Consider the following 112332-nt stretch of genomic DNA (forward strand, 5'->3'; position numbering starts at 1 on the left):
GCGCGCCCTCCCCGGGGCGCCGGGAGACCGCCGAGCCGGCCGCGCGGGCCGCGGGGGGCCGGGCCCCGCCGCAGCCGGCCCGCCGCATGCCGCCGGCGGCGGAGTGACCGCCGTGCCGGCCGGGCCATCCGCGGCCCGGCGAGTGCCGCCGGCGGCGGAACTTGCCGATGTGACGGCGGAATGTCTTGTCGCATCCCTTACAAGCGCTTGAATGCTTGGCTTTTTCATCGTCATTGATGTGTCACGTCGCAAGCATAGAACCGTCGTCATACACGGGTAGGGAAAAGCCCCTTTTCCCGAGCCCGCCCAGGAGACCTGCATGACCGAGCATATCGTCAGCGCATTCGAGAACGAGCTGAAGGGCTTGGCGCAACGCGTCGCCGAAATGGGCGGGCTGACCGAGAAGCAGATCGTCGGCGCCATCGACGCCTTGATTCGCGGCGACGTGGCGCTGGCCTCGACGGTGCGCGCCGCCGATCCGGCGATCGATGCCATGCAGCGCGAGATCGAGGAGGCCGGCATCCTGGTGATCGCCAAGCGCCAGCCGATGGCCATCGACCTGCGCGAGATCGTCGCCGCGCTGCGCATCGCGGCCGATCTCGAGCGGATCGCCGATCTCGCCAAGAACATCGCCAAGCGGGTCATCGCGATCAACGGCTCGCTGCCGCTGCCGAAGGTCACCGGCGGTTTCGATGCCATGGCCCGCCTCGCGCTGGAGCGCATCAAGGAGGTGCTCGACGCCTTCGCCCAGCGCGACGTCGCGGCCGCGCTGGAGGTCTGGAAGTCGGACGGCGATATCGACGCGCTCTACAATTCGCTGTTCCGCGAGCTGCTGACCTACATGCTCGAGGATCCGCGCAATATCGGCGCCTGCACCCACCTCCTGTTCTGCGCCAAGAACCTCGAGCGGATCGGCGACCACGCAACCAACATCGCCGAGACGATCTACTACGTGGTCAACGGTACGACGCTCGCCGAGGAGCGGCCGAAGCTCGACACCACGTCGATCGTCTCGGCCGGCTCCTGACCAACAAGGGACTGAACTCATGACCGCACGCATCATGGTGGTCGAAGACGAAGAACCGATCACCGTCCTGCTCCGCTACAATCTCGAAGCCGAAGGCTATCGCGTCGAAACCGTGATGCGGGGCGACGAGGCGGAGGTGCGGCTGCGCGAGGCGGTCCCCGATCTGATGCTGCTCGACTGGATGCTGCCGGGCCTGTCCGGCATCGAGCTGTGCCGGCGCATCCGGCTGCGCGCCGAGACCGAGCGGCTGCCGGTGATCATGCTCACCGCCCGCGGCGAGGAGGGCGAGCGCGTGCGCGGCCTGGCTACCGGCGCCGACGACTATGTGGTCAAGCCGTTCTCGGTGCCTGAGCTGCTGGCGCGCATCCGCGCGCTGCTGCGCCGGGCCAAGCCGGAACATCTCTCCAGCCTGTTGAAGTCGGGCGATATCGAGCTCGACCGCGAGACCCGCCGGGTGCATCGGTCGGGTCGCGAGATCACGCTCGGGCCGACCGAGTTCCGCCTGCTCGAATTCCTCATGCAGTCGCCGGGCCGCGTCTATACCCGCGAGCAGCTGCTCGACGGTGTCTGGGGCCGCGACGTCTATATCGACGAGCGCACGGTGGACGTGCATATCGGCCGCCTGCGCAAGGCGGTGAAGCGCGGCCGCGAGGCCGATCCGATTCGCACCGTGCGCGGCTCGGGCTACGCCTTCAACGAGCGCTTCGCCGGGGCGGCGTAGGCCCGCGCCCGGGAGCGCGAGCCTCGAACCACGGCCGGCCTCGATGCCGTTGGCGTCGGTCCGGACGCGATCCGGCCTCAGCTCAGCCGTTCGATCGCCCGGCCCAGAACGCGCTTGTAGTCCACGAAATCGATGAAGATGCCGTGCGGACCGGCATCGGCCGGCCGCGGCCCGGCGCAATGCCGGCCGATTTCGCGGCGGAAGGCTGCCGCACGCACCGGCCGGTCGCGCCGCGCCGTCAGATAGCTCGCCACCGCCCGTGCCTGCAGGTCGCGCCCGGGCCAGCCGATGCCGCCGCCCTCGATCATGCCGACGACGAAGAGGTTGTTGTCCGCCGGCGGAAAGATGTTGAGATAGAGGTGCGGGGCGGGGGCCTGCCAGTTCAGCTCGCTCTTCAGCGCGGCCTCGTCCAGGAACGGGAAGGTGATCCGGTAGCCGGTCGCGAACAGCACGAGATCGACCTCGTCGGCGCGGCCGTCGGTGAAGATGACGCGATCGTCGTCGAGCCGGGCGAGCGGCGGCCTCAGGCCGATATCGCCCTGGCCGAGATGCTGCAGCACCAGCGTGTTGACGATTGGCGTGCGGTCATACAGCCGGTGCGCCGGGCGCGGCAGGCCGTAGCGTTCCGGCGGGCCCACGACGAAACCGAGCACGGCCTCGTGCACGATCGAGCGGAGGCGTCGGGGCAGAACGAAGCGGGCCTTGTGATTGGCCTCGTCGGCGGGCCTGCCGCGGAGGAATTTCGGGGTGAAATGATTGCCGCCGCGCACCGACCACAGGACCTTGGCTGCGCGGTGCACCGCATCGACGGCCAGATCGCAGCCGGTATTGCCCATGCCGACGATCAGCACGCGCCGGTCGGCGAAGATGTCGGGGCTCTTGTAGGTCTTGGCATGCATGAGGTCGCCGGTGAAGGTGCCGGGCACGGCCGGCAGTTCCGGGTCGCTCAGATGGCCGTTGGCGATCACGACGCCGGCATAGGTCTCGCTCGTCCCGTCGTCGAAGGTCGCCTGCCAGCGGCCGTCCTCCTGGGCGAGCCGGGTCACGGCACGGTTGAAGCGGATCGACGGGTAGAGGTCGAAATGGCCGGCGAAGGCCTTGAGGTAGTCGAAGACCTGGGTGTGGTGCGGATAGGCCGGCCAGTCGGCCGGCATCGGATAGTCGGCGAAGGCCGTGGTGGTCTTGGACGAAATGAGATGGGTGGTCTGATAGATGCTGCTCGACGGCGCGCCGTAGAGCCACTGGCCGCCGACATCGAGATTGCACTCGACCACCTGGAAGGGCAGTCCCGTCTCCTTGAACACCCGCGCGGTGGCAAGTCCCGACGGGCCGGCGCCGATGATGAGATAGGTCATGCCGCGGCCCTCGCCTGCCAGTAGCGATCGAAGGTCTCGGCCGCCGACAGGGTCGGCCGGTAGCCGAACCGGGTCTTCAGCCGATCATTGGCGAGCACCGGCCGGTACTGCAGGAAATTGACCTGCGCCGGGCCGAGCGTCGTCAGGCCGAGCCGGTTCGCGAGCCCGAGTGCCAGGCGCATCAGCCCGGGGGGAACGGCGAGGTAGGGCTTGCCGATCCGCCTGGCGATCTCGGCAAGCGTCAGCGTGCCGTCGCCGGCCAGATTGTAGATGCCGGGCGGGCTTTCCGCCGCGCAGGCGCGGCCGAGGGCCGCCACCACATCGGTCTCGCTGACGAGGCTGAAGGGCGTCGCGCTGCCGGCAAGGCCGATCACCACGGGCCGCTCGAAAATGGCGGTGATCTGGTTGGCGACGCCCGGGCCCAGCACGGTGCAGGGGCGGAACACGACCTGTTCGAGGTCCGGATGGGCCAGCCGCGCGGCGGCGAGCAGTTCCTCGACCTGCCGCTTGTGCCGGGAATAGGGGAAATCCTCGTTGCCGCGCAGCGGGCTGTCCTCGGTGAGCGGAACGGCATTGTCGGCATGATAGCCATAGGCAGCGCCGCTCGAGGTCACCACCAGGCGGCGCGCGCCGGCGGCGAGGCATGCCGCCACGACATGACCGGTGCCGACGACGTCGATCTCGCGGTCGCGCGCGGCATCGCCGCCGGCGGCGACCACCGATGCCAGATGCACCACGACGCGCGGGCGGGCCGCGGCGATCCGGTCGGCGAGCGCGGGATCGCGAATGTCGGCCTGCTCGTAGCGGATGCCGGGGACCGGGGCGGCGGGCGCCCGGATGTCGAGCCCGACGACCGGTTCGCCGCCGCCGGCAAGCTGCCGCACCAGGGCAGCGCCGATGAAGCCAGCTGCGCCCGTGACCAGGATGCCCGTGTTCATTCCGCCGCCGCCCTGCGGTCGCGGCGGGTCCAGAAGGCGGCGAGGGCCCAGCCGGAAACGATGTGCCAGACCCCCCAGCCGGCGGCGATCAGGGCGGCACCGCCCAGGGCGTCGAACTGGTTGAGAATCAGGGCAAGGCCCAAGCCGGAATTGTGCATGCTCACCTCGATGGCCATCGCGCGGGTATCGTAGTCGCTGAGGCGCCACAGGCGCGCCGACAGCCAGCCGATGCCGACCGCGATGGTGTTGTGCAGAATCACCAGGGGAATGATGTCGCTGATGAAGGTGAGGAAATAACGGCCGTTGGCGACGCTCGCCGCAACGATGAAACCGACGAGGAAGACGAAGGACGCGATCTGGAACGGCCGGCGCAGCCGTTCGGCCAGCCGGGGCCAGCGGTGCACGGTGATCATGCCGGCGATCAGCGGCACGCCGATGAGCAGGGCGGTCGTGCCCAGAAAGCCGGCGGGCTCGATGCTGACCTGGCGCAGCAGCGCGGCGGTCGAGGGGTTGAGGCTGGCCCAGATCAGGATGTTGAGCGGTGTCGTCACGACCGCCAGCATGTTGGAAATGCCGGTCATCGAGATCGACAGCGCGGTGTTGCCGCGGGCGAGATGCGTCATCAGGTTGGAGATGTTGCCGCCCGGGCAGGCCGCGACGATGATCATGCCGAGCGCGACGCTCGGCTGGGGCTTCAGGATCATCGTGATGGCATAGGTGACCGCCGGCAGGACCAGGGTCTGGGCGATAAGGCCGGTCATGGGCGCGAGCGGCCGCGAAAAGACGTCGACGAAATCCCTCAGCCTGAGCTCCAGCGCGACGCCGAACATGATCAGAGCCAGGATGCCGTTCAGAACCAGTTGGCCGGTCGGGTCGATGGCGATGAGAACGCTGTCGATACCGGAAGTGGCGAGGCCAGATCCCGCGCCGGCCGCGTGTGCGACGTCCATTCGCGCCCCCCGCAGGCGGCGGCTCCGACCCGCGCGGGCCCCCCGGCCCGCCATCAAACCCCTGCTCCAGCGAGCATCGCAAGTTCGTCAGCCGGCTTCAAGCCGGCTCCGCCCCGCCTGGCCGGCGGGGAGGGTCAGCCCTCCAGGCTTTCCTTCAGGAGTTCGAGCTCCAGCCAGCGCTCCTCGGCCGCGCTGAGCTCGGCCTCGGCCTTGGCGAGCGCGGCGGACGCCTTGTCGAAGGCCGCCCGGTCGCGGCTGTAGAGCCCGTGGTCGGCCAGGATCGCCTGCAGCTTGGCGATGTCGCGGCCAAGCGCTTCCATGCGTGCGGGCAGCGCGTCGAGATCATGCTTCTCGCGGAAGGACAGCTTGCGCTTCGGCGCCTCGCGCACCGCCTCGGCGCGCGGCGCCGCGCCGTCGGCCGCCCGTTTCGCGGGTTTGTCCAGGCCGCGCGCTGCAATGCCCGCGCCGCGCTGGGCGACCATGTCGGAATAGCCGCCGGCATATTCGACCCAGCGGCCGTCGCCCTCGCTGACCAGCACCGAGGTGCAGATCCGGTCGAGGAAGTCGCGGTCGTGCGAGACCAGGATCACCGTGCCCGGAAAGTCGGTGAGCATCTCCTGCAGGAGGTCGAGGGTTTCCAGGTCGAGGTCGTTGGTCGGTTCGTCCAGGACCAGCAGGTTGGCGGGGCTTGCCAGGGCGCGCGCCAGCAGGAGCCGGCCGCGCTCGCCGCCGGAGAGCACGCCCACCGGCGTCCCCTTCTGTTCGGGCGTGAACAGGAAGTCCTTCATGTAGCCGATGACGTGACGGTTCTCGCCATTGACGGTGACATAGTCGCCGCGGCCGAGCGTCAGGGCGTCCATCAGCGGCGTCGTCGGGTCGAGGGCCTCACGCTTCTGGTCGAGCGTGACCATCGCAAGGTTGGTGCCGAGCTTGATGCTGCCGGCATCCGGCTCGAGCGTGCCGGTGAGGAGACCGACCAGTGTCGTCTTGCCCGCGCCGTTCGGGCCGACAATGCCCAGCCGGTCGCCGCGCAGGATGCGGATGGTGAGGTCGTCGACGATGCGGCGTGGGCCGTAGGCCTTGGCAATGCCATGGGCCTCGACCACGCGCTTGCCCGACAGCTCGGCCTCCGAAATGGTCATGGAGACGTTGCCGACGGCCTTGCGGTGCTCGCGAAAGTCCTTGCGCAGGCTCTGCAGCTGGCCGAGCCGGCGGACATTGCGCTTGCGCCGGGCCGAGACGCCGTAGCGCAGCCAGTGCTCCTCGCGGGCGATCTGCCGGTCCAGCTTGTGCTGGTCCTTTTCCTCCTGCTCCAGCACCTCGTCGCGCCAGGCCTCGAAATGGGCAAAACCCTTGTCGAGCCGGCGGGTCACGCCGCGGTCGAGCCAGACGGTGGCGCGCGACAGGTTTTCCAGGAAGCGGCGGTCATGGCTGATCATCACCACCGCCGAGCTGGTCGCGCCGATCGCCCGTTCCAGCCATTCGATGGCCGGCAGGTCCAGATGGTTGGTCGGCTCGTCCAGGATCAGGATGTCGGGCGAGGGGGCCAGCGCGCGCGCGAGCGCAGCCCGCTTGGCTTCGCCGCCCGACAGGGCTGTCGTCGCCTCCTCGCCGGTCAGGCCGAGCTCGTTCAGGAGGTAGCGCGCCCGATAGGGGTCGTCGCCCGGGCCAAGGCCCGCCTCGACATAGGCCAGCGTCGTGGCGGCGCCCGAGAGGTCGGGTTCCTGCGGCAGGTAGCGGATCGTCGCGCTCGGCTGGGCGAAACGGCTGCCGCCGTCGGCCTCGACAAGGCCGGCGGCGATCTTCAGGAGCGTCGACTTGCCGGAACCGTTGCGGCCGACCAGCGCCAGCCGGTCGCCGGCCTCGACGGACAGGGCTGCGCTGACCAGAAGCGGCGTGCCGCCGAAGGTCAGGCGGATGTCCTGCAATTGCAAAAGGGGAGGAGCCATGGGCCCGCCTTTAGCATTGTCGGGCGATGAGCGCATCCGCCTCCTTGCCGTTCCCGTCGCCGGAGGCCGTTCAGGCTGCGGCCACCTCGTTCAGGAAGCCGTCGACCGAGCGCGACAGGCGCTCGCCGGCGCGGCTCAGCGCGTCGGAGGCGGTCAGCACATGGGTCGACTGGGCGGAGGTTTCGGCGATCACGCCCTTCACATCGGCGACGTTGCGCGACAAGGCCTGGGTGCCGGTGGCCGCGCGCTGGATGGTGCGGGCGATCTCGGCGGTCGCAGCGTCCTGTTCGGTGATGGCGGTGGCAACGGTCGCCGTCACCGCGGTGATCTCGCCCATCGTACCGGTGATCGCCTTGATCGCGGCCACCGCGCCGACCGTCGAGGCCTGGATGCCGGCGATCTGCGCGGCGATGTCGTCGGTGGCGCGGGCGGTCTGGCTGGCAAGGCTCTTCACCTCCGCCGCGACCACGGCAAAGCCCTTGCCGGCCGAGCCTGCACGCGCCGCCTCGATCGTCGCATTGAGCGCCAGAAGATTGGTCTGCGCCGCGATGGCGCGGATCAGCGCCACCACGTCGCCGATCCGGCCGGCGGCTTCCGTCAGCCGGTTGACCTCGTCATTGGTGCGGCTGGCGATCGCGCCGGCCTCGCCGACGATCGCCTGGGCCTTGGTCACCTGGCTCGCAACGCCCCGGATCGAGGCGGCGAGCTCCTCGGCGGCGGCGGCGACCGTCTCGACATTGCCCGACGTCGCCTCCGAGGCCGCGGCGGCCGAAGCCGAGCGGTCGCCGGCTTCATGGGCGATGGCGTTCAGCGAGCGGGCCGTGGTCTCCATCTGCCGGGTGTTGCTGCCCAGGACAGTGACGACCTCGGCCATTTCGGCGCGGAAACGCTGGAACAGGTCGTCGACTCGCGCCTGGCGCGCGGCCCGCACGGCGTCTTCATCGCGCGCGGCTTCCAGGCGCAGGCGCTCGACGGCGCCGTCGCGGAACACCATGACGGCGCGGCCCATCTCGCCGAGCTCGTCGCGGCGGCCCGCCTCGGGGACGTCGACGGCGGTCTCGCCGCCGGCAAGACGCGACATGGTGGCGGTGAGCGCGCGGATCGCCCGGATGAGGCCGGTGCCGAAGATCAGCGCGAGAGCGGCGAGCAGCAGGGTGACGGCAATGCTGGCGCCGACGGTCGCGAAAAGCGCGGTCGCGGCGGTCGCCTCGATCCGCTGCTGGGCCTCGCCCTGTTTCGCGCCGGCGCGTTCGATCAGCGCCTCGATGCCGGCGGTCGCCGCCGACACGGTGCGCCCGGCTTCGGCATGGAGCCGGGCGCGCTCCTGTACCGTCTCGGCCCAGGCATGAAAGCCGCGGACATAACCCGTCAGCATATCCTTCATCCGAGCCTGGGCCGGTGCCGGCAGCTCGTTGTCGGCGAGCAGCGCCTCGAACTCCGCAACGCCCTTGCGGAAGCGCTCGATCTCCTCGGCGTTCAGCCGCAGCATGAAGTCCTTTTCGGTGCGCCGCAGCCGCAGCATGGCGATCTGGAAATTGCGGGTGTCGGCACAGCAGACCGAGGCGAGCTGCTGCAGCGTGCTTTCGACGCCGTGGATGGCGCGCCGCAATTCGCCGTTGAGGCCGGTTTGCGGATCGCGCCCCATCCTGTCCTGGACCGCGCCGAGCCGGGCGTGGATGTCGGCGACCATGCCTGGCGCGGCGAGGCCCGCCTTCAGCGTATCGGCGGCGAAAATGCCTGCGAGGGGTGAAGCGGCGATGGCCGCGGCCTCGCGGTCGGCCTTCGCCTTGAGCGCATCGAAGGCCGCGGCCGTCTCGGCTTCCGTCGTCACGGCGAGATCGATGGTCGAGCCCATAGCGCGCACCGCTCCGCGCAGATCGTAGGCGCGGCGCACGAGGTCGTTGGCGGCCGTGAGCTCCGCGATGGCGGCGCCGGTGCGCTGGGCCGACCACCAGGACAGGCCGGTGAGCCCGATCAGTCCGGCGATCGGAATGACGGCGAGGACGAGGATGCGGGAGCGAACCGAGAGGGTGGGGAACTGCGGCATGACAGGGTCTGCGACGGCCTTGTGGAAAGCACCGGCAAACTCGGCGAGCGAGTTGAAGCAAGGGTTAAACTTAGCCGGTGAGCCACAGCGAAATTTTTTGACAATTCGATAGGCGGCTCAATAGTTTAGTTTGTCGTTCGGGATGTCTTCCGCAGGATGTTTCGACCGCCGACGCGGGAGTCTGGAGGATATGCGTTTCCTCATCGTCTATTGCCATCCATGTCCGGAGAGCTTCGGCGCGGCTCTGCGCGACACGGCGCTGGCCGCGCTCGCCCGCGGCGGCCACGAAACGCGCGTGCTCGATCTCTACGGCATGGGCTTCGACCCGGTCATGAGTGCCGAGGAGCGGCGCGGCTATCATACCGCTGGCGTCAATGAGCAGCCGGTTGCCGATCACCTCGCGGCGCTGCGCTGGTGCGAGGCGCTGCTCTTCGTCTATCCCACCTGGTGGTATGGCCTGCCGGCCATGCTCAAGGGCTGGCTCGATCGGGTCTGGGTGCCGCATGCGACCTTCGGCATGCCGCAGGGCCGCAAGCCGATCGGCCGGGTCCTCACCCAGATCCGCTTCATCGGCGCGGTCTCGACGCTCGGGGCGCCCTGGTGGTGGTGGCGCCTTGTCATGTCGGAGCCGGGCCGGCGGACCCTCATGCGCGGGCTGAAGCCGCTGGTGCATCCGCGGGCGAAAACGCTCTGGCTTGCCCTGCATCGCATGGACAATGCCTCGGACGAGGACCGCCGGCGCTTTCTCGCCAAGGTCGAGACGGCTCTCGGCCGCTTGCGTTGAGCGGCACGGGTCAGGCGGCCGGGGGCCGCGGCGCGAGCACAGCGGCCAGCCGGTCGCCGAGGGCCTCGACGACGCTGTCGAGCCTGCCGAGATGCGGCGCGCTGACCAGCGCTATGTCGAAGGCGAAACGGGCCTCGGGCGCGTCGACGACCTTCAGCCGATTGCGCCTGGCATAGGGCGCGAGGCGGCGTGCGGGCACGAGGCCGAGCCCGAGATTCTGTCCGATAAGCGCCGTCTGCAGCTCCAGGCCCTGGATCTCCGCGGCCAGGCGCACCGCGCGGCCGGCGCCGGACAGCGCGCTGGCCAGCACGTGGCGGGCGTCGCAGGGCAGGGGGCTCAGCACCCAGTCGTTGTCGCCGAGTTCGGCAAGACCGGGGCGGCGCGACAGGTGCGCGCCGCTGCCGGCGACGACGCGCATGTCCTCCTGCGCAACCTTGCGGACATGAAGGCCGGCCAGGCGTTCGGACAGGCCGGCCGCTCCGAGCACGACCGCGGCATCGAGCCGCCCGGCCTGGACCTGGTCGCGCAGGTCATGGGCCCAGCCGCCGACGAAGCGCAGCGCGACTTTGGGAAAGCGGCCGCGGATCATCTGCACCGCGTCGATGATCACCTCGCAGGAGAGCGCGGTGGCCGCGCCGATGCGCAGCACGCCCTGCGGCTCGGCATCGGCCGAGGCGCTCGCCTTCAGATCTCCCACCGCGCCGAGGATGGCCCGGCAGCGGTCGAGCGCGGCGAGACCGGCCGGCGTCAGGCGCGGCGGCTTCGACCGGCGGTCGAGCAGGACGGTGCCGAGCTCCGCCTCCAGGCGCTGGATCTGGCGCGTCACCGCCGGCTGGGTCAGCGGCAGGCGCTCGGCCGTCAGCTGGATCGAGCCGGTTTCCGCCAGCAGGACGAAGGCCCGCATCTCGCTCAACATTATGCTTCTCCAGCATGATCATTCTGAAGATAATGAATTTGAAAGCATAGGGCGCACCAGGGCAGAACTCAAACCCGTTGAACGCAGCCCAGGGAGTTCTCCATGCGCGTCATGGCCATCGAAGATTACGGCATCGAACATCTGCGCCTTGGCGAGCGGCCGGTGCCCGAGCCGCGGCGCGGCGAAGTGGTCGTCAGGCTGCGCGCGGCGGCCTTGAACTACCGCGACCTGGAAATCGTCAGGGGCACCTATCACACGCGGTTCGAACTGCCCCTGGTGCCGCTGTCGGACGGGGTCGGCGAAGTGGTGGCGGTCGGCGACGAGGTCCGGCGCGTCAAGGCCGGCGACCGGGTTGCCGGCACCTTCTGGCAGTGCTGGACCGGCGGCGACTTCGATCCGTCGGCGCAGGCGCAGCAGCTCGGCGGTCCGCTCGACGGCATGCTCGGCGAATATGTCAGGCTCGATGCCGAAGGCCTGGTGGTGCTGCCGGATGCGATCGGCGACGAGGAGGCCGCGACACTGCCCTGCGCGGCCGTCACCGCCTGGCAGGCGCTGGTCACCGAAGGGCGGATGAAGGCCGGCGACAGCGTGCTGGTGCTGGGGACCGGCGGGGTTTCGATCTTCGCCCTCCAGTTCGCGGCGATGAGCGGTGCCCATGTCGTCGCGACCTCGAGCAGCGATGCCAAGCTCGATCGGGCGAAGGCGCTCGGCGCGGCAGCGACGGTCAACTACCGCACGCATCCGGACTGGGCGGCGGAGGTGCTGCGCCTGACCGGCGGGCGCGGCGTCGACCATGTCGTGGAAGTGGGCGGGCCGGGCAGCTTCGCGCAATCGCTGAGGGCGATCCGGCCGGGCGGCCAGATCAACGTCATCGGCTATGTCGGCGGCGCCGAGGGCCTGATCAATCCGCTCGACATCTTCCGGCGGCGTGCCACCGTCCGGGGCATACCGGTCGGCTCACGCCAGTCCTTCGACGCCCTGCTGCGTGCGCTCACCGTGAGCGGCGCGCGCCCGGTGATCGATCGCGTCTTCGCCTGGACAGAGGCGCGGGAGGCGCTGCAGCACCTCGCCTCCGGCCGTCATGTCGGCAAGGTCGTGCTGCGGTTCTGAGGCGCGGGCGGGGGGGCCGTCCGGCGGGTTCAATCCTCGAACAGGCTCGACACGCTCTCTTCGGTCGCGGTGCGGGCAATGGCCTCGCCGATCAGGCTGGCGACGGAAAGGGTGCGGATGTTGCGGGCGACGCGCACCGCCTCGGTCGGCAGGATCGAGTCGGTGATCACCAGTTCCTTCAGCTTGGAGCCGGTGATGCGGGCCACCGCGCCGCCCGACAGGACGCCGTGGGTGATATAGGCAGAGACGTCCTTGGCGCCGCGCGCCAGCAGCGCGTCGGCGGCATTGACCAGCGTGCCGCCGGAATCGACGATGTCGTCGACGAGGATGCAGCTCTTGCCCTCGACATCGCCGATGACGTTCATCACCTCGCTCTCGCCGGGGCGCTCGCGGCGCTTGTCGACGATCGACAGCGGCGCGTCGATGCGCTTGGCCAGCGCACGGGCGCGCACCACGCCGCCGACGTCGGGCGAGACGACCATGACATGGGAGAGGTCCTGCCGCTCCTTGATGTCGCGGGCGAGCAGCGGCGCGGCGAAGAGGTTGTCGGTCGGAATGTCGAAGAAGCCCTGGATCTGCCCGGCATGCAGGTCGAGGGTCATGACGCGGTCGGCGCCGGCCCGGGTGATCAGGTTGGCGACGAGCTTGGCCGAGATCGGCGTGCGCGAGCCGGAGCGGCGGTCCTGGCGGGCATAACCGAAATAGGGGATCACCGCGGTGATGCGCTTGGCCGACGAGCGGCGCAGGGCATCGCAGATGATCAGCACCTCCATGAGGTGGTCGTTGGCCGGGAAGGACGTGGACTGGACAATATAGACGTCCTCGCCGCGGACATTTTCCTGGATTTCGACGAAAATCTCCATATCGGCGAAGCGCCGGACCGAAGCCCGGGTCAGCGGCGTCTCGAGATAGGCACCGATCGCCTCGGCGAGCGGACGATTGGAATTGCCGGAAACGATCTTGATCCCGGATTTTCTCGACATAACGCTGGTCCCGCTGGCTCTCGGCTGCGCGGACCTCATAGCAATCGGCTTATCCCACGACAATGGCGTAAGCGCGCGAGATCAACAGGGTGTGACGTGGAAATGACAGTCAGCGCGGCGGTTCGGCCGGAATCAGGGGGCCGCCGGTGCCGTCCGTCGACTGCGGCGGGGCGCCGGCCGGTGCCGCCTGCGGCGAGGCAAAGCTCATGACCTGCGACGAGCCGGCGCCCGTCGTGCTGGCGGCGACAACCGGCCGGGAAATGGCGGCCGGAGCGGCCGGCGGTGTTGCCGGGGCGGGTTCCGCGGCCGTCGTGGCGACCGCGGCAGCCGTCTGGGGTGCGCCTTGCGGCGTCGCCAGCCAGGTGGCGATCTGCTCCATGCTGCGGCTGGCGATCCGGCCGGCCGCAGCGTCGTCGACGCCGGCCCAGGGATCGCGGCCATGGGCCTCGATGCGTTCCTCGCCCGAAATGCGCGTCGAACGGCGCCGTTCCGGATCGAAAACGTCCCAGACGTAGGAAACCGTGGCGCCATTGCCGGCGCGCGCCGTCGCCATGTATCCCCGCACCCGGTAGCGGGCGCCGGACCGATCGGCGACCACCTGGATCTGGCGCGCCTCGGCCTCGCCGGCGAGGCGGCCCGCAAGGCGCTGGTTGACGGCCTGGGGGGCGCCGTCGATGGCCTCGAAGGCGATCGCACCGCGCGGCGGCGGGCTGCCAGCCATGGGGCCGTCGGTTCCGACACAGGCCGCGAGCGCCAAGGGCGTGACGAGAACGGCGATGCGGGGGACGACCAAGCTGCGGGCCATGGCACTTCTCCTGATGCCGACAGGGATAGCCGACCGGTCGGGTCCGGTCCAGGCGCCGTTCACCCTTTGCTAACCATATTGGTTAACAGGCCGTCGGCCGCGCCTCCGGGCAAGGGTCGGCGGATCAGCCGGCCAGCGCGATGGCGGCGATATGGCGGCCGTAGTCGGGCTCGCGGCGATGCGTCGAACGCCGGTACGAGAAGAACCGATCGGGATCCGAATAGGTGTCGAGGCCGAGATCGTCGATCGTGCCGATGCCGGCAAGCGTCAGCCGGTGGCCGATGAAGCCGGGCAGGTCGAACTGGGCGTGTTCGGGCCGCCCCGGGGCGAAGAAGCGGGCATAGCCCGGGTCCGCGGCCAGGAACTGGTCGATGAAGGACTGCGAGACCTCGTAGCTCGGCTGGCGGATCAGCGGGCCGACGGCGGCGGTGATCCGGCCGCGGTCGGCGCCGAGCTGTTCCATGGCCGCGATCGTCGCTTCCAGGACGCCGCCGAGCGCGCCCTTCCAGCCGGCATGGGCGGCGCCGACGACACGGGCTTCGGCATCGGCGAACAGGACCGGACCGCAATCGGCGGCGGCGACGCCGCAGGCGATGCCGGGTATTTTCGTCACCACCGCGTCGGCGCGCGGCCGTTCGCCGCCGTCATGCGGGCCGTCGGCGACGATGACGGTGGGCGAATGGATCTGGAAGCAGGAAATCAGGGCATTCTCGGCAACCCCGAGCACCTCGGTCATCCGGCGCCTGTTCTCGCGGACATTGTCCGGGTCGTCGCCGGACCCGAAGCCGGCATTGAGCGAGCCGTAGATGCCCGACGACACCCCGCCATCGCGGGTGAAGAAGGCGTGGCGAAGGCCGGAAATGCCGGCAAGAGCGGGCGAGGTCACATGCATGGGCCAGACCAAATCCGCTTCGCGCCTAACTGTCAAACGCCGGTACGGCCAGACCCGGTGCATGGAGGACCTGCGCCTTGAACAGGGTGCCCATGCCCGTCGGCGCCGGATCGATCAGCCGTTCGACGGCCTCGAGCAGGGCCCTGGCCTTTTTCCGATTGGCCTGCATGAGCCCCTGCGTGCGGGCCTCGAGGCCGAGCATGAACAAGAGGTCGCGCTGGCGGACCGGACGGCTCGCGGCCAGCCCGGCCTCGCGCGCCGCCTCGCCGAGGGCGGCGAAATCGACATGGGCGGTGAGGTCGGCTTCTCCCGGCCTTGCGAGCGGATCGGCGAATGCGTGGGCGCGCACGGCCTGGAACGTGTCGCCATAGGCATGGCGGGCATGGCCGTAGTCGATGAACAGGGCCACCTGCGGGCCGTCCGGCAGCCGGGCGCCGAGGGTTGCGGCAAGGTGGCCGAAGGCCGGGCGGATTTCGGCGACCGCGCCCGGTGCCGGCGGTGCCGGGAAGCAGGCGAGCAGTGCGGCCGGTATGGGGTCGGGGGCAAGGCCGAAGGCGAGGCGCGCGCCGTCGAGGCCGACGACCCGCTCGCGCCAGCCGGCCGGCGTTGCGACGAATTGCCGGATCGGCAGCGCGTCGAGAAACTCGTTGCCGATGACGATGGCAGGCCCCGGCGGGACGCCGCCGAGATCGGCATGCCAGGTGGCGGTGATGCCGCTGGCCGCCACGGCCTCGCGCTGGAGCGCGGCGAGCCGCGGCGAGGTTTCGACGAGATGCAGGTCGATCGCGGCCCGGAAGGCGGGCAGGACGCCGGCTGCGCGCAGCAGGTCCTTGATCAGCGTGCCGCGGCCGGGGCCGCATTCGACGAGGCGGAGCGCCCCCGGCCGGCCCATGGTCTCCCAGGTGGCGGCGGCCCAGAAGCCGATCAATTCGCCGAAGACCTGGCTGATCTCCGGTGCCGTGGTGAAATCGCCCGCGGTGCCGATCGCATCGCGCGCCAGGTAGTAGCCGAAGCGCGGGTGGCCGAGGCAGAGCGCCATGTAGCGATCGAGCGGCAGCGGGCCTTCGGCCGTGATCAGCGCGGCGATCTCGGCATGGAGCGGGGTCATTGCGGCGCGCGGCGGGCCCGCAGCACGAGCCAGAGGCCGACGAGGATCGCCGGGATGGACAGGAGCTGGCCCATGGTGGCGCCGGCGAACAGGAAGCCGAGCTGCGGGTCGGGTTGGCGGAACAGCTCGCCGAACGACCTGGCGAGGCCATAGCCGATGCCGAAACAGCCGGCCATGAAGCCGGGCCGCTTCAGCCCGCCGGACCGGGCGATGACGAGCAGGACGATGAACAGCAGGAGCCCCTCGGTCATGGCCTGGTAGAGCTGGCTCGGATGGCGCGGATCGGGGCCGGCGGCCGGGAAGATGACGCCCCAGGGCACGGTCGTGGCGCGGCCCCAGAGCTCGCCGTTGATGAAATTAGCGAAGCGGCCGAGCATGATGCCGATCGGCGCGACGACGGCGGCGACGTCGATGAGGCTGAGGAACGGCACCTGGTTCTTGCGGGCGAAGACATAGAGCCCGACCACGACGCCGACGATGCCGCCGTGGAAGGCCATGCCGCCATGCCAGACGGCGATGATCTCGGCCGGATGGGCGACATAGTAGCTGAAATTATAGACCAGCACGAAGGCGAGGCGGCCGCCGAGAATGCCGACCAGCGCCGCCCAGACGATGGCATCGTCGATCAGTTCCGGCGCGAAGGGGGAGGTGCCGCCGCGCCAGAGCGCGGCATTGGCGACGAGCCGCTTGGCCAGCCACCAGCCGATGAAGAACCCGGCAATATAGGCGAGCGCGTACCAGCGGATCTGGAACGGCCCGATCTCGATCAGCACCGGGTTGAAGGACGGAAAGAGAAAGGCAGCGAACGGCATGGCGCGGGTTTGCGGGGGCGGCGGACGCCTGTCAAGCGGGGAACCGGCGAGGTCGCCGCCCGTGGCGTCCCGCTCACGAACTCTTGTCGCGAACTCTTGCGCGCGCGATGCCGGGCCCCCATACCCATCAGTTCATGCTGGAGACAAGGCCATGACCCAGACCACCGACCGGATCGCCGACGAGTTCGCCAAGTTCATGACGGACGCCGCGGGGCTCGCCCAGGGCTTCAAGCGCGAGGCCGATACTTTCGTCAAGACGCAGGCCGAGCGGCTCCTGCGCGACCTCGACCTGCCGACCCGCGAGGAATTCGAGGTGGTGCGTGACATGGCGGTGAAGGCGCGCGAGGAGAACGAGGCGCTGAAGGCCCGGCTCGATGTGCTGGAAGCCCAGCTCGCCAAGGAGGCAGGCAAGGCGAAATAGCGAGCCGGATCAGGCGCGCTCGCGCCGCGCGGCGTCGCCCCAGGCGGCGATCAGCACCTGCGGCGCGGTGGCGACGATGACGAGGCCGATGAGGCCGACGGTCTCGATCAGCCTGAGCGGCGCGCGGGGGAACAGGGCGTGGCCCTGTTCGAGCGTCGCCCAGCCCCAGGCCAGCGCCGCGCCCATGATCGCATAGGCGAGGAGCGCCAGGACAAGGCGCACCAGCCGTCCCCAGGCAAAGCCCCAGGACCAGTCGACGATGGCCCGGGCGAGGCCGGTGACGAGGCCGAGCATGACGCCGGCGATCGCGCCGCCGAGCAGCAGTCCGGCATCGGCGCCGGCAATCTGCCCCTCGACGATGGAGAGGCCGCCGCCCATGAGGCCGGGGCGGGCGATGATGCCGCCGAAGGTCGGATAGAGCGCGGCGGCCATGACCAGGGCGAAGGCCGGAATGAGCAGCAGCAGCCGTAGCAGGATGTTCGGCCGGTGCGCGACGAAGGCGACCACGACGAGCCGCATCAGCACGAAGACGATGGCGAAGGCGAGGGCCGGGAAGCGTTCGGCGAAATAGCCGAGGATGAGATAGGGGCTATCGACCGCCGCCTCGATCGTGCCGACGGTGAGGCCGGTGGCATAGGTCGCGATCACGGCCGCGACGGCGACGATGACGGGCGCGAGCGCGCCAATGGCCGCAGGTCGATCGATACCGGCCATTGCCAGCTCCCCGGGATTCCATGCCCGGGGATCAGCCTAGCGCGAATGTTCCTGCAAAGCCAAGATCTTGGCGCTCAGGATGGCCGGGCCGGGCGGAGCCTCGCGGATCAGCCGGGCCAGCGCTGCGCCTTGGCGACGAGGAAGTCGCGGAACACCTGGACGCGCGCCACCGACTTCAGCTCTTCCGGATAGACGAACCAGGCGTCCAGCACCGGCATTTCCTCCTCGTCGAGGATCTGCACGAGCCCCGAGCCGTCGCTGACGAGATAGTCGGGCAGGACCGCAATGCCGATGCCGCGCTCCACCGCGGCGACGAGGCCGACGATGTTGTTGATGCTCATGGCGAAGGGGCGCGGCGACAGGCCGTTGCGACCGGCGGTCGACAGCCAGGTGACGTTTTGCATGTAGTTCGGCGCGCGGCCGCCGAAGGCGAGGATGCGGTGGCCGTCGAGATCGGCGCCGCTTTTCGGCGTGCCGTGACGCTTGAGGTAGTCGGACGAGGCGAAAGCGTGGAACTTGATCTGGAACAGCTTGCGCTGAATCAGGTCCGGCTGCACCGGCTGACGCACGCGGATGCCGACATCGGCCTCGCGCATCGACAGATCCAGCTCCTCGTCGGTGAGGATCATCTTCAGCTGGATATCCGGATAGAGGTCGAGGAACTCGCCGATGCGCGGGGCGAGCCAGCCGGTGCCGAGGCCGGCGGTGGTCGCCACCTTCAGCTCGCCATGCGGCCGCTCCTTGGAGTCGGTCAGCTTGATCTTGGCGCTTTCGAGCTTCATCAGCACGTCTTGCGCCGTGTGGTAGAGAAGCTCGCCCTGCTCGGTCAGCACCAGGCCGCGCGCGTGGCGGTGGAACAGCGGAACTTTCAGGTCCTGTTCCAGCGACGAAACCTGTCGGGAGACAGCCGACTGGGACAGGCCCAGCGTGTCCGCGGCATGCGTGAAGCTGCCGGCGGCGGCCGCCGCGTGAAAGATCCGCAACTTGTCCCAATCCATTGGGCTCGTGCCTCCCTCGGAGTGCTGGCTGACTTATTCTGCGGCTTGGCGGATCGTCGCGTGATGGGCGAGAAACCGTTCGGCTTCGAGGGCGGCCATGCATCCCATGCCGGCGGCGGTGACCGCCTGGCGATAAATGTCATCGGTGACGTCACCGGCGGCAAAGACGCCGGGGACATCGGTGGCGGTGGAGTCGGGGGCGGTCCACAGATAGCCGGAGGGCTTCTGCTTGAGCTGCCCGACAAAGAGCTCGACGGCCGGCGCATGGCCGATCGCGATGAACACGCCGTCGACCTTGCGCGTCTCGGTCTCGCCGGTGCGCAGGTTCTTCAATCGTGCATGGGTAACCGCCAGAGGTGCGTCATTTCCGCTGACCTCCTCGAGCGTCGTATCCCAGAGCACCTCGATCTTGGGATGCGCGAACAGCCGTTCCTGCAGCATCTTTTCGGCACGGAAGGCGTCGCGCCGGTGCACGACCGTCACCTTGGAGGCGAAATTGGTCAGGAACAGCGCTTCCTCGACCGCCGTATTGCCGCCGCCGACGACCAGCACTTCCTTGTTGCGGTAGAAGAAGCCGTCGCAGGTCGCGCAGGCCGACACGCCGAAGCCGCGGAAAGCCTGCTCGGACGGCAGGTCCAGCCATTTGGCCTGCGCGCCGGTCGCAATGATCAGCGCCTCGGCCGCATAGACCGTGCCGGACTCGCATTCGATGCGGAAAGGCCGCGTCTTCAGGTCCACCCTGTTGACGTGGTCGGATACGATCCGGGTGCCGACATGCTCGGCCTGCTTCTGCATCTGCTCGACCAGCCAGGGACCCTGGATGACCTCGGCAAAGCCCGGATAGTTCTCGACATCCGTGGTGATCGTCATCTGTCCGCCGGGCTGGATGCCCTGGATCACGACCGGCTTGAGCATGGCGCGGGCGGCATAGATGGCCGCCGTGTATCCGGCCGGACCGGATCCAATAATGACAACGCGCTCGTGTTGGATGCCCATGGAGGACTCCGGGCCGTCGGGGGAACGGATGAGGAGGAAAGAGGGACGCGAGTCCGTAAGAACCCTATACTGTTATAGCCATGCACCCCGCGCAAGGCTCGTCCGGTGATTTTCGCTGATGGTGCCGATATGTTTAGTGAATAGATCAAAACGGCCGGGCGCGTTTTGCGCGCCCGGCCGTCGAATTGTCCCAATTCGCTTCGGGCGTGCGGCCGGTCAGGCGGCGCGGCCGGTGATGAAGCGGACGAATTTCTTGAAGCGGCTGGAGCGGGCGTGGCGGCCCTGCTCGTGATCGACGACCGACTGGCTGGTGACCCAGTTCATCTGGATGGCGCGGCGCTTGCCGGCAAAGGGCTCGTGACCGTGCCAGGACTTGTCGGAGCGCTTGAACACCAGGAGCGTGCCGCCGTCGGGCGGGATCTCGGCGGCGAAATCGTTGAGGTCGGTGCCGTTGTTGAGCACGCGCAGCCGACCGCCGTCGGAATCCCAGGCATCGTTCATGTAGAGCAGAACGGTGATGATCTTGGTTTCCGAATCGGTGTGGATCTTGCCGTCGGTCGCCCGGGTGAAGCCGCGCACCGTATACATGGTCGGCTTGCCGGCCAGGTCGATATCGAACTTCTCCTCGATCGCCTTGCGGAACGGCTCCTGGTCGAGCTCCTCCATCAGCCCGGCGAAATTGCCCTTGATGGTCAGGACCGAGGGCGGATGGGAGCCCGGGCCCGGCACGTCCGGATAGTCCTTCAGGACGTCCTGAAGCCGCTCGGGCCGCACGAAATTGCGCACCACCAGGTATTCGTAGGGCTTCGTCTCCAGCGGGGTCGCGCGCAGGCGTTCAATATCAATGAAGCTCATGGTCGAGGCTCTCGGTCGCGGTCAATGGGCCACCATATGGTGACATTGGCAGCCGATGTCCATGATCTCAACGGATTCGGGCTTTTGTTGTCGCCCGTGCAACAGGGTCGTTGCGCCCGGCGGGCCTGACGCGAAATTTTGTTGCGCGCCCGGTCGGGCTGAGCTATCGGGCTCACTCGATTTGTGGACTTTCGGTCTCGCTATTTCCCGCCTCGAAACCTCCCGATATTGGAGACGTGCCCCGTGAAGGCTCGCCTGGACGCGATCGATTGGAAGATTCTGCGGGAATTGCAGGCCGACGGGCGCATCACCAACGTCGAATTGGCGAACCGGGTCGGCATCTCCGCCCCGCCGTGCCTCAGGCGCGTCAGGGCGCTCGAGGAAATGGGCGTCATCCGCGGCTATCGCGGCCTCATCGACGGGCCGAAGCTCGGCTACGGCGTCACCGTCTTCGCTATGGTGCATCTGGCCAGCCAGGCCGAAGCCGATCTCAATGCCTTCGTCGCCAAGGTGCGCGGCTGGCCGATCGTGCGCGAATGCCACACGGTGTCGGGCGATTTCGATTTCGTCATGAAGTGCGTCGCGCCCGATCTCGCCAGCTTCCAGGCCTTTGTCGGCGAGCTCACCGCCACGCCCAATGTCCGCAACGTGCGCACCGTCCTCACCCTCAACCAGGTGAAGGACGAGGCGGCCGTGCCCATGGAAATCGCGCCCGCCGGCTGACCGGCGCGCCTCATCGCTGTGGATTGACGTGACCACGACATTCGCCGCCTCCACCGGGACGCGCCTCTCGGTCCCGCTCGCCGACGGCACGATGTCGGGCCTTGCCTGGGGCGAAAGCCGCGTGCCGCCCGATCTCCTGTTCATGCACGCCACCGGCTTCAACGCGCAGACCTATGCGCCGCTGCTCGAGCCACTGGCCGCCCGTCATGCCGTCGTCGCGCTCGACCAGCGCGGCCATGGCTTCTCGGACCTGCCGACCGATCCCGAAGGCATCGTCGACTGGATGCCCTATGCGCGCGACCTGATCGCCGTGCTCGACCGCTTCGTTTCCGCCGGGGCCCGGCCGCTCGTCCTGGCCGGCCATTCGATGGGCGCGGTGGTCTCGCTGCTCGCCGCCGCCGCGCGGCCGAAGGCGGTGCGCGGGCTCGTGCTGCTCGATCCGGTCATGATGAGCCCCATGCTGAGGCTCGCCGCCTATACGCCCTGGGGCCGGGCCAAGTTCAGGAGCTTTCATCTGGCCGTCGCCGCGGCGAAGCGGCGGGCGGTGTTCGGCTCGAAGCAGGAGGCGGTCGATACCTACCGGACCCGCAAGGCCTTCAGCACCTGGCAGCCGGGCTTTCTCGAGGCCTATGTCGACGGCGGCTTCGTGGCCGATGGGGAAGGGGTGCGCCTCGCCTGCGCGCCGATCTGGGAATCGGCGACCTTCGCCTCGCACCGGCACCGCTCCTGGGCGGCGTTGAAAAGCCTGCAGATGCCGGTGCATGTGATGGCTGCCGAGCGCGGCTCCACCGTCACCGGCGGCATCGGCAAGGTGCTGAAGGTCCAGCCGCGTGCGCAGGCCGAGGTGGTCGCCGGCACGACCCATTTCTTCCCGATGGAGCGCCCCGATCACGTGCAGGCGCAGCTCGCCGCCATGCTCGCGAAGACGTGACCGGATTTGCCGCAATGTGACCGGCGCGGTCAGCCCTCGGAAAGGGTGGCGTGCTAAGGATGGTCCACGGCTTTGCAGCACGGCTTGTCCGATGCGCGGGGAGCTTTGGCAGTTCGCCGCCGCTGCTGGCCGCACATGGCGGCCGGATGCCCCCAGCAGGCTCCGGCGGCCAGTCGGTTCAAGCGGGTGGACGAGCGGCGGCGTGAACGGATCGCCTACATTGACGGCCTGGTTCTGGCAGGGCGCGACGGCGCCCGGAGCGGGGCCGGCTGCGCGCGATTCCCGTGTCGACATCTTCCGGGGCCTCGCCCTGCTCATCATCTTCATCGATCATGTCGCCGGCAACTGGCTGAGCCGCGTCACGCCCTCGGCGATGGGCCTTTCCGATGCCGCCGAATATTTCGTCCTGCTCGCCGGCTATTCCGCCGCCTTCGCCTATGGCTCGGCCATCGACCGGCGCGGGTTGCTCGCGGGCTCGGCACAGGTCGTGGCCCGCATCTGGCGCCTCTATACCGCCCATCTCGGCCTGTTCATCTTCATGGCCGCGGCCGTCGCGCTGATGGCGCTGAAGGCCGGCAACCCGCTCTATTACGAGCACGTGGCGATCCTGCCCTTCTTCCAGGACACGGCCAATTCGATCCTGGCCATGGCGGTGCTGCTGTTCCTGCCGAACTATCTCGACATCCTGCCGCTCTACATCGTCCTGCTCGCCATGCTGCCGCTGCTGTGGGTCATGGTGCGCGTTGCGCCCGCGCTGGCCCTGGCCGCCTCGGTGGCGCTCTACGGGGCCGCCTGGTACCTGGAGCTCGCCATCCCGAACCTGCCGACCGGCGGCGTCTGGTTCTTCAACCCCTTCGCCTGGCAGCTCATCTTCACCGTCGGCCTGCTCACCGGCCACGCCGCACTCAACGGCGTCGGCCTCGGCCGTTCGCGCCTCCTGCTGGGCCTCGCGCTCGCGGTGGTCGCGGCAGGCCTCGTCAATGCCGCGCCCTGGGCGTTCATTCCGGGGCTCGAGGGCCTGGCGCTACCCGATCTCTGGCGGCTCGATCCGGACAAGACCAATCTGTCGCCGTGGCGGCTCGCCCACGCGCTGGCGCTGGCCTATCTCGTCATCCGCCTGGTGCCGGTCGATGCCGCCTGGATGCGCAGCCGCTGGGGCCGGCTCATCGACGATTGCGGACGCCAGTCGCTGCCGCTGTTCTGCCTCGGGGTGATCCTGTCGCTGGCCGGCACCTTCGTCTTTTTCGAGATCGGCCGCGGGCCGCTCATGCAGATTCTGGTCAATGTCGTCGGTCTTGCTCTCTTGCTTGGCGCCGGCCGTGTGCTTCAATGGTATAAGATGGCAGCGGTGAAGACGCCGGCGCGTGGGCCGGCGGTGCTGAGCGAGGTACGGTTTCGTTGACCCGCACCGGATGGATGACGGCCTGTGCGGCGAGCCTGCTCGTCGCAGCCTTGACCGTGCCCGCGGGCGCGCAGAGGGGGGCTGCTGCCGGCGCGGCGCGTTGCCAGGTGGCCAATCCGACACGGGCCCTCGGCCAGGAACTGGCGCAGGCCCGCGCCGCGTTCAGGGACGGGCGCGCTCTGACCATCGTCGCGCTCGGTTCGTCCTCGACGCTCGGGGTCGGCGCCTCCTCGCCGGACGCGAGCTATCCGGCCGTGCTCCAGGGCGAGCTCGCCAGGCTTCTGCCCGGCCATGACATCAAGGTGATCAATCAGGGGGTCGCCGGCAATTCGGCCCTGCAGATGTTCCACCGCATGGACGAGGACGTGGTCGAGGAGCAGCCGTCCCTGGTCATCTGGCAGACCGGGGTGACCGAGGCGATCAACGATATCGGCATCGACAAGTTCAAGCGGATCCTGCGCAAGGGCATCGCCAAGCTGCGCGAGGCGGGCATCGACGTCGTGCTGATGGACCATCAGCCGCTGCCGCAGGCCGAGCGCTATCCCATGTATCAGGACTATCTCGCCGCGCTGCGCGAGGTGGCCGCCGAGACCGAAACACCGGTGTTCCGCCGTTTCGACGTCATGACCGAACTGCTCGGCGACGGCCGGCTGAGGCAGGACGAGGTCTTCGCGGCCGATTCCCAGCACATGGTCGACGGTGGCTATTATTGCATCGGCATGGCGCTGGCCCGCAGCATTGCCGAGAAGCTGTCGCCGCGCGCCGCGGAAATGCTGCGCTAGGCTCCCCTTCGTCCCTTCGCGCCCTCGCATCCCGTCCGCCGGCCGCCAGCATTGGCTGGGCTGCCCGGCGGGCCGCGGAGATGCGGCCGGACCTTCGCCGATCGCCCGCCGCTGTCCCCAAGGCCGAGCGCGCGGCTTCCCATTGCCGGAAAAGCCGTCTATACGGGCGCCTTAATCACGCGACCCGACTTGAGAACCAAGGGTCATGCGGTTGCGGGAGGCTGGTCCGATCACCGGGGTCCGGCCTCTTTTTTTGCGCCGCGTGTCCTTGTCGAAAGCCAAGCCTTACCAGGGCCTTAAAGAACCATGCCGAAAAGAACCGATATCACCTCGATCCTGATCATCGGCGCGGGCCCCATCGTCATCGGCCAGGCTTGCGAATTCGACTATTCGGGCACCCAGGCGGTCAAGGCGCTGAAGGAAGAGGGCTATCGCATCGTCCTCGTCAATTCCAATCCGGCGACGATCATGACCGATCCGGACCTGGCGGATGCGACCTATATCGAGCCGATCACGCCAGAAGTGGTCGCCAAGATCATCGAGAAGGAGCGCCACGTGGCGCCCGGCGGCTTCGCGCTGCTGCCGACCATGGGCGGCCAGACGGCCCTCAATACGGCGCTGAAGCTCGAGGAGATGGGCGTTCTGGCCAAATTCGACGTGGAAATGATCGGCGCCAAGGCCGATGCCATCGACAAGGCCGAGAATCGCGAGCGGTTCCGCCAGGCGATGACCAAGATCGGCCTGTCGACGCCCAAGAGCCATGTCGTGCAGACTCTCGGCGCCGCGCTCGACGTGCTCGACGAGATCGGCCTGCCGGCGATCATCCGGCCGTCCTTCACGCTCGGCGGCACCGGCGGCGGCATCGCCTACAACAAGGCCGAATTCATCGAGATCTGCGAGCGCGGGCTCGACGCTTCGCCCACCACCGAGATCCTTGTCGAGGAATCGGTGCTCGGCTGGAAGGAATTCGAGATGGAGGTCGTCCGCGACAAGGTCGACAACGCCATCATCATCTGCTCGATCGAAAATCTCGACCCGATGGGCGTGCATACCGGCGATTCGATCACGATTGCGCCGGCGCTGACGCTGACCGACAAAGAATATCAGATGATGCGCGACGCCTCGATCGCGGTGCTGCGCGAGATCGGGGTGGAGACCGGCGGCTCCAACGTGCAGTTCGCGGTCAATCCGGACGACGGGCGGCTGGTCGTCATCGAAATGAACCCGCGCGTGTCGCGCTCCTCGGCGCTCGCCTCCAAGGCGACCGGCTTCCCGATCGCCAAGGTCGCGGCCAAGCTCGCGGTCGGCTACACGCTCGACGAGGTCCGCAACGACATTACCGGCGGAGCGACGCCGGCCTCGTTCGAGCCGACCATCGACTATATCGTCACCAAGGTGCCGCGCTTCGCCTTCGAGAAGTTCCCGGGCGCCGACCCGGTGCTGACCACGTCGATGAAGTCGGTCGGCGAGGTGATGGCGATCGGCCGCACCTTCCAGGAATCGCTGCAGAAGGCGATGCGGGGCCTGGAAACCGGCTTGACCGGCCTCGACGAGATCGAGATCGAAGGGCTCGGCAAGGGTGACGACAAGAACGCCATCCGCGCCGCCCTCGGCACACCGACGCCGGACCGGCTCCTGAAGGTGGTGCAGGCCATGCGGCTCGGCATCTCCAACGAGGAGATCCACTCCTATTGCCGCATCGATCCCTGGTTCCTCGCCCAGATCCGCGGCATCGTCGACAAGGAAGCGGAAATCCGCGCCAAGGGCCTGCCGACGACGGCCGGCGCGTTCCGGCGGCTCAAGGCCATGGGCTTTTCCGATGCGCGCCTTGCCGTGATCACGGCCAAGACCGAAGCCGAGGTCGCGCGCGCCCGCCGCGCCCTGGACGTGCGCCCGGTCTACAAGCGCATCGATACCTGTGCGGCCGAATTCGCCTCGCCCACCGCCTACATGTATTCGACCTATGAAATGCCCTTTGCCGGCCAGGTCGCCGACGAGGCGCGGCCCAGCGACCGCACCAAGGTCGTGATCCTCGGAGGCGGCCCGAACCGGATCGGCCAGGGCATCGAATTCGACTACTGCTGCTGCCATGCCTGTTTCGCGCTCGCCGATGCGGGCTACGAAACCATCATGATCAACTGCAATCCGGAGACGGTGTCGACCGACTACGACACTTCCGACCGGCTCTATTTCGAATCGCTCACCGCCGAGGACGTGATCGAGATCCTCGAACGCGAACAGAGCCGCGGCACGCTCAAGGGCGTCATCGTGCAGTTCGGCGGCCAGACCCCGCTGAAGCTCGCCCGGGCGCTGGAGGAGGCGCGCATTCCGATCCTCGGCACCTCGCCCGATGCGATCGACCTCGCCGAGGATCGGGACCGGTTCAAGCGCCTGCTCGACAAGCTCGGCCTGAAGCAGCCCAAGAACGGCATCGCCTATTCGGTCGAGCAGGCCCGGCTGGTGGCGGCCGAACTCGACTTTCCGCTGGTGGTGCGGCCGTCCTATGTGCTCGGCGGCCGGGCCATGCAGATCATCCACGAGGAAAGCCAGCTCGGCGACTACCTGCTGGGCACGCTGCCCGAACTGGTTCCGGCCGACGTCAAGGCCCGCTACCCGAACGACAAGACCGGCCAGATCAACACGGTGCTGGGCAAGAACCCGCTCCTGTTCGACCGCTACCTGTCGGACGCGATCGAGGTCGACGTCGACTGCCTCGCCGACGGCAAGACCACCTATGTCGCCGGCATCATGGAGCATATCGAGGAAGCCGGCATCCATTCCGGCGATTCGGCCTGCTCGCTGCCGCCCTATTCGCTGTCGCCCGAGACCATCGGGGAGCTCGAGCGACAGACCAAGGCCATGGCGCTGGCCCTCGACGTCGGCGGCCTGATGAACGTGCAATACGCGCTGAAAGACGGCGAGATCTACGTGCTCGAGGTCAACCCGCGCGCCTCGCGCACCGTTCCCTTCGTTGCCAAGGTGATCGGCGAGCCGATCGCCAAGATCGCTTCGCGCGTCATGGCCGGCGAGAGCCTTGCCTCGTTCGGCCTGGTGCCGAAGGCGCTGAAGCATATGGGCGTCAAGGAGGCGGTGTTCCCCTTCGCCCGCTTCCCCGGCGTCGACGTGCTGCTCAGCCCGGAAATGAAGTCGACCGGCGAGGTCATGGGCCTCGACCGGACCTTCCCGGTGGCCTTCGCCAAGAGCCAGCTCGGCGCGGGAACCAAGGTGCCGACCGAAGGAACCGTGTTCGTTTCGGTGCGCGACCAGGACAAGCCGCGCATTCTCGATGCCATCCGGTCGCTGCACGATCTCGGCTTCAAGATCATTGCCACGTCGGGCAACCACCGCTATTTCGCCGAGCAGGGCGTGCCCTCCACCAAGATCAACAAGGTTCTGGAAGGCCGGCCGCATATCGTCGACGCGATCAAGAACGGCGGCGTGCAACTGGTGTTCAACACCACGGAGGGCGCACAGGCGCTCGCCGATTCCCGCTCGCTGCGGCGCGCCGCCCTCTTGCAGAAGGTGCCTTACTACACCACTCTGGCAGGAGCCATTGCGGCCGCGCAGGGCATCAAGGCGTTCCTTGAGGGGGATCTCGAGGTGCACGCGCTGCAAAGCTATTTCGATCGCTCCTGACGCAGTCGGGCGGCAATCGAAGAAAAAAGGCGTTCGCGTCACCAAGGAAGGCTCGCGGGTCGGCGTCCTCGGCCCCGCGGCCTCTTTTTTCGTCATTGAAAGGTCAGGGCGAACATCATGGACAAGATTCCGATGACCGTCGGCGGCTTCGCCAAGCTCGAGGCCGAACTGAAGCAGCGTCAGCAGGTCGAGCGGCCGCGCATCATCGCGGCGATCGCCGAGGCGCGCGCGCACGGCGATCTCTCCGAGAATGCCGAATATCATTCGGCCAAGGAGCAGCAGTCGCATAACGAGGGGCGGATCGTCGAACTCGAAGCGATCATCACCCGTGCCGACGTCATCGATGTCACCAAGCTCTCCGGCGATACCGTCAAGTTCGGCGCGACCGTCAAGCTGATCGATGAAGATACCGAAGAGGAGCGGGTCTGGCAGATCGTCGGCGACAGCGAGGCCGACGCCAAGGCCGGCCGCATCTCGATCTCCTCGCCACTCGCCCGCGCTCTGATCGGCAAGAAGGCCGGTACGAGCGTCGAGGTGACGACGCCGAAGGGCGCCAAGAGCTACGAAGTGCTCGAGGTCAGCTGGGGCTGACCTTCACGAGGCCCGGCCCTTCAGGCCGGGCCTGACCATCCTGAAAAACTGCCGATTTTGTCGCCCTCTCGGTGCGAAGTCTCAGGTTGTTGGGGCCGAGACCTGATGCTGCCGTTCCGGAGGCGGACGAGGAAAAAGATCGACGCCATGCCCATCGCCCCCCTGATTCGTGCCGCGGCCCTTGCCGGAACCGTTGTCCTTGCCGCCGCGGCGCCGGCCTTCGCCCAGGCCGGCGCGACGATCGCGCCGAACTCGCCGACAACCGGCAGTGCCGATCTGCAGACCTCGATCGTCAAGGCCAACGCCTATACCGCGCTGATGAACCGCACCCTGCGCGCCATCCAGTCCTGGGAGCGCTATCGCAGCTGGGTCGACATGCGCCAGGGGCCGACGGGTCGCGAGCGCTACATTTCCTACGGGCTCTACAGCCTCTATGACGTCGCCGGGGAGATCCGCCGCGCGAGCGAAGCCACCCGTCAGGAACCGGCCTTCCCGGAGCTCGACCAGACGGTGGCGCGCTATATCGAGGCCTATCAGGCGCTCGCGCCGCTGATCAGCCGCGCCGAGCGCTATTACGAGCGCAAAGACTATCGCGACGACAACATGGCGGAAGGGCGCGAGCTGCATATCCGCATGGTGCCGGCGGCCGAGGCCTTCCTGCGCGAGCGGGCGCTGCTCGACGCGCAGATGCGCACCTTCAAGAACGACCTCGACGTGCGCGAGCTCGCCGCGATCGAGAAGCGGGAAGGGCGCTCGGCGCGCTGGCAGGTGCGCAACATCGTGATCAGCGCCCGCGCCGTGATGGACGTCATGCCGAGCCCCGACCAGCCGATCGCCGACCTGAAGGCGCTCGATGCCGCGATCAACCAGTATGGCCTGGCGGTGCGCGAGATGGACCGGTTCAAGGAGAACAATCCCTCGGGCGTGCCGATGATCGAAGCCCAAGCGAGCTCGCTGCTCGGCCGCCTCAGGGATTTCCGCGAGAAACTGACGCGCGCCCGCGGCGACGTCCGGCGCGGCGCGGCGATGGATGCCAATTCGCTGGTCAACAGCTACAACATGATGGTGTCGCTGGCCGACACCGCCATACGCATGGCGCGCTGAAGGCGGCGCGCGGGACTGGCGGTGTGTCGCTGCCGGCCCGCCGCCGTCACCGCGCGTCGTGGAAGATGATCCCCACCGTGTGGCGCCGGCCGGAGCGGACGCGGCTGACGCCGTGGCGCAGGTTGACGCGATAATGGCCCTTCGTGCCCTGAACCGGCCGGTTATGGACGGCGAAGGCCACGGCATCGCCCTGGGCGAGCGGGACCACCTCGACGCGGCTCTGCATGCGCGGCCGCTGCTCGGTCAGCGCGAATTCGCCGCCGGTGAAGTCGCGGCCCGGCTCCGACAGCAGGATCGCGACCTGGATCGGAAAGGCGAGGTCGCCGTAGAGGTCCTGATGCAGGCAGTTGAAGTCGCCAGGGACATATTGCAGCAGCAGCGGCGTCGGGCGCATCTGGCCGGCTTCGTGGCAGCGCTTCAGGAATGATTCGTGGTCTCCGGGATAGCGCTCGTCGAGGCCCATGCGTTCGTTCCAGCCGTTGGCGATGCCGGCAAGACGCGGATAGAGCGCGGTGCGCAGGTTTCCGATCAGGTCGGGCAGGGGATATCTGAAGTAGCGGTATTCGCCCTTGCCGAAGCCGTGCCGCGCCATGACGACATGGCTGCGGAAATGGCTCTCGTCCGGATAGAGCGCGGCGATGGCACGGCATTCCCCGGGGCTGACGAGGCGCGGCAGGACGGCGCAGCCGAAACTGTCGAGCTCGCGGGCAAGCGCCGTCCAGTCGAAGGCGGCAACCCGCTCCTCGGCGGTGGTCGGCGAGGTGGCGGCGACGGCGGAAACATCTGAGGTCATGGCCTGGCTCCTTCTTTCGCCAAAGGAGTAGGACGTAATGCCCGGCAGCCAACTCCGGTCCTTGCTGTCAAACCGGCGAATTGGGGGGCGGGGGCCGCGCCCGCGGCCGGCGCCATGAAAAAGGCCGGGCGTCGCCGCCCGGCCGGTCGTCTTCTCACGCGGGCCGTCGGGCGGGCTTGCCGGCCGCCTGCCCTGCCGGATCAGCCGCCGAGCAACTGCTTGACCGCCGGGGAGGCCTTGCCGAAATCCATGCGGCCGGCAAAGCGCGCCTTCAGCTCGCCCATCACCTTGCCCATGTCCTTGATGCCGGCGGCGCCGATCTCGGCAATGACGGCCTGGATGGCCGCGCGGGCTTCGGCCTCGTCCATCTGCTGCGGCATGAAGCCGGCGATGACGGCGATCTCGTCATTTTCCTGCGCGGCGAGCTCGGCCCTGCCGCCCTCGGCATAGAGGCGAGCGCTTTCCTGGCGCTGCTTCACCATCTTCTGCAGCAGCTGCAGAATCTCCTCGTCGGGCAGCGGGCCCTTGCCGGCACCGCGCGCTTCGATGTCCTTGTCCTTCAGCGCGGCCTGAATCAGCCGGATGGTGGAAAGGCGCACCTTGTCGCCGGCCTTCATCGCGGTCTTCAGCTCGTTCATCAACTGGTCGCGCAGCATGGCGGTCTCCGCTCTTGTCCTTCTGGGCCGCAGGATCCGGGGAAACCGTCGCCGGCCCCTCGCATCATGCACCGGAAGCCGGCGGCCGGCGAATGGCCGAAACGCCTCTCCCGTCGGGCCTAAAGCCCTGAATTGTCTTTCAAATTTTTCCAGCGGCGCGGCGTTTGGCGCCGGCCGCAGGGTTGACGGCACGATCGGCCGACCTTAACAGTCTGGCCAGATCCCGCGCCGGGCGAGCCCCGGCGCTCGCGCGCGGACGGTGCCCGGCTTGCCGAGGGCTTTCGGGCCTTCATCCGGTGCGCTTCAGAACGAGCCTGATAGACGAACCATGACGGACACTCAAGATCACGCTGCCGGGCAGGTGGCAAATGCGGCCGGCTGGATCGAGCCGAAACCGACAGCGCTGCTGGTGCTGGCCGACGGCACGGTCATCGAGGGCTTCGGGCTCGGCGCCCATGGCGAGGCCGCCGGCGAGGTCTGCTTCAACACCGCCATGACGGGCTACGAGGAGATCCTGACCGATCCCTCCTATGCCGGTCAGATCATCACCTTCACCTTCCCGCATATCGGCAATGTCGGCGCCAACGACGAGGATATCGAGACGGTCAACATGGCGGCCGCGGCCGGCGTCCGCGGCGTCGTGCTGAAGGCCGACATCACCGACCCCTCCAACTACCGCTCGACCACCCATCTCGACGCCTGGCTGAAGCGGCGCGGCATTGTCGGCCTCAGTGGCATCGACACGCGCGCGCTGACCGCGCTGATCCGCGACAAGGGCATGCCCAATGCGATGATCGCCCATTCTCCCGACGGCGTGTTCGACGTGCCGGCGCTCAAGGCCAAGGCTGCCGCGCTGCATTCGATGGACGGGCTCGATCTCGTCCCCGGGGTCACCTCCAGCCAGCGCTATGGCTGGTCGGAGACGCCCTGGGTCTGGAACGAGGGCTATGGCGAGGCAGGCGAGGCCCGCCACCACGTCGTGGCGCTCGACTACGGCGTCAAGCGCAACATCCTGCGCCTGCTGGTCGATGCCGGCTGCAAGGTGACGGTGATGCCGGCGGACGCCAAGGCCGAGGATGTGCTGGCCCTCAAGCCGGACGGCGTGTTCCTGTCGAACGGCCCGGGCGATCCGGCCGCGACCGGCGACTATGCCGTGCCGGTGATCCAGGCGGTGCTGGAGCGCAAGATCCCGACCTTCGGCATCTGCCTCGGCCACCAGATGCTCGGCCTCGCCGTCGGCGCCAAGACCAAGAAGATGCATCAAGGTCATCACGGCGCGAACCATCCGGTGAAGGATCTCGATACCGGCAAGGTCGAGATCACTTCGATGAACCACGGGTTCGCGGTGGACGAGGCGACGCTGCCGGCCAATGCCCGCGCGACCCATGTCAGCCTGTTCGACGGTTCCAATGCCGGCATCGCGCTGACCGACCGCCCGGCCTTCTCGGTGCAATATCACCCGGAGGCGAGCCCCGGCCCGATGGACAGCCACTATCTGTTCGGCCGCTTCGTCGCCATGATGGACGAGGCCAAGAAAGGCTGAGCGGAGGCGCGGGCCGCCTCTTCCGCCGTGGCTGCGAGCGGTTTTTCGCGGCGCCGTCCGGGTCCGACTTATCCACTGTATCCACAGGCTGACGCAAAACGTCAGGCTGTGTCGCGGCGAGACGAAAAAGCCAGTCCCGGCGCGCCTGGTCGGCGCTATCCTGCCGCCTTTTCAAGCAGTTATGCTTTTGGATGCGGCGCTCGCGCGCCGGGCTTCTGCGCTGCGTCAATTTTGCTGCGGAGCGGCGCATGCATGCGCGGCCCGGCGCGGCGCGTGACCGATCCCGCGAGGTGGAAAGCGTCGCCCCGCCGAGGGCATCGGCAGGGCGCCGCACCGGGTCGTCCGGCTGGCAAGGACGCTGCGGGAGCGGTTCCGCGCTGTCACATCCGGGCGATCTGGACGCGGCCGACGCCGCGCTGGATCAGGCCGATCTGCCGGGCGACGCCGCGCGAGACGTCGACGATCCGGCCGCGCACGAAGGGACCGCGGTCGACGACGGTGACGACGGCGGAACGGCCATTGGAGAGGTTGGTGACGCGGATCCGCGTGCCGCAAGGAAGGTTGCGGTGCGCCGCGGTCATGGCGTCTGGGTTGTGGCGCTGGCCGCAGGCGGTGCGGCCGGGGAGCTGATACCAGGAGGCAAGTCCAGTGCTGCGGAGATCTGCGGCTTCGGAATAGGCGATGGGCATGCAAGCAAATAGGGCGGCGCCAAGCGCCACCGAGCGCTTCGAAATAGCCATCAGTGTGGGGCTCTCGTCTCGCGCGGGAAGATCAACTCCGATCCCGCGGATGGGTTTCAGCGGCGCGGGAATATACGCACGCGCCGCCAACGACGAAGCCGCTCGTAAAATTGAAATGAGACGAGAATGAGGAGCGATTCGCTAGATCATGTCACCTTGAGTCAACTCAAGGTTGCTGTCACGCCCAGAGCCTTTCGTTCTGCCGATCCTTGTAGAGACCAGCGACATATTCGCCGTAGCCGTTGAAGATCTGGGTGGGAATACGCCGGCCGCCGGTGCCGATCAGCTCCTCGTTGGCCTGGCTCCAGCGCGGATGGGCGACCGCGGGGTTCACATTGGCCCAGAAGCCGTATTCGCTTGCCTGCATCTTCTCCCAGAACGAGACCGGCCGTTCGGCGACGAAGCTGATCCGCACGATCGACTTGACCGACTTGAACCCATATTTCCACGGCACGATGAGGCGCAGCGGCGCGCCATGCTGGCGCGGCATCGGCTTGCCGTAGATGCCGGTGGCGAGGATGGCGAGATCATGGGCTGCTTCGTCGATCGCGAGCGCCTCGACATAGGGCCAGGTGAACCAGACCGCTTTCTGGCCGGGCGCCACCTTCGGATCCTCGAAGGTCTCCATGCGCATATACTTGGCCGATCCTTGCGGCTGGACGAGATCGAGGAGGGCGCGGATCGGAAAGCCGGTCCAGGGCACGGTCATGCCCCAGGCCTCGACGCAGCGGAAGCGGTAGAGCCGTTCCTCCAGCGGCATGCGCCGGATCAGGCTGTCGACGTCGATCGTCTGGGGCTTTTCGACGAGCCCGTCGATCTTCACCGTCCAGGGGCGGATCGGCAGGGCCTGGGCGGCGCGCGCCACCTGCTTGGACGTGCCGAACTCATAGAAGTTGTTGTAGTTCGACGCGATCTCCTGCGCCGTCAGGTCGCGCTCGACCGTATAGGCGGCGTTGCGGCGGGCCGGATAGAGATCGGCGGTCGGATCCGGCATCTCGGAGGCGCGCTGGGCCCGCGCCTGGCCGGCAAGGCCCGTCAGCGCCAGGCCGGCCGCGGCGCCGATCAGGTTGCGGCGATCGAAGAAGAGATGTTCGGGCGTCGCCGCGCTCTCGGGCAGCTCCCAGCCGCGCTTCGATTTGATGAGCATCGAGATCTCCCCTCGCGTAGCGTCAAGCCCTATAGAGGCCGCTGTCGATCGACAAATCACACTGCGGCGAGAGCCGTTCCCGCCGGAGGCGTCATGTTCGGACCAGCGCTCATTCACCTCATCGGATTGACAGCGGCGATCGTTACGACGCTGTGCTGGATTCCGCAGGCGGTCCAGATCATTCGTACCCGCGATACCCGGGCCATCTCGCTGCCGGCCTATGGCGCCTATTCCGGCGGCATCATGCTGTGGCTCGTCTACGGTATCATGCTCGGCGACCTGCCGCTGATCTTCGCCAATACCATCACGCTGGCCCTGCAGCTCGTCATCGTCGGCCTGAAGCTGCGCTACGGCTGAGCGACGGCGGCCGCTGGAACAGCAGGCGACGTCCTGAAGCGGCTGGCAAAAGGCGGCGTTGCCGATCGACCGGCCGACCGTTGTCACGTGCCGAGCCGGTTTGGGGCGTCACGCTTCCGTCACGCGTGGGGCCGGTTTACCATCCGTCAGGAACCGGCCCCTCCTGGAGGCGCGCATGAAGACCATCTGCTCGACCAGCGGCCTGAGGGGCGACAAGCGTGCGCAATGGCAGAACGTCATCAGCGAACTCTATGCGCCGCTGGATATCGAGATCAGCGATGCCTTCGATTTCACCGGCGATATCAGCCGGGCAACCGTTGGCCCGCTGGAACTGACCCGCTCGGTCGCCGACGGAGAATTTGCACGCCGCACACGGCGGCATGTCGGGCGCGAGAGCGTTGCCGACTGCATCGTGGTGCTGGTCAGGCAGGGACCGCTGACCTTCACGCAGTTCGGCCGGGAATGCGATGTCGCGAGCGGCGGCTATACGATGCTCGATCTGTCCGAGCCCTTTACGCTCAAGCACGGCAGCCGGACCGACAGCTATTTTCTCAAGGTGGCAAAATCGGCTTTCGGCCACCGCATCCGCGATATCGAAGCATGCTGCGCGGTCAGCCGCCCAGGCGGTGTCGGCGTCGCGGCCATCGGCTACGATCTGATCCAGTCCCTCGGCGTCCATGCCGAGACCGCCGGGCCACAGGCGACGGTGCTCGCCGATCGTGTGGTCGATTTCTTCGGCATGGTCTTCGACATCGCCGAGGACGGCCTGGTGGAGTCAAGTTCCATCGCCTTGAGCGGTATCCGCCGCCGCGCGTTGCGGCATATCGATGCCCGCCTTGCCGACCCGGACCTGTCGCCGGAGACGGTCGCCCTCGCCCTGCGTATCTCGACACGCTACCTGCACCGTGCCTTCCAGGCGTCGGGCGTGTCGGTCGGCCGTTTCATCCGCACCCGGCGGCTGGTCCGGTGCCGGGACGCGCTGCTGCGCGTCCAAGGTGCGCCGCGGCGCATCGCCGAGATCGCCGAGCGTCATGGCTTTCGCAATGCCAGCCATTTCTCCACCTGCTTCAAGGCCGAGTTCGGCATTTCGCCGGGGGCGATACGGCCGGAAGCACCTGACGATCGCGAGCGCTAGGCGCGGCCGGCGGAGCCCGGCTGCCGTTGCATCGGCGGACCTGGCCGTACGCCTCGCTTGTGCGCGCGCGCCAAAGATCTTGTGCGCCGAGCCGAAAGCCCCGCCCTAGCCTCCGTCCGCCATCTCCCTGAGACTATCCGGAGCGCATCCCGCGGTCTTCGACGCCTCGCGCCGGACCACATGCGGGCGGCACGCCCATGCAGCCGACATCGCGACCGCTCATCCGCCGCGACGCGCCTCCGTGCGCCGTCCGCGGGCGCGCGACGGCGGCCTGCAAAAAAACGGATCAAAACGGAGGGAGAACACCCATGCAGAACGCGTCGACCCTGATGCAGGCCACCAGCCGGCGCAACGTCGCCATTATCGGCTGCGGCCCGACCGGCCTTGCCGCCGCCTCCCTGCTTGGCCGCGCCGGCCACAGCGTGATCGTCATCGAGCGCTGGCCTGAGCCCTACGGGCTGCCGCGCCTCTCTCATATCGACGGCGAGACGGCGCGGCTCGTGCAGGCGGCCGGTGACATCGATCTGGCGCTGCGCGATGCGCTGCCGATCGACAACTATCAATACCTGGATGCGGAGGGCGGCGTCCTCATCGACCTGGACTGGAAGGGCGAGCAGTGCGGCTTCCCAGCCCATATCTCGATCTTCCAGCCGGCGATCGAGGAAGCCATGTATCTGCGGGCGGAGGCTCATCCAGGGGTCGAGTTCCTGCGCGGCTGGGAGGCGGTCGAGCTGGTCCAGGGACCGGAGCGGGCGACCGTCTCGGCGCGCCCATGGAGCGGGGCCTGGAAGATGCCGGCCGATCGCATGTCGACGTCACGGACTTTCGAGGTCGACTATGTCATCGGTGCCGATGGCGCGAACAGCTTCACGCGCCGGGCGCTGGGCATCGAGCGCTTCCAGTACGGCCATCACGAAAGATGGCTCAACCTGGATTCCGAATATGCCGGCGATCTCGGCGATCGTTTCAAGGTCACCTCGATCTATTGCGATCCGGCGCGGGCACACATGTACATGCCGATCGGAAAATCCCGCGTGCGCTTCGAAATGCGCGTCCTGCCGGGTGAGGATGCCGCCTTCTGGGAGGACATCAACAACGGCCTCGCCTGGTTGAGGGAACAGCACGATATCGGCCTCGATGAGGTCAAGCCGATCCGCAACATCGTCTATACGTTCGACCCCGCCATCACGACGAAATGGCAAGAGGCGCGGGTTCTGCTCGCCGGCGATGCCGCTCATACGATGATGCCCTATATGGGCCAGGGCGCGTGCTCGGGCATACGCGACGCCGCCAACATCGCCTGGAAACTCGACCTTGTTCTCAAGGGGCTGTGTGCGGAGCGCCTGCTCGAAACCTACGAGGCCGAGCGCAGACCCCACGTCACGGCCATCACCGAAGCCTCGACGTTTCTCGGCACGGTCGCCAACGAAGACGATCCGGTGAAGGTCGCAGCGCGCAACGCCATGCTCCGGTCCGGTCGCATTCCACCGCTGCCGCCGTTCCCGAAGATCGAAACCGGCGTCGTCCATCGGGAGGTCGACGGCCATCTCCTTCAGACGACGGGCGCGCCGACACCGCAGGGCATCGTCAGGAGCGGCGAGGCCGAAGGCCGGCTCGACGATGTCTTCGGCAACGGTTTCCTGCTGGTGAGCCTCGATGACCCGTCGCCTCATCTCGACGCCGCGGCGTCGGCCTTTCTCAGGGCCCTCGGCTGCCGGATCGTCGTCCTTGGCGGCGCGGTGGCGCAAGGTCAGGCTGCGATCGATATCGACGGCGCGCAGACACGCTATCTCCGCGAGAACGGCATGGCCGCCTACCTGCGCCGGCCCGACTTCATCGCCCTCGGCTCGGTCGACCGGCTCGACCGCCTCGGTGCGCTGGTGGCGAGCCTTCGCGAAAAGCTGCACTGGCTCCGCTGAACGCCAGGCCGATGGACAGAACAGGACGATCTCCATGACGCAGGATCCGACCGTGCCGCAGGACAAGCTGACCGCGGCGCTGCAACGCGCCATGCCGATGACGCGCCTCATCGACTACGGAATGGACCATGCCGATGCGACCGAACTGGTGTCGCGCTCGACGGAGGGCGAGGCATGGGACGCCGTCGCGGAAGCGATCGGCCGCCGGCGGCTCGCGCGGGCCGCGCGCGCGGAGGCGGAGGGCTATCGGGTGACGGCCGCGGAACAGCGCGCCAAGGGCATTGCCGGCCTGATCTTCGCGCAGATGGCTTTCAACTTCGACATTCCACGCAAGCGGGCGCTCTATCGCGATCTGGCCGAGGCCGGGCGGCAGCTCTGCAGGATCTCCGATCCTCCGCTCGCGCGGATCGAGGTGCCTTTCATGGACGCCGCGCTCGTCGGCTGGCTGATGCGCCCGTCGGCAAAGCCGGCGCGTGGCACGGTCATCGTCTTCGGCGGGCAGAGCGGGTGGGGCCTTGCCTATCTGCCGATCGCGCTGGCCCTTGCGAAACGCGGGCTCGCGACGCTCCTCGCCGAAGGGCCCGGCCAGGGCGAGACGCGGATGACCGGCGGCATCCGGCTGGATGTCGACGTTCCCGCCGCCTATCAGGCCTTCGTCTCTCATATCCTCAAGGACCCGGCCTTGGGGCCAGCAGGCATCTGGGGCAACAGCTATGGCGGCCTGTGGGCCGCCAAGACGGCGGCGCGCGACCCGCGGATCATGGCCTGCTGCGTCAACGGTTCGTTCGCGCGGCCGAGGCTGCTGCCTTTCCGCACGGCGTTCGAGCAGTCCGCCGCCATGCTGGGGACGGAAGACGAGGATGCGCTGAACAGGAATTTCGAGCGCATGCGCTTCGACCCGGCAACCGATCGTATCGGCTGCCCGCTTCTCGTGCTGCACGGCGGTGCCGACCCGCTGGTCCAGCTTGCCGACCAGCAGCCCTTTCTCGACGCCGTGACCGGGGCCGACAGGCATCTGGAGGTCTGGCCCGACGGCGAGCACACCATCTACAACCATGGGGCCGACCGGTCAGCCCTGGCTGCCGACTGGTTCGCCGCCCGTCTCGGCGGAACCGCTGGAGATGCCGGCAGCCCTGACGGATGAGAGAGGCGGGGGCCGGCGGCGGCATGGCTCTTCCTTCCTGTCGCCGGCGCCTTATTGTCGAGCTGGACGGTCCTTTCCGGGCGAGGCGCGCCGCGCCGTCGCTCCGGCATCCGGCAAGGCAGGCAGCATGACATCGGTTTTCGCCAGCGGCATTGCGGCGCTCGATCGCTATCTGAGCACGGATTTCACGGCCGTTCCCGGCATGTCGTCACGGTTTGCCGCGACCATTTGCGGGCACCTCCTGCGCCGGCAGACGGAACTCGGGATCCGCGGCGACATCGCCGAGATCGGCACGTTCGAAGGGCGCTTCTTCATCGCCATGGCGCTTGCGCTCGCGCCGGGCGAGCATGCCTACGGTTTCGACCTGTTCTCCTGGCCCGACGACGGCGTGCTCGACCGGTTTCTCGGCCATGCCGCGCGGTCTGGTTTGACGAGCGACCGTTTCACGCCACGGCCGTTCGATACGGGCAAGCTGTCCACGGCCGAATTCGGCGGCCTGACCGGCGGCCAGCCGCTGCGCTTCCTGCATATCGACGGTGAGCATTCGCCCGAGGCGCTCGGCCACGATCTGACGCTGGCCCATGCGAACCTGCATCCGCAGGGCCTGATCTGCCTCGACGACATGTTGCACCCGGGCTATCCGTTCCTGGTGGTCGCCGTGCACGACTATCTGCGGCGGCACCAGGACATGCGCCTGATGTGCGTGATCGACCGCGAGGACATCGTCGCGGCGCCGAAATTCCTGATCTGCCGCGCCGACGCCGTGGCGCTCTACGAGACCGACCTGATGCAGCGCTTCGCCGCCCAGCATTTCGTGCTGGGCGGCGATGCGATGGGCCACCATTGCGTGGTGCTGACGCCGGAGCCGCGGCTGGCGGAGGTTTGATTGCGAGGCATGCGGCCCGCTTCGCGCGATGGAGGCGGCCGTCCTCCCGCTGCCGCCACGGCGCGGTTATCCGGGAGGCGTCCCCGCCTGCAGCTCCACGGCGACACTGGCTGGATCACGCCTCTGTGACCGTCCGGCGCGGCGGCCGCGGGAATAAACCGGCGGCTTTCCCGGTCTCCTCAGCATTGCCACCTGGCTGCAATGCAGGAGACCGACATGGCCCATGACGACAGCAATGATCCGGGAATGGATCGCCGTCATGCCCTCGAGTGCATGATCTGGGCGGGTACCGGGGTCCTCTGGACGGTTTCGGGCGGCGTGCCCAGGTCGCTTGGCTTGCTCGGCGAGGCCCGGGCGGCGGAGGGGGCCTCCACCGGTTTCACGTTCCTGCAGATCTCGGACAGCCATATCGGCTTCGACAGGGCGGCCAACCCGCATGCAACCGACACGTTGCGCGAGGCCATCGGCAAGGTCGGGGCGCTGCCTGAAAAGCCGTCCTTCATGATCCACACGGGCGATATCACCCATCTGTCCACGGCCGCGCAGTTCGATACCGCTGCCCAGATCATCGGCGGAGCCGGGTTCGACGTGCGTTACGTCCCCGGCGAACACGACGTGATCGACGAGAACAACGGGCGCGCCTATCTCGACCGCTACGGCGCGGGCACCAAGGGGGCGGGCTGGTACTCGTTCGACCAGAACGGCGTGCACTTCGTCGGCCTGGTCAATGTCGTGAACCTCAAGGCGGGAGGGCTCGGCAATCTCGGAACGGACCAGCTTGCCTGGCTCGCCGACGACCTGCGGGCGCTCAGCGCCTCCACGCCGATCGTCGTCTTCGCGCATATCCCGCTCTGGGCGGTCTATCCGGAATGGGGCTGGGGCACCGACGATGCGGCGCAGGCGCTCGCCCTGCTCAGGCGCTTCGGCTCGGTCACCGTGCTCAACGGCCATATCCACCAGATCATGCAGAAGGTGGAGGGGCAGGTGACCTTCCACACCGCCCTTTCGACCGCCTTCCCGCAGCCGGCGCCCGGTGCGGCGCCGTCGCCCGGACCGATGACGGTGCCGCCCGGCCAACTGCGCAACCTCCTCGGCATCACCCAGGTCGCGGTGAAGCGGGGCGAGCAGAACCTCGCGATCGTCGACAGCACGCTTGCGGGAGCCTGAGCCCCATGGCGCACGGAAGGATATCGGCCATGGCCCGCGCAAATCTCGCCGCCCGGCTTCGCGCTGCTCTCCTCGGCTTCGGCATGGCCGTGATGGCGCAGGCTCCGCCTGCGGCCGGAGAGACGGTGCGGGTGAGGATCGAGAACTTCGTCTTCAATCCCGCAACTGTCACGGTGAAGGCCGGAACGGTCGTGACATTCGAAAACGAGGACGACAGTCCCCATGTCGTCGCGGCGACCGACGGCTCGTTCCGGTCCGGTGCGCTCGACACCGGGGGAGCCTATTCCGTCACTTTCACAAAACCTGGCGACTTTCCCTATTTCTGCTCTCTTCACCCGCACATGCAGGGTACAATCATCGTCGCGCCGTGAGCCTGTCGCGCGCCGTTCCGGAGAGCCCGGATGATGCCGTGGTGTTGAGCGACAAAAGCTCGGCCGAACGCTTTGGCGAGGTGGTCCTGCCCCATCTGGCCGATGCCTTGGCACTTGCCCGCTGGCTGACCGGCAGTGCCGTCGATGCCGAGGACGTGGTGCAGGATGCCTGTCTGAAGGCGCACAGGAGCCTGGAGACCTATGCCGGCGGCAATGCGCGTGCCTGGCTGCTGGCCATCGTGCGCAACGCGGCCTACGCCTGGCTTGCGCAAAACCACCCGGGCCGCATTGTCGCCGTCGGGGATCTGGCCGATCTCGACGCATTGGGCACCTGCGCGGCAACCGGCAGCGAGACGCCCGAGACAGCGCTGATCGCCAAGAACGATGCCGCGGCGCTGGAAGCAGCGATCATGGCGCTGCCGCATGCCTTTCGCGAAATTCTGGTGCTGCGGGATGTCAACGGCCTCAGCTACCGGGAGATCGCGGCCATGCTCCACCTGCCGCTGGGGACGGTCATGTCGCGGCTCGCGCGAGCGCGCGGGTCGCTGGAAGCGGAATTCGGGGGGGCGCGATGACGGAAGGCACGCAATTGCCATCGGATCCCATGGACCTTCGGCTGCTGCTCCATGCTCTGGTCGATGGCGAGCTCGATGCTGCCACGACCCTGGCGCTGGAGCGCCGCCTGGCAGGCGATCCGGCGCTCGCGGCAGAACATGTCCGTATCGCCGCGCAGCAGGCCGCCATCCGCAGCCTGCCACGTCCCGCCGTCAGCGACGCTTTCCGGACGCGCGTCGCCGCGCTCGCGGGTCGCCCCGATGCAGTGGTCCAGCGAAGGCTCCCTCACCCCGCTCCGTTCGGCTGGCGCGCCATGGCGGCGTCGATCCTCGTCACCGCGGTCTTGGCCAGCGGACTGACCCAATGGGCGGTGACACGTGACGCGCCGGACGGCCTTGTCGCGGCCATAGCCAGCGGCCATCGCCGCAGCCTGCTCGCGGCAAGCCCGGTGGACGTCGCGTCCTCGGATCGGCACACGGTCAAGCCCTGGCTGGATGCCCGCATCGGCCTGTCGCCCGCCGCACCGGACCTGGCACGGGACGGCTTTTCACTCCTGGGCGGACGCGTCGAGGTGATCGGGGACAAGCCGGTTCCGGCTCTGGTCTACAGGCACCGCGAGCATCTGGTCACCCTCGTGGCCGCACCGCAGGGCAACGGAACCGCATCCATGCCGGCCGGGACGCCGCGTTCCACCGGCGGCTTCTCCCTGATCCGCTGGGCCGACGGTGCATTCCTGTATTGGGCCGTTTCCGACACCGACCGCGCCACGCTCGAAGATTTCGTCCGCCGCTTCCGGGCCGCCGCCGCCGGGTGATGCCCGCGCGGATCCGGGCCAGCGCGGCATGAGCCGCGCGGCGCGTGACGGCGGCGCACAGTGCCGTTGGCCGGCAGCGCCTGTTCGCTGTCGCGGATGCGCGGCGCTGATCGTCCGCAGCCCTTCGGCGCCGACCTGCTTTTCCCGCCGCTGATCATCTGGCCGGCCGATTGAGGCTCCGGGTCGTTTGCCGGCCTCGGCGACCGGCATGGTCATGCCGATGTCGATGCGCGAGGGGCGCCGCCCGAGAGCTGGTCGGGCAGCAGCCCCGTCGCGCGGTTGGCGGATGGCTGACCTTGGGGTCAGCCTCCGCGCGCGGCCTCGAAGGCCGCCGCCACCCTGGCGATGTCTTTTGTCTGCAGACCGGCCAGGTTGATGCGCCCGCTGCGCGCCATGTAGATGCCGTGCTCGCTGCGCAGCCGGTCGATGGCTTCGCCCGAGAGCGGCAGATTGGAGAACAGGCCACGCTGGCCGGCTATCGCGGCAAAGGAGGGGGCTGCGGCGGCGAGCCCGCTGCGCATCGCGTTGATCCGCTGCATCATGCCGGTCAGCTCGGCGCGCCAGGACGCGGTCAGCTCCGGCTTGTCGAGAATGATGCGCACCAGCGCCGCGCCATGATCCGGCGGCATCGACCAGTTGACCCGGGCATGGGCCTCGGCATTGGCCTGGGCCGTGCGGGCCGCAGCGGCATCCCTGGCCAGCACGTAGAGGGCACCGGTGCGGTCGCGGTAGAGGCCGAAATTCTTGTCGCAGGAATAGGAGAGCAGGGCCTCGGGGACGCTTTCGAGCACGAGCCTCAGGCCGCGTGCATCCTCTTCGAGGCCGAGTCCCAAGCCCTGATAGGCGAAGTCGATGAACGGCACGAGCCCGCGCTCGGCGACGAGGCGTGCAATCGTCCGCCACTGCTCGATGTCGAGATCCGCGCCGGTCGGGTTGTGGCAGGCGCCGTGCAGCAGAACGAGGTCGCCGGCCGGCGCCGCGGACAGCGCCGCCACCATCTCGTCGAACAGCAGCGTCTGGCTGGCAATGTCGAAATAGCGGTAGGTCTTCACCGTCAGCCCGGCCGCGGCGAGCACCGGGGCATGATTCGGCCAGGTCGGCGTGCCGACCCAGATGGCCGTGCCGGGCCGTGCCGCGTCGGCGAGCTCGGCGCCGAGACGCAGCGCGCCGCTGCCGCCGGGTGTCTGCAGGCCGCGCAGGCGGTCGCCGTAGCGGTCGGCCGCGCCGACGATGAACGGCCGCAGCAGTTCGACGAAGCGCGCGTCGCCTTCCGGGCCGAGATAGCTCTTGCTCGGCTGGGTTTCGAGGAGATGGCGCTCGGCTGACTTGATCGCGGCCATGACCGGGGTCGCGCCGGTCTCGTCGCGATAGACGCCGACGCCGAGATCCACCTTGTCGGTGCGGGGGTCTTCGCGGTGCAGCTTGATGAGCTGCAGCAGCGCGTCGGGCGGCTGGTCCTTGAGAAGTTCGAACATCGTGGAATCCTGGCGGGTCTTGGACGTGCGGCTCATGACCGACTTGCCGGATGCCGCGCTCGGCGGCCTATGTAGCATAGCCCGGGCAAAAATGGTGCGCTGGCGAACCACTTCGGCCATGCCGGATTGCTGATCGGGGAGAGGGCGTGCGCAGCTCCATGCGAATGACGAGACTGGCCTGGCTGGCCGCTCTGGGACCTGCGGTCCTTGCGCCCGGCGGTCCGGGTTTGGCCCAACCGGCCAACCGCAGCCTGGACGAAGGCTCCCGCGCCGTCTGGAACCGGGTCGAGGGCCCTTATGCCGCCGCGATCTTCCGCCAGGCGCAGCGCATGGACCTGCCCTGCGCCGACGGCAACGGCCAATGTTCGCTGGGACGGCTCGCCGACGAGGTCGAGATCCATGCGTCGAACGAGACGCCCGCGCCACGCCATGTCATCGCCGCCATTTCTTATGGCGGCGGCAGCGCCATGATGCGCGAGATCCTGCTGTTCGAGCGGCGTGGCGGGGCCTACCGCTACCGGGCCCGCCTGTCCGGACTCTACGGCACCGGTCTCAAGGCGACCTTCGAGGGCTCGACGGCCACTTTCCGGGCGCTCACCTTGCGGCCGGACGATGCCCGGTGCTGCCCGCAGGGCGAGACCGTCTACGAGGTCGACCTCGCCAGCGGGCGGGTGCGCCATGTCTCCGGCAACCGGCCGCGCGGCTAGCGTCCGCGCGGGCGGATGGTCACGAGCTGGCCGTCGGCCGCGTCGGTGAGCGCCCACAGGGCGCCGTCCGGTCCCTGCCTGACATCGCGGAAGCGCTGGCCGAACTCGGTCAGCAGCCGGTGCTGGGCGACGACCCGCTCGCCGTCGAGCTCGATGCGGACGAGCATCTGCCCGGCGAGAGCGCCCGATATCAGATTGCCGCGCCAGGCCGGGAACAGGTCGCCGGTATAGAAAGTGAGCCCCGAGGGGGCGATCGAAGGTGTCCAGTGGACGAGCGGCTGCTCGAGGCCAGGCGCCGATCTCGCCCCGCCATTGACCGGCCGGCCGTCGTAATGGGTGCCGTAGGAGATCAGCGGCCAGCCGTAATTGCGGCCGGCGCGCACGACGTAGAGGCCGTCGCCGCCGCGCGGGCCGTGATTGGTGATCCACAATTCGCCGGTCGCGGGGTGGAGCGCGGCGCCCTGGACGTTGCGATGGCCGATCGACCAGACCGCCGGGGCCCAGCCGTCCCGCCCGGCGCCGGGATTGCCGGGGGCGGGTGCGCCGGCGGTGGTGACGCGGGCGATCTTGCCGATCGTATTGGCGGCGTTCTGGCTTTCGTTCGGCAGCTGGAACCGCTCGCCCATGGTGACGAACAGGGCGCCGCTGCGATCGAAGACGAGACGCGAGCCGAAATGCAGGCGGCTGGCGAAGGCCGGCTCCTGGCGGAAGATGACCTGCCCGGCCTCCAGCCCGGTCGCCGCCTGGTTGAGCCTTGCGCGATAGACCGCCGTGGCATTGGTGTCGCCGCCGCGCCGTTCGGCGAAGCTCAAATAGATCAGCCGGTTTTCGGAGAAGGCAGGGTCGAGGGCAATGTCCAGAAGCCCGCCCTGGCCGGTGGCGGCGACCGTCGGAACGCCCGACAGGGCCGGACGCACCCGGCCGTCGCGCTCGATGAGCCGGAGCCGGCCCGGCCGTTCGGTGACCAGCATGCGGCCGTCGGGCAGGAAGGCGAGGGACCAGGGATGCTCGAGCCCGCGCGCCATGACCTTCACGTCGAGGGCGGTTTCGCCCGCCGGCTGGGCCGCGGCCGGCATGCCGCCCCATGCGAGAAGGACGGCGAGGAGGATGAAGCGCATGGCAGTCTCCGCATGGAGGCTGACCCTGGCACGGCGCCGGCCCGAGCGCGGCGCCGTGGTGCGGCCGATCAGGCCGGGACGCTCGGGTCCTTGCCGCGGTTGCCGCCGCCGGTTCCCCGGCGCAGCACGTGCACGAGCAGGCCCGAAAAACCCAGCAGCGCGATCAGCACCGTGCCGGACATGACCAGCGTCTCCGGATCGGCGCCGTCCTCGAAGGTCTCGGGGTCGACGAGCTCGGTGGACAGGAAGAAGGCGGCAACCGCCAGCGCGACCAGGAGGGCGATCACCACCAGCGCCGAGACGATGGTCGGCACGCGCGGCCGCGCCTGCGGAAAGCCGCGGCGGCCAGGTCGTCGTAGCAGCACATGCGCAGTACGAGGCATGAAGCGTTCTCCGTCGATCCGCCAGGCAGGCACGAATGCGGGGCCGATGTCGGTGCTCGGACGATGCCACTCAACCGTGTCGATGCGAGCCGCCCCGAAGCGAACCTTCCCCGGCGGGGCAGTCCTCGCGCTCAACAATGACAGTGCGACGATCATTGCAGGCAAAATTGCGGCGCAGGGTCACGTCTGCGTGAAAATCTTAACGGGAGAAACATTTCGAAACCATGAACCCGGCCTTAACCTTGATGATCCGACAATGGAGCTTCGACATCTTGTGGTGCTCCGAGGTCCGGCATGTCCCGAATAGTGCTTTTTCTGGTCGCCGCCGGAGCCGTGGTGCTGGCACAGTTCGCCGACCGGCGCACGGCGCATCTGCCCGGGGCGGAGAGCCTGGCGGCCCGCCAGCAGGCCGTCGACGATGCCATCGTCACCGGTGCGGTCCGCCGCCAGCTGCGCTGACCTCCGCCCGCGCGGCGGGCGGCGCCTGCCGGCACCTGACCGGCACGTCCGACGCCTCCTATTCGCTGCAGCGCGAGACTGCGCCCTTGCATCGCCTCCGCCGCGGCGCGAGCATCGGCTTGCGCGAGGTGCACGCAAAAGACCCTCCGTCCGTCCCGTCCCTTCCGGGTCGACTTTCTCGCCCGGGCCCGAACGACGAGGAAAGTGCCATGGGTGAAGCAGGCGGCAGAAGGGCTGCGGGTCCCCGGTGCATCGCGCTGGTGGGCCCGTTCCAGAGCGGCAAGACCACGCTGCTCGAAGCAATCCTGGAGCGGACCGGCGTCCTGCAGCGGATGGGATCGGTCGACAGCGGCACGACGGTCGCCGATGCCAGCGGCGAGGCCCGCCAGTTCAAGATGAGCGTCGAAGGCAGCATCGCCACGACGAGCTTCATGGGCGAGGCCTTCACCTTCATCGACTGCCCCGGTTCGGTCGACTTCCTGCATGAAATGCGCAATGTGGTTCCGGCCGTCGACGCGGCCGTCGTCGTCTGCGAAGCCGACGAGAAGAAGGTCCCGGCGCTCGGCGTGATCCTCCGCGAGCTCGAAGACCGCGGCATTCCCCGTCTCCTGTTCATCAACAAGATCGACAAGGCCGACAAGCGCATCCGCGAGACGTTGACGACCTTGCGGCCGGCCTCGCGCGTGCCGCTGCTGCTGCGGCAGATCCCGATCTGGTCGAACGGCATCGTCTCGGGTTTCGTCGATCTCGCGCTCGAGCGGGCCTTCGTCTATCGCGAGCACGCCGCGTCCATGGTCGTGCCGCTCGACGGCGAGGACCTGACGCGCAACCGCGACGCCCGCTTCTCCATGCTCGAGACGCTCGCCGATCACGACGACGAGTTGATGGAGGCGCTGCTCACCGACCTCGAGCCGCCGCGCGACAAGGTGTTCGACGATCTCGGCCGCGAGCTGCGCGACGGCCTGGTCTGCCCGGTCCTGTTCGGTTCGGCGACCCGGACCAATGGCGTGCTGCGGCTCCTGAAGACGCTGCGCCACGACGTTCCCGACGTCAGCGAGGCGGCCGCCCGGCTCGGCGTCAAGGACGGCGAGACGGTCGCCCATGTGATGAAGACCGTGCACACCGCCCATGGCGGCAAGCTGTCGGTGTCGCGCGTTCTGGCGGGCACGATCGGCGACGGCGCCATGCTGACCGGCTCCTCCGGTCAGACCGAGCGGACCTCGGGCCTGTTCCGGATGTTCGGGGCGAGCCTTGAAAAGGTCGGCGAGGCGAAAGCCGGCGACACGGTCGCCTTCGGCAAGCTCGACCATGTCGAGACCGGCGATGCCATTACCACGGCCCGGACGCCGCGGGCGCGGCTCGCCGAGGCCGCCGTGCCGCAGCCGGTCCTGTCGACCGCCCTGTCGGCCAAGGACCGCAAGGACGACGTCAAGCTCGGCCTGACGCTCGCCAAGCTGCACGACGAGGACCCGTCCCTGTCGGTCAGCCATGTCGGCGAGACCTCGGAAATGGTGCTGGCCGGGCAGGGCGAAATGCATTTGCGCGTGGCGGTGGCCAAGCTCGCCAATCGTTACGGCATCGCGGTCAATCAGATGAAGCCGGGCGTCGGCTACCGCGAGACCATCAAGAAGAGCGTCACCGGCGTGCGCGGCCGGCACCGCAAGCAGTCGGGCGGCCATGGCCAGTTCGGCGACGTGGTCATCGACGTCCGGCCGCTGCCGCGCGGCGAAGGCTTCGTCTTCACGGACACGATCACCGGCGGTGTCGTGCCCAAGCAATATATCCCGGCGGTCAGGGACGGCATCGAGGACACGATCAGGAAGGGGCCGCTCGGCTTCCCGGTGGTCGACATTGCGGTGACGCTCACCGACGGCAGCTATCACACGGTCGATTCCTCGGACATGGCGTTCCAGCAGGCCGGACGCATCGCCATCCAGGAGGCCCTGCCGGCCTGCCATGCCGTGCTGCTGGAACCGATCCACCGGGTCGAGATCGCGGTGCCGTCGGAAGCGACCGCCAAGATCAACGCCATCGTGTCCGGGCGGCGCGGCCAGATCCTCGGCTTCGACGGGCGCGAGGGCTGGCAGGGCTGGGACGTGGTGGCTGCGCTGATGCCGGAATCGGAGATCGGCGACCTGATCGTCGAGATCCGCTCGGTGACGGCGGGGGTCGGCACCTTCACCTCGCGTTTCGACCATCTGGCCGAACTGACCGGGCGCGAGGCCGACAAGATCGTCCAGGCACGTGCGGCGGCCTGACGCAGTATCGACGGCCGACAAAAAAGAAAGCCGAGCTGAATAGCCCGGCTTTGTTGAGTTTCGGCCGCTGATGCGAGGCATCTCGCGGCCGCCTTCCAGAGGGGAACGCCGACGGCGACTTGGGACACAGGGAGGAAGTGTTCCGTAACACCGTCGACACCTGGAACATGGCGCGAACCTGTGCAGCGCACAACCAGGATGGGCGCATGGCAGGGGGCCCAATGCCGCACGCCTCGCCAACATGCCCAAAAAGCGGGCCGATCCGGTCACAACCGAGGATGCCTCGACACAGGTTGTGCATCGCGACCGGTCGCGTGTGGATAATCGTGACGGACCAATTGCGGAAAGATGACGAATCCAAGATCCGTTGCGGGGTCAGTAGGCAGCGCCTTCATCCTGCGTTAGGGTCTGGTCAAGGATCGATTCGGTCAGCCGAATCAAACGGTTGGCGGCGGCAGCGCCGACGGCCCGGAAACGGTCCTCCTGTCCAGTTGCGTCCGTCGCGTCTGTCCGACAACCGAGCGAACCGCACGGGGGCGGAATGTCCTTGATCGACCTTGAGACCACCGATCGCCAAGTCAATCCTGTCGATCTCGTGGAAAATCTGGCGGCACTGAACGACTGGTCGTTCGATCGCTCCGCCGACGATGAAATCACCATTTCCGTGAGCGGGCGCTGGGGCGACTACCATGCCTCCTTCACCTGGATGGATGATATCGAATCGCTGCACCTGGCCTGCGCCTTCGATCTCAAGGTGCCGGACCGGCGGCGGACCGAGGTCAAGGACCTGGTCCAGCTGATCAACGAGCAGCTCTGGCTCGGGCACTTCGACCTCTGGCCACAGGAAGGCGTGGTGATGTTCCGCCATGGCCTGCTGCTCGCCGGCGGAGCGGAGGCCTCCGGCCGGCAGTGCGAGGCCCAGCTCGATGCGGCGATCGAAGCCTGCGACCGCTACTATCAGGCCTTCCAGTTCGTCGTCTGGGCGGGCAAGAGCGCGCGCGAGGCGATGGACTCGGCCCTGTTCGAGACGGTCGGCGAGGCGTGACATCAAGCCTCAAGGCAGGTAACGCTCAGGCGCGTGCTCGCCGCACCGCCTGAGCGAGCCCATGCCCCTTGAGGTTGCCATGTCGAACCCGTCGCCTTCCGAGCAGCGCGAGACGGAGCGTCCGCTCCAATCCTTCACGGGCCATCTGGTGCTTGTCGGTGCCGGCCAGATGGGCGGTGCGCTGCTGGCCGGCTGGTTCCGGCTGGGGCTCGAACCGAGCCGCGTGACCGTCATCGATCCGCGGCCCTCCGACACGATCAGAACGCTGCTCGCCGACCATCCGACGGCCATCAATCCGCCGGCGGCCGCGCCCGCCGACGTCATGGTGCTGGCGATCAAGCCGCAAATGGCCGACGAGGTCATGCCGCAGGTCAAGCATCTCGTCATCGACACCACCGTCGTCGTCTCGGTCATGGCCGGCAAGACGATCGCCCGCATGGAGGAGGTGTTCGGCGCCGGCACCGCCGTGGTGCGCACCATCCCGAACACGCCCGCGGCGGTTGGCCGCGGCATTACCGGGGCGGCGGCCAATGGCCATGTCACCGCGGCCCAGCGCGCGCTGGTCGATACGCTGCTCGGCGCCGTCGGCTCGGCCGAGTGGCTGGAGCGCGAGGACTGGATCGACGCCGTGACCGCCGTTTCCGGCTCGGGCCCGGCCTATGTGTTCCTCATCGCCGAGACGCTGGCGCGCGCAGGCGCGGCAGCGGGCCTGCCGGCCGATCTGGCCGCACGCCTGGCCCGGGCGACCGTCGAGGGAGCGGGCGAGCTGCTCTACCGCTCGCCCGCCATCCCGCCTGCGACGCTCCGGCAGAACGTCACCTCGCCGAACGGCACGACCCATGCGGCGCTGCAGGTGCTCATGGCCCCCGACGGCGTCGATCCGCTGTTCGAGGCAGCGGTCGCCGCGGCGGCAAAACGGTCGCGGGAGCTGGCGGGCTGAACCGCCAGGGCTTATGTCGAGGGCGGATCGGCCGGGGCGGTGGCCGCCGGCCGCGGATCTTCAGGTGTCACTGACGGGAGGATCGCATGGCCAAGACTTCCAAGACGACCGGAGCCGAACCGCCGCGCGAGGCGGTGGTCGCGGCGTTCATGGCGCTGCTTGCCGAGAAGCCGCTTCGGGAGATCGGCCTTGCCGAGATCGCCGAGAAGGCCGGGCTGTCGCTGGCGGCCCTGCGGCAGGCCTTCGGCTCGAGATTCGAGATCATCGCCGCCTTCGTGAAAGGCATCGACACGGCCGTGCTCGAGGGCATCGACGCCGACCTCAAGGATCAGCCGGTCAAGGAGAAGCTTTTCGATCTGCTGATGCGCCGGCTCGACCTGCTCGGCCCGCACAAGGCCGCGATCGCCACACTGGCCCGCGCCGCCCGGCAGGACGGCGCGCTGGCGATGGGGCTGAACCGCCTGGCGGTGCGCTCGCATCAATGGATGCTGGCCGCGGCCGGCGTCGAAACCGGCGGCCCGGGCGGCGCGCTGAAAGCGCAGGGCATGGCGGCTATCTTCGCGCGGGTCGTCAGGGTCTGGCTCGACGATGACGATCCGGCGCTCGCCCGCACCATGAAGGCCCTGGACGAAGGGCTTGCGCGCGCCGGCCGCGCGGCGCAGACCCTCGACACGGTCGAGCGGTTGACCGCGCCGCTCAGGTCGCTGTTCTGCGCCCCCCGCAGCTTCTGCCCGTCGCGCAGGCGCGACGAGCGCCGTGAACCCCGACCGGGCAGCTGGCGGGGCGACGATTTCCGCGATCCGCATGTGACGCCGGTCTGAAGGTTTGGAGAAAGCATGAGCAGCAGCGCGCCGGCCGGCCCGATCACCTTCGACGATTTCCTGAAGGTCGACATCCGGGTCGGCCGCATCGTCGAGGCCGAACCCTATCCGGAAGCGCGCAAGCCGGCCTTCAAGCTGGTGATCGATTTCGGCGAGGAGATCGGGCGGAAGAAATCGTCCGCCCAGATCACGCGCCACTATGCGCCGGAAACCCTGATCGGCCGCCAGGTGCTGGCGGTGGTGAACTTTCCACCGCGCCAGATCGGCAAGTTCATGTCGGAAGTGCTGACGCTCGGCATACCCGACGGCACGGGCGAGGTGGTGCTGCTGGCCCCGGAACGCGAGGTGCCGATCGGCGGACGCCTCTACTGACGAAAAAGCCGGGCGCGAGGCCCGGCCTGTCGTGGGAAGCGGATGCGCCAGGCGCGGTCAGTTCGCCTTCGGGCTGACCTCGGCCGTGTAGTCTTCCATGATGGTCTTCGACATGTTGCCGGGCGTGAACCGGTAGGGGCCGATCTCGGCCACGGGCGTCACCTCGGCGGCGGTACCGGTGATGAAGCACTCGTTGAAGCTCGACAGTTCCTCCGGCATGATCCGCCGCTCGACCACCTCGAAGCCGCGCTTCTTGCACAGGTCGATCACCGTGCGCCGCGTGATGCCATCCAGGAAGCAGTCCGCCAGGGGTGTATGAACCTGGCCGTCCTTGATGAAGAAGACATTGGCGCCGGTGCATTCGGCGACACGGCCCTGCCAGTCGAGCATCAGCGCGTCGGCATAACCCTTCTTCTCGGCGCGGTGCTTGGAAATGGTGCAGATCATGTAGAGGCCGGCCGCCTTGGAGGTCGACGGCGCGGTGGCCGGGTCCGGCCGACGGTAGTCGGCCATGTCGAGGCGGATGCCCTTCATCTTGGTCGCCGGGTCGAAATAGCTCGGCCAGACCCAGCTCGCGATGGCGAGGTGAATGGTGTTCTGCTGGGCCGAAACGCCCATCATTTCCGAGCCGCGCCAGGCGACCGGGCGGATATAGGCATCGGTCTGGCCATTGGCCTTCAGCACCTCGGCCTTGGCGGCATCGATCTCGGCGACCGAGAACGGCACCTCGAAATCCAGCAGCTCGGCCGACCGGCGCAGACGCTCGGAATGTTCGGTCGACTTGTAGATGACGCCGCCATAGGCGCGCTCGCCTTCGAACACGCAGGAGCCGTAGTGCAGGCCGTGGGTGAGGACATGGACCTGGGCCTCGCGCCAGGGAACCAGCTTGCCGTCCATCCAGATGAAACCGTCGCGGTCATGGAACGGGATCAGGCTCATGAAACTATCCTCCTGCCGTACCGGAGCAGCGACGGCCAGATTGTGGTTTTGCGAAGCGCTTCGGGTCCAGCTAACCTTGGGGTGCAGGCATCATCGCAAGCGCAACGATTCTCACCACGGTCAGCAGCCGATTTGGTACGATCGTATCGTGAATGCGGGCAAATGAGTAACAATCGGCATCGAATATGTCAACATGGCTGACATAAATGTCTCTCCGGCGTCACGCCGCCCCTCCTCGACCGCTCCGGGCGCGAGCTCCGAAACGGTCGTGCGCGAGCCCGCCTACGACCTGATCGAACTGATGTTCTTCGCCTATCGCGACTTCGTGGGCGATCCCGACCACGTGCTCGAGCGCTACAGTTTCGGCCGCGCGCATCACCGGGTGCTGCATTTCGTCAACCGCCACCCGGAGATCCGGGTGGCCGATCTGCTGGATATCCTGAAGATCACCAAGCAGAGCCTCGCGCGCGTGCTGCGCGAGCTGATCGAGCAGGGCTTCATCGTCCAGAAGGAAGGATTGGCCGACCGGCGGCAGCGGCTGCTCACCGTCACGGACAAGGGGCGGGCCCTGGCGCTCGAGCTCTCCCGCCTGCAGACGGAGCGCATCGCGCGCGCGATTGCCGGGTCGGGCACGTCGCGCGATGCCGCCGTGCGCTTCCTGTTCGCCATGATCGATCCGGAAGCGCGCGAGGATGTCACGCGCCTGATCACCAAGGCCGATCGCGGCCCGGCCCGGCCGAGGGAGCGCTGAACCATGACGCCGGCCAAGGCCCTGCCCGACGATGCCCACCATCTGCTGGTCGTCGACGACGACCGGGTGATCCGCCAGACGCTGGCGCGCTATCTCAACAATAACGGCTATCGGGTGACGACCGCCGAACATGCGGGAGCGGCGCGGGCCCGGCTCGACGCGCTCACCTTCGACCTGCTCATCCTCGACGTGATGATGCCCGGCGAGACCGGCTTCGATCTCGCCCGGGCGATCCGCGCCGGCAAGACCGAGCAGGCGCCGGCGGTGCCGATCCTAATGCTGACCGCCAGGTCCGAGCCATCGGACCGGATCACCGGCCTGGAGATCGGCGCCGACGACTACCTGCCGAAACCGTTCGAGCCGCGCGAGCTGCTGCTCAGGATCGGCGGCATCCTGCGCCGGGCGCTGCCGACGCCGCAGCCGGTGGTCGAATCCGTGCGGTTCGGCGACTTCCACTTCCATCTCGGCCGGCTCGAACTGCGGCGCGGCGAGGAGGTCATCCGCCTGACCGACCGCGAGAAGGAGATGCTGCGGGTGCTGGCGGTGAAGCCGGGCGAAACCGTGCCGCGCTTCGACCTCGCCGCGCCCGGCGGCGACATCAACGAGCGTACCGTCGACGTGCAGGTGAACCGGCTCAGGCGCAAGATCGAGGTCAATCCGGCCAATCCGGTCTATCTGCAGACCGTGCGCGGCATCGGCTACCGCCTGATCGCCGCGCCCTGAGCCGCGAAACAGGACGCCTCTGACGCAGCGTCAGGTTGAAACAGCGCCTGACCATGATCCCGCGCGGGCGATATTCCCGCGAGGGGCTGCGATGAGCGACGATACCAATAACGACTGGTCCGGTCCGGCCGATGCGTCGGCCGACGGCACGATCGGCGGCGACAGCGAGACCAGCACCGAACAGGTCGGCTTTCTGCAGCGGCTGATGCAGTCGCTGGCGGGCATCCTCGTCGGCCTTGTCCTCGCCGCGGCGACCGTCTACGGCCTGTTCTGGAACGAGGGCAGGGCGATCGGCACGACGCGTGCGCTCAACGAGGGCGCGACGGTCGCGGTCACCGTGCCGGCGACCCGGGTCGACCCGGCCAACGAGAACCGTCTCGTTCATCTCAACGGCCAACTGGCGGCGGGCGCGCCGCTCGCCGACCGGGACTTCCGGGTGGAGGCGCGCGGCCTGAGGCTGGTGCGCCGGGTCGAGATGTATCAGTGGAAGGAAGACCAGAAGACCGAGAGCCGCAGCAATGTCGGCGGCTCCCAGACGCGCACGACGACCACCACCTATGAGCGGGTCTGGTCGGATCGCCCGATCGATTCCACAAGGTTCCGGCAGCGGGACGGCCACGGCAATCCGGCCATGCCGGTCTCCGGCCGTACCGAAACCGCCGGCGACGCGCGGATCGGCCAGTTCCGGGCCGACCGGCCGGTGCTCGACCTCTTCGGCCGCAGCGCGGAGCGCAGCCTCCCGCTCGGTGCCGAGGCGATGGCGCCGTTCGTCGCCAGGTTCGGGCAGCGCGCGCGCCTCGTCGACGGCACGGTCTATGTCGGCGACGACCCGCAGGCCCCGCGGATCGGCGATCTGCGCATCAGTTATTCGATCCTGCCCGAGGGGCCAGTGAGCGTTGCCGGCCGCCAGACCGGCGACGGGCTCTCGCCCTATGTCGCGCGCAACGGGCGGGAGGTGTTTCTCGGCGAGACCGGCACCAAGGCGGCGGATGTGCTCTTCGCCCATGCCCACGAGACCAACAGCCTGATCACCTGGATCCTGAGGGGCGCGGCGTTCCTGGTCATGTGGATCGGCTGGTTCCTGGTGCTGCGGCCGTTCGTCGTGCTCGCCGACGTCATTCCGATCCTCGGCAGCGTGATGGCCGCCGGCGCCGGCCTCGTCGCGCTGGCCCTGACGCTCGTCACCTATCTGCCGGCCATCGCGATCGCCTGGTTCTGGCACCGGCCGATCATGTCCATCCTGCTGGCGGCGGCCGGATTTGCCGGGTTCCTCGGGCTTCGGTTCATCGGCCAGCAGCGGCGCGCGGCGCGGACCGTGGCGACAGCCGCGCCGGAGGCCGGCCAATGGCAGGCCTACCCGCAAACCGGGCCGATGGCACAGGCGCCCTCAGGCGGGCCGGCCTATCCGCAGCCGGCGGGCGGCACGGCCGCCCAGCCATCCTTCCTCAACATTCCCGCTTCGCTCGGCGGGCGCGGCACGCCGTCCTGAGCGCCGTCAGGGGATGAGGATGATCGAACCGGTCGTCTTGCGGCCGGTCAGGTCGGCGTGCGCCTGGGCCACCTGCTTCAGGGGATATTCCTTCGGCTTCTGGATCTTGACCGTGCCGCTCGCCACCGCCTCGAAGACGTCCTTGGCATTGGCGAGGAGTTCCTTGCGGGTCGCGACATAGTGGAACAGCGTCGGCCGCGTCAGCGAGGCCGACTTGGCCGAGAGGGCGCCAGGGGCGATCGGGTCAGGCGCGCCGGAGGCCGCGCCGAACAGCACCAGATGGCCGCGCATGGCGAGGCATTCGAGCGATTTCAGGAAGGTGTCCTTGCCGACCCCGTCATAGACGACCTGCACGCCCTTGCCGCCGGTGATCTCCTTCACGCGCGCGACGAAATCCTCCTGGGTGTAGAGGATCGGATACTGGCAGCCGTTCTTCTTGGCGAGCGCTGCCTTTTCGGGCGTCGAGGTTGTGCCGATGACAATGGCGCCGAGCGCCCTGGCCCATTGGCACAGCCACAGCCCCATGCCGCCCGCGGCGGCATGGACCAGGACATAGTCGCCCTTCTTGACGTGGTACGTCTGCTTCAGCAGGTAGCGGGCGGTCATGCCTTGCAGCATGATAGCCGCGGCGGTCTTGTCGTCGATCGTCTTGGGCAGCTTGACGAGGCTCGCAGCGGGGAACAGCCGCTTCTCGGCATAGGCCCCGGGCGGGCCGCCGGCATAGGCGACGCGGTCGCCGACCTTCACTTCGGTCACCCCCTGGCCGATCGCCTCGACGACGCCGGCGGCCTCCATGCCGATGCCGTGCGGCAGGCTCGGCATCGCATAGACGCCGGTGCGCTGGTAGATATCGATGAAATTCACGCCGATGGCGGTCTGTCTGACATAGGCTTCGCCCGGCCCCGGCGGCTTCAGCGACACGTCCTCGTAGACCATCGCCTCGGGACCACCGGGCTTATGGATACGCACCGCCTTGACCATGTCGGCTCCTCGCTCTGACGTTGTCGTTCTCGTGTCGGAACGCGCTGATTCCTCTGGCGCCGATCAAAACAATCGATTTCGCCGGTTCGTTGTAATGCGATTTGCACGATGGCGTCGATATGCCGCACGCGTCGCGCTGCCGTCAAATCACCGGCCGCGGGCGGCGGCCTGCTAATTCAGGCGTCGTCAGCCACGGTTCATCCTCGCCGCGCTATCGGCCCGGTGCCTCGCGATGATCCGGTGCGAGGCACGACACTTGCGAAGCGAGGGCCGAGGTAGCCCATGTTGTCCCGACGCGAGACCCTTTTCACGGCCTTGAAGGCCGCCTGCGGCATTTCCGTGGGCGCGGCGTCTCCTTTGGGGACGCTTCTGACCGGCGCGGCCGCCGCCGAGACGCCGGCGCGCCCGCCGCGCGAGTGGACCGTGCCGTTCGGCGCCGCGCTGCGCGACGGGCCGCTGGCGAACGAGGCCGACTACCGGGCGGCCGTCGCCCGCCACTGCGCTCAGGCGGTGGGCGAGGGCGGCCTCAAATGGTTCGACCTCAGGCCGGCCCGCGACCGGTTCGTCTTCGACCAGCCGGACAAGCAGCTGGAGTTCGCCCGCGCCAACGGCCTCGAACTGCGCGGCCATACGCTCGTCTGGGCCGAGGTGATGCCGGACTGGACGCGGACGATCAGCCAGGGCGAAGCCGAGGCCGAGCTGATCCGCCATATCGAAACGGTCATGAGCCGCTATCGCGGCAAGATCCGCAGCTGGGACGTGGTCAACGAGCCGATCGCCAACGATCCGGCGAGCCGCACCCATCTGCGCCCCTCGATCTGGCAGCAGCGCCTCGGCGAAGGCCATATCGCCCTGGCGCTGCGGACCGCCGCGCGCACCGATCCGCAGGCCAGGCTCATCATCAACGAATATGACATCGAGTTCGTCGGCGACCGGTTCAGGCGCAAGCGGGAGGCCTTCCTCAGGCTGATCCGCGACCTGAAGCTGCGCAATGTGCCGCTGCACGGCATCGGCCTGCAGGGACATCTGCGCGCCGACCTGCCGGTCGACCGCGACGCGCTTTCCGCCTTTGTCGCGGAAATGCGCTCGCTCGACCTCGAGGTGCTGGTGACGGAACTCGACGTCGTGGACGACAAGCTGCCGGCGGCGACCGATCTGCGCGACATGATGGTGGCGGCCAAGGCCTACGAATATCTGGACGCGATCCAGGCGGCGGCGCGCCCCTCGGCCGTGCTGAGCTGGGGCATCACCGACAAATACACCTGGGTTCCGATGTACTTCAAACGATCCGACGGGCTGCCGAACCGGCCGCTGCCGCTCGACGAGGCCTATCGCCCCAAACCCCTGATGCGCGTTCTCGAACATTTCTGCGGAGCCCGGCGCTGATGCTGATCCGCCAGACATCGACCTATATGATCGCGCATGGCACGTCGGCGGCCTTCGGCTTCCTGTCGGTGATCCTGTTCACCCGGCTGCTGACGCCGACCGAATATGGGTTCTATGTCGTCGGCATGGGCATTGCCGGCATCGTCTCGGCCCTGGTCTTCACCTGGGTGCGGCTGTCGGTGCTGCGCTTCGAATCCGAGGGCGATGCGGTCGACATCCGCCTCACCGCCCTTGCCGCCTATGCGGTCTCGGTGGCGGCGACACCAATCGTCTTCGCGGTCACGGTGCTGGCGCTCGGCGTGCCGTTCGAGCGGGCCGCGGCGGCGGTCGTGCTCGCCGTGTCGCTCGGCCTGTTCGAGCTCGGCCAGGAAATCCTGCGGGCCCGGCTCGATGCCGGCTCCTATATGCGTGCGGCGGTTCTGCGGGCTGTGGTCACCATCGGCCTGTCGCTCGCCATGGTCCATCTCGGCTATGGCGGCCTCGGCCTCGTCATCGGCGTGGCAGGCGGCTACCTCCTGACCTCGGTCGTCTTTTCCAGGGCGGTCTGGCGCGGGCCGCGCAAGCCGTTCAACCGCGACGTGTTCTCGCAGATGCTGCGCTTCGGCGTGCCGATGGCGCTGTCGGGCGGCGTGTTCGCGCTGCATTCGGCGCTGGACCGGCTGCTGGTGGCCTATCTCTTGGGCGACCATGCCGCCGGCGTCTATGGCGCAGCAGCAGACCTGACGCGTCAGATCATCCTGTTCCCGGCGCTCTCGGTGGCGTCCGCCGTCGTGCCGTTGGCGATCCGCTCGCTGGCGGAGGACGGTCCGGCGGCGGCCGATGCGCATCTGACGCGCAGCGGCGAGCTGCTCCTCGCCGTCGTCATGCCGGCCGTCGTCGGTCTCGCGATCGTCGCCCCGCATCTTGCGGCGCTGATCCTCGGTCCGGAATTCCGAGCGACCGCCGCCGAACTGATCCCGATCCTCGTCTTCGCCTGGCTGTTCCAGACGATCTCGCAGCAGTTCGTGCAGGTCAGCTTCCATCTCGCCAAGAAGCCGCGCCTGATGGTGCTGCACGGCACGGCGATCCTGATCGTCAACGTCGTGGCCATGCTGGTGCTGGTCCGGCCCTTCGGGCTGAAGGGGGCGGCGGCCTCGCTGGTGCTGGCGGAAGCGGCCGGTGTCGTCGTCGGCTATCTCCTGTCGCGCCAGGCCCATCCCTTGCCCTTCGCCTGGCAGCCGATCGTCAAGGTGGTCGTCGCCGTGGTCGCCATGGCCGTGCCGACGGCGCTGATCGAGTGGCGCGGCGCCGACGAGAGCATTGTCGGCCTTGCGACCAGCATCGTCACCGGCATCGTCATCTATGCGGCGGCCGCCTTCGCGATCGATCTCGCCGGCGTGCGCGGGGCTCTCATGGGCCAGATCGCCGAGTTCAGGCAGCGCCGCTCCGATGCGGGGCCACGGCGCCGGTTGATCTGACCGCGCGCCCCGCGGGGCCCTCCCGGCGAGGCCGGGCGGCCGGCTGCCCGAATCGCCTGGCGGACCGAGCCCGGCGCTGCGCGGCCAGGTTTTGCTTCCCCTCACGGCAGGCCGCCTCCCGGTTGCGTCGGCGTCCGCGCCCGCGGAGCCCCGGTCTGCGCCCCGACAATCCTCGTTTCCGCGTTCGGCGGGGCCTATCCCGTTGACGGGCAGGATGATTTCGCCGTTGTCCGGAGTTTCGGGCGATCGGCTCAGGCACTGAAAAAAGCCCGGCGATTTACCTCCTGTTAACCACGCGGCCATACACCGGGTGAACTCAAAATTTACCAAGATGACCGCCGTGTTAACCCAACCCCGGCCCATTCGCCTCAAGGGGCGCAGCTTCCTTGCGCTCGCCCTGACCCCCGAGCTGCCCGTCGAGGACTGGCTGGCCCGGCTCGACGATCTCGCGTCCCGGTCCGCCGGATTCTTCATGCGGCGACCGGTCGTGCTCGATGTCAGCGAGCTCGACATCAGCCGTGCGGAGCTGCACGAGCTCGTCGGCAAGCTCTCGGCACGGAGCGTGCGGATCATGGGCATCGAGGGCGCCCGGCCCTCGCTGCTCGACGCCGACCTGCCGCCCGCAATGATCGATGGCCGGCCGGCTGCCGATTTCGAGGCGCCGGCGGCGGAGGCAAGCGCCAGGCCGCAGCCCGTCGAAAGTGTCGTGGCCGCCGTTCAGCAGCCGGTCAAGGCCGCGCCGTCGGTCGTCATCACCCAGCCCGTGCGCTCGGGACAGTCGATCTTCGCCGAGGGCGACGTGACCATTGTCGGCTCGGTGGCATCGGGCGCCGAGGTCATCGCCGGCGGCTCGATTCATGTCTACGGCACACTGCGCGGGCGGGCCATGGCCGGCACGATGGGCAATGCCGCCGCACGCATCTTCTGCCGCAAGCTCGAAGCCGAGCTGATCGCCATCGACGGCTACTACAAGACGGCCGAGGACATGGAGCCGGGACTGCGCGGCAAGGCGGTCCAGATCTGGCTCGAGGACGAAACATTCAAGGTGGCATCACTCGCCTGAGCCGACGGCGTGTCCATCAACAGGAGAGCTCAATGGGCAAGGTAATCGTGGTCACATCAGGCAAGGGCGGCGTCGGCAAGACGACCTCTTCCGCCGCGCTGGGCGCCGCCCTTGCGCAGAATGGCGAGAAGGTCGTGGTGGTCGACTTCGACGTCGGCCTGCGCAATCTCGATCTCGTCATGGGCGCCGAGCGGCGCGTGGTCTATGACCTCGTCAACGTGATCCAGGGCGAAGCCAAGCTCACCCAGGCGCTGATCCGCGACAAGCGGCTCGAAAGCCTCTACCTGCTGCCAGCCTCGCAGACCCGCGACAAGGACAACCTGACGCCGGAAGGTGTCGAGACGGTCATCGGCGCGCTGAAGAACGCCTTCGACTGGGTCGTCTGCGACAGCCCCGCCGGCATCGAGCGCGGCGCGACGCTCGCGATGCGCCATGCCGACATCGCCATCGTCGTCACCAATCCGGAAGTCTCCTCGGTGCGCGATTCCGATCGCATCATCGGCCTGCTCGATTCCAAGACGCTGAAGGCGGAGAACGGCGAGCGCGTCGAGAAGCACCTGCTGCTCACCCGCTACGACCCCGAGCGCGCCGCGCGCGGCGACATGCTGAAGGTGGACGACGTCCTCGAGATCCTGTCGATCCCGCTGCTCGGCATCGTGCCGGAAAGCATGGACGTGCTGCGGGCCTCCAATGTCGGCGCACCCGTCACCCTCTCGGACAGCCGCAGCGCGCCGGCCATCGCCTATTTCGATGCCGCCCGCCGGCTCAAGGGCGAGAGCCTGCCGGTCACCGTCCCCGGCGAGAAGCGAGGTTTCTTCGGCAAGATCTTCGGAAGGAAAGCGGCATGAACTTCCTCCGGCTCTTTTCCCGCTCCCAGTCGGCGCCGGCCGCCCGCGAGCGATTGCAGGTGCTGCTCGCCCACGAAAGGGCATCGACCGGCGGCTCCGACCTCGTCACCAAGCTGCGCGACGAAATTCTGCAGGTGATCTCCAAGCACATGCAGATCGACGAGGAGAAGGTCAGCGTCAAGATGGAGCGCGGCGCGCAGGTCTCGACCCTCGAGGTCGACATCGAAATCCCGTTCGACGCGGGCAAGAAGGCGGCCTGAGCGCCGCCTTCCCCAGATATCACGCGGCGATCGCCTGAAGAGCGGCTGAAGCTCCCGGCCGCGCTCCGGCCTCAGGCATCCCAGCGCACCCGGGCCATGTGCTCGGCCAGCAGTTTTTCCCGCTCGTGCCTTGCCGGGTCGAAGGGCTCGCGGCCGACGCGGGAATATTTCCAGCTGTCGCTGATCTCGCGGAAGTGCCGGTAGGTGAAGCGCCTGGTCATCAGCCGCGCGGTCGGCTGGCCGCCGATGACATGGATGCGCCACTGCGCGTCCGGCGGGCACTTGGACGGCACGATGGTCCATTTCGGCGGGCAGCGGTCGCCGTCGATGGTGAACAAGCCGAACCGCTTCTCGGGCCGTTCGCGCCGGACCACATGATAGTCGAGATGGCGCTTGTCGCGCTTGTCGGGTGGCGGCGCCTCGCCGTCGAGGCCAATGACCCAGCGGCCATAATAGCGCAGCACGCCGAAGGGATGGCGCTCCGCAGCTTCGAATATGCTGCGGCCGTCGGTCGACAGGATCATCTCGTCGACATCCGAACATTGGACGCTCGCCGCCTCGGCCAGGAAGCGCCGCCGGCCATGCTCCCAGACGCCGTGCTGGCCATAGTCGGAATCCCAGAAGCTCCAGGCGTCGAATCCCTGCGGGCCGAACTTGAACGGCCATGCGACGATGCGCGCGACCTTGATGCCGTCGAGCGCCGCGACCGCCCCGGCCAGCTCCTCCAGCGAATAGTCGGTCGAGCCGTTGTCGTAGATCAGCACGGCGTCGGCGCCGTGAACGTCCCGGGAGAAGCGGATCCAGTCCTGGATCCAGGCAAGCCGATTGTTCTTCGACTGGGTGAACAGCACACGGCGGCCGGCGAAGAGGCCGGTCTCGCCGGGGCTGAGCGCGATCTCCACCGTGCCGAAGCCGGCCTGCAGCGTCAGGCCGACCGTGCCTTCGGGCACTTCGGCGTGAACCTGGCCATGGCGGTCGAGCTCGCGCACGCGGAACCGGCAAGCGGCTCCCGAGGGATGCGCGGTCAGTGTCATGGCCTCGATGTCCGCCTTCAGATTGAGAAAGGGCGGGCCGACCAGGACGACGCGGCGCGGGCCGTCGAAGAAGGCGTCGTAGAACAGGGTTTCGGCGTCGTATTTGGCGTCGAAATCGGCATCCCGGTGTTCCGGCGGACGGGTCGGAAGACGCCGCACGGCGGTGAAATCGGGCAGCATGACCGGGCGTGTCGTGACGATACCGACACGGGAGGAGTGTTGTTGGGACATGGTCCGGTCGCGTGCAATGTCGTCCGTGGTGGCCTGGAGCATTGGAGAAGCACCTTGGCGCTGTCAAACCGGGCGCGCCGACCGGTCAGGCCGAGCGCGTCGCCATCAGGTAGATGGCCTTCGGATTGGTCACGGCGTAGCGCCAGAACAGCCGGCGCGGCTCGAGCCAGATCCGGAAGGCCCATTCGAGACCCGCCTTCTGCATCCAGGCCGGCGCGCGGCGGTTGGTGCCGGACAGGAAATTGAACAGCCCGCCGGAGGTCTTGATCAGGCCGACCCGGTCGAGCTTGTCGGCGTGGTCGCGGACGAAGCGCTGCTCGTGCGGCACGCCCATGGCGAGCCAGAGGATGTCGGGCGCGAGCTGGTTGATCTCGGCGAGCTTGGCCTCCAGCGCCGGCCCGCGGTGAAAACCGTGCGTATTGCCGACAATGTCGAGCCGCGGATAGGCGCGGCGGGCATTGGCGACAGCCCGGGCATTCTCCTCTGGCGTCGCGCCGAGCAGGTAGAAGGTCGCCCCGCTCGCCTCGGCGCGCCGGGCGACGTCATGGAACAGGTCGGTCGTGCTGATGCGTTCCGGCAAGGGCGTGCGGCACACGCGGCGCGAGGCGATCACCATCGGCTGGCCATCGGCGACGATCTGATCGGCCTGCCCCATCAGCGTCGCGATCTCGGGTTCGCTGGCAGCGCGGGCGATCACCTCGCCATTGGCCGAGGTGAGATAGAGCGGCCGGCCGCCGCGCGGGCGCTCGAGCGCCGCGCGGATCATCCAGTCGGCGCATTCGTCCCGGGTCAGGACGGAGATCGGCAGGCCGCCGATCGTCACTGTCGGCAGGGCCCGGAAGCGTGCGTCGAAGTCATCCGACATGAGGGCGGTCCTCGGGTTCAGTAGACGAGCCGGGCGACCGGCGGGCGTCCGGCCACGGTGGCGCGGCCGGCCGGCTGCGGCAGGGTGGCGGGGAACAAGAGGCCGAGCAGCACGGCGAGGGCGGCGCCGGCGCCGACACCGGCGACGAAGCCGGCGGCGGCCATGACCACCCCGCGCGGCGGGAACGAGCGCGTCCGCGGCGGCTGGGCCTGGGTGATGATGCGCAGGTTGCTGGTGTCCATCCGCTCGAGTTCGCTGGTCTCGCGGGAGCGCGACAGGAAGGCGTTGAGCAGGTTGCGGTTGACGTCGGCCTCGCGCTGCATTTCGCGCAGCTGCACGAAAGCCTGGCCGGCGCTGACCGCCTGGGCGCTGAGCTGATCGACCAGCCGGCGCTGGGCGGCATCCGCCGCCTTGGCGCGGTCGAGGTCGGCGCGGGCCGAGCGGACGATGCGGCCGAGCTCCTCGCCGATGGCGCGGTCGACGTCGGCGACCTGGGCCTGCAGGTTGCGGATGCTCGGATGGCGCGGGCCGAATTCGGCCGAGGCGTCGGCGAGGCGCCGGCGGATGTCGGCCTGCTGGCCGCGCAGCGTGGCGATGGTCGGCGAGACGATCGCCTCGGGCAGCGCGCTCGCCTGGCTGCCGGCCCGCGCGGCCTGCTGGATCTGGTCGTAGCGCGCCTGGGCCTCGGTGAGCTTGGCCTGGGCGAGGCCGAGCGCGGCATTGGCGTCGGTCAGCTGCTGCTCGCTGACGAGCTGCGTGCGGGTGCCGACAAGGCCGTTGCGGCGGCGGAAATCCTCGACCCGCTGCTCGGCGACGCGGACGCGCTCGCGCAACTCGTCGAGGCGGTTGGTCAGGGCCTGGGTGGCGCGCCGCGCCGCTTCGGAACGGGCGGCCGCCTGCGATTCCATGAAGGCGTGAGCGACGGCATTGGCGATCTGGGCGGCCTTGTCCGCGGTCGAAGCCCGCGCCGTCACCTCGATGACGAAGGTTCGCTCGGGCCGGCGCACGATCACACGGTCGTAGAGCGCCATCAGCGCGAGCTGCTCGCGGGTCTCAAGGGTCTCGGCGGCCGGCGTGCGCCGCAGGCCGAGGCTGTTGAGCAGCGTCACCGCCCAGGGCGAACCGCCGGTCGTGGCGCCGAATTCGGGATCCTCGATCAGCCGCTCGCTGTCGACCACGCGGGCGAGCACGCTCTGCGAGGTGATGATGCGCATCTGGCTCTCGACGAAATTGATCGCCGCATTGGAATCCTGCTGGCGGGCGGCCGGGTCGCTGTCGAGCACCGGCAGGCCGCGCGGATCGACATAGATCTGCGCCGTCGACGTGAAGCGGGGTGTGATGAGGCTGGAGGCCAGATAGGCGCCGACGCCGAACAGCGGCCCGAGAATGGCGATCAGGAACCAGTAGCGCTTGAGTGCTCCGATGATGTCCACGCCGAACGGCCCGCTGGCCTCGGTCTGCGCTGCGGGAACCGGCGCGATGGGATCGGCCCGATCGTCGTCGTACATGGCTTGCCCTTCCTGCCAAACCGGAACGAACCCTTAAGGTTGTGCCGAATTGGAACACTTGACTGAACCTCAATGGGTCCAGCGCAAGGATGGGGCCAGGGCGAGCTGTCCAGAGCTGGGGCGCAGGCCGCGCGCGCCGGCGGCGGGCATCGCGACTGAGATCACCACAACCTTCATGAGGTTCGCCATGCGTCTCGAATCGGAAACTCAGTCGGGGGCCCGGCGGCGGGCAGACGCTCGGGGCCGACAGCTAGGCGAGACCGATCCGGTCGAGCGCGTCGCGCATCGGCAGGATCTCGATGCCGCGCCGGAGGGCGCCGTCCAGGGCGGCATTCATCAGGCCTGGCGAAGCGCCGAACTTCGTCGGCTGCGGCGCCACGTCATGGGTGAGGAAGACCAGCCAGCCGCCGCGCGCCACCGTCTCGTCGAGCAGGTTGTCGAGCCGGGTCCGGGTCAGGCCGCAATCGATCAGCTCGACCGCCTTGACGAAGTCGGGATCGAGCCGTCCGGCATTGACGCCCGGCTGCACCGAGCGGCTGGCCCGTGCCAGCCTGCCGAGCTGGCGCTTGCGGCCCATGCTGGCAAAGCCGAAGGGATAGGCGAAGGTTTCGCGCCGGAGACCGGGAACCAGCTGGCGCAGGGCTGCCTTGTTGGCGGCGAGATCGGCTTCGAACTCGGCGGGCGCCATGTTGAAGACCGGCCGGTGCGAATGGGTATGCAGGCCGATCTCGTGGCCGCGCCGGTGGAGGTCGCCGACGGCGTCGGGACCGGCCACGGTCCAGTGCTCCTGCGCCGTGCCGAGTTGGCTCGTGCAGGCGAAAAAGGTGCCGCGCGCGCCGCGGGCCTCCATCAGGTCGGCACCAGTCGCATGGGCGGATGCGGGAAAATCGTCGAAGGTGAAGGAGAGCAGCGGGCGCGGGTTGCGCATCGCGATGGTCCGCAGCGGCAGGCGAACGGCCAGCGCATGGCTGAGCCGTGCGCCGAAGCGGTCGATGACCGCATCGCCATTGGCATTGACCGACTGGCCCATCGGCACCACGGGACTGGCCGCGGCGGTTCGCGCCGCCGGTTCGAACGAACCGTCGTCACTCCGCCAAGCCTCGTCCCCTACCGCTTTCATCATCATGCCCAGGGCCCGCATCGTCCACGTATGGCAAGCCGGCACCGGCCCAAGGGCGCTGGCTGACTGCGGGCAGGGCGAAGAGCGTCCGCTCCCTCCAGTAGCGCCCGACGGCAGGACACCCGCTTCGCGATCATCGCGGCGGCGCCGGCCTCGGGCTCTACAGTCCCGGACCGGCAGTGTCGGCTGCCGGCACGGATCGAGGAGAAGGTCTCGTTTCGCCGCCCCCCGCGGCGTCCGTTGTCTCGCAACAGGTCTTAAGATTTAGCCGGCGCGAGACGATCCGGCTAGTCAAATCCACTTACGAAGCCGTGATACCAGGCATCTCCGATCGGGAATATGGCGCCGATTGGCGGCAGTTCATCTTTCGTCAAGCAAATCGAAGGCCACGGCGCCGATCTTGCTTTCAGCTTGTCCGGCGCTGCGCCACACCACACTTTTGACCTAGAACGAGACCCGGAGCATGGATCTGTCCTTGGGTGAGACGATGTCTAACGCCGAAGTTGCGCCGGGACGGGAATTCGCGTCCAGCCGAGATCTCGACCGCGGCGGCATCCGGGCGGTGGTCGTCGTGCCGACATTTCGCAGGCCCGACATGTTGGCGGCGACGCTCGCCTCGCTCGGCGGCCAGGTGACCGATACGCCCTTCGCGGTGGTCGTGGTCGAGAACGACGCGGCAGGGCGCGCGGGTGCGAGCGTGGCGCGTGCGGTGTTCGAAGCGGGCTCCTTGGCCGGCTTCTGCATCATCGAGGCGGCCCAGGGCAATGTCCACGCGATCAATGCCGGCTTTGCGGCGGCGCTCGACAGCTTTCCGGCCGCCGACCTGTTCCTGATGATCGACGACGACGAGGTGGCCTCGCCCGGCTGGTTGGACGCCATGGTGTCGGCGGCCGAGCGCGAGGCAGCCGATGTCGTCGGCGGGCCGGTCGTGCCGCGCTTCGCCGTGGGAGCGCCAGCGCTGATGGCACGCCACCCGGTATTCTGGCCGGCCTACGATGCGAGCGGCCCGGTGGCGATGATCTACGGCAGCGGCAACTGCCTGATGCGCCGGAAAGTCTTCGATCTGCTGGGGCGGCCGGCCTTCGATCCGCGCTTCAATTTCCTCGGTGGCGGCGACATGGACTTCTTCACCCGCTGCCGCAATGCCGGGTTCCGTTCGTACTGGGCGGCCGAGGCGCTGATCACCGAGACCGTGCCGGCCGAGCGCGCGCGCGTCTCCTGGATCCTCAAGCGCGGCCTGCGCATCGGGGCGATCAACCGGGCGGTCGACCGCAAGAACGCGCCCGGACCGGCGGGCGCAGCGAAAATCCTCGCCAAGGACCTCGCTATCCTGCCGCTGTCGCTGCTGCGCGCCCTGCGTGACCTTGTCCGGACCGGCAATCCGCTGGTCGCGACGCACCAGCTTGCGGTGGCCGCAGGCCGGATCGGCGGCATTTTCGGCAAGGAACCGGAGCCCTATCGCGCCGACCGGATCCTGCCGGCATGAGTGCGCAGGCGGAGCAGCGCATGCTGATGCTGATATCCGATGCCGCGGCGACCTGCGGCGTCGAGGCCTTCGCCCGTCACCTCGCGGCGACCGCCGGACCGCGGGCCGCGACCCATGTTCTCGATCATGATGCCGCCGGCCTGCGCAGGGCGCTTGCGAGCGCCGATGCGCTGGTGATCAACCTGCCGGTGGTCGCCTGGAAGAAGAAGCTGGCCGAGCCGGTCATCGCCGCCGGCATCGCGCGGTCGGGCGGGCGCGGGCTCGTCCTCGTCCTGCACGAATGGGCCGATCTCGACTGGAAGCGGCGGGCGAGCTACGCGCCCCTTCTGCCGCTGGCGACCGCCGTCCTGTTCTCGTCGCCGGAAGTGGCGCGCCAGTTCGCCGCAAGCCCGCTGTCGCGGCTGACGACCGGGCGGCGCGGCATCGTGCCGATCCCGCCGAACCTGATCCGTCCCGCGGCGACGGCGCCAACGCCAGCCGCGGCGACGCTCGCCGCCGCGCGCGAGCAGGGACGGCTGATCATCGGCCATTTCGGCTCGATCTATCCGAAAAAGCAGTCGACCATCGTGCTCGATGTCGCCGCCAGGCTGCGGGAGCGCGGCGAAGACCCGTTCCTCGCCTTCATCGGTTCCTTCGTGAAGGGCAGCGACCAGGTCGAGACCGACTTCAGGGCGCGCGCTGAAACCCTGGGCCTTGCCGACCGCGTGCTGGTCACGGGTTATGTCGCGACCGATGCAGAAGTGTTCGGCCTGTTCGATCAAGTCGACGTTTTTCTCTACGCCTTTGCCGAAGGCCTGACCTCGCGCCGCGCGAGCGTCCTGGCGGCGGCGGCCTCCGGCCGTCCCGTGGTGGTCAATGCGCCGCGCGAACCGGGAGCCTTCGAGCACCACCCGACGTACCGGCGTCTCATCGACGCAGGCAGGCTGGTGATGGTGCCGACCGAAGCTTCGGTCGATGCGCTCGCCGATGCAGTGCTGGCCTCGCGCGGCGCCGCGCCGCTGCCGGGCGCCGTCGACGCCGCGACGGCCTGGCGCGAGGCCCTGACCGCGGTCGACACGGTCTGAAGCACGCGCCGGTTTTCGCCCGCGGCTCCGGAAATCCTCCATAAGCTTCGCACCCGCGCCGCTGCGCGGGACGGCCCTGAAAGCAGACAATCCCGGCCGTGGCTGCGGCCGGGATTGTGTCGCCGTGAGGAAAGGTTCAGGGCCTTGCCGGCCGGCCGGCGCCTAGAAGGCGTTGTCGTAGGCCTTTTTCGAGAAGACCGTGCGGATGATGATCTCGATGTCGAGCAGGATCGACCAGTTGTCGATGTAGTAGAGGTCGTGCTCGACGCGGGCCTGCATCTTCTCGACCGTGTCGGTCTCGCCCCGCAGGCCGTGCACCTGCGCCCAGCCGGTAATGCCCGGTTTGACGTTGTGGCGGCGCGCATAGAGCCTGATGCGGCCATCGTCGAACTGCCGGTCATGGGCGATCGCATGCGGGCGTGGGCCGACCAGCGACATCTGGCCGTAGAGCACGTTGATGATCTGCGGCAGCTCGTCGAGATTCCAGCGCCTCAGGAAGCGGCCGACGCGGGTGACGCGCTGGTCGTTGCGGGTCGCCTGCCGGATCACGTCGCCGTCGTCGGCCACGGTCATCGAGCGGAATTTCAGGATCGAAAAGGCCTCCTGGTTGAAGCCGAGGCGGCGCTGCCGGAACAGGGCCGGGCCGGGGCTGTCGATCTTGATGGCGAGCGCGATCAGAAGCAGCAGCGGGGCGAACAGCACCAGCGCGATCGAAGCCAGCGCGATATCGAGCGCCCGCTTCAGCATCACTTCGCCTGCCGACAGAGGCGGACGGCCGAGCTGCAGGCTGGCAATGCCGCCGGTCTTGGCGATGCGGACCTCGTCGAACCGGTCGAAGATGCGTTCCGGGCCGAGATGGACGGTGACCGGCATGCGCATGAAGGCGTCGATCAGCCGGTCGATCGTGGCGGTCTGCGACCAGGGCACGATGATCAGCACGTCGTCGAGCTGCATGTGCCGCGCCTGGGCGACGATCCGCGCGATGTCGCCCCGGCTCGGCTCGCCCGAGCGTTCCGACGTCAGGAGGCCCGTCCCGGCAATGTGCATGCCGGCATTCCAGGGCTGGTAGCGCATGGCGAAGGCGGTCACGTCGCTCTCCCGGCCGACCAGCAGAACGCGGCGCGCCTGGATCAGGCCGATCTTGGAGCCGAGGGTCATCAGCCGGCTGACCAGCCGGCGCGTGCCGAGCAGGACCGGAATGCCGACGACGAAGGTGGAGATGACCGCGACGCGCGAGAGGCCTTCGCTGGTCTTGGTGGCAAAGGCGAAGGCCATGAGCGTCAGGAAGGTGGTCGCCCACAGTGTCAGGGCCGTGCCGACCTTCTGCTCGCCGGCAATGTAGTTGCCGATCTGATATTGCCCGCGCACCACATTGAGCATGACGAACAGGCTGGCGAGCATCATGGCGAGATCGACCTGGGCACGCGACGACCACCAGTCGTCGGCGCCGAGCCGGTTGTAGGCGAGCGAGATCGCGAACGAGGTGGCGGCGATGACGATCCAGTCCGCGGCGGCGGTTGCGACCCGCATGGCAAGGCGCGTCCAGGCATATCCACCGCGTGCGCGTCTTGCGACGACGCCCAGGGGCAGATCGAGATCCTTCATCGTCATCGGTCAGGCTCTTCGGCTCGGGTCCGCGATCCCGCCCCGGTACCGGCGCTATGCGCCGTCCCGTTTCGGGACGCCTCATTTGGCTTCCGCACAGGACAAGCAGAAGCCGTGCCGAGGCATGAGCGAGCGAAACGGTGCGGTTGACGGGCTGGCCGGGCCGGCCGATCAGGGCTTCGAGCCGGTGTCCTGCGCGGATTCGCGCCAGCTCCGGGCAGCGGCGAGCGTGCGGACGAACAGCGCCTCGCGCGCGGCTGCCGGCGTCAGATCGTGATCCGTATCGGGAATGGTGCCGAACCGGACCCGACGCATCCGGCCGAGATGCCGACCGCGCGCACCGAAATGGCGCGCGAGCTCCTCGAGGCCGGCATCGTCGTCGCTGTAGACGAGATCCACCGGCACCTTGCGCTGGTCGAGCCTGGCCATCAAGGCGCGCGCCGCGCGCGTTTCGGCCGAGGGCACGAAGCCACGCGCCCGCGCGAGAAGCCGGCGGGCGAATTCGGTGATCAGCGGCACCAGCGAGCGCTCGCCGCTCAGCACCTTGGACCAGGCCTTGAGGTCCCAGAGCTTGGAGACGTAGCTCGACGCGACGGCGTAGCTGGAGGCGATCGCCTGCTCGACCGTCTCGCCCTCCCGCCAGACGAAACGCTGGATATTGACCAGCACCAGGCCTTGGACACGGGCATCGGTGGCCGCGCTGTGGAGGGCGAGATGCGCGCCGCTGCAGGCGCCCATGAGCGCGATGCGCGGATAGCCGTTCGCTTCCAGCCAATCGAGCGCCGCGCTCACGTCGCCGACGAGGTCGGGGTGATAGAGCACCTGGTCGAGCGTATCGGCGGCGCCTGGGCGATCAGCGCCGTCGCCGACGCCGCCGACATCCATGCGGAAGCTCGCAATGCCTTCGCCGGCCAGCCGCCGGGCCAGGGTGACCGCGCCGCGGGCCCAGCCGATATGCGGGTTGCGGCCGGCATTGACGATCAGCAGCATCGGGCCGGCATCGCCCGCCGTCGGCCGGCAGGCGACGCCGAACAGCCGGTTCTGCGGACCGAACGTCACGGCCTCCTCGATAAAATCGCGGCCTTGCAGCCTGGCCGGTGGTGCCGTCGCGGCCGTCGTCCGGTCGCGGCGGGGCAGGGCATCGACCCAGGTGCAGCACCGCGCGATCACCGCGCCCGGCGTCACCGCGACGGTCGGGCTGAGCCCGATCGCCTCGAAGCCTATGGCCTCCTCCGCCGTCACCGAATCGTCGCTCCAGGCCTTGCCGAGGGCGGCGGCATCGAGCACGCCCTTGCGGTGGAGCACCAGGACGGGGGCCGGCGGCGGCGGCAGCTTCGCCAGGTCGAGCGATTTGAGCCCGTCGAGCGTCGAAGCGCTGGTCAGCAGCCCGCCGATGCTGAGCCCGGCCGGCGTCGAGGTCGCTTCCGGGTCGAGCCGGGCCCCCTCCGCAACAGCGCGGGCCGTGATCATCAGCTCGCGGCCATAGCTGCGGCCGCGCATGACCGGATCCAGCAGGACGAGGCCGGCGAGATCGGCAACGGCCGGCGCGGCGCGCGCGGCGAGGAGCGCGCCGAGACGCAGGCCGACGAGAACGATGCCGGTCACCCCGGCATGGACGGCAAGCTGGCGCGCCGCACCGGCAATGCTGTCCGTCCAGGCGTCCAGGCGGTCCGGATCGGTGTCGGCGCCAAGTGAATCGCCCGTTCCCGGCAGGTCGAAGCGCAGCGCCGCATGGCCGTGCGCGGCCAGGGCCTCGGCCAGAAGCCGGAGGCTCTTGGCGGCGGCCAGGGCCTCGAGGCCGTGCGGCGGCACGATCACCACGCCGAGGCCGGAGGCCTTGGCCGGCTCGGCCGGATGGAGCCGGGCCATCACGCCGTCGAAGACGAGGGGGATCATGAAACATCCCCATAAGCGACGGGGTGGCTATTGAGCGCGCTGACGCGCCCGCGTGGGCGCTCGCCGCCGGGACCGGGCCGGAGCGGGACGATGCGCGTCTCGCCCGGCGCGAGGCAGAAGCCCTGGTCGGCGGCATGGCCGGTCTCGTCGTCGATGGTCACGAAACGGGCAAAACGGGCGGCGGAAATACCGAGCGCGGGGCGTCCGGCAAGGGTCGTCACCGCAGCGGCGAGGCCGATGTCGCGCGGCGCCGCCGCACGGCCGGGCAGCACGTGCGTCGCCTCGGCGACCAGGTGCCCGGCCGCGTCGGTCAGCCGCGCGATCGTCGCGTCGTGGGCCGCCGGGCCGAACCGATAGGCGCGGGTCGTGTCGAAGAAGCGCCCGATCAGCGCATCGCTCGCAAGGCTCTGGGCGCTGCGCGGCGCGAGCTGCACCGGGCGCTCGACGCGCACCAGGGGATGGGGCGTCTCGCCATAGCAGGCCAGGCTCAGGATCAGATCCCGCGCTGTCGTGGTCTCGTTGACGAGATGAATGCCGAAACCGTTGAGGCCTTCGTCGGTCAGGCCGACATGGACGGAGCCGAAGGCGCGCTTCAGGGCGAAATAGGTGGCCTTCGGTTCGCCGGCCGCGTCGATGACGCCCCAGCCGACGCCGGGGGCGAGATCGTTCAGAAACCAGACGAGGCCGCCGGCCGCCGTCGAGCCCGCCCGCCGCCACTCGGCGAAGACCTGTTCCATCAACTCGGCCGGCGCGGCGCGGCCGAGCGCGAGATAGCGTTCGGGATCCGCGGTGCGCAGCAGCGCGGGATCGACGCCGGCGAGCAGGCCGGCATAGTGGTCGCGGGTATCCTCGAAATCCCAGGAGGCACCAGCATCGCGCGGAACGCCGGCCTTCCAGGCGGCATCGTTGGGATCGTTCACCGTCATCGCGCGGAGCCGGGCCGGGCTCGGCACATTGGCGAAGGCGAGGCATTCCGACGCGAAGCGGACCTCGGCGCGGCGGACATCCTCGATCGGCCGCAGGTAGGCTCCCGCCCCGAAATAGTGCGTGACGCCCTCATTGGTGCAGAAGGGCAGGGCTCCACCCCAGGGCGTATGCGGGACATAGACCGCGTCAGGCAGGCGATCGGCGGCAAGCCGTGCCAGGATGTCCTCGAACAGCGGATTGGCGGCCTGACTGGGCGTCAGGCCGAGCATCACCGCCTGCTGCGCCATTTCGCTGCCGCCGCAGATCACCGCCGTGGACGGCGCGGCCTCGATCCGGTCGAACATCTGGCGGGCTTCGGCTTCCACCAGCGCCACGAAGGTCGGGTCGGATGCGGGATAGTCGAAATTGGCGAAGGGCAGATCGTGCCAGACGAGGATGCCGGCCGCGTCGCAGGCGTCGTGAAAAGCCTGTGGCGGCGGTGTCGTCGTCCCGGAGATCCGCAGCATGTTCATGCCGGCCTCGCGCGCGAGGCGGACCAGCGGCAGCGGGTCGGCCGTGCCCGGCGCTGCCGGGTCGGGCGGCATGTAGGAGGCGCCGCGGCAGAAGACCGGCTCGCCGTTGACGCGCAGGGCAAAGCCCTTGCCGTCGGCGCCGCGGTCGCATTCGAGCGTGCGGAAGCCGACGCGGCCGAGATCGACGTCGACCGTCCCGACGCGGATCGCGGCGGCATGCAGGGCCGGCTCGCCGTGGCTATGGGGCCACCAGGGTGCGATATCGTCGAGGATGAGCCGGCCGGCGAAGCGGTCCGGCGCGGCGGGCGCGAGCGCGACGCTGGCCCCGGCACAGTGGAGCGCGACGGGGCCGGCCACCGGCCGATCGAACCGGATCTCCGCGTCGAGCAGGCCGCGCGTGCCCTCGAGGCGCGGACGCAGGCCGACATGGGTCACGGTGAACGGCGCGCGCCGCGCCGTCAGGGTCACCGGGCGCCAGGGGCCGACGATCGCGACCGGCGGCGCCCAGCCCGGCATGTGGCCGAGCGGCGTCGTGCGGACGAGCCGCAGGGTGCCCGGCGTGATCATCATCGGCCGCCAGCGGGCGCGCGGGCCCTTGACGCTCGCGAGCACCGGGTTCAGCGCCTTGAAGCGGATGGCGAGACGGTGCCGGCCGGTGGCGGTGAAGGCGATGTCGTGGCCGACGAACATCGACTGCGAGGCGACGACCAGCGCGCCATCGAGGAAGACCTCGGCGAGACTCGCCAGGCCCTCGAACCGCAGGCTCTGCGGGCCGGTCGCCTCGAAGCTGGTGCGGTACCAGACATCGACGTCGTGCAGCGCGCCCGGGCTGTCGAGCGACCAGCGGCCGAGGGCGCGCAGCGCCTCGGCGGCCGTGCCTGGCACGATGGCCGGCAGCCATTCGGCGAGGCGATCGGCAGCATCGGGCGTCAAGGCTGCATCGGGCGCGCAGAGGGCCAGTGTCCAGCCGGACGTCAGCGCGGCGACGTCGTCGCCGGATATGCTGCGGATGAGCGCCATGCCCCGGCCTTAGGGCACGCTGGCCGGCAGGCCGGCGCCCGTCGATCCGGCAAGCCCGAGCGGGCCGGCGACGGCGGCGACGAACCGGTCATGATCGCGCGCTATGGCGTCGAGCGCCGGGTCGAGAGCGTCGAAGCGCTTGCGCGCCAGGGCTCGCGCCAGAAGGAACTGGAAGGTCTTGGCGCCGGTCGTCATCTGCTCGCACAGCGCGATCGCCGGCGCGAGGCCGTCGACGCCCTGCTCGCCGAGCCAGGCGAGATGCGCGCCGGCCAGCGCGATATTGGCCCCGAACTGGCGGGCCGTGTTGAAGGCGTAGGGGTGGAACGAACAGGGCGGTTCGCTCGCCAGCCAGTCGAGATGGGCCGGCAGCGCGGCACGGTAGGCATCGACCGGATTGGCGGCCGGCCGGCGCGCCCAATGGCCGGCAAGGCGTTCGAGCGCCGCCTCGCGCAGGGCGGCGCCGCTCAGTCCGTCGCCGATCACCTTGACGAATTCGACATAGGGCGGCAGCACCGGCCGCGGCACCGAGCCATAGCCGAAGAGCGCCTCGACATCGGCGCCCTCGGCTTCGAAATAGCCGGCATTGTGGAAATAGCCGAGCCGAGCCGGCGCCCGTTCGAACAGGTTGACCGCAATGGTCGTCTTGGAATGGTCGACGCCATAGGTGACGCCGCGGGTATCGGCGAGGTGATGGGCATCGACCTCGACCAGGACGAGACGGCCGCGGGCGACCTGCGCCTCGATATGGTCGACCAGCGGGCCGTAGATCGACAGTTCCTGCACGTCGAGACCGAACAGGGTTTCGAGATCACCCGTCGCCATCTTGAAGAAGGTGAACTGGTCGCCCTCGAAATCCTGCGCCAGGGTCATGCCGAGGCCGGCGGCCGGCTCGCGGCCGAGCGAATGCAGGAGCTCGATGAACAGGTCGGTATGGCAATTGGTTTCCGGCCAGTGATTGGCCGGATCGTGCAGGCGGTGGCGCTGGTAGGTGGCCGCCTGGATCGAGGGCAGGACCTGAGCCATGCTCAGCCCCAGAGCGCCTTGCGCACGGAAGCCGGCCAGGCCTCGACGTCGGTGCCGTGATGCTTGAGCAGGGCGAGGATCACCCGCTCGTGGCCGAAGCCGACGCAGGCGGTGTGGGCGGTCTCGCCGCCTTCGGCGCTGAGCTCGAAGGTCTTGCCGAAATGATCCTGATGATAGTTGAAGCTGAGACAGGCCGTGGGCTTCTCCTCGCTCTCGATGGGGATCAGCAGCTCGAACTTCAGGCGCTGGTCGCGCTGGTTGACCGCCAGCATCTTGCCGGTGCGGCCGAAGAACGGGTCGTTGGCGACGTCGACGGCGAAGGGCAGGCCGAGCTCGGCGATCAGCTTCTGCCCGCGCTCCAGCCAGTCGGCACGGAAGGCGGTGACCTGGTCGGGCGTGCCCATGCGGACGAATTCGCGCATGCGGAACATCTGCTGGCGCGCCGGATCGCGCGAGGGCTCGTGGCGGAAGCAGTAGGAGAGGAGGTCGAACAGCCGGCCTTCGGGCGGCAGCGGGCCGCGCTTGGCGGCGGCCGGATAGAGCGGATAGCAGGCGGCCGGCGTCAGCACGACCTCGCTCGCCGTCTGTCCCTTGGTCCAGTCGCCCTTGCTCTCGATGGTCTGCAGCAGGTCGACATGGGCGGCGTTGTCGCCGTGGAAGCAGTGGATGGTGCCGGCGAGCTGCGGGAAGCTCTTCATGTAGCCCGAGCGCTCGAACACCGTCCGGCTCATGGCCGGCGGGAAGCGCACGACCTCGGCCTTGTCGTTGCCGGCATAGCGCGTGACGAGATTCTGGAAACCGTCGCCGATCGCCTCGAAGACGCCCGAGCGGCCGTAGAGGCCGTCGACGCCCGTCTCGATCAACAGGCCCTTGTCGAACAGTTCATCGAGAAATCCGGTAGTGGCCTGCATGGGTCAGCCCTCGAGATCGGCGTCGAGCCGGGACATCAGCAACATGGTGGCGGTGTTCGCCAGGATGCGGTCGTTGGCGATCATCAGCGGCGCCGACAGGATGTCGCGCAGATGGCGCCCGACCGCGAACGGCGTGTCGTTCTTGTAGCCCTGGATGCCGATGATGGTCAGGGCTTCCTGGACGATGGCCACGGCCTTTTCGGAGGCCTGCACCTTCACCGCGTTCATGGCGATGGCGAAGGCCATGGTGTTCAGTTCGTCGTCGTCGCGGCGGGCGCGCTCGAACCGGGCGATGCCGTCGCGGACCAGGGCCTTGAGGCTGGCCAGTTCGGCGGCTGCCGCGGCGAGCCGGGCCGCGCCAGGAGGCGCGACGGTCGGCGCCTTGCGGGCGGCGGCGCGCACGAAGTTCTGGGCCTTGGCGAGCGCGCCGGCGGCGATGCCGAACCAGAGGCTCGACCAGAACAGATGAGAGCTTGCCAGCATGCTCTGCGCGGCGATTTCGGCGAAGGGCTTGGGGAAGACCTGGGCGGCGGGCACGCGCGCCCTGAGCTTGAAGCCGTGCGAGGTGGTGCCGCGCATGCCGAGCGTGTCCCAGGTCGAGGTCTGGGTCAGGTCCGCCTGGGCACGCTCGATGGCGACCAGGACCTGGTCGGAGGAGGCGGCATCCGGCGCCCGGCGGGCGGTCGCCAGGATGGCGTCGGCGTCCAGCGCATAGGAGATGACGATGGCGTCCTTCTCCAGGGTCACATGGTCGCCGTCGGGCACGATCGAGCAGACCGAATTGCGCAGGTCGCCGCCGATGCCGGCCTCGGAGGTCGAGGAGGCGAGCAGCAGCTGGTCGCGCGAGAGACGGGCCATGAAGTCACGGTGCCAGGCGCTGTTCGCGCCGTGATGGACGAGGCTGGCGGTCTTGATCTGATGCATCGCAAAGACCATTCCCGCGGAGGCACAAGCCGTTCCCAGAATGGTGCAGAGCTCGGCGATCTCGGCAAAGCCGGCGCCTTCGCCGCCGCAGTCGCGCGGCACCATGATGCCGAGCAGCCGCTCGCTGCGCAGCGCATCGACCGCCTCGCGCGGGAAACGGGCGTCGCGATCGACCTGGCCGGCGGCGGCCGCCGCGACCGTCGCCACGCGCTTCATGCGGGCTGCCAGCGTCGTGGCGCCGTCGGCTGCGGGCGCGTCGGCCATGGTCAGCTCTCCGCGCGCTCGGCGACGAGCTCGTCCAGCGCGGCGCTGATCGAGGCGACCGAAGAGAACAGCTTGCGGTTCAGCATGCGCTCGGGAAATTCGACGTCGAACGCTTCCTCCAGGGCCAGCATGAGCTGGACCGAGCCGAAAGAGGTCATGCCGGCCTCATAGAGGTCGGCGGTGTCGGTCAGGCTGTCGATGCCGGCGGGCAACTCGACCGTCTTGGCGATGATGCTGCGGATCTGTGATGTCATGTCGGACGGCCCCCTTCGAGCCCATCCCCGCTGTCCGGGGATCACTGGGCGCAATTTTAGCGATCAATCACTTAACGATTGCACGTATGGTTCATCCATCCGCGCTCTTTCGAGCCGTCGGTCGTCCGATGTAATTCACACGGTAAACGTGGGATCCCGCCGGAAGACAAACTGGCCCAAAAAGAGACAGTGCCATCGTCTTACCGCAAGAACAGCAATCGTCATGCCGGAGCCGGGGCGGATCCCAGCACCAGCGGTATGACCGAGAGGGCGAAGGCGGTCAGCTCCTCACTGGTCGCACCCAGGCGTGCGCGCACGGCCAGCGTGTCGAAGAAGGCTCCGCATAGCCGGGCGCGGACGGCGGGCGGTGGATCGGCGGCGATCTCGCCCGCGCCGACAGCTCGCGCGAAGGCTCGTTCCAGCGCCGCCTCGTTGCCGGCGAAGAAGGCGGCACCCGCCTGGCCGATGGCCGGGTGGGTCGGGGCTTCCACCGAAGCGGTGCCGACGATCATGCAGCCCTGCGGCCGGGGCGGCGCCGTATAGGCGGCGACGGTGACGCGGAAGAGCTTGGTGAGGCGCTGGTCGAGCGGCTGGTCGGCGGCCATGATCCTGTCGATTGCCGCCGCAGTCTGCCGGCCATAGTCGGCGATCACCTTGAGATAGAGATCCTCCTTGTTGCCGAAAGCGGCATAGAGGCTCGGCCGGTTGAGACCGGCGGCCTTCGCGAGATCGTCGAGCGAGGCGGCCGAAAAGCCCTTTTCGAGAAATACCCTGCGGACCCGTTCCAGCACATCGGCCTCGCTGAACGAGCGCGGGCGTCCGGGCGCGCGGCGGGGTTGTTTTGTACCGTCTTGCATAAAATCATTTGACACGAGGGCTGTGGATCCGTCTATTTATGTACCGTTTCGCATAAAACAAAGAGGATGCCATGCACCTTTACGCCGCACCGATGGCCTGTTCGCTTGCCGCGCATATCGCCATCCTCGAAGCCGGATTGCCGGTCACCGTGCATTATATCGACAACCAGGCCAAGCGGACCGACGATGGCCGGGACTATTGGACCATTTCGCCCAACGGCTATGTGCCGGCGCTGGCCCTGCCCGATGGAGCGGTGCTGAACGAAGGCCCGTCCGTGCTGCAGTTCCTCGCCGACCAGAAGCCGGAGACGGGGCTTGCCCCGGCCTGGGGCACGCTCGCGCGCTATCAGCTCATCGATACGCTGAACTACCTCTCGACCGAGGTGCACAAGCGCGTCTTCAGCGTCCTGCTGACGGCCAAGTCGCCACCCGAGGCGAAGGAGCGGGCCAGGACGCTGCTGGAGCCGACGCTGGAGGCGATCACCCGGCGGCTGGGCGGCCGCCCGTTCCTGCTCGGCGACCGCTTCACCGTCGCCGACGCCTATCTGGTGGTGCTGCTCAACTGGTTCCGCCATGTCGGCACGGACCTGCGCCGCTGGCCGGATCTCGCCGCCTATCATAAGCGGCAGCTCGAACGGCCGACGGTCGCCCAGGCGGTGGCCGAGGAATGGGCGGAGTTCCAGCGCCGGGCGGCGTGATCACCGCGCAGGCTGCGATGGGCCGTGCCGGCCGCCGGACAAGGGCGGCTTGCATGGCCTAATGCTTTTGGACCACGGCCAAAGACCTGAATTGTCGGGAAGTTTGGTAGCGGGAGGCAGAGTCGAACTGCCGACCTCAGGGTTATGAATCCTGCGCTCTCACCAACTGAGCTACCCCGCCCCAAAGAGGCTGTCCGAAGCGCCGAAGCGATCCGGAGAGCGCGGATATAGTGCCCGATCCGAAGGGGTGTCAAGGCGTCCGAGGCAAAGCTCAGCGCGCTCGTCCACCGATCGTGCGGTCGAGGGCGACCAGGACGAGGCCGAGGCCGAGAAAGGTGGCGGTGAGGATGACGGCGTTGCGCAGCACCGCGGCATAGCCGAGCGCGTCGGCGTTCAGGAACGGATAGGCCCACCAGCCGGTGGTGGCGCCCCGCAGCAGCGCATAGACGAAATAGGCGAGGGGGAAGGCGAGCCAGGTGACGGGATCGCGCCAGGCAAGGCCGCCCTTCGGCACGAAGACGAACCAGAAGGCGACGACGAGCAGCGGCACGACATCGTGCAGTCCCGCATCGGCCAGCTTCTGCCAGCCCTCCGGGCTCCAGAGGGCACGCAGGACGAGCGAATAGACGATGCCGACAATGGCGATGAACAGGGTGGCGGCGCCGATCAGCGACGCGCCGACCGCGCGCCCGGCCGCGACCGCCGTCAGGGTCGTCGCGACGACCAGGTTGGTCAGGATGGTGAAATAGCCGGCCAGGAGGACGAGCCCGTCGAGCACCGAGCCGCCGCCGCGCCTGACGAGGCCGATCGTGAGGGCCGCCTGCAGGGCGAGCGCCGACCACCCGGCGAGCGCGATGACCGCGGCCGCAATCCGGCCGGCCGGGCCGAAGGCATGGTAGCGGGGAGCCGTCTCGCTCATGCGGCAGCCTGGCGTCTCGTCAGCCGGCCGAGGCCCGGGGACCGCCGTCCTTGCGGAAGCGGACCAGGGTGAACAGGCCGCCGAAGCCGGCCGACCGCTTCTCGATGACGCTCAGCTCCTTTTCGCCGGTCACCCGCGCGAAAGGAAAGTCGGGATGCCAGCCGAGCTTGTCGCCGAACGGCGCGGCGGCCTTCTCGATCAGGGCGCGAATGCCGCCCTCGGCCGCGAAATGGTTGACCAGGATGACCTCGCCGCCCGGCTTGCAGACGCGGTTGAGCTCACGCATCACGCCTTCGGGGTCGGGCACGACGGTGATCAGGTACATCGCCACGACGCAGTCGAAGGAGGCGTCGGCGAAGGCGAGGCGCCCGGCATCCATCTGCAGGATGCCCTCGACGTGGCTGAGGCCGTCGTCGACCCGCTTGCGCGCGATCTTCAGCATGTCGAAGGACAGATCGAAGCCGATCACCCGGCAGCCGCTGCCATAATCGGGCAGGGCGATGCCGGTGCCGACCCCGACCTCCAGGATGCGGCCGCCGACCCTGGTTGCCGCCGCCACTGCCGCCTTGCGGCCGGTCACCGTGATCGAGCCGAACAGCGCATCGTAGATCGGCGCCCAGCGGGCATAGGCCTTCTGGATCGATTGGGTGTCGAGTTCTGCTGCAGCCATCAGGGCTCCGGCCAATGTCGCGGTTTTCGCGTCCACTCATATCGGTATCGGGCGCGGGAGTGAACGCCGAAATCGGAGCCATGGCCGAAACCGCGACGGGGGCAGCATGGCGAGGCGCGCAGGCCGTGCCGCGGCCGGCGCGCCTTGACGGCGGTCCGGTCAGTGCGCCGCCGGCTGTTCGCCGGCACCGAGCCGGCGCTGCCGCAGGATCCGGCCCTCCCAGTAGCCGACCGCCAGCATGACGATGGTGGTCAGCCAGCCGACCGCGAGCAGGTCGAGGGTGAGTGCGATCGGGATCAGGATGAGCAGCGCCGCGACGCCGGCCATGTGGGAGGCCGGCACCACGCCATAGACCACCTTCTTGTAGATCGCGCTGCCGAGCAGGTAGATCGCCGGGCCGGCCGAGAGGATGAGGGCATAGGCCGTCTTCACCGGGTCGTGCGGGTGGGCCAGCACGAGATCGTTGCCCACCGCGGTCGCGATGATGCCGCCGAGCAGGATGACGTGAATATAGTGGAAATAGGCGCCGATCCGGCCGGGATCGTCGGAATGGGTGATCCGGTCGGTGGCGTCCTTGCTCGACGTGCCGAAATAGAGCCACCACATGGCGAGGGTGCCGAGGAAGGTCGCCAGCAGGGCCGACAGGACCGGCGCGTTCCACGTGCCGGCCTTGGCGAGCGTCGCGCCGGTCGCCAGCAGCGTTTCGCCGAGCGCGACGATCACGAACAGCTGGCAGCGCTCCGCGAGGTGCCCACCCTCGATCGTCCAGTCGCTGGTCCTGGAGCGGCCGAGGCCGGGGAGCGGAAAGCCGAACATCGGGGAGAGATATTCGCAGGCGATGGCGATGGTCCAGAGACCGGCGCGGACCCAGTGGTCGGCAAGGCCGCCGGCAATCCAGAACACGCCGGCGATCGCGAGCCAGCCCAGCATGCGCCGGTAGTTGGCGGCCAGCGGATGGTCCGAGCCGAGCTCCCAGACGATATAGGCCGTCCGACCGACCTGCATCGCGACATAGGCGAGGGCGAAGACGAGGCCGCGCTCGCCGAATGCGCCGGGGAGGGCGGCGGCCATGACGAGGCCGAGCAGCATCACCGCGAAGATCAGCCCGCGGATGCGCGGCGTTTCCGGATCGAACCAGTTGGTGACCCAGCAGGTATATTGCCAGCCGAGCCAGACCGCGAACCACAGGATGAGCGTCTCGGCGACGCCCGTGACGGTCAGGTTGGTCAGCAGCTCGTGGCTGAGCTGGGTGACGGCGAAGACATAGACGAGGTCGAAGAACAGCTCTTCGAAGGTGACGCGGGCATGGTGGCCGTCGCGGCGCCGCAGCAGCGGGTGGTGGGCAGGCTGGTCCGTCATCGGCGGCAGGCCTTATCGTGCCAGGCGCCAGAGCGCGCCGCCGGCGATCGCGGCTGGGATGAGGAAGACGATGAGCAGGATCGGCAGTTCCTCGCGGACAGAATAGCCGGCGCGTGCCACGCCGACCCACATATTGGCGAGCGAGACGGCCAGCCAGACCGGGACGAAGGCCTTCGCGGCCAGGGCATAGGCGGGTTCGGAACCACCCCAGAGCTTGCCGAAGAGCAAGAACAGGCCGAGCAGGACGAGCCCCGCGCCAATCACCATCGCCATATGCATAGGCAGCCGCCTTTCGTTAGGAAAACAAGCTGAGGCTATTCGTTATGTCCTTGCCGGCATAGGGCGGAAAAACATCAAGCTCGACGTCCGGATTGCCGATCAGCATGGCTTTCGTGTTGCTCAGCGCGTCGAAGCCGGCCTTGCCGTAATATTTGCCCATGCCGCTGGCGCCGACGCCACCGAACGGCAGGCTGTCGATCCAGCAATGCAGGTTTGTCTGGTTGATGCAGCCGCCGCCGAAGGACAGGCTCCCCAGCACATGGTCGATCGCCGGCTGGTTCTTGCTGAACATGTAGGCGGCAAGGGGCTTGGGCCGGCGCTTGATCGCCGCGACGATGTCCCTGAGGTCGCGATAGGGCATCACCGGCAGCACCGGACCGAACACCTCCTGCTGCAATGCCGGGTCGTCCCATGTCGAGGGATAGAGGACGGTCGGCTCGACATAGCGCGCGGCAATGTCGAAGCGGCCGCCATGCACGACCTTGTCCGGCAGGATGTAGGACGCCACGCGTTCGGCGTCGTGCGCGCTGATCATGCGGGCGAAGTCGGGGCTTTGGCTCGGATCCTCGCCATACATCCTGACGATCGAGGCCTTGAGCTTCGCCAGGAAGGCGTCGGCGACAGTCTCGTGGACACAGACATAGCCGGGCGCAATGCACCACTGTCCGGAAATCGCATTGTGACCCCAGGCGATCCGGTCGGCGGCGATGTCGAGATTGGCGGTTTCGTCGACGATGGTCGGGTTCTGGCCGCCGAGCTCGAGCAGGACCGGCGTCAGATGTTCGGCCGCAGCGCGCATCACCACCTTGCCGACGGCGGACGAGCCGGTGAAGAAGATGAAGTCGAAGGGCAGCTTCAGAAGCTCGCCGATCTCCTCGCGCCCGCCCGTGACGACGGCGACGTTCTCCGGAGAAAAGTAGCGCGGCACGAGCGTTCGGAACAGCGCCGCCGTCGCCGGGGTCGTATTGGCGGGTTTCAGGATCACGGGATTGCCGGCGGCCAGCGCCGCGACCGCCGGGTCGAGCAGCAGCAGGATCGGCGCATTGAACGGGCCGATGACCAGCGTCACCCCGTAGGGCTCCTTGTAGATGATCCCGCGATTGCCGCTGGCTGCCAGGCCTTGCGGAAGGGCGACGGCCTGCGGGGCCATCAAATCCCGCAGATTCCGGCGATAGAAGTCGATCACCCCGCTCGGAACGGTGATCTCGAAAAGCTGCTCGAAGGGCGGCTTGCCGAAATCCTGATGCAGCGCCTCGCAGAAGGCCTGCTGGTTGTCGCGGAGCATGCGTTCCATGCGGTCGAGTTGATCGATCCGCCATGCGTAACTCTTCGTCGCGTCGGTGAGGAAATGATCCTTCTGCGCGTCGAAGATCTGCTGAAAGCCGTTTGTCATGACCGGCACTCCGCAAGGAAAGCACGCTGCGGCCGCGCCGTGCGGCCACTCCGTGCTGGCACGATATCGTTGCGTTTTTCCCGATAAAGACGGCTTCCCTGACATCACTTGCCAGGATCGGCGAACAATTGGGAGGCCGGGCGGTGCCGTCCGCGACCGGGGGGTGTCCTATGGCGCACGGCGGACGATCGTCCGGCCCGTCAGGCGCCGGACACTAGAGCGCGGCGTGAAGCGGCGCGGCGGCCGGGGTGCGGAGCGTCGCTGCCGGTCGGGTGATGAAGCCGCCGCCGAGCACGCGCGCCGGGCCTTCGGCGGCATCGTAGAGCACGCAGGCCTGGCCGGGAGCGACGCCTTCCTCGCCATCGAGCAGCTCGACCTCCAGGCCGCCGGCGGTCGCCCTGAGCACGGCCGGCTTCGGTGGCCGGGTCGAGCGGACCTTGGCGAAGCAGTCGATGGCCTCGCCCGGACGGAGCGTGGCGTCGCCGAGCCAGTTGACGTCGCGCAGGCCGATCGCGCGGGTCGCCAGCGCATCTTTCGGGCCGACCAGAACGCGCCGGCCGGCCGGATCGAGACCGACCACATAAAGCGGCTCGCGCGCGGCGATTCCCAGGCCCCGGCGCTGGCCGACGGTAAAGCGCATGATGCCCTCGTGGCGGCCGAGAACCCGGCCGTCGACATGGACGATCTCACCGGGTTCGGCCGCCTCCGGCTTCAGCCGCTCGACGATGGCGGTATATTTGCCCGTCGGCACGAAGCAGATGTCCTGGCTGTCGGCCTTGTCGGCGACCGACAGGCCGAACCTGCGGGCGTGCTCGCGCGTTTCCGGCTTGGTCATGGTGCCGAGCGGAAAGCGCAGCAGGTCGAGCTGCGGCTGGGTGGTCGCGAACAGGAAGTAGCTCTGGTCGCGGTCGGCATCGACGGGCCGGTAGAGTGCGCGCCGGCCGTCGGGCAGGGCCCGGCTCGACACGTAATGGCCGGTCGCCAGGGCATCGGCGCCGAGGTCGCGTGCCGTTTCGAGGAGGTCGGTGAACTTGACGTGGCGATTGCAGTCGACGCAGGGGATCGGCGTCTCGCCGGCGGCGTAGGACTGGGCGAAACGGTCGATGACCGCCGCCTTGAACCGCTCCTCGTAGTCGAGCACGTAGTGCGGAATGCCGAGCCGCTCGGCCACCCGGCGGGCATCGTTGATGTCCTGGCCGGCGCAGCAGGCGCCCTTGCGATGGATGGCCGCGCCATGATCGTAAAGCTGCAGCGTCACGCCGACAACGTCATAGCCCTGCTCCGCCATCAAGGCCGCGACGACCGAGGAGTCGACGCCGCCGGACATGGCGACGACCACCCGGGTCGCATAGGCAGGTTTGGCAATGTCGAGACTGTTGAGCATGGGTGCCCGCGTCGATGGATCGGACCGCTATATAGGGCCGCATGGCCATCGGCGCAAAGCTTCCGTGGTTCGGCCCGCGGGATCGTGAAACAGAGCTCTGGCCATCCGGCACGTTGCGGAAATAGCACGATAGCACAGATGCACGCATGACGTTCAGGGGAAAGCCGCCGATGACCGCGCGATGGATGGTGCCGCTCGTGCTCGCCGTCGGCCTTTTCGGATCCCCTGCCGCGGCGGCGCGCTCGCCGTGCCCGGCAAGCCTCGCGCCGGCCGAGCGGCTCGCCTGCCTCGCGCCGGCGGAAACGGAGGCGGAGGCCGCGCTCGTCGTCGCCCGCAACGATGCGGCCAAGGCGATCGCGGATTGGCACGGCCAGCTCGACGCCGACGAGCGCAAGGTGTGGGGCGCCGAGTTCGCGCGGGCCCTGGACCTCTGGGTGACGTTCCGCAACCGGACCTGCGCGGCGGATCTCCTGGCGTTCCAGCAGCGGCTCGGACCCGCGGCGGCCGAGGCTGCGAGCCGCGCCTGCCGGATCGGCCTCACCCAGGTCATCGTCGGCGATCTCACCAACCGGTTCGGCGAGCAGGTCGCCGACCGGATGCGCGGCCATCTCGCCGGGCCGCAGCGCGGTCCCAACCGTCGCGACCTGATCGGGGCCGAGGGCAGCCAGCCGCTGTGCCGTCATCCGGGCCGCGGCGGCGACTATGCGCCGCTCACCGCCTGCTACGAGCGTCACGCCGCGCGGCTCGACGCGCGGCTGGAGACGACCTGGAGCCAGGCGCTTGCCGCGATCAGGGCGCGTGAGGACCTGCCGGCCGCCGGCCGTGCGCGCTGGAGCGAACTTTTGACCGCCGCGCAGCAGAGCTGGAAGGAGCTGCGCGACCTCACCTGCCGGCTCGAAGCTTACGAGACGCCCAACCGCTGGGCCCATTCGATCTACGCGATGGTGACCGGCCCGTGCCGGATCGTCGAGACCGAGGAGCGCATCAGGACGCTCGCCAGCGCCTATGGGTTGCGCCGGGGCGAGCGCTGAAGCCGTCTTGAGGCCGTCATGCGATCCGCGCTAAGGGCTTCGGGCCATGACAGCCCGCTATGCCATCTATGCTGCTCCCGCGCCGGATGATCCGCTCTGGCGGTTCGGGTCCTCGATCATCGGTTATGACGCGGCGAGCGCCCGCGACCTGCCGTTTCCGGATGCTGCGCCGTGCAATGCGCCGGATTGGCGGGCGCTGACCGACGATCCGCGGCGCTACGGCTTCCACGGCACGCTGAAGGCACCGTTCTCGCTGGCGGACGGCGCAAGCGAGGCCGATCTTCTGGAAGCTGTCATGGTCTTCGCCGACCGGCGGCCGGCGGTGACGCTGCCGCGGCTGGAGGTCGTCACGCTCAAGTCCTTCGTGGCGCTGGTGCCGGCCGAGCCGTCGGAGGGGCTGTCGGCGCTCGCCGCCGACTGCGTGCGCGGCTTCGACGCGCTGCGCGCGCCGATGAGCGCGGCGGACCGGGAGCGCCGGCTCAAGAGCCCGCTCACCGAACGCCAGATCGGCCATCTCGACGCTTGGGGCTACCCCTACATCTTCGAGGATTTCCGCTACCACATGACGCTGACGGGCTCGCTCCCGGAAGAGCGGCGCGAACCCGTGCGTGCAGCGCTCGCCGCGGCCTATCAGCCGATCGCTGCGCCGTTCCGGCTGGATGCGCTGGTGGTGTTCCGCCAGGCCGCGCGCGACCAGCGCTTTGCCATTCTCGGCCGGTTTCCCTGCGAAGGGTGAGCGGCGGCGCTACGGCCTGCGGGCGCGGGCTGAGGTCACGCGCCGCCTTCGCGGTTGCTCGCATGGGACGGCGCCCTCGGCCATGCCGGCCGCGGCCGGACGCGACAGATGGAAGCAGACCGAAGGCCGGCTCCGGCTTTCGCCTTTGGTCGCATGGCAGGCCTCTTATCGGGGCGGAGATGTCGGTTATAGTGACCGGACCAACCACGTCCGGCTCCAGCCGGCAGGAGGCCCACGGGCGGGCCGTTTCGTTCAGGGAGGAAATTCCATGTCGTTCGTTCTCAACCGCCGCACGGCGCTTCTTGCCGGCGCCGGCGGGGCGCTGGTCCTCGGCGCGCCGGCGCTCGCCCAGTCGCGGCAGAGGCTGACGATCGCCACTGGCGGCACGGGTGGGGTCTTTTTCGTCTATGGCGGCGGGCTTGCCCGCGTCTGGTCCGAAAAGCTGCCCAATACGCATGCCACCGCCCAGGTGACCGGCGGCTCGGTCGACAATGTCAACCTGGTTGCGGCGGGCGATGCCGACGTCGGCTTCTCGACCCTCGATTCGGTCGATGACGCGCTGAAGGGCGTCGGCGCCTATGCGCAGGGCGGCAAGCGCGACGTGCGCGTGCTGGCGGTGCTCTACGATTCCTTCTTCCACGTCGTCGCCAGTGTCGCTTCGGGCGTCAATACGGTCGCCGACATGAAGGGCAAGCGCATCGGCGTCGGATCCACCGGCTCGTCGACGGAAGGCATGGCCGACCGGGTGTTGACCGCGGGCGGCCTCAACCCGAAGGCGGACATCACCCGCGACAATCTCGGCGTCGCCGAATCGGCCAATGCCCTGTCCGACGGCAAGATCGCCGCCTTCTTCTGGATCGGCGGCGTGCCGACCGCGGCCGTGCGCGATCTCGCCCAGGGCGGCCGCACGCCGATGAAGTTCGTCGACACCTCGAAGGAGCTCACGGTGCTGGAGGGCCGCTATCCCGGCCTCTACCGGCCGTTCACGCTGCCGGCCAACGCGTATGGCGGCCAGACCACCGCCGTGCCCGGCCTCGGGGTCGCCAATGTGCTGGTGGTCAGCGCCTCGGCGCCCGAAAAGCTCGTCACCGCCATGCTGGAAGGCACGTTCAACAATCTCGCCGAGGTCCAGCAGATCCACCCCGAGGCCCGGCGCCTGACGGTAGCGGGAGCCGCAGCCAAGACCGCCATTCCGTTCCATCCGGCGGCGGCCGCCTTCTACAAGGCCAAGGGCATCGCCATGTGAGGCCGCCGCGCCGCGGCCATTCGCCAATGTCGAAAACAGCCGGGATGGGGATACCGTCCCGGCTTTTCTTGTCGGCGCGACCGGTTATGGTCGCTCATGGGGACAGGCCGCCGCGGCAAGACGGCGTCGCCCCGGCGGGGAAGAGCTAAGGGACGATCGGCATGACGACAGGTGTTGCGGGAGCTCCGGCGGCCGGGCCGTCGGAGGAGCGCCAGCTCAGCGCCGACGAGATCGAGAAACTGTCGTCGGATTCCGAGGGCGGGCCGGCCCGTCGGGTCACCGGCTGGCTCGGCTGGGTGACCGGCGCCACCTGCTTCCTGGTCGCGGCCTATGCGCTGTTCTGGACGCAGTTCTCCGTCAATACGACGATCTACCGCTCGACCTTCCTCGTCCTCTGCCTCGCCTTGACCTTCGTGCTCTATCCGCTGGTCCGCACGGGGACCGACGGCGCGGTGAAGGCGCGCCGGCCGACGATCGAGGAGTTGATCTTCTCGGCGACGGCGGTGGCGCTGATCCTCTACCTCCTGCACAATCCCAATCCGATGTTCGCGGTCTATGGCCGTTCGAACTTCGCCTACGGCCTCGGCCTCGTCGTCGCCCTGTGCTTCCTTGCCTATCCGCTGCTGGTTTCGCATGCGACGCTGGCGCGCTATCAGCCGGTCGACTGGATCTTCGTCGCCGTCGGCTTCTACGCGGCGGCTTATCTCGCCCTCAACATCGAGGAGTACAAGGTTCGCGCCATGCGGCCGTCGGCCGAGGAAATGGTGCTGGGCCTCACCCTGATCCTGCTTATCCTGGAGGCGACGCGCCGCACCGTCGGCTGGATCCTGCCGGCCATCGCCGTGGTCTTCCTGATCTATTGCTATGCCGGATCGGGCTGGCTGATCCCCGATGTGTTCGAGCACCGCGGCTTCACGCTGAACCGCATCATCGGCCAGAACTACCTGACGCTGGAAGGCATCTTCACCACGCCGCTCGACGTCGCCGCGACCTTCATCATCCTCTTCACCATCTACGGCGCCGTGCTCGACCGCGGCGGCGCGGGCAAGTTCTTCATCGAATGGGCCTTCGCGCTGTTCGGCAAGAAGGCCTCGCCCTCGGCGCCGGGCCGGGCGGTGGTCGCCTCCGGCTTCCTGCTCGGCACGGTCTCGGGCTCGGGCGTCGCCACCACGGTCACCGTCTCCTCGCTCGCCTGGCCGATGCTGCGCCGCTCCGGCTATTCGCCGGAGGTGGCCGGCGGCATGCTGTCGGCTGCCGGCATCGGCGCCACGCTGTCGCCGCCGACGCTCGGAGCCGCAGCCTTCATCATCGCCGAGTTCCTCGACGTCGACTACCTGCAGATCCTCATCTACGCGACGATCCCGACCATTCTCTATTACGTCTCCTGCTGGCTGATGACCGAGGCCGACAGCAGGCGCATGAATGTGCGGGCGGTGCGCACCTCGGATGCCTCGCTCTGGGAGCTGACCAAGGCCGGCGGCTATCATTTCCTGTCGCTCGGTGCGATCGCCGTCTTCCTGGTGCTCGGCTATACCAGCTTCATGGCGGTCTACTGGTCGATCGTGGTCGCCTTCGTGCTGTCGATGGTGCGGCCGGAGAGCCAGCTCGTCACCCGCCGCGCCTTCGCCATCGGCTGCCTGGCGGCGCTCGCGGCCTTCCTGTTCGGCAATTCGGACCTGCCGCGCGCGCTCGGCCTGCATGAGCTGTTCGACAGCCGCGTGTCGGTCGCCAGCTTCTGGGGCATCGCCACGGCGGTCGCCGTCTCCGGGCTCGAGAGCCTCGTCGCGGCGCGTGCCGGCCGGCCGGCGCCGCAGGGCGGCACCGGCATGATCGACGCGCTGATCGACGGTACCCGTTCGACCCTCGGCATCGTCGCGACCTGTGCCTGCGCCGGCGTCATCGTCTCGGTGGTCAATCTCACCGGCCTCGGCCTGACCATCTCGGGCATCATCATTTCCGCAGGCGGATCGAACGTCTTCCTGATCCTGCTGATGGCGGCGCTCGCCATGTGGGTGCTCGGCCTCTCCGTGCCGGTCACGGCGAGCTACATCATCGCGGCCGTGATGCTGGTGCCGGCGCTCATCAAGGTCGGCGTCGCGCCGGCCGCGGCGCATATGTTCATGTTCTACTACGCGGTGCTCGCCGACGTCTCGCCGCCGACGGCGCTGGCGCCGTTCGCGGCCTCCGCGATCACCGGTGGCGATCCGTTCCGCACCACCATGCAGGCCTGGAAATATACGCTGCCGGCCTTCGTCGTGCCCTTCATGTTCTGCCTGACGCCGCAGGGCGCCGAACTCCTGATGCTGGTGCCGGCCGGTGTCAACGCCGCGGGCGCGACCGTCTACGCGGCACCGTCGGGGCTGCTCGCCTGGATCTCGGTGCTCTGGTCGACGGTGACCGCCTGCCTCGCCCTGGTCGGCCTCTGCGTCATGTTCACCGGCTACGCGCTGGCGCAGGCGAACTGGCCTGAGCGCATCCTCTGCTTCATTGGCGGCGCGCTGCTGTTCGCCTCCAACATCTATGCGGATGTCGCGGGGCTCCTCTTCCTCGGCACGGGGCTCGCCACGCACTGGATGCGGGTGAAGAATGCCGCGACCGTTTCGCCCTGACAGCCCCCGTGACGCCATGACCCATCGCCTCGACGCCAACGCCGACACCGCCCACTGGGGCTATTTCGAAGCGGCGCTCGCGCCGCGGCTGACCATCGCCTCCGGAGAAAGGGTGACGATCTCCACCGTGTCGGGCGGCGGCGATGTCCTGCCGGACCCGTCCTGGGGCATTCCGCCGGGACTGGCCGACATCCATCGTCGTTTCGGCGGCCCGGCCTTGCCCGGTCATATCTGCACCGGCCCGGTGGCGGTCGCGGGCGCCAGGCCCGGCCAGGTCCTGCAGGTCGATATCGAGGCGATCGAGCTGCACTACGACTGGGGCTATACCTTCGTCGCCCCGCTCGCCGGCGCGCTGCCCGACGACGTCAAGGCGAAGCGCCTGTTCCATTCGCGCATCGACCGGGCCGCGCGCGTCGCGCTCATGCCCTGGGGTCACGAGATCGCGCTCGACCGGCCGTTCTTCGGCGTCATGGCAGTGGCCCCGCCGCACGAATGGGGCCGGGTCAACACCCTGCCGCCACGCCGCAACGGCGGCAATCTCGACAACAAGGAACTGGTGGCCGGCACCACGCTCTATCTGCCCGTTCACGTCGACGGCGCGAATTTCTCCGTCGGCGACGGCCATGGCGCGCAGGGCGACGGCGAGGTCTGCATCACCGCCATCGAGACCGGCCTGATCGGCACCTTCAGGCTCACCGTGCGCGACGACATGAGCCTCGTCTGGCCGATGGCCGAGACGGCGACCCATGTCATGACCATGGCCTTCGACCCGGACCTCGACACCTGCGTGCAGATCGCGCTGCGCAGCATGATCGACCTCGTCACCGCCCGCTCTGGGCTCGACCGGGACGAAGCCTATGCCCTGATGTCGCTGGTTGCGGATGTCAGGGTGACCCAGGTCGTCAACGGCAACAAGGGCATCCACGTCATGCTGGACAAGAAGTGGCTCGCGCCGGTGCGGTGAGCACGCGCCCGGCCTGAAGGCTACATCGCGCCCGGCCGGAGCTGTGAGAACCGGAAATCGCAATGGCTTGCGCCGCCGGCCAGCGTCTGGCTCCGTTCCAGGCGAATGCCGCGCGCCGCATAGGCGTCGAAATCAAGTCCGCAAATGTTCGGCAGGATTGCCTTGTCCCCGTGGCGCGCAGCGAATTTGCAGAAGCCGCAGGCCTTGTAGTTGATGCCGAAGAGGAAGCTGTCGCCCGGACCTGGCTCTACGAAATCGTAGACGAAGTCGTCCGGAAATTCCTCCCGAAGGCTTCTTGCGGCCTGCTCACGCAGCAAGACCTGGTTCTCCGGCGACAGGAACTGGCGTCCGGCGGCCAGCCGCTCCGCTTCGGGCGCGCCGAGCAATTGTGCCTTGTAGGCTTCCCGCTCGATGTCGCCGATCACCGGCAACGGCACGCGTGGCGCCGGAGCACGCGGCTGATGGCGATGAAGCCGAGGAGGTGCATGAAGAAATCGCTCATGCGGCTTGCCGCGCCGCCGACATAGGGCATCTGGGTGAGCACGGTATGGAACTCGTCCATCACCTCCCGCTTGATCCCATCGATGTCGGCCAGATGCGCGCGCTCGGACAGCATCGTCCCGGCAAGGTCGAGCCGCTGGCGCATCTCGGCTTCCATCGCAACGCGATGGGTCTCGTAGAAGGGATGGATGGTCTCGGTCATGGCATGTCTCTCCGGTCCGGCGAGCTGCAAGCGGTTTCGGCGCCGATGCTCCGTCGCTGCGCAATGACGCGTCCGCCGGGCCGTCGGTGCGCACTTTCTCCCGCACGCCCCGATCCCGCTCAACCGATTGTTTCTGGCATCCTGGAAGAGTTTTTCTATTGTGAAGAGATCTTCGCCCCGCCGGGATCCGCGACCATGAGCTATCGTCTGCCTCCCTTGAACGGACTGCGCGCCTTCGAGGCCGCCGGCCGCCATCTGAGTTTCAAGGCCGCTGCTTCGGAACTTGCCGTCACGCCCGGCGCAGTCAGCCAGCAGGTGAAGCATCTGGAACAGGCGCTGGGCGTGCCGCTGTTCCAGCGCCTGCACCGCAGCCTGGTCCTCACCGCCCAGGGCGAGGCCCTGCTGCCTGAGGTGTCCGATGCCTTCCAACGCCTGTCGAAGGCCAGCGACACGATTGCGAAGGCTCTGAAAACGAAACCGCTCCGCCTTGGCATTTCGCCGGCCCTCAACGACGAACCCGAGCGCCTGCTCGCCCGTCTCGCCGGCACGAAGCGCCCGCCCGACTATGTGCGGGCGGTGGCGAGCGACGATGTGGCCGATCTTCTCGCCGGCCGCCTCGATGCCCTGCTTCGTCCGGGCCCCGGCCCCTATCCCGGCCTGCATGCCGAAGTGCTTACGCTCGCACCCGGTTTCGGGGCGCACGAAAAAGCGTCCCTCGTGGTCTGGCCGGGCCTTGCCCGCTGCCGCGAATTCACCCGGGCGCGCGCGCTGCTCGCAGGGGACTGAACACCGCGCCGCTCAATCCCAGGGCCTGCCCTCGACGATCACCTCGGCCAGCGCCGCCACCGCGGCGGCCTCGAGCTTTTCGCCTTTGGCACGTGAGGCCCGGCGCGCGTCGCCGACGACGCCCGACGGCGAGAAGCTGCGAAACGAGCGCCATTGCTGCACCGCCGGCTGGAGCACGTCGCGGGCGCTCGAAAAATTCGGACCATGGGCTTCGGCGAGCCGGTCGGCGCGCACGGCATCGGGCGCGGCCACCATCATCATCGACGTCTCGGCCTCGCAGGCATGCAGCACGCCGTCCTGGTCGTCGAGCAGCGGCGCAAAAGCCGGCTGGCAGAGCTCGAAATAGGTCGTGGCCGCGATCGCGAGGCCGGTCTCGCGGGTGAGGTCGGGCAGAAAGGCGTTCAGCGCCGCCATGTTGCCGCCGTGGCCGTTGACGATCAGCGCGCGCCGGAAGCCGTGGCGCTTCAGCGCGCCGACGATCCCGAGCAGCACGGCCCGGTAGGTCGGGATGTCCAGCGTGAAGGTGCCGCCATGGTCCATGTGATGTTCGGCAAGGCCGAGCCAGAGGGTCGGCGCCACCACCACCGCTCGCCGGTCCTGCGCCCGTTCCGCCGCCATCAGGCAGACGCGGCCGCACAGGATGGTGTCGACGCCGGTGCCGAGATGCGGGCCGTGCTGTTCGGTCGAGGCCACGGGCAGGACCACCAGCGCACCAGCCGCGGCGAGCGCGTTCAGCTCCGGCGCGGTGAGCCGCGCCCATTCGACCGAGCGCTGCCGCGCTGTGGCAGCCTGTCGCAGCTTCGCGCCCGTGCGGCGCGACGGGGCTGCCTTGTTTGCCGGCTTTGCCGGTTGCGGCGCCGTGGTTCCTCTTGCCTTGGCCATGCCGTTCTCCCTTCGGGCGGAGATTTCCACGGTCCGTCCCGCCGGTCGAGCCGCCGGCCTACGGCAGACCTGCATTGCCCTCATTCCCCAGATCGAGGTTGTTCTTGGCACGGCGATCGCTAGTGTCCCGCGCATGACACTTGCCGAAACCTACCGTCTCGCCACCGATATCGGCGGCACCTTCACCGACATCGTTCTCGAACGGGGCGAAACCCGCTTCACCACCAAGGTGCTGACGACGCCGCACGCGCCCGAGGAGGCGGTGGTGGAAGGCACCCGCATCGTGCTGGCCGAGGCGGGCATCGGCTTCGCCGATCTCGCCGTCTTCGTCCACGGCACGACGCTCGCCACCAATGCGGTGATCGAGCGCAAGGGCGCCCGGACCGCACTGGTCGCAACGGATGGTTTTCGCGACGTGATCGAGATCGCCGACGAGGGGCGCTACGATCAGTACGACATCTTCATCGACAAGCCGCGCCAGCTGATCGAGCGCAAGCTGCGCTTCACCGTGCCCGAGCGCATCGACGTAATGGGCAAGGTGTGGCTGCCGCTCGACGAGGCGGCGCTGCGCAAGGTGGCGAAGGAGCTGAAGAAGCTCCGCGTCGAGGCCGTCGCGGTGGCCTTCATCCATTCCTATGCCAACGGCGCGCACGAGGTGCGGGCGGGCGAGATCCTGGCGCAGGAACTGCCCGGCGTCTCGATCACCCTGTCGAGCGAAGTCTGCCCGGAAATGCGCGAATATGAGCGCACCTCGACGGCCATCGCCAATGCCTATGTGCAGCCGCTGATGGCCGGCTATCTCGGTCGGCTGAAGGCGCGCTTCGCCGCCGAAGGCTATGCCAAGCCGATCCATCTGATGACCTCCGGCGGCTCGCTCGCGACCCTCGAGACCGCCGCGCGCTTTCCGATCCGGCTCGTCGAATCCGGCCCGGCCGGCGGCGCCATTCTCGCCGCCCATGTCGCGGCCGAGCGCGCCGAGGACAAGGTCCTGTCCTTCGACATGGGCGGCACGACGGCCAAGATCTGCCTTATCCACGATGCGACGCCCTACAAGGCCCGCACGTTCGAGGTCGATCGCCAGTCGCGCTTCATGAAGGGTTCGGGCCTGCCGGTGCGCATCCCGGTCATCGAAATGGTCGAGATCGGCGCCGGCGGCGGCTCGATCGCGCGGGTCGACAGCCTGAAGCGCATCACGGTCGGCCCGGATTCGGCGGCGTCCGTGCCGGGCCCGGCCTGCTATGGCCGGGGTGGGGCGGCACCGACCGTGACCGACGCCGATGTCGCGCTCGGCCGCATCGATCCCGCACGCTTCGCCGGTGGCGCCATCACGCTCTATCCGGACAAGTCCGATGCCGCGCTCGACGCGGCGGTCGGCAAGCCCCTGGCGCTGAAGATCGCGATGGCGGCCCATGGCGTCGCCGAGATCGTCGACGAGAACATGGCCAATGCCGCACGCGTCCACGCCGTCGAGCGCGGCGTCGTGGTCGGCGACCACACCATGGTGGCGTTCGGCGGCGCCGCCCCGCTGCATGCGGCGAGGCTGGCTGAAAAGCTCGGCATTTCCCGCATCGTCATCCCCGCCGATGCCGGTGTCGGCTCGGCCGTCGGCTTCCTGCGCGCGCCGGCCGCCTATGAGCTCGTGCATTCCAAGTTCATGCGGCTCGACCGCTTCGATGCGAAGGAAGCCAGCAAGCTGCTTGCCGGCATGAGCAAGGAGGCGACGAGCCTCGCCAAGGCAGCCGCCGGCGGACGCACGCTCACGGAAACGCGGACCGCCTTCATGCGCTATACCGGGCAGGGCCACGAGATTGCTGTCGGTCTGCCCAATCGCGCCCTGACGGAGAAGGACGTGGCGCTGATGCGCGCAGAGTTCGAAGCCGGCTATCGGCGGCTGTTCGCGCGCCACATCCCGGGCGCCGCGATCGAGGTGCTGTCCTGGGCCCTGCTCGTGACCACCGACACCGCCCGTCCCGCCGCGCTGGCGAAGGCGCGCCGCAAGGACGGCCCGAAGCCGCTCGGCACCCGCCCGGTCTTCGACGCGAAGAGCGGCAGGACCGTCAAGGTTCCTGTGGTCGACCGCGCGACCATGACCCCCGGCGCCACCGTCGCCGGGCCCGCCATCATCGTCGAGGCGGGGACCTCGACCTTCGTCACCGCCAGCTTCGATGCGCAGCTCGACGCCGGCCATGGCCTGCTGCTGACCGCCAAGGCCGCCGAGGCCGCCACGTCGGTCAAGCCTGCGAAGGCTGCGGCGACCGGCAGGCCGGCCAAGCCTGCGAAGGCTGCGGCGACCGGCAAGCCGGCCAAGCCTGCGAAGGCCACGGCGACCGGCAAGCCGGCCAAGCCTGCGAAGGCTGCGGCGACTGGCAAGCCGGCCAAACCTGCGAAAGCCGTGACGGCCACCGGGCCGGCCGCGACCGCGAAGCGAGCCAAACCGGCCAAGCCGGCCAAGGGGCAGTGAGAGCCATGACCAAGCTTTCGGATATCGACCTGCAGGTCATGTGGAACCGCCTCATCGCGGTGGTCGAGGAGCAGGCGCAGGTGCTGCTGCGCACCGCCTTCTCGGCGATCGTACGCGAGGCCGGCGATCTTTCGGCCGGCGTCTTCGACCGGCACGGCAACATGCTGGCCCAGGCCGTCACCGGCACGCCGGGCCACGTCAATTCCATGGCCGAGAGCGTCAGGCACTTCATCAGAGCCTTTCCGGTCGAGACGATGCGCGAAGGCGACATCTACATCACCAACGATCCCTGGATGGGCACCGGCCATCTCAACGACTTCGTGCTGACCACGCCGGCCTTTCACAAGGGCAAGCTGGTCGCGCTGTTCTCCTGCACCAGCCATCTCATGGATATCGGCGGCATCGGCTTCGGGCCGGACGCGACCGACGTGTTCATGGAAGGGCTCTACATCCCGCTGCTCAAGCTCGCCGACAAGGGCAAGCTCAACGAGACGCTGATGGCGATGATCCGCGCCAATACGCGTCTGCCGGTCGATACCGAGGGCGACGTCTATTCGCTCGCCGCCTGCAACGATGTCGGCTGCGAGCGGCTGTCCGAGATGATGACCGAGTTCGGCCTCGACGATCTCGACGTGCTCTCCGGGCACATCCTCGACCGTTCGCGCGCCGCGGTGCTGGAGGCGATCGCCGCCATGCCGCAGGGATCCTGGACCAACAGCATGACGGTCGACGGCTATGACGAGCCGGTGACCCTCACCGCCACCGTCACGGTGTCGAAATCGGGCATCCATGTCGACTATGCCGGGACCGGGCCGGCCTCGCGCCGGGGCATCAATGTGCCGCTCGCCTATACGACCGCCTATACGGTGTTCGGCCTCGCCTGCATCGTCGGCAAGGATATCCCGAACAATGCGGGGTCGCTGGCGCCGCTCACCGTGTCGGCGCCGGAGGACAGCATCGTCAACGCGCTGAAGCCAAAGCCGGTCGCCTCGCGCCACGTCATCGGCCAGATGCTGCCCGACGTCGTCTTCGGCGCGCTGCGCCAGGCGATCCCCGATCGCGTTCCCGCCGAGGGCACATCGTGCCTCTGGAACCTCAACGTCCGCGGCCAGACCGAGGATGCCGGTCTCGGCAATTACGGGTTCACCATGGCGGTCACCGCCAATGGCGGCACCGGGGCGCGGCCGCTGAAGGACGGCCTCTCGACCACCGCCTATCCGTCAGGGGTCAAGGGCACGCCGGTCGAGATCGCCGAATCGATCACACCGCTGATCTTCTGGCGCAAGGAGTTCCGGCCGGATTCGGGGGGCGCCGGCCGTACCCGCGGCGGCCTCGGCCAGGTGATCGAGGTCGGCAGCCGCATCGGCAAGCCGTTCGACCTGCTCGCTGCCTATGACCGCATCGACCATCCGCCGCGCGGCCGCGACGGCGGCAAGGACGGCGCGGCCGGCGCGGTCGCGCTCAAGTCGGGCAAGAAGCTGAAGGGCAAGGGCTTCCAGATGATCCCCCCAGACGACCGGCTGGTGGTCATGACCCCCGGCGGAGGCGGCATCGGCGATCCGAAGAAGCGCAAGCGCGACGCGGTCGCCCACGATGTCGCCGAAGGGCTCGTCAGCAAGGCGGGAGCGAAGGCCTACGGCGGCTAGGCGGTCAGCTGAGGCTCGCCGCCGCTCGCGCTGCCTGGTCGTAGAGCCCGGACAGCGCGCGCATCTCGGCGGCAATCCGGCTCAGCTCGACCGCATCGGTGCCGAAGGCCTTCACGCCCTTGATCAGCAGCGCTTCGCGGATCTCGCGATAGCGCAGGCAGAATTCGGCTCCCTTCGGCGTGGTGCCGATCGCCTTTTCCTTGCCGATCTTCTCGCTGCGGATCAGGCCGGCGGCTTCGAGCTTCTTCACCGCATAGGTGACGAGGTGGGTGTCCTCGATATTGAGCACCAGGGCGATATCGGCCATGCGTTTCGGCCGGCCGCGGTGATTGACGGTATGGACGATCAGCACTTCGAGCGGCGAAAGGCCGGCCATGCCCGCCCCTTGCGCGCAGCGGGTCATCCAGCGCTCGAAGGCGTGGCCGACCAGGATGAGGCCGAACTCGAACTCCGACAGCGCCGGCATGGCACCGGATGCGAGATGGGCCGAGGAGACGATCGGACCGATGCTGGCTGCGGGCATAGCGGCCGTCGAGGCAGCTTCGGGCGGCAGTGACTGGGGGAGTGGCGACTTGGTCGGCGGCGACTTGGTCGGTGGCGACTTGGGCGAAGTCGGCGAAGGCATGGGCGCGTCTCTCACGGGCTGGAGCGGCGGCATCGGTCCATTTAGTCGTCACATATCCCCGAAATCAAATCAATAAAACGACGACAAATTATCGACGATGTGTTGACTTGGAAAAAATGTTGCGCAATCGTCATCGCCGATAGCCGTTTCATGTCCTGGCTGGAGGCTGGCGCGCGCCCATTCACGCGCCTTTGTGTGCACCGCAATGCGCGCGTAGCCCTTGTCTTGTGCGTGAAACAGCGATCCAATTGCATGTCAAAGGCAGATGCCTCGACCGCCGGACAACGGCGGGCCTTCCAGAGATCAGGGACTTCAGGAGCTTCTCACATGTTCGACCGCCGCCAGATTCTCGCCGGCTTGGCCGGCGCGACGACGCTTGCCGCACCCACCGTGCTCAGGGCGCAGACCGCCTGGGACATGCCGGTGCCCTATACCGACGGCACCTTCCACACCCAGAACGTCCGCTGGTGGGTGGAGGAGATCACCAAGGCGACCGGCGGGTCGATGAAGATCCAGGTCCATTCCAACAATTCGCTGATCCGCCTGCCGGAGATCCTGCGCGCGGTGTCGACAGGCCAGGTCGCCGCCGGCGAGATCCTGATCAGCCAGTTCGGCAACGAGGACCCGTTCTTCGAGCTCGATTCGATCCCCTTCCTCGCCCAGGGCCTCGACCAGGGCATGCTGCTCTACCAAGCCTCCAAGCAGGCGCTGGAAGCCACCTGCCAGCGGCGCGGGATCCGCGTGCTCTACTGCGTCGCCTGGCCGAGCCAGGCCTTCTATTCGAAGACGCCGATCAATTCGGCGGCCGACATGCGCGGCATGAAGTTCCGGACCGTCAGTCCGATCACCTCGCGCATGGCCGAGCTGCTCGGCGCCGTGCCGACGCTGGTGCAGGCCTCCGAAGTGCCACAGGCCTTCGCCACCAATATCGTCACCGGCATGATCACGTCCGGCGCGACGGGCGTGCAGTCGCGCGCCTGGGAGTTCTCCAGCCAGTTCGTCAACCTGCGCGCCTCCATGCCGAAGAACGCCATCCTGGTGAACGAGCGCGCCTGGCAGCGCCTGCCGCAGGCGGTCAAGGACGCGATGCTCGCAGCCTCCGCCCAGGCCGAGCCGCGCGGCTGGAAGCTCGCCGGCGAGGTCGAGGCCGCCTCGATCGAAGAGCTGCGCAAGAACGGCATGACCATCGTCGATCCGAGCCCGCAGCTGCTCTCCGACGTCAAGGCGGTCGGCGCCAAGCTGACGGAGGAATGGATCGCCAAGGCTGGCGATACCGGCAAGACGGTGATCGAGAACTTCCGGTCGCGTCTGCGCGCCTGATCCACGCCGCGACCGGTGCCTCCATCGAACCGGCGTCGCATCGCGCCGGTTCGTGCCCCGCGCCCGGCGGGGCGGAGCCCGCCGCCATCGTCTTTTCAGCCACGCCCCTCTTCATCCCCATGACGCGCGCCGCGACCCCGATCCGGGGCGCGAAGCGCCATCAAATCACAGGTTGCTCATGCGAAAGCTACTCGACGGGCTCTATCTCGGAGCGGCCTGGCTCGGCGCTTTGGCCGTCTTCACCATCTGCGCGATCATGATGACGCAGGCGGCCCTCAGGTTGAACGGCACCCTGTTGCGCGGCGCCGACGACGTCACCGCCTGGGTCTGCGCGGCCGCGGCCTTCCTGCCGCTGGCCGCCACCTTCAAGCGGGGCGAACTGGTGCGCATGGGCATCATCGTCGAGCGCTTCTCCGACCGGACGGCGCGCTGGATCGAGCTCGTCGCGCTCGCCGTCTGCGCCGCCTTCGGCCTCTATCTCGCTTATTGGCTGTGCAACATGGTCTATGAAAGCTTCGTCTTCGACGAGCGCGGCCAGGGCCTCCTGCCGATCCCGATCTGGATCCCGCAGACGCCGGTGGCGATCGGCGCGATCGTGCTGGCGATCGCCGTGATCGACGAACTGGTCCGCGTCGCCTCGGGCCTCGTGCCGACCTATGTGCAGCAGGTGCGCGACCGGCATGCCGCCGGCGACTATTCGGGTGAGGTCTGATCGTCATGGGACCGCTCGCTATCGGGTCGCTGCTGCTTGTCGTCATGTTCGCCACCCTGTCGGTGGGAGCGTGGATCGGCTTTTCGCTGGCCATTACCGGCTGGGTCGGCATGGCCTTCTTCACCAATTCCTCGCCGGGCCTCAATCTGGCGACCGCGGTCTGGCAGTCGGTCGCCTCGTGGGAACTGGCGGCGCTGCCGCTGTTCGTCTGGATGGGCGAGATCCTGTTCCGCACCAATCTCGCCAACCAGATGTTCATCGGCCTCGCGCCCTGGCTGCGGCGGCTGCCGGGCAGGCTCCTGCACGTCAACGTGCTGGCCTGCGGCATTTTCGGCTCGGTCTCCGGCTCGTCGGCGGCGACCGCGGTCACCATCGGCAAGATGACGGTGCCGGAGCTGAAGCGGCGCGGCTATCCCGACACGCTCTCGCTCGGCTCGCTCGCCGGTTCCGGCACGCTCGGCATCCTCATCCCGCCCTCGATCATCATGGTGGTCTATGCGGTGGCGGCCGAGGTCTCGATCATCCAGATCTTCCTCGCCGGCTTCCTGCCCGGCCTGCTCGTGATGGTGCTGTTCTCCGGCTACATCGTGGTCTGGGCGCTGCTCAATCCGGACAAGGTGCCGGCCGACGACCTCGGCGCGATGACGTTCAAGGAAAAGCTCGTCGCCTCCAAAGAGCTCATTCCCTGCATGCTGCTGATCGCCATGGTCATCTGGGTGATCGTGGCCGGCTATGCGACGGCGACCGAGGCCGCCGCCTTCGGCGCGGTCGGCTCGCTCGCCCTTGCCTGGTGGGGCAAGTCGCTGACCTGGGAGCATTTCAAGGAGAGCCTGCTCGGCGCGACGCGCCTGTCGGCCATGATCATGTTCATCCTGGCCGGCGCCGCCTATCTGACGCTCGCCATGGGCTTCACCGGCATTCCTCGGGCGCTCGCCGAATTCGTCGCCTATCTCAACCCGTCCAAGTTCCAGCTCATCGCCGTCCTGACCGTCATGTACATCATCCTCGGCACCGCGCTCGACGGCGTGTCGATGATCGTGCTGACCACCACCATCGTGCTGCCGATGATCCAGAAGGTCGGCATCGATCCGATCTGGTTCGGCATCTTCATCGTACTGCTCGTCGAAATCGCGGAGGTGACGCCGCCGGTCGGCTTCGTCCTGTTCGTGCTGCAGTCGATGAGCGGCCGCGACAGCTGGTTCGTCGCCTATGCCTCGCTGCCCTTCTTCCTCATGCTGGTCACCGCCATCGCGATCATCACGATCTTTCCCGACATCGTGACGGTGCTGCCGCGGATGTTCGTCGAGGCGACCCAGGCGGGCGGTCCGCGCTAGCGCCTGCCCGCCAACGAGGCTTAAGATCATCGGCACGCCGATGATCCCCTGGTGTGAAGTCCCGAGAGGTTCGCGATGGGCGCCCGCATGGAGCCGCGATTCCTGGCCTGCGGCGATACCGCCGTCACGGTGGAGTTCGGCACCGAGATCGACGACGACATCAACGCGCTGTGCCTGGCCTTCGACGAGGCGCTCGCCGCGGCCGCCATTCCCGGCATCGTCGAGACGCTGCCGACCTATCGCTCCGTGCTGGTGCAGGTCGATCCGCTGACGATCGACATGCCGGCCTTCGAGCGCCAGGTGCTCGCGGTGCTCGACGGTCTGGAAGCGCGCGCGGCGCGGCCCCGGCGCTGGAAGGTGCCGGTCGTCTATGGCGGCGCGTTCGGCATCGATCTCGACGATGTCGCCGCGCGCCACGGCCTCGCGCCGGCGGAGGTGATCCGCCGCCATTCCTCCCGCGTCTACCGGGTTGCCATGCTCGGCTTCCTGCCGGGCTTCTGCTACCTCTCCGGCGCGGACCAGAGCATCGCGCTGCCGCGCCGCGAGGATCCGCGGGTCAAGACGCCGGCCGGCACGATCTCGATCGGCGGCGTCCAGGCGCTGGTCGCTTCGGTCGAGGCGCCATCGGGCTGGCACCTGCTCGGCCGCACGCCGGTGCGCACCTTCATGCCCGACCGCGATCCGGTGTTCCTGATCGGCGCCGGCGACGAGGTGGTGTTCGAACCCGTCGAGGCGGCGCGCTGGGATGCGCTCGACCGGGCGGCGGCGGCCGGCGAGCCGGTCGCCGAGGAGGTCGCGCCATGACCCGGCTCGTCGTCCGCGACTGCGGTGCCGGCACCACCATTCAGGATGCCGGCAGGTTCGGTTATCAGCGCTATGGGGTCGGCCCGGCGGGCGCCATGGACAGGATCGCGCTCGCCGTCGCCAACCTGCTGGTCGGCAATGCCCCGGGCACGGGCGCCATCGAATTCGCGCTGTTCGGCGGCTCCTTCCTGGTCGAGGACGGCGATGTGCGGGTGGCGCTTGCCGGCGCGCTCGCTGATCTCAGGATCGACGGCGAGGCCGTGCCGGTCCTGACCAGCGCCACCGCGCGCGCTGGCCAGGTGATCAGCGTCGGTCCGGCGCGCGCCGGCGTGTTCATGGTCCTGGCGGTCTCGGGTGGTTTCACCTTGAAAGCGGATCTCGGCAGCCAGTCCTTCCACTTGCGCGCCGGGCTCGGCGGCGTCGATCGCCAGCCGGTCAAGCCGGGGCAGAAGCTTGCCGTCGCCGGCACGCCCGCAGGACCGGAACTGACGGTGAGCCGGGCGCCGAACGTCGCGGCCGGCGCCTATCGCATCGTACTCGGGCCGCAGGACGATTATTTCACGGACGCCGGCATCCGCACGCTGACCGAACAGGCCTATGCCGTGTCGGCCCAGGCGGATCGCATGGGCTACCGGCTGACCGGCCCCAAGGTCGAGCATGCGCGGGGCTACAACATCGTCTCCGACGGCATCGTCACCGGCTCGATCCAGGTGCCGGGCTCGGGCGAGCCGATCGTGCTGCTCGCCGATCGCCAGACGACGGGCGGCTATCCCAAGATCGCCACGATCATTTCCGCCGACCTGCCGCGCTTCGTCCAGCAGCGGCCGGGCAGCGAGGTGCGCTTCACCGTCGTCAGCCGCGCCGAGGCGATTGCCGCCGCGCGCGAGCAGGCGGCGATGCTCGCGGCGGTCGCCGAGGGGTTGAAGGCGGCCGGCGGCGGCCTCGATGCCGAGCGGCTCCTGTCGCTCAACCTCATCGACGGCTGGGTCGATGCGCGCAGGGGCGAGGCGGAGGAAACGCGGGTCGCCGGCTGAGTCGCGTGCCCCGCAGATGTCGCGACAGGATGTGCAGGAGGCAAGGCGATGGCTTCAGTCGATCTCAATTCGGATATGGGCGAAGGCTTCGGCCCCTGGCAGATGGGTGATGATGCGGCCATGCTCGACATCGTCACCTCGGCCAATGTCGCCTGCGGCTGGCATGCGGGTGATCCGATCATCATGCATCGCACCGCCGAGATCGCGAAGGCCAAGGGCGTCTCGATCGGCGCCCATCCCGGCTTCGGCGATCTCTGGGGTTTCGGCCGCCGGGTGATCCGCGGCGACAGCATGGCGGAGCTGGAGAAGCAGGTGGCCTATCAGATCGGCGCGATGCAGGCGCTGGCCGCGATGGCCGGCCACAAGGTCACCCATGTCAAGGCGCATGGCGCGCTCGGCAACATGAGCAACGACGACGAGGACATCGCGCTCGCCATCGGCCGGGCGATCAAGGGCGTCGACGCCAGTCTCGTCTATGTCGTGATGCCGGGCCTGCCGACGGAGCGGGTCGCCGAGCGGCTCGGCCTTGCCATGGCGCGTGAGGTCTTCGCCGACCGCACCTATGACGACAACGGCAACCTGACCAGCCGGAAGAAGGACGGGGCCGTCATCCACGACGCGGCGCTCGCCGCCGAGCGGGTCCTGCGCATGGTCGAGGACCAGGAGGTCGTCACCGTCACCGGCAAGGTGCTGAAGGTCGTCATCGATACGATCTGCGTCCATGGCGACAATCCAGCGGCGGTGGCCATGGCGCGGACGGTGCGCCAGCGGCTCGAGGCTGCGGGCATCGCAGTGAAGCCGTTCAGGGCCGCCTGATCAGGACCGGCCCGCAAGCTGGCGCAGGGCGCCGGCGAAGGGCTCGAAGGTGAAGCGCACGGTGACCTTGCCGGGCGGCACAGCCACCGCCCGCACCAGGCCGAAAGCGCGCTGGATCGCGATCTCGCGGCCCTCGATGCGCGCCACCCACCAGGGGTGCCAGGCATCGGCGAGCACCAGCATGCCGCCCTCGGCGCTGTCGGTCTCCACCACCACTTCGGTGTCGCCATAGACGCGGATGCGCGCGGTGCCGCCGGCCGCGCGGCGCGGTGGCACAGGGCCCTCGACCAGCACCGTGTCGCGCGGGTCGAGACCAGCGGGAAAGCCGGTCTCGGCCAGGCGTTCGGGCGTTGGCGCCGCGGCCGGCGCCAGCCACACCCGGGGCATGGCACGCGGATTCTCGTAGATATAGGCCTCGCCGGTGCGCGCGATCAGCGGGAAGGCGTCGGGCGGCAGTGTCTTGTCGACCTCGTTGATCGGCACGCCCGTCACGATGAAGCGCAGGCCGAGAATGTCGGCGAGCGGCGAGCGATAGGAGGGGAAGGATGGAGGGAAGCGGCGCTGGCTCGGCAGCGCGGCAATGTCCTCGGCACCCACGAGACCCGCATAGGCGGCGGAGCGCACCGGGTTGAAGCCGAGCGTATCCTCGAAACCATGGACCATGGCGGCGTTCTGCCAGAAATAGCCGAGGCCGATCAGCTCGACGCGGTCGCGCCGCGTCTCGTCGCGCACCTGGCGCCCCTTGATCAGCGCGACCGTCGGGTTGGTCGTCGCCGGGTCCAGCACGTCATAGGTCGCGGGCGGCAATGCGGTGGACTCGCTCGGGCCGTTGGTGACCCTGAGATCGATGACCAGGACGCCCGCGAGGACGGCGGCGAGAACGCCCGGCGCGAGCCTCGGCGCGGCGGCGAGAACGGCGAGCGACAGGCCGAGCGAAGCCGCCGCGATGGCGAGGTAGGTCCAGGCGCTCGCCGGCGCGCCCTTGGTCAGGATGAGCGCCGCACCACCGGCAAGGACGAGGACGATGACGGCCCCCAGCAGGGTCCGGTTGACCGTCAGCTGCCGGATGAGAAGGCGGTGCGCGGCATAACCGGCCAGCACGGCATAGAGTCCGCCGATGACGAAGGCGGCATCGGCCGGACGGCGGAACAGGCTGACGCCTGGCAGGTGCCAGAGCGCGCCGAGGGCCGGCGTGTACCAGCCGAGGGCGAAGACGATCGTGGCGGCGAGCGCAAGCGTCACGTAGCGGATCTCGGCGGCCCAGGCGGCGCGGCCGGCGCAGAGCGTCAGCACCAGCAGGAAGGGCAGGGCGCCGGCATAGAGAACGCCCATGTTGCGGGCGAGGAACAGGCCGGTATCGCCCCAGGCCGGCGTCGGCGGCCCCCAATATTCGGCGAGCGGTCCGGCCGCCCCGTAGAGATTGCCGAGCGCGAGGCTGGCGAACAGGGCCGGGTGCAGCGAGCCCCGCCCGGCGCCCTCCAGGTCGATGGCGAGGCGGTTCGACTGCTCGGCCCACAGCGCCGAGAGCGTCACCGGCACGATGATGACGGCAAGGCCGGCCGCAGCGCCCGCGGCAAGCGGCGGCAGGCTCCGCCGGAAGCGGCTGGCGCGGCCGGTGCCGGTGAGCCAGAAGGCCAGAACCTGGCCGGCGAGCAGGTAGACGAGAATGAAGGCAACCTGGTCGCGCCCGGCCACCATCAGGCCGGCGGCAAGCCCGGCCAATAGCCCATAGAGCCACGAGCCGCGGTCAAGGGCACGGGCAAGCAGGAAGGCCGCGACCATCCACCAGCAGAGCGAAAAGACCTGGTTGACGTGCTGGATGCGCCAGCTGGCGGCGGCGCCAAAGGCAAAGGCGATCGCCGCCACGAGCGCGCCGCCCCAGTGCCAGCCGCGGTCGCGGAAGATCAGGATCACCGCAAGGCCGCCGGCGAACAGCATGGCAAAGACCGCGCGATCCATGGCGGCGAGCGAAGGCGCCCGGTCGACAGCGGCGACCGCAAGGAGCGGCAGCGAGAACAGGACCGATTGCGGATCGGCGATTTCCGGCGAGCCGGCGAAGATGCTCGGGGTCCAGAAGGCGCCGTCGCCGCCATGCAGCGCCCGCGCGGCGAAGCCGAGATGGGGGTACCAATGGGCTTTGGCGTCCCAGGGAATGGTGACGGCGCCGCTGAGCCAAGGCGCCGCGAGGACGCTCCAGGCGAGCGCGAACAGGACCAGGACCAGGAGGAGATTGAAAGGAGCCCGCTCCGGCGCAGCTGCCGGTCCGGCGGAGGCGCGACCGCGGTCGGATAAGGCGGCCAAGCCCTACTCGCCCGCCTTCAACCGGGCGAACAGGGCGTCGGTATCGATGATATGGCCGGCGCGGTCGCGCTTGGACGCGAGATAGCGGACGTTTTCGTCGGTGGGCCGGCCGATGACGCGCCGTTCGGACACGACCTTGAGGCCGGATTCGCGCAGCGCCTCCACCTTGACCGGGTTGTTGGTCATGATGTCGACCTCGGCAATGCCAAGCTGCTTGAGCATTTCCGCCGCGAAATCGAAGTGCCGCTGGTCGAGATCGAAGCCCAGAACCTCGTCGGCGTCATAGGTGTCGAAGCCGAGCGACTGCAGCCTGTAGGCGCGCATCTTGTTGGCGATGCCGTTGCCGCGGCCTTCCTGATCGAGATAGAGCAGCACGCCGCCATCGTTCCTGGCCATCCATTCGACGGTGCCGCGCAACTGGTCGCCGCAGTCGCATTTCAGCGAGCCGAAGAGGTCGCCGGTGAGGCAGGCCGAATGCAGGCGCACCGGCACCGGCCGGGACAGGTCGGGCTTGCCGACCACGATGGCCACCTGGTCGCGCAGGCCTTCGCCGCCGCGGAACACCACGAATTCGGTTTCCGGCGCTCCTTCCAGCGGCACCGGCGCGCGGCCGACGATCCTGAGGCGCCGGACCTCGTTCTGGCGGAAGTTCTTCACCGCCGCGATGCCGACGCGCTCGACGGCGCTTTCGGCAAGGCGGGCCGCATCCACCGGGACCACCACCACCACCGGCACGGTGAGCGCGAGGCGGGCCAGCTCGAGCGCAGTCTCGTCGAGCGTATCGGCCGGCGCCACGGGCGCATCGGCCTTGGCGTCGATGACCAGGGCGAGCTGTTCGATCCGCTTCAGGTCGATGGTTGGCAGCGCCACCCGGCCGGGCAGGGTGCGGTCGAGGCCGAGGCGGCGCAGCCTGGCGGCGGGCAGCACCAGGCGCGGCGTGCCGCTGGCAAGGCGCGCCAGCGCCTCTGCAAGCGGTGCCTCCAGGCCTTCGACGCCGCAGACCAGCGCGGCCCCGTCCTCGCCAATGACGAGAACCGGGCGCGCCGCCCGGAATTCCGCCATGGCACGCTCGACACGGGTCTGATCCAGGTCGATGCGAGAGCCTAGAATCCCAATACCATCCGTCATAGAACTGCCTTCAGGCCCCGCTTGGCGTGCCGGAGCGCATGATGCACCCGGATGTCTTTGACTTCATGTAGGAGTTTCGGCATGCCAATCAAGCATGATCGGCACCGTCGCCCCGCCGCGGGAGGCTCCCTTGTCGAATAACGTTAGCGCGATGAACCCTTCCGTGCCCGCAGGAATTGATGATGTGGGGGCCGAACGGAGGTCGACAGGCGACATGGAAGGGCCATTCCGGGGTTTTGGGGACTGCGCGGGCGGCCGGCCATTCGTCGTTGCGCAGCTCGGCCAGTCGCTGGACGGCCGGATCGCAACCCTCTCGGGCCATTCCAAATATATCAACCGGTCGGCCGCGCTGGACCATCTGCACCGCCTGCGTGCCCATGTCGACGCTGTGGTGGTGGGCGTCGGCACGGTCGTCGCCGACGACCCCCTGCTGACGGTGCGCCGGGTGCCCGGCCGGAGCCCGGCCCGGGTGGTCATCGATGCCGGCGGCCGGTTGCCGGCATCGGCGCGCTGCCTTGCCGACGACGGCGTCCGCCGCATCGTGCTCGGCGCGGAGCCGCGCCCGATGCCTGCCGGCATCGAGCAGATCCTGGTGGACCGGCTGGACTGCTCGGCCCTGTCGCCGCACGGAATCGTCGCGGCGCTGCATGCCGCCGGCCTGCGCCGCATCCTGGTGGAGGGCGGCGCCCGCACCATTTCGCTGTTCCTGCAGCACCGCGCGATCGACCGCCTGCATGTGCTGGTGGCGCCGGTGATCATCGGGTCCGGCGTCTCCGGCATCGAGCTGCCGCCGATTGCGGTGGTCGACGACGCCCTGCGGCCGGTGACGCGGGTGCACCAGCTGCCCGACGGCGACGTGCTGTTCGACTGCGATCTGAGGCTCGCGGCAACCGCGGAGGACGAGGCGCATGTCGCAGCGTGAGGCCGTGGTCGGCGTGCAGGTCTATTCGGCGCCTCAGCGGGCCGTGCACTGGGTGATGGCGGTGCTGATCATCTGCATGGTGCCGCTCGGCCTGTTCATGACCAGCATCCCCTGGGAGCCGGCGCCGGGCGCCAATCCCGAGCTGAAGGGGCGGCTCTACGAGCTGCACAAGTCGGGCGGGCTGATCATCTTCATGCTGGCCGTGGTCCGTGTTCTGCTGCGCCTCCTCAAGGGCGCGCCGGCGCCCGTCGCGACGCTGACCCCGTTCGAGCGCGTGGCATCGACCACGCTGCATCACCTGCTCTATCTCCTGATCTTCATCGTGCCGTTGTCGGGCTGGATCGCCACGTCGATGTGCTGTCCGCCGGTCAACCTGCTCTGGACCGTCCCGTTGACCCTGCCGATCTCCGGCACGCTGGAGAGCTCGCAGCCGGTCTATCTCGTCCATTTCAGCGCGGCCGCACTGATGAGCTTCCTGGTGATGGGCCATGTCGGCGCGGCGCTGATGCATCTCGTCGTCAAGCGCGACGGCGTCTTCCGCCGCATGTGGCCGGAACGCGGCTAACGGCTCAAAAACCAAACCGCCGGCGCCCGTAAGGGCTGCCGGCGGTCCGTTCCTCGGCTCGTCCGCGCCGTGCGCGGCCGTGATCCGGTGGCGTCTCCTTCAGTGCACGCTCCGCGCGCCATTGGCCTTCAGGCGGGCAATCTCATCCTTCAACTGCAACTTGCGTCGTTTGATATCGGCGATTCGCTCGTCCGGCGAGGACAGACTGGCCAGGCTCTCGGCGAGTTCCCGATCGAGCGCCTCGTGGCGCCGTTCCAATTCCGACAGGTGCGACTGCAAGCTCATCCATATCTCCCTTTGAGAATGGGGCGGGCCGACACCATCGCGGACGGACGTCCGCAACGCGTCGGACAGGTCAATGCTCGGCCCGTTCCCCGGCAAAGTAAAATCACGGAATGTTACGGCCGGGGCCGTGCCTTGCTCTCGGCAGCGGCGGGCGCGATAGTCCGCGGTCGGCGCCCCCGTGGGCGTCCCGATTCCCCAGGACCGGTGTGGTTATGCCATTGAGCGACGAGGAAGAGCGCGAGATCACGCGGGAGCTGGAGCGGCTCAGGCAGGAGCATCGCGATCTCGACGCCGCCATCGAGGCGCTGGCAGCCCTCGTCGTCGCCGACCGCTTGCAGTTGCAGCGGCTGAAGAAGCGCAAGCTGGCGTTGCGTGACCGGATTTCCTATCTCGAGGACATGCTGACCCCCGACATCATTGCCTGAAATGGCTTTTTTGGGGGTTAGCCTAAGGTCGGAACGGTCCGGTCGGGCCGCGGCCTTGTCCCCCGGCGCCGGCCTTACTATGCTTCAGAGCTTCTTTCGCAAGGCCCTAGAGGCCGCTGGGGAGCAGTTTCATGCCGGCCAATGCCGCGAACGGGGTGCCGCCCGTCGCCATCATCATGGGGTCCCAGTCCGATTGGACGACCATGAAACACGCCGCCGAGACCCTCGATGGGCTCGGCATCGCCCATGATCCCCTGATCGTTTCGGCGCATCGCACGCCCGACCGGCTCTACAGCTTCGCCAAGGGGGCGAAGGCCAAGGGCTACAAGATCATCATTGCCGGCGCCGGCGGCGCCGCCCATCTGCCGGGAATGGCCGCCGCACTGACGACCCTGCCGGTGTTCGGTGTGCCGGTGGAGAGCAAGGCGCTGTCCGGCGTCGACAGCCTGCATTCCATCGTCCAGATGCCCGGCGGCATTCCGGTCGGCACGCTCGCCATCGGCAAGGCCGGCGCGATCAATGCGGCCCTGCTCGCCGCCGCC

At 68.6% G+C, this 112332-nt stretch carries 105 protein-coding genes, 1 tRNA gene and 1 pseudogene (1 of these 107 only partly in view); 58 read left to right on the forward strand and 49 right to left on the reverse strand.

The window, feature by feature from the left end; all coding sequences use genetic code 11:
• The first annotated feature begins 319 nt into the window (after nucleotides 1-319).
• Complete coding sequence (gene phoU / locus OZ671_RS12700; RefSeq protein WP_038307675.1) at nucleotides 320-1027, forward strand: phosphate signaling complex protein PhoU; 708 nt, start codon at nucleotides 320-322, stop codon at nucleotides 1025-1027.
• Nucleotides 1028-1046: 19 nt separating this feature from the next.
• Entirely contained in the window at nucleotides 1047-1748 is a 702-nt protein-coding gene (phoB, locus tag OZ671_RS12705) for a phosphate regulon transcriptional regulator PhoB (RefSeq protein WP_038307673.1), read from the forward strand.
• 77 nt (nucleotides 1749-1825) lie between these two features.
• Here the strand turns inward: phoB and OZ671_RS12710 are convergent, their stop codons facing one another.
• The 5 genes from OZ671_RS12710 to OZ671_RS12730 form a co-directional block, all read right to left on the reverse strand.
• A complete protein-coding gene (locus OZ671_RS12710; protein WP_268861092.1) occupies nucleotides 1826-3103 on the reverse strand; it encodes a flavin-containing monooxygenase in 1278 nt (425 codons plus the stop codon).
• Nucleotides 3100-4041, reverse strand: a complete 942-nt coding sequence (locus tag OZ671_RS12715) for an SDR family oxidoreductase (protein ID WP_268861093.1) — start codon at nucleotides 4039-4041, stop codon at nucleotides 3100-3102. The genes OZ671_RS12710 and OZ671_RS12715 overlap by 4 nt, the downstream gene beginning before the upstream one ends.
• A complete protein-coding gene (locus tag OZ671_RS12720; protein ID WP_268861094.1) occupies nucleotides 4038-4991 on the reverse strand; it encodes a bile acid:sodium symporter family protein in 954 nt (317 codons plus the stop codon). The genes OZ671_RS12715 and OZ671_RS12720 overlap by 4 nt, the downstream gene beginning before the upstream one ends.
• Before the next feature lie 134 nt (nucleotides 4992-5125).
• Nucleotides 5126-6940: an ABC-F family ATP-binding cassette domain-containing protein gene (locus tag OZ671_RS12725; protein ID WP_268861095.1), complete on the reverse strand. Its 1815-nt coding sequence runs from the start codon at nucleotides 6938-6940 to the stop codon at nucleotides 5126-5128.
• 70 nt (nucleotides 6941-7010) lie between these two features.
• Nucleotides 7011-8987: a methyl-accepting chemotaxis protein gene (locus OZ671_RS12730; RefSeq protein ID WP_268861096.1), complete on the reverse strand. Its 1977-nt coding sequence runs from the start codon at nucleotides 8985-8987 to the stop codon at nucleotides 7011-7013.
• Between the two features lie 190 nt (nucleotides 8988-9177).
• On the opposite strand from OZ671_RS12730, the gene OZ671_RS12735 reads away from it, so the two are divergent.
• Nucleotides 9178-9771: an NAD(P)H-dependent oxidoreductase gene (locus OZ671_RS12735; RefSeq protein WP_038307669.1), complete on the forward strand. Its 594-nt coding sequence runs from the start codon at nucleotides 9178-9180 to the stop codon at nucleotides 9769-9771.
• 10 nt (nucleotides 9772-9781) lie between these two features.
• On the opposite strand, the gene OZ671_RS12740 is transcribed toward OZ671_RS12735, so the two are convergent.
• Nucleotides 9782-10687: a LysR family transcriptional regulator gene (locus OZ671_RS12740; protein WP_268861097.1), complete on the reverse strand. Its 906-nt coding sequence runs from the start codon at nucleotides 10685-10687 to the stop codon at nucleotides 9782-9784.
• A gap of 102 nt (nucleotides 10688-10789) precedes the next feature.
• On the opposite strand from OZ671_RS12740, the gene OZ671_RS12745 reads away from it, so the two are divergent.
• Nucleotides 10790-11797 (forward strand): zinc-dependent alcohol dehydrogenase family protein, encoded by a 1008-nt coding sequence (locus OZ671_RS12745; RefSeq protein WP_268861098.1) that lies wholly within the window; start codon nucleotides 10790-10792, stop codon nucleotides 11795-11797.
• A gap of 29 nt (nucleotides 11798-11826) precedes the next feature.
• On the opposite strand, the gene OZ671_RS12750 is transcribed toward OZ671_RS12745, so the two are convergent.
• The 5 genes from OZ671_RS12750 to lgt all read right to left on the reverse strand — a co-directional run bounded on the left by OZ671_RS12750 (nucleotide 11827) and on the right by lgt (nucleotide 16397).
• Nucleotides 11827-12780 carry a ribose-phosphate pyrophosphokinase gene (locus OZ671_RS12750; protein WP_038307666.1) on the reverse strand — a complete coding sequence of 318 codons (954 nt, stop codon included), beginning with the start codon at nucleotides 12778-12780 and terminating at the stop codon, nucleotides 11827-11829.
• A gap of 109 nt (nucleotides 12781-12889) precedes the next feature.
• A complete protein-coding gene (locus tag OZ671_RS12755) occupies nucleotides 12890-13585 on the reverse strand; it encodes a hypothetical protein (protein WP_268861099.1) in 696 nt (231 codons plus the stop codon).
• 124 nt (nucleotides 13586-13709) lie between these two features.
• Complete coding sequence (pgeF, locus tag OZ671_RS12760) at nucleotides 13710-14477, reverse strand: peptidoglycan editing factor PgeF (protein ID WP_268861100.1); 768 nt, start codon at nucleotides 14475-14477, stop codon at nucleotides 13710-13712.
• A gap of 25 nt (nucleotides 14478-14502) precedes the next feature.
• The gene (locus tag OZ671_RS12765) at nucleotides 14503-15585 is read right to left on the reverse strand and encodes a class I SAM-dependent methyltransferase (RefSeq protein ID WP_268861101.1); all 1083 of its coding nucleotides are present in this window, start codon (nucleotides 15583-15585) and stop codon (nucleotides 14503-14505) included.
• On the reverse strand, nucleotides 15582-16397 hold the full coding sequence (lgt, locus tag OZ671_RS12770) for a prolipoprotein diacylglyceryl transferase (protein WP_268861102.1): 816 nt from the start codon (nucleotides 16395-16397) through the stop codon (nucleotides 15582-15584). The genes OZ671_RS12765 and lgt overlap by 4 nt, the downstream gene beginning before the upstream one ends.
• Before the next feature lie 151 nt (nucleotides 16398-16548).
• Between lgt and OZ671_RS12775 the strand changes: the two genes are divergently transcribed.
• Entirely contained in the window at nucleotides 16549-16818 is a 270-nt protein-coding gene (locus OZ671_RS12775; protein WP_268861103.1) for an accessory factor UbiK family protein, read from the forward strand.
• A gap of 9 nt (nucleotides 16819-16827) precedes the next feature.
• On the opposite strand, the gene OZ671_RS12780 is transcribed toward OZ671_RS12775, so the two are convergent.
• The 4 genes from OZ671_RS12780 to OZ671_RS12795 all read right to left on the reverse strand — a co-directional run bounded on the left by OZ671_RS12780 (nucleotide 16828) and on the right by OZ671_RS12795 (nucleotide 20381).
• The gene (locus tag OZ671_RS12780; RefSeq protein WP_268861104.1) at nucleotides 16828-17532 is read right to left on the reverse strand and encodes a hypothetical protein; all 705 of its coding nucleotides are present in this window, start codon (nucleotides 17530-17532) and stop codon (nucleotides 16828-16830) included.
• Between the two features lie 107 nt (nucleotides 17533-17639).
• Nucleotides 17640-18530 carry a LysR family transcriptional regulator gene (locus tag OZ671_RS12785; RefSeq protein ID WP_038307660.1) on the reverse strand — a complete coding sequence of 297 codons (891 nt, stop codon included), beginning with the start codon at nucleotides 18528-18530 and terminating at the stop codon, nucleotides 17640-17642.
• A 33-nt stretch (nucleotides 18531-18563) separates the two neighbouring features.
• Complete coding sequence (gene trxB, locus OZ671_RS12790; RefSeq protein ID WP_268861105.1) at nucleotides 18564-19526, reverse strand: thioredoxin-disulfide reductase; 963 nt, start codon at nucleotides 19524-19526, stop codon at nucleotides 18564-18566.
• A 216-nt stretch (nucleotides 19527-19742) separates the two neighbouring features.
• Nucleotides 19743-20381, reverse strand: coding sequence for a 2OG-Fe(II) oxygenase (locus tag OZ671_RS12795; RefSeq protein WP_268861106.1), 639 nt, complete (start codon nucleotides 20379-20381; stop codon nucleotides 19743-19745).
• A gap of 243 nt (nucleotides 20382-20624) precedes the next feature.
• Here OZ671_RS12795 and OZ671_RS12800 point away from each other — a divergent pair, with 243 nt between their 5' ends.
• From OZ671_RS12800 to OZ671_RS12830, 7 genes are all read left to right on the forward strand, one after another.
• Complete coding sequence (locus OZ671_RS12800) at nucleotides 20625-21104, forward strand: Lrp/AsnC family transcriptional regulator (RefSeq protein ID WP_038307657.1); 480 nt, start codon at nucleotides 20625-20627, stop codon at nucleotides 21102-21104.
• Between the two features lie 28 nt (nucleotides 21105-21132).
• Nucleotides 21133-22035 carry an alpha/beta fold hydrolase gene (locus OZ671_RS12805; RefSeq protein ID WP_268861107.1) on the forward strand — a complete coding sequence of 301 codons (903 nt, stop codon included), beginning with the start codon at nucleotides 21133-21135 and terminating at the stop codon, nucleotides 22033-22035.
• A gap of 202 nt (nucleotides 22036-22237) precedes the next feature.
• Nucleotides 22238-23437, forward strand: coding sequence for an OpgC family protein (locus OZ671_RS12810; RefSeq protein ID WP_268861108.1), 1200 nt, complete (start codon nucleotides 22238-22240; stop codon nucleotides 23435-23437).
• Complete coding sequence (locus tag OZ671_RS12815) at nucleotides 23434-24219, forward strand: SGNH/GDSL hydrolase family protein (protein ID WP_268861109.1); 786 nt, start codon at nucleotides 23434-23436, stop codon at nucleotides 24217-24219. Before OZ671_RS12810 ends, OZ671_RS12815 begins: the two co-directional genes overlap by 4 nt.
• Nucleotides 24220-24525: 306 nt before the next feature.
• On the forward strand, nucleotides 24526-27855 hold the full coding sequence (gene carB, locus OZ671_RS12820; protein ID WP_268861110.1) for a carbamoyl-phosphate synthase large subunit: 3330 nt from the start codon (nucleotides 24526-24528) through the stop codon (nucleotides 27853-27855).
• A 114-nt stretch (nucleotides 27856-27969) separates the two neighbouring features.
• A complete protein-coding gene (gene greA, locus OZ671_RS12825) occupies nucleotides 27970-28446 on the forward strand; it encodes a transcription elongation factor GreA (protein ID WP_268861202.1) in 477 nt (158 codons plus the stop codon).
• Nucleotides 28447-28593: 147 nt separating this feature from the next.
• Nucleotides 28594-29550: a YiiG family protein gene (locus OZ671_RS12830; RefSeq protein ID WP_268861111.1), complete on the forward strand. Its 957-nt coding sequence runs from the start codon at nucleotides 28594-28596 to the stop codon at nucleotides 29548-29550.
• Nucleotides 29551-29596: 46 nt separating this feature from the next.
• Here OZ671_RS12830 and OZ671_RS12835 read toward each other — a convergent pair whose 3' ends face one another.
• Both OZ671_RS12835 and OZ671_RS12840 read right to left on the reverse strand, forming a co-directional pair.
• A complete protein-coding gene (locus OZ671_RS12835) occupies nucleotides 29597-30343 on the reverse strand; it encodes a 2OG-Fe(II) oxygenase (protein ID WP_268861112.1) in 747 nt (248 codons plus the stop codon).
• A gap of 200 nt (nucleotides 30344-30543) precedes the next feature.
• Nucleotides 30544-30999: a GatB/YqeY domain-containing protein gene (locus tag OZ671_RS12840; RefSeq protein ID WP_268861113.1), complete on the reverse strand. Its 456-nt coding sequence runs from the start codon at nucleotides 30997-30999 to the stop codon at nucleotides 30544-30546.
• A gap of 328 nt (nucleotides 31000-31327) precedes the next feature.
• On the opposite strand from OZ671_RS12840, the gene carA reads away from it, so the two are divergent.
• Nucleotides 31328-32542 carry a glutamine-hydrolyzing carbamoyl-phosphate synthase small subunit gene (gene carA, locus OZ671_RS12845; RefSeq protein WP_268861114.1) on the forward strand — a complete coding sequence of 405 codons (1215 nt, stop codon included), beginning with the start codon at nucleotides 31328-31330 and terminating at the stop codon, nucleotides 32540-32542.
• A 380-nt stretch (nucleotides 32543-32922) separates the two neighbouring features.
• Here carA and OZ671_RS12850 read toward each other — a convergent pair whose 3' ends face one another.
• Together OZ671_RS12850 and msrP are read right to left on the reverse strand one after the other, a co-directional pair.
• Nucleotides 32923-33282 (reverse strand): septal ring lytic transglycosylase RlpA family protein, encoded by a 360-nt coding sequence (locus tag OZ671_RS12850; RefSeq protein WP_268861115.1) that lies wholly within the window; start codon nucleotides 33280-33282, stop codon nucleotides 32923-32925.
• Nucleotides 33283-33460: 178 nt separating this feature from the next.
• Complete coding sequence (gene msrP, locus OZ671_RS12855) at nucleotides 33461-34429, reverse strand: protein-methionine-sulfoxide reductase catalytic subunit MsrP (RefSeq protein ID WP_268861116.1); 969 nt, start codon at nucleotides 34427-34429, stop codon at nucleotides 33461-33463.
• A 93-nt stretch (nucleotides 34430-34522) separates the two neighbouring features.
• On the opposite strand from msrP, the gene OZ671_RS12860 reads away from it, so the two are divergent.
• The 9 genes from OZ671_RS12860 (at nucleotide 34523) to OZ671_RS12900 (ending at nucleotide 42777) form a co-directional block, all read left to right on the forward strand.
• Entirely contained in the window at nucleotides 34523-34786 is a 264-nt protein-coding gene (locus OZ671_RS12860) for a SemiSWEET family sugar transporter (protein ID WP_268861117.1), read from the forward strand.
• 175 nt (nucleotides 34787-34961) lie between these two features.
• Nucleotides 34962-35921 (forward strand): helix-turn-helix domain-containing protein, encoded by a 960-nt coding sequence (locus tag OZ671_RS12865; protein ID WP_268861118.1) that lies wholly within the window; start codon nucleotides 34962-34964, stop codon nucleotides 35919-35921.
• Between the two features lie 308 nt (nucleotides 35922-36229).
• Entirely contained in the window at nucleotides 36230-37840 is a 1611-nt protein-coding gene (mhpA, locus tag OZ671_RS12870) for a bifunctional 3-(3-hydroxy-phenyl)propionate/3-hydroxycinnamic acid hydroxylase MhpA (protein ID WP_268861119.1), read from the forward strand.
• A gap of 34 nt (nucleotides 37841-37874) precedes the next feature.
• Nucleotides 37875-38984, forward strand: coding sequence for an alpha/beta hydrolase family protein (locus OZ671_RS12875; protein WP_268861120.1), 1110 nt, complete (start codon nucleotides 37875-37877; stop codon nucleotides 38982-38984).
• Nucleotides 38985-39111: 127 nt separating this feature from the next.
• On the forward strand, nucleotides 39112-39870 hold the full coding sequence (locus OZ671_RS12880) for a class I SAM-dependent methyltransferase (protein WP_268861121.1): 759 nt from the start codon (nucleotides 39112-39114) through the stop codon (nucleotides 39868-39870).
• Between the two features lie 216 nt (nucleotides 39871-40086).
• On the forward strand, nucleotides 40087-41037 hold the full coding sequence (locus tag OZ671_RS12885; protein WP_268861122.1) for a metallophosphoesterase family protein: 951 nt from the start codon (nucleotides 40087-40089) through the stop codon (nucleotides 41035-41037).
• A gap of 83 nt (nucleotides 41038-41120) precedes the next feature.
• Nucleotides 41121-41408: a cupredoxin domain-containing protein gene (locus OZ671_RS12890; protein WP_442957080.1), complete on the forward strand. Its 288-nt coding sequence runs from the start codon at nucleotides 41121-41123 to the stop codon at nucleotides 41406-41408.
• Entirely contained in the window at nucleotides 41405-41983 is a 579-nt protein-coding gene (locus OZ671_RS12895; RefSeq protein WP_442957079.1) for a sigma-70 family RNA polymerase sigma factor, read from the forward strand. Before OZ671_RS12890 ends, OZ671_RS12895 begins: the two co-directional genes overlap by 4 nt.
• On the forward strand, nucleotides 41980-42777 hold the full coding sequence (locus OZ671_RS12900) for an anti-sigma factor family protein (RefSeq protein WP_268861124.1): 798 nt from the start codon (nucleotides 41980-41982) through the stop codon (nucleotides 42775-42777). Before OZ671_RS12895 ends, OZ671_RS12900 begins: the two co-directional genes overlap by 4 nt.
• A 302-nt stretch (nucleotides 42778-43079) precedes the next feature.
• Here the strand turns inward: OZ671_RS12900 and OZ671_RS12905 are convergent, their stop codons facing one another.
• A complete protein-coding gene (locus OZ671_RS12905; protein WP_268861125.1) occupies nucleotides 43080-44252 on the reverse strand; it encodes an amino acid aminotransferase in 1173 nt (390 codons plus the stop codon).
• 227 nt (nucleotides 44253-44479) lie between these two features.
• Between OZ671_RS12905 and OZ671_RS12910 the strand changes: the two genes are divergently transcribed.
• The gene (locus OZ671_RS12910; RefSeq protein ID WP_268861126.1) at nucleotides 44480-44959 is read left to right on the forward strand and encodes a hypothetical protein; all 480 of its coding nucleotides are present in this window, start codon (nucleotides 44480-44482) and stop codon (nucleotides 44957-44959) included.
• Here the strand turns inward: OZ671_RS12910 and OZ671_RS12915 are convergent.
• Together OZ671_RS12915 and OZ671_RS12920 are read right to left on the reverse strand one after the other, a co-directional pair.
• Nucleotides 44956-46077, reverse strand: a complete 1122-nt coding sequence (locus OZ671_RS12915; protein WP_268861127.1) for a PQQ-dependent sugar dehydrogenase — start codon at nucleotides 46075-46077, stop codon at nucleotides 44956-44958. The genes OZ671_RS12910 and OZ671_RS12915 overlap by 4 nt on opposite strands.
• A 68-nt stretch (nucleotides 46078-46145) precedes the next feature.
• Entirely contained in the window at nucleotides 46146-46460 is a 315-nt protein-coding gene (locus OZ671_RS12920; protein ID WP_268861128.1) for a hypothetical protein, read from the reverse strand.
• A gap of 294 nt (nucleotides 46461-46754) precedes the next feature.
• Here OZ671_RS12920 and OZ671_RS12925 point away from each other — a divergent pair, with 294 nt between their 5' ends.
• From OZ671_RS12925 to OZ671_RS12950, 6 genes are all read left to right on the forward strand, one after another.
• Complete coding sequence (locus tag OZ671_RS12925) at nucleotides 46755-46919, forward strand: hypothetical protein (RefSeq protein ID WP_268861129.1); 165 nt, start codon at nucleotides 46755-46757, stop codon at nucleotides 46917-46919.
• 209 nt (nucleotides 46920-47128) lie between these two features.
• A complete protein-coding gene (locus OZ671_RS12930) occupies nucleotides 47129-49177 on the forward strand; it encodes an elongation factor G (protein WP_268861130.1) in 2049 nt (682 codons plus the stop codon).
• Between the two features lie 541 nt (nucleotides 49178-49718).
• Complete coding sequence (locus OZ671_RS12935; RefSeq protein ID WP_268861131.1) at nucleotides 49719-50222, forward strand: YbjN domain-containing protein; 504 nt, start codon at nucleotides 49719-49721, stop codon at nucleotides 50220-50222.
• Between the two features lie 79 nt (nucleotides 50223-50301).
• Entirely contained in the window at nucleotides 50302-51162 is an 861-nt protein-coding gene (proC, locus tag OZ671_RS12940) for a pyrroline-5-carboxylate reductase (protein ID WP_268861204.1), read from the forward strand.
• Between the two features lie 86 nt (nucleotides 51163-51248).
• Complete coding sequence (locus tag OZ671_RS12945; protein ID WP_268861132.1) at nucleotides 51249-51983, forward strand: TetR/AcrR family transcriptional regulator; 735 nt, start codon at nucleotides 51249-51251, stop codon at nucleotides 51981-51983.
• Between the two features lie 15 nt (nucleotides 51984-51998).
• Complete coding sequence (locus OZ671_RS12950; protein WP_268861133.1) at nucleotides 51999-52355, forward strand: tRNA-binding protein; 357 nt, start codon at nucleotides 51999-52001, stop codon at nucleotides 52353-52355.
• 57 nt (nucleotides 52356-52412) lie between these two features.
• Here the strand turns inward: OZ671_RS12950 and OZ671_RS12955 are convergent, their stop codons facing one another.
• On the reverse strand, nucleotides 52413-53294 hold the full coding sequence (locus OZ671_RS12955) for a branched-chain amino acid aminotransferase (protein ID WP_268861134.1): 882 nt from the start codon (nucleotides 53292-53294) through the stop codon (nucleotides 52413-52415).
• Between the two features lie 193 nt (nucleotides 53295-53487).
• On the opposite strand from OZ671_RS12955, the gene OZ671_RS12960 reads away from it, so the two are divergent.
• The 3 genes from OZ671_RS12960 (at nucleotide 53488) to OZ671_RS12970 (ending at nucleotide 56257) form a co-directional block, all read left to right on the forward strand.
• Complete coding sequence (locus OZ671_RS12960) at nucleotides 53488-54045, forward strand: MarR family winged helix-turn-helix transcriptional regulator (protein ID WP_268861135.1); 558 nt, start codon at nucleotides 53488-53490, stop codon at nucleotides 54043-54045.
• A 3-nt stretch (nucleotides 54046-54048) separates the two neighbouring features.
• Complete coding sequence (locus tag OZ671_RS12965) at nucleotides 54049-54768, forward strand: response regulator (protein WP_268861136.1); 720 nt, start codon at nucleotides 54049-54051, stop codon at nucleotides 54766-54768.
• 91 nt (nucleotides 54769-54859) lie between these two features.
• Nucleotides 54860-56257: a TMEM43 family protein gene (locus tag OZ671_RS12970; protein WP_268861137.1), complete on the forward strand. Its 1398-nt coding sequence runs from the start codon at nucleotides 54860-54862 to the stop codon at nucleotides 56255-56257.
• Nucleotides 56258-56263: 6 nt separating this feature from the next.
• Here the strand turns inward: OZ671_RS12970 and OZ671_RS12975 are convergent, their stop codons facing one another.
• Nucleotides 56264-57238 carry a quinone oxidoreductase family protein gene (locus OZ671_RS12975; protein ID WP_268861138.1) on the reverse strand — a complete coding sequence of 325 codons (975 nt, stop codon included), beginning with the start codon at nucleotides 57236-57238 and terminating at the stop codon, nucleotides 56264-56266.
• 282 nt (nucleotides 57239-57520) lie between these two features.
• Between OZ671_RS12975 and OZ671_RS12980 the strand changes: the two genes are divergently transcribed.
• From OZ671_RS12980 to minE, 5 genes are all read left to right on the forward strand, one after another.
• Nucleotides 57521-58624, forward strand: coding sequence for an endo-1,4-beta-xylanase (locus OZ671_RS12980; RefSeq protein ID WP_268861139.1), 1104 nt, complete (start codon nucleotides 57521-57523; stop codon nucleotides 58622-58624).
• Nucleotides 58624-60081 carry a lipopolysaccharide biosynthesis protein gene (locus OZ671_RS12985; protein ID WP_268861140.1) on the forward strand — a complete coding sequence of 486 codons (1458 nt, stop codon included), beginning with the start codon at nucleotides 58624-58626 and terminating at the stop codon, nucleotides 60079-60081. The genes OZ671_RS12980 and OZ671_RS12985 overlap by 1 nt, the downstream gene beginning before the upstream one ends.
• Before the next feature lie 331 nt (nucleotides 60082-60412).
• Nucleotides 60413-61144 (forward strand): septum site-determining protein MinC, encoded by a 732-nt coding sequence (gene minC / locus OZ671_RS12990; RefSeq protein WP_268861141.1) that lies wholly within the window; start codon nucleotides 60413-60415, stop codon nucleotides 61142-61144.
• A 32-nt stretch (nucleotides 61145-61176) separates the two neighbouring features.
• Nucleotides 61177-61992: a septum site-determining protein MinD gene (gene minD / locus OZ671_RS12995; RefSeq protein ID WP_038307631.1), complete on the forward strand. Its 816-nt coding sequence runs from the start codon at nucleotides 61177-61179 to the stop codon at nucleotides 61990-61992.
• Complete coding sequence (gene minE, locus OZ671_RS13000) at nucleotides 61989-62252, forward strand: cell division topological specificity factor MinE (protein ID WP_038307630.1); 264 nt, start codon at nucleotides 61989-61991, stop codon at nucleotides 62250-62252. The genes minD and minE overlap by 4 nt, the downstream gene beginning before the upstream one ends.
• Nucleotides 62253-62323: 71 nt before the next feature.
• Here the strand turns inward: minE and OZ671_RS13005 are convergent, their stop codons facing one another.
• The 4 genes from OZ671_RS13005 to OZ671_RS13020 form a co-directional block, all read right to left on the reverse strand.
• Complete coding sequence (locus tag OZ671_RS13005) at nucleotides 62324-63517, reverse strand: hypothetical protein (protein WP_268861142.1); 1194 nt, start codon at nucleotides 63515-63517, stop codon at nucleotides 62324-62326.
• An 85-nt stretch (nucleotides 63518-63602) separates the two neighbouring features.
• A complete protein-coding gene (locus OZ671_RS13010) occupies nucleotides 63603-64382 on the reverse strand; it encodes a WecB/TagA/CpsF family glycosyltransferase (RefSeq protein ID WP_268861143.1) in 780 nt (259 codons plus the stop codon).
• Between the two features lie 17 nt (nucleotides 64383-64399).
• The gene (locus OZ671_RS13015) at nucleotides 64400-65890 is read right to left on the reverse strand and encodes a GumC family protein (RefSeq protein WP_268861144.1); all 1491 of its coding nucleotides are present in this window, start codon (nucleotides 65888-65890) and stop codon (nucleotides 64400-64402) included.
• A gap of 250 nt (nucleotides 65891-66140) precedes the next feature.
• Nucleotides 66141-67016 carry a polysaccharide deacetylase family protein gene (locus OZ671_RS13020; protein ID WP_268861145.1) on the reverse strand — a complete coding sequence of 292 codons (876 nt, stop codon included), beginning with the start codon at nucleotides 67014-67016 and terminating at the stop codon, nucleotides 66141-66143.
• A 481-nt stretch (nucleotides 67017-67497) separates the two neighbouring features.
• On the opposite strand from OZ671_RS13020, the gene OZ671_RS13025 reads away from it, so the two are divergent.
• Both OZ671_RS13025 and OZ671_RS13030 read left to right on the forward strand, forming a co-directional pair.
• Nucleotides 67498-68496, forward strand: a complete 999-nt coding sequence (locus OZ671_RS13025) for a glycosyltransferase family 2 protein (RefSeq protein ID WP_268861146.1) — start codon at nucleotides 67498-67500, stop codon at nucleotides 68494-68496.
• Nucleotides 68493-69560, forward strand: coding sequence for a glycosyltransferase (locus OZ671_RS13030; RefSeq protein ID WP_268861147.1), 1068 nt, complete (start codon nucleotides 68493-68495; stop codon nucleotides 69558-69560). Before OZ671_RS13025 ends, OZ671_RS13030 begins: the two co-directional genes overlap by 4 nt.
• Before the next feature lie 162 nt (nucleotides 69561-69722).
• Here the strand turns inward: OZ671_RS13030 and OZ671_RS13035 are convergent, their stop codons facing one another.
• The 8 genes from OZ671_RS13035 to OZ671_RS13070 all read right to left on the reverse strand — a co-directional run bounded on the left by OZ671_RS13035 (nucleotide 69723) and on the right by OZ671_RS13070 (nucleotide 79687).
• Nucleotides 69723-71171: an undecaprenyl-phosphate glucose phosphotransferase gene (locus tag OZ671_RS13035; protein ID WP_268861148.1), complete on the reverse strand. Its 1449-nt coding sequence runs from the start codon at nucleotides 71169-71171 to the stop codon at nucleotides 69723-69725.
• Between the two features lie 165 nt (nucleotides 71172-71336).
• Nucleotides 71337-73061, reverse strand: coding sequence for a serine aminopeptidase domain-containing protein (locus OZ671_RS13040; RefSeq protein ID WP_268861149.1), 1725 nt, complete (start codon nucleotides 73059-73061; stop codon nucleotides 71337-71339).
• Entirely contained in the window at nucleotides 73058-75520 is a 2463-nt protein-coding gene (locus OZ671_RS13045) for a glycoside hydrolase family 2 protein (protein WP_268861150.1), read from the reverse strand. The genes OZ671_RS13040 and OZ671_RS13045 overlap by 4 nt, the downstream gene beginning before the upstream one ends.
• A gap of 9 nt (nucleotides 75521-75529) precedes the next feature.
• Entirely contained in the window at nucleotides 75530-76543 is a 1014-nt protein-coding gene (locus OZ671_RS13050) for a DUF1839 family protein (protein WP_268861151.1), read from the reverse strand.
• 2 nt (nucleotides 76544-76545) lie between these two features.
• Nucleotides 76546-77454, reverse strand: coding sequence for an amino acid--[acyl-carrier-protein] ligase (locus OZ671_RS13055; protein WP_268861152.1), 909 nt, complete (start codon nucleotides 77452-77454; stop codon nucleotides 76546-76548).
• A 3-nt stretch (nucleotides 77455-77457) separates the two neighbouring features.
• Nucleotides 77458-78642 carry an acyl-CoA dehydrogenase family protein gene (locus OZ671_RS13060; protein WP_268861153.1) on the reverse strand — a complete coding sequence of 395 codons (1185 nt, stop codon included), beginning with the start codon at nucleotides 78640-78642 and terminating at the stop codon, nucleotides 77458-77460.
• A 2-nt stretch (nucleotides 78643-78644) separates the two neighbouring features.
• Entirely contained in the window at nucleotides 78645-78896 is a 252-nt protein-coding gene (locus OZ671_RS13065; RefSeq protein ID WP_268861154.1) for an acyl carrier protein, read from the reverse strand.
• A gap of 221 nt (nucleotides 78897-79117) precedes the next feature.
• Complete coding sequence (locus tag OZ671_RS13070) at nucleotides 79118-79687, reverse strand: TetR/AcrR family transcriptional regulator (RefSeq protein WP_268861155.1); 570 nt, start codon at nucleotides 79685-79687, stop codon at nucleotides 79118-79120.
• 137 nt (nucleotides 79688-79824) lie between these two features.
• Between OZ671_RS13070 and OZ671_RS13075 the strand changes: the two genes are divergently transcribed.
• Entirely contained in the window at nucleotides 79825-80451 is a 627-nt protein-coding gene (locus OZ671_RS13075) for a glutathione S-transferase C-terminal domain-containing protein (RefSeq protein ID WP_038307606.1), read from the forward strand.
• A gap of 104 nt (nucleotides 80452-80555) precedes the next feature.
• Here the strand turns inward: OZ671_RS13075 and OZ671_RS13080 are convergent.
• The 7 genes from OZ671_RS13080 to mnmA form a co-directional block, all read right to left on the reverse strand.
• A tRNA-Met gene (locus tag OZ671_RS13080) sits at nucleotides 80556-80632 on the reverse strand.
• Between the two features lie 90 nt (nucleotides 80633-80722).
• Complete coding sequence (locus OZ671_RS13085; RefSeq protein ID WP_268861156.1) at nucleotides 80723-81370, reverse strand: Pr6Pr family membrane protein; 648 nt, start codon at nucleotides 81368-81370, stop codon at nucleotides 80723-80725.
• A 19-nt stretch (nucleotides 81371-81389) separates the two neighbouring features.
• Entirely contained in the window at nucleotides 81390-82040 is a 651-nt protein-coding gene (locus tag OZ671_RS13090; RefSeq protein WP_268861157.1) for a class I SAM-dependent methyltransferase, read from the reverse strand.
• Nucleotides 82041-82199: 159 nt separating this feature from the next.
• Nucleotides 82200-83399: a low temperature requirement protein A gene (locus OZ671_RS13095; RefSeq protein WP_268861158.1), complete on the reverse strand. Its 1200-nt coding sequence runs from the start codon at nucleotides 83397-83399 to the stop codon at nucleotides 82200-82202.
• Nucleotides 83400-83411: 12 nt separating this feature from the next.
• A complete protein-coding gene (locus OZ671_RS13100) occupies nucleotides 83412-83672 on the reverse strand; it encodes a hypothetical protein (RefSeq protein ID WP_268861159.1) in 261 nt (86 codons plus the stop codon).
• Between the two features lie 22 nt (nucleotides 83673-83694).
• Nucleotides 83695-85071 (reverse strand): aldehyde dehydrogenase family protein, encoded by a 1377-nt coding sequence (locus OZ671_RS13105; protein ID WP_268861160.1) that lies wholly within the window; start codon nucleotides 85069-85071, stop codon nucleotides 83695-83697.
• 214 nt (nucleotides 85072-85285) lie between these two features.
• Nucleotides 85286-86455, reverse strand: coding sequence for a tRNA 2-thiouridine(34) synthase MnmA (gene mnmA / locus OZ671_RS13110; protein ID WP_268861161.1), 1170 nt, complete (start codon nucleotides 86453-86455; stop codon nucleotides 85286-85288).
• Between the two features lie 146 nt (nucleotides 86456-86601).
• Between mnmA and OZ671_RS13115 the strand changes: the two genes are divergently transcribed.
• The 5 genes from OZ671_RS13115 (at nucleotide 86602) to OZ671_RS13135 (ending at nucleotide 93041) form a co-directional block, all read left to right on the forward strand.
• Nucleotides 86602-87486, forward strand: coding sequence for a lysozyme inhibitor LprI family protein (locus OZ671_RS13115; RefSeq protein ID WP_268861162.1), 885 nt, complete (start codon nucleotides 86602-86604; stop codon nucleotides 87484-87486).
• A gap of 46 nt (nucleotides 87487-87532) precedes the next feature.
• Entirely contained in the window at nucleotides 87533-88222 is a 690-nt protein-coding gene (locus OZ671_RS13120) for a DUF1045 domain-containing protein (protein WP_268861163.1), read from the forward strand.
• Between the two features lie 268 nt (nucleotides 88223-88490).
• The gene (locus OZ671_RS13125) at nucleotides 88491-89468 is read left to right on the forward strand and encodes a TAXI family TRAP transporter solute-binding subunit (RefSeq protein ID WP_268861164.1); all 978 of its coding nucleotides are present in this window, start codon (nucleotides 88491-88493) and stop codon (nucleotides 89466-89468) included.
• A 161-nt stretch (nucleotides 89469-89629) separates the two neighbouring features.
• Nucleotides 89630-92077 carry a TRAP transporter permease gene (locus tag OZ671_RS13130; RefSeq protein WP_268861165.1) on the forward strand — a complete coding sequence of 816 codons (2448 nt, stop codon included), beginning with the start codon at nucleotides 89630-89632 and terminating at the stop codon, nucleotides 92075-92077.
• Nucleotides 92078-92093: 16 nt separating this feature from the next.
• Nucleotides 92094-93041 (forward strand): acetamidase/formamidase family protein, encoded by a 948-nt coding sequence (locus OZ671_RS13135; RefSeq protein ID WP_268861166.1) that lies wholly within the window; start codon nucleotides 92094-92096, stop codon nucleotides 93039-93041.
• Between the two features lie 20 nt (nucleotides 93042-93061).
• Here OZ671_RS13135 and OZ671_RS13140 read toward each other — a convergent pair.
• A pseudogene (locus OZ671_RS13140) lies at nucleotides 93062-93744 on the reverse strand (L-2-amino-thiazoline-4-carboxylic acid hydrolase).
• Between the two features lie 195 nt (nucleotides 93745-93939).
• On the opposite strand from OZ671_RS13140, the gene OZ671_RS13145 reads away from it, so the two are divergent.
• Nucleotides 93940-94530: a LysR family transcriptional regulator gene (locus OZ671_RS13145; protein ID WP_268861205.1), complete on the forward strand. Its 591-nt coding sequence runs from the start codon at nucleotides 93940-93942 to the stop codon at nucleotides 94528-94530.
• 12 nt (nucleotides 94531-94542) lie between these two features.
• Here the strand turns inward: OZ671_RS13145 and OZ671_RS13150 are convergent, their stop codons facing one another.
• Nucleotides 94543-95412: a creatininase family protein gene (locus tag OZ671_RS13150; RefSeq protein WP_268861167.1), complete on the reverse strand. Its 870-nt coding sequence runs from the start codon at nucleotides 95410-95412 to the stop codon at nucleotides 94543-94545.
• Nucleotides 95413-95545: 133 nt separating this feature from the next.
• On the opposite strand from OZ671_RS13150, the gene OZ671_RS13155 reads away from it, so the two are divergent.
• Both OZ671_RS13155 and OZ671_RS13160 read left to right on the forward strand, forming a co-directional pair.
• The gene (locus OZ671_RS13155) at nucleotides 95546-97873 is read left to right on the forward strand and encodes a hydantoinase/oxoprolinase family protein (RefSeq protein ID WP_268861168.1); all 2328 of its coding nucleotides are present in this window, start codon (nucleotides 95546-95548) and stop codon (nucleotides 97871-97873) included.
• Nucleotides 97874-97878: 5 nt separating this feature from the next.
• The gene (locus OZ671_RS13160; RefSeq protein WP_268861169.1) at nucleotides 97879-99519 is read left to right on the forward strand and encodes a hydantoinase B/oxoprolinase family protein; all 1641 of its coding nucleotides are present in this window, start codon (nucleotides 97879-97881) and stop codon (nucleotides 99517-99519) included.
• A gap of 4 nt (nucleotides 99520-99523) precedes the next feature.
• Here OZ671_RS13160 and OZ671_RS13165 read toward each other — a convergent pair whose 3' ends face one another.
• Entirely contained in the window at nucleotides 99524-100042 is a 519-nt protein-coding gene (locus tag OZ671_RS13165) for a winged helix DNA-binding protein (protein ID WP_268861170.1), read from the reverse strand.
• Nucleotides 100043-100471: 429 nt separating this feature from the next.
• Between OZ671_RS13165 and OZ671_RS13170 the strand changes: the two genes are divergently transcribed.
• The 6 genes from OZ671_RS13170 to OZ671_RS13195 all read left to right on the forward strand — a co-directional run bounded on the left by OZ671_RS13170 (nucleotide 100472) and on the right by OZ671_RS13195 (nucleotide 106164).
• Nucleotides 100472-101464, forward strand: a complete 993-nt coding sequence (locus OZ671_RS13170; RefSeq protein ID WP_268861171.1) for a TRAP transporter substrate-binding protein — start codon at nucleotides 100472-100474, stop codon at nucleotides 101462-101464.
• A 178-nt stretch (nucleotides 101465-101642) separates the two neighbouring features.
• A complete protein-coding gene (locus tag OZ671_RS13175) occupies nucleotides 101643-102176 on the forward strand; it encodes a TRAP transporter small permease (RefSeq protein ID WP_268861172.1) in 534 nt (177 codons plus the stop codon).
• A gap of 5 nt (nucleotides 102177-102181) precedes the next feature.
• The gene (locus tag OZ671_RS13180; RefSeq protein ID WP_268861173.1) at nucleotides 102182-103510 is read left to right on the forward strand and encodes a TRAP transporter large permease; all 1329 of its coding nucleotides are present in this window, start codon (nucleotides 102182-102184) and stop codon (nucleotides 103508-103510) included.
• An 87-nt stretch (nucleotides 103511-103597) separates the two neighbouring features.
• Nucleotides 103598-104314, forward strand: a complete 717-nt coding sequence (pxpB, locus tag OZ671_RS13185) for a 5-oxoprolinase subunit PxpB (protein WP_268861174.1) — start codon at nucleotides 103598-103600, stop codon at nucleotides 104312-104314.
• Nucleotides 104311-105348, forward strand: a complete 1038-nt coding sequence (locus OZ671_RS13190) for a biotin-dependent carboxyltransferase family protein (protein WP_268861175.1) — start codon at nucleotides 104311-104313, stop codon at nucleotides 105346-105348. Before pxpB ends, OZ671_RS13190 begins: the two co-directional genes overlap by 4 nt.
• Before the next feature lie 48 nt (nucleotides 105349-105396).
• Nucleotides 105397-106164, forward strand: a complete 768-nt coding sequence (locus OZ671_RS13195) for a LamB/YcsF family protein (protein WP_268861176.1) — start codon at nucleotides 105397-105399, stop codon at nucleotides 106162-106164.
• Here OZ671_RS13195 and OZ671_RS13200 read toward each other — a convergent pair whose 3' ends face one another.
• Together OZ671_RS13200 and ribA are read right to left on the reverse strand one after the other, a co-directional pair.
• Nucleotides 106165-108465, reverse strand: a complete 2301-nt coding sequence (locus OZ671_RS13200) for a hypothetical protein (protein ID WP_268861177.1) — start codon at nucleotides 108463-108465, stop codon at nucleotides 106165-106167.
• A gap of 3 nt (nucleotides 108466-108468) precedes the next feature.
• On the reverse strand, nucleotides 108469-109593 hold the full coding sequence (gene ribA / locus OZ671_RS13205; protein ID WP_268861178.1) for a GTP cyclohydrolase II RibA: 1125 nt from the start codon (nucleotides 109591-109593) through the stop codon (nucleotides 108469-108471).
• Nucleotides 109594-109807: 214 nt separating this feature from the next.
• Here ribA and OZ671_RS13210 point away from each other — a divergent pair, with 214 nt between their 5' ends.
• Both OZ671_RS13210 and OZ671_RS13215 read left to right on the forward strand, forming a co-directional pair.
• Nucleotides 109808-110515, forward strand: a complete 708-nt coding sequence (locus tag OZ671_RS13210; RefSeq protein WP_268861179.1) for a RibD family protein — start codon at nucleotides 109808-109810, stop codon at nucleotides 110513-110515.
• A complete protein-coding gene (locus OZ671_RS13215) occupies nucleotides 110502-111080 on the forward strand; it encodes a cytochrome b (protein ID WP_268861180.1) in 579 nt (192 codons plus the stop codon). Before OZ671_RS13210 ends, OZ671_RS13215 begins: the two co-directional genes overlap by 14 nt.
• Before the next feature lie 99 nt (nucleotides 111081-111179).
• Here OZ671_RS13215 and OZ671_RS13220 read toward each other — a convergent pair whose 3' ends face one another.
• Entirely contained in the window at nucleotides 111180-111365 is a 186-nt protein-coding gene (locus OZ671_RS13220; RefSeq protein WP_038307569.1) for a YdcH family protein, read from the reverse strand.
• A 212-nt stretch (nucleotides 111366-111577) separates the two neighbouring features.
• Here OZ671_RS13220 and OZ671_RS13225 point away from each other — a divergent pair, with 212 nt between their 5' ends.
• Both OZ671_RS13225 and purE read left to right on the forward strand, forming a co-directional pair.
• Entirely contained in the window at nucleotides 111578-111790 is a 213-nt protein-coding gene (locus OZ671_RS13225) for a YdcH family protein (RefSeq protein ID WP_103168859.1), read from the forward strand.
• Between the two features lie 131 nt (nucleotides 111791-111921).
• Nucleotides 111922-112332, forward strand: partial view of a 5-(carboxyamino)imidazole ribonucleotide mutase gene (gene purE, locus OZ671_RS13230; RefSeq protein ID WP_268861181.1) — the 5' portion only. Its footprint extends 99 nt past the window's final position; the window shows 411 of its 510 coding nt (coding positions 1-411); its start codon is at nucleotides 111922-111924; its stop codon lies off the right edge, out of view.

This window comes from Phreatobacter sp. AB_2022a, assembly GCF_026847585.1.
Lineage (GTDB): Bacteria > Pseudomonadota > Alphaproteobacteria > Rhizobiales > Phreatobacteraceae > Phreatobacter.

Coding starts and splice junctions, on each gene's coding strand:
- OZ671_RS12935 (WP_268861131.1), top strand. CDS start 49,719: ATGTCCTTGATCGACCTTGAGACCACCGATCGCCAAGTCAATCCTGTC.
- mhpA (WP_268861119.1), top strand. CDS start 36,230: ATGCAGAACGCGTCGACCCTGATGCAGGCCACCAGCCGGCGCAACGTC.
- OZ671_RS12980 (WP_268861139.1), top strand. CDS start 57,521: ATGTTGTCCCGACGCGAGACCCTTTTCACGGCCTTGAAGGCCGCCTGC.
- OZ671_RS12865 (WP_268861118.1), top strand. CDS start 34,962: ATGAAGACCATCTGCTCGACCAGCGGCCTGAGGGGCGACAAGCGTGCG.
- OZ671_RS13005 (WP_268861142.1), bottom strand. CDS start 63,517: ATGTCCCAACAACACTCCTCCCGTGTCGGTATCGTCACGACACGCCCG.
- OZ671_RS12755 (WP_268861099.1), bottom strand. CDS start 13,585: ATGGCCCGCAGCTTGGTCGTCCCCCGCATCGCCGTTCTCGTCACGCCC.
- minE (WP_038307630.1), top strand. CDS start 61,989: ATGAACTTCCTCCGGCTCTTTTCCCGCTCCCAGTCGGCGCCGGCCGCC.
- OZ671_RS12765 (WP_268861101.1), bottom strand. CDS start 15,585: ATGACCCCGCTCCATGCCGAGATCGCCGCGCTGATCACGGCCGAAGGC.
- OZ671_RS12975 (WP_268861138.1), bottom strand. CDS start 57,238: ATGGTCAAGGCGGTGCGTATCCATAAGCCCGGTGGTCCCGAGGCGATG.
- OZ671_RS13170 (WP_268861171.1), top strand. CDS start 100,472: ATGTTCGACCGCCGCCAGATTCTCGCCGGCTTGGCCGGCGCGACGACG.
- OZ671_RS13095 (WP_268861158.1), bottom strand. CDS start 83,399: ATGACGGACCAGCCTGCCCACCACCCGCTGCTGCGGCGCCGCGACGGC.
- trxB (WP_268861105.1), bottom strand. CDS start 19,526: ATGGGCATCCAACACGAGCGCGTTGTCATTATTGGATCCGGTCCGGCC.
- OZ671_RS12960 (WP_268861135.1), top strand. CDS start 53,488: ATGGCTGACATAAATGTCTCTCCGGCGTCACGCCGCCCCTCCTCGACC.
- proC (WP_268861204.1), top strand. CDS start 50,302: ATGTCGAACCCGTCGCCTTCCGAGCAGCGCGAGACGGAGCGTCCGCTC.
- OZ671_RS13225 (WP_103168859.1), top strand. CDS start 111,578: ATGCCATTGAGCGACGAGGAAGAGCGCGAGATCACGCGGGAGCTGGAG.
- OZ671_RS13075 (WP_038307606.1), top strand. CDS start 79,825: ATGCACCTTTACGCCGCACCGATGGCCTGTTCGCTTGCCGCGCATATC.
- OZ671_RS13175 (WP_268861172.1), top strand. CDS start 101,643: ATGCGAAAGCTACTCGACGGGCTCTATCTCGGAGCGGCCTGGCTCGGC.
- OZ671_RS12970 (WP_268861137.1), top strand. CDS start 54,860: ATGAGCGACGATACCAATAACGACTGGTCCGGTCCGGCCGATGCGTCG.
- OZ671_RS12925 (WP_268861129.1), top strand. CDS start 46,755: ATGTCCCGAATAGTGCTTTTTCTGGTCGCCGCCGGAGCCGTGGTGCTG.
- phoU (WP_038307675.1), top strand. CDS start 320: ATGACCGAGCATATCGTCAGCGCATTCGAGAACGAGCTGAAGGGCTTG.
- OZ671_RS13190 (WP_268861175.1), top strand. CDS start 104,311: ATGACCCGGCTCGTCGTCCGCGACTGCGGTGCCGGCACCACCATTCAG.
- OZ671_RS13155 (WP_268861168.1), top strand. CDS start 95,546: ATGACACTTGCCGAAACCTACCGTCTCGCCACCGATATCGGCGGCACC.
- OZ671_RS12835 (WP_268861112.1), bottom strand. CDS start 30,343: ATGACCTCAGATGTTTCCGCCGTCGCCGCCACCTCGCCGACCACCGCC.
- OZ671_RS13145 (WP_268861205.1), top strand. CDS start 93,940: ATGAGCTATCGTCTGCCTCCCTTGAACGGACTGCGCGCCTTCGAGGCC.
- OZ671_RS12725 (WP_268861095.1), bottom strand. CDS start 6,940: ATGGCTCCTCCCCTTTTGCAATTGCAGGACATCCGCCTGACCTTCGGC.
- OZ671_RS12745 (WP_268861098.1), top strand. CDS start 10,790: ATGCGCGTCATGGCCATCGAAGATTACGGCATCGAACATCTGCGCCTT.
- OZ671_RS12720 (WP_268861094.1), bottom strand. CDS start 4,991: ATGGACGTCGCACACGCGGCCGGCGCGGGATCTGGCCTCGCCACTTCC.
- OZ671_RS13120 (WP_268861163.1), top strand. CDS start 87,533: ATGACAGCCCGCTATGCCATCTATGCTGCTCCCGCGCCGGATGATCCG.
- pgeF (WP_268861100.1), bottom strand. CDS start 14,477: ATGCATGTGACCTCGCCCGCTCTTGCCGGCATTTCCGGCCTTCGCCAC.
- minC (WP_268861141.1), top strand. CDS start 60,413: ATGACCGCCGTGTTAACCCAACCCCGGCCCATTCGCCTCAAGGGGCGC.
- OZ671_RS13015 (WP_268861144.1), bottom strand. CDS start 65,890: ATGTACGACGACGATCGGGCCGATCCCATCGCGCCGGTTCCCGCAGCG.
- OZ671_RS13025 (WP_268861146.1), top strand. CDS start 67,498: ATGTCTAACGCCGAAGTTGCGCCGGGACGGGAATTCGCGTCCAGCCGA.
- OZ671_RS13115 (WP_268861162.1), top strand. CDS start 86,602: ATGACGTTCAGGGGAAAGCCGCCGATGACCGCGCGATGGATGGTGCCG.
- OZ671_RS13220 (WP_038307569.1), bottom strand. CDS start 111,365: ATGAGCTTGCAGTCGCACCTGTCGGAATTGGAACGGCGCCACGAGGCG.
- OZ671_RS12880 (WP_268861121.1), top strand. CDS start 39,112: ATGACATCGGTTTTCGCCAGCGGCATTGCGGCGCTCGATCGCTATCTG.
- pxpB (WP_268861174.1), top strand. CDS start 103,598: ATGGAGCCGCGATTCCTGGCCTGCGGCGATACCGCCGTCACGGTGGAG.
- OZ671_RS13060 (WP_268861153.1), bottom strand. CDS start 78,642: ATGGCCGACGCGCCCGCAGCCGACGGCGCCACGACGCTGGCAGCCCGC.
- OZ671_RS12715 (WP_268861093.1), bottom strand. CDS start 4,041: ATGAACACGGGCATCCTGGTCACGGGCGCAGCTGGCTTCATCGGCGCT.
- OZ671_RS12930 (WP_268861130.1), top strand. CDS start 47,129: ATGGGTGAAGCAGGCGGCAGAAGGGCTGCGGGTCCCCGGTGCATCGCG.
- OZ671_RS12780 (WP_268861104.1), bottom strand. CDS start 17,532: ATGGCCGGTATCGATCGACCTGCGGCCATTGGCGCGCTCGCGCCCGTC.
- OZ671_RS12775 (WP_268861103.1), top strand. CDS start 16,549: ATGACCCAGACCACCGACCGGATCGCCGACGAGTTCGCCAAGTTCATG.
- phoB (WP_038307673.1), top strand. CDS start 1,047: ATGACCGCACGCATCATGGTGGTCGAAGACGAAGAACCGATCACCGTC.
- carB (WP_268861110.1), top strand. CDS start 24,526: ATGCCGAAAAGAACCGATATCACCTCGATCCTGATCATCGGCGCGGGC.
- OZ671_RS12875 (WP_268861120.1), top strand. CDS start 37,875: ATGACGCAGGATCCGACCGTGCCGCAGGACAAGCTGACCGCGGCGCTG.
- OZ671_RS12785 (WP_038307660.1), bottom strand. CDS start 18,530: ATGGATTGGGACAAGTTGCGGATCTTTCACGCGGCGGCCGCCGCCGGC.
- OZ671_RS13215 (WP_268861180.1), top strand. CDS start 110,502: ATGTCGCAGCGTGAGGCCGTGGTCGGCGTGCAGGTCTATTCGGCGCCT.
- OZ671_RS12920 (WP_268861128.1), bottom strand. CDS start 46,460: ATGCCTCGTACTGCGCATGTGCTGCTACGACGACCTGGCCGCCGCGGC.
- OZ671_RS13150 (WP_268861167.1), bottom strand. CDS start 95,412: ATGGCCAAGGCAAGAGGAACCACGGCGCCGCAACCGGCAAAGCCGGCA.
- OZ671_RS13045 (WP_268861150.1), bottom strand. CDS start 75,520: ATGGCGCTCATCCGCAGCATATCCGGCGACGACGTCGCCGCGCTGACG.
- OZ671_RS12860 (WP_268861117.1), top strand. CDS start 34,523: ATGTTCGGACCAGCGCTCATTCACCTCATCGGATTGACAGCGGCGATC.
- OZ671_RS13135 (WP_268861166.1), top strand. CDS start 92,094: ATGACCCATCGCCTCGACGCCAACGCCGACACCGCCCACTGGGGCTAT.
- OZ671_RS12730 (WP_268861096.1), bottom strand. CDS start 8,987: ATGCCGCAGTTCCCCACCCTCTCGGTTCGCTCCCGCATCCTCGTCCTC.
- mnmA (WP_268861161.1), bottom strand. CDS start 86,455: ATGCTCAACAGTCTCGACATTGCCAAACCTGCCTATGCGACCCGGGTG.
- OZ671_RS13055 (WP_268861152.1), bottom strand. CDS start 77,454: ATGCAGGCCACTACCGGATTTCTCGATGAACTGTTCGACAAGGGCCTG.
- OZ671_RS13035 (WP_268861148.1), bottom strand. CDS start 71,171: ATGACGATGAAGGATCTCGATCTGCCCCTGGGCGTCGTCGCAAGACGC.
- OZ671_RS13105 (WP_268861160.1), bottom strand. CDS start 85,071: ATGACAAACGGCTTTCAGCAGATCTTCGACGCGCAGAAGGATCATTTC.
- OZ671_RS12840 (WP_268861113.1), bottom strand. CDS start 30,999: ATGCTGCGCGACCAGTTGATGAACGAGCTGAAGACCGCGATGAAGGCC.
- OZ671_RS13125 (WP_268861164.1), top strand. CDS start 88,491: ATGTCGTTCGTTCTCAACCGCCGCACGGCGCTTCTTGCCGGCGCCGGC.
- OZ671_RS12735 (WP_038307669.1), top strand. CDS start 9,178: ATGCGTTTCCTCATCGTCTATTGCCATCCATGTCCGGAGAGCTTCGGC.
- OZ671_RS12985 (WP_268861140.1), top strand. CDS start 58,624: ATGCTGATCCGCCAGACATCGACCTATATGATCGCGCATGGCACGTCG.
- minD (WP_038307631.1), top strand. CDS start 61,177: ATGGGCAAGGTAATCGTGGTCACATCAGGCAAGGGCGGCGTCGGCAAG.
- OZ671_RS12900 (WP_268861124.1), top strand. CDS start 41,980: ATGACGGAAGGCACGCAATTGCCATCGGATCCCATGGACCTTCGGCTG.
- OZ671_RS13085 (WP_268861156.1), bottom strand. CDS start 81,370: ATGAGCGAGACGGCTCCCCGCTACCATGCCTTCGGCCCGGCCGGCCGG.
- lgt (WP_268861102.1), bottom strand. CDS start 16,397: ATGCCGTTCGCTGCCTTTCTCTTTCCGTCCTTCAACCCGGTGCTGATC.
- OZ671_RS13180 (WP_268861173.1), top strand. CDS start 102,182: ATGGGACCGCTCGCTATCGGGTCGCTGCTGCTTGTCGTCATGTTCGCC.
- OZ671_RS13210 (WP_268861179.1), top strand. CDS start 109,808: ATGGAAGGGCCATTCCGGGGTTTTGGGGACTGCGCGGGCGGCCGGCCA.
- carA (WP_268861114.1), top strand. CDS start 31,328: ATGACGGACACTCAAGATCACGCTGCCGGGCAGGTGGCAAATGCGGCC.
- OZ671_RS13010 (WP_268861143.1), bottom strand. CDS start 64,382: ATGTCGGATGACTTCGACGCACGCTTCCGGGCCCTGCCGACAGTGACG.
- OZ671_RS12945 (WP_268861132.1), top strand. CDS start 51,249: ATGGCCAAGACTTCCAAGACGACCGGAGCCGAACCGCCGCGCGAGGCG.
- OZ671_RS13040 (WP_268861149.1), bottom strand. CDS start 73,061: ATGATCCCCCTCGTCTTCGACGGCGTGATGGCCCGGCTCCATCCGGCC.
- OZ671_RS12795 (WP_268861106.1), bottom strand. CDS start 20,381: ATGAGCTTCATTGATATTGAACGCCTGCGCGCGACCCCGCTGGAGACG.
- OZ671_RS12950 (WP_268861133.1), top strand. CDS start 51,999: ATGAGCAGCAGCGCGCCGGCCGGCCCGATCACCTTCGACGATTTCCTG.
- OZ671_RS13160 (WP_268861169.1), top strand. CDS start 97,879: ATGACCAAGCTTTCGGATATCGACCTGCAGGTCATGTGGAACCGCCTC.
- OZ671_RS12710 (WP_268861092.1), bottom strand. CDS start 3,103: ATGACCTATCTCATCATCGGCGCCGGCCCGTCGGGACTTGCCACCGCG.
- OZ671_RS12890 (WP_442957080.1), top strand. CDS start 41,121: ATGGCCGTGATGGCGCAGGCTCCGCCTGCGGCCGGAGAGACGGTGCGG.
- OZ671_RS12750 (WP_038307666.1), bottom strand. CDS start 12,780: ATGTCGAGAAAATCCGGGATCAAGATCGTTTCCGGCAATTCCAATCGT.
- msrP (WP_268861116.1), bottom strand. CDS start 34,429: ATGCTCATCAAATCGAAGCGCGGCTGGGAGCTGCCCGAGAGCGCGGCG.
- OZ671_RS12830 (WP_268861111.1), top strand. CDS start 28,594: ATGCCCATCGCCCCCCTGATTCGTGCCGCGGCCCTTGCCGGAACCGTT.
- OZ671_RS13165 (WP_268861170.1), bottom strand. CDS start 100,042: ATGCCCGCAGCCAGCATCGGTCCGATCGTCTCCTCGGCCCATCTCGCA.
- OZ671_RS12965 (WP_268861136.1), top strand. CDS start 54,049: ATGACGCCGGCCAAGGCCCTGCCCGACGATGCCCACCATCTGCTGGTC.
- OZ671_RS12850 (WP_268861115.1), bottom strand. CDS start 33,282: ATGGCTATTTCGAAGCGCTCGGTGGCGCTTGGCGCCGCCCTATTTGCT.
- OZ671_RS13090 (WP_268861157.1), bottom strand. CDS start 82,040: ATGGCTGCAGCAGAACTCGACACCCAATCGATCCAGAAGGCCTATGCC.
- OZ671_RS13195 (WP_268861176.1), top strand. CDS start 105,397: ATGGCTTCAGTCGATCTCAATTCGGATATGGGCGAAGGCTTCGGCCCC.
- OZ671_RS13020 (WP_268861145.1), bottom strand. CDS start 67,016: ATGATGATGAAAGCGGTAGGGGACGAGGCTTGGCGGAGTGACGACGGT.
- OZ671_RS13100 (WP_268861159.1), bottom strand. CDS start 83,672: ATGGCGATGGTGATTGGCGCGGGGCTCGTCCTGCTCGGCCTGTTCTTG.
- OZ671_RS13130 (WP_268861165.1), top strand. CDS start 89,630: ATGACGACAGGTGTTGCGGGAGCTCCGGCGGCCGGGCCGTCGGAGGAG.
- OZ671_RS12885 (WP_268861122.1), top strand. CDS start 40,087: ATGGCCCATGACGACAGCAATGATCCGGGAATGGATCGCCGTCATGCC.
- OZ671_RS12905 (WP_268861125.1), bottom strand. CDS start 44,252: ATGTTCGAACTTCTCAAGGACCAGCCGCCCGACGCGCTGCTGCAGCTC.
- OZ671_RS13030 (WP_268861147.1), top strand. CDS start 68,493: ATGAGTGCGCAGGCGGAGCAGCGCATGCTGATGCTGATATCCGATGCC.
- OZ671_RS13050 (WP_268861151.1), bottom strand. CDS start 76,543: ATGGCTCAGGTCCTGCCCTCGATCCAGGCGGCCACCTACCAGCGCCAC.
- OZ671_RS12915 (WP_268861127.1), bottom strand. CDS start 46,077: ATGCGCTTCATCCTCCTCGCCGTCCTTCTCGCATGGGGCGGCATGCCG.
- OZ671_RS12740 (WP_268861097.1), bottom strand. CDS start 10,687: ATGTTGAGCGAGATGCGGGCCTTCGTCCTGCTGGCGGAAACCGGCTCG.
- ribA (WP_268861178.1), bottom strand. CDS start 109,593: ATGACGGATGGTATTGGGATTCTAGGCTCTCGCATCGACCTGGATCAG.
- OZ671_RS12955 (WP_268861134.1), bottom strand. CDS start 53,294: ATGAGCCTGATCCCGTTCCATGACCGCGACGGTTTCATCTGGATGGAC.
- OZ671_RS13065 (WP_268861154.1), bottom strand. CDS start 78,896: ATGACATCACAGATCCGCAGCATCATCGCCAAGACGGTCGAGTTGCCC.